The 113474-nt window shown below is 66.3% G+C and carries 104 protein-coding genes and 1 other RNA gene (2 of these 105 running past the window's edge); 77 read left to right on the top strand and 28 right to left on the bottom strand.

All coding sequences use genetic code 11. From position 1 onward, the window contains the following. The 5 genes from ACPTTF_RS09980 to trxA all read right to left on the bottom strand — a co-directional run. Positions 1–414, bottom strand: the beginning of a protein-coding gene (locus tag ACPTTF_RS09980) for a zinc-dependent peptidase (RefSeq protein WP_423371079.1). 420 nt of this gene lie to the left of the window's left edge; 414 of the gene's 834 nt are visible here — the first part of the coding sequence; it begins with the start codon at positions 412–414; the stop codon falls past the left edge of the window. A gap of 38 nt (positions 415–452) precedes the next feature. Continuing rightward, positions 453–2009, bottom strand: coding sequence for an MFS transporter (locus ACPTTF_RS09975; RefSeq protein ID WP_423371078.1), 1557 nt, complete (start codon positions 2007–2009; stop codon positions 453–455). Further along, the gene (locus ACPTTF_RS09970) at positions 2006–2506 is read right to left on the bottom strand and encodes a MerR family transcriptional regulator (protein WP_166965770.1); all 501 of its coding nucleotides are present in this window, start codon (positions 2504–2506) and stop codon (positions 2006–2008) included. The genes ACPTTF_RS09975 and ACPTTF_RS09970 overlap by 4 nt, the downstream gene beginning before the upstream one ends. Before the next feature lie 136 nt (positions 2507–2642). Further along, the gene (gene rho, locus ACPTTF_RS09965; RefSeq protein WP_006478662.1) at positions 2643–3905 is read right to left on the bottom strand and encodes a transcription termination factor Rho; all 1263 of its coding nucleotides are present in this window, start codon (positions 3903–3905) and stop codon (positions 2643–2645) included. A gap of 193 nt (positions 3906–4098) precedes the next feature. Then, positions 4099–4425 carry a thioredoxin TrxA gene (gene trxA, locus ACPTTF_RS09960; protein WP_006402348.1) on the bottom strand — a complete coding sequence of 109 codons (327 nt, stop codon included), beginning with the start codon at positions 4423–4425 and terminating at the stop codon, positions 4099–4101. Positions 4426–4830: 405 nt separating this feature from the next. On the opposite strand from trxA, the gene ffs reads away from it, so the two are divergent. The 10 genes from ffs (at position 4831) to ACPTTF_RS09910 (ending at position 14428) form a co-directional block, all read left to right on the top strand. Further along, positions 4831–4929, top strand: an RNA gene (gene ffs / locus ACPTTF_RS09955) — signal recognition particle sRNA small type. Between the two features lie 127 nt (positions 4930–5056). Beyond that, positions 5057–7441 (top strand): DNA polymerase III subunit gamma/tau, encoded by a 2385-nt coding sequence (locus tag ACPTTF_RS09950; protein ID WP_423371077.1) that lies wholly within the window; start codon positions 5057–5059, stop codon positions 7439–7441. A 92-nt stretch (positions 7442–7533) separates the two neighbouring features. Continuing rightward, positions 7534–7860: a YbaB/EbfC family nucleoid-associated protein gene (locus tag ACPTTF_RS09945; RefSeq protein WP_006482124.1), complete on the top strand. Its 327-nt coding sequence runs from the start codon at positions 7534–7536 to the stop codon at positions 7858–7860. A gap of 31 nt (positions 7861–7891) precedes the next feature. Further along, positions 7892–8488, top strand: coding sequence for a recombination mediator RecR (gene recR / locus ACPTTF_RS09940; RefSeq protein WP_006478665.1), 597 nt, complete (start codon positions 7892–7894; stop codon positions 8486–8488). A gap of 48 nt (positions 8489–8536) precedes the next feature. After that, the gene (locus tag ACPTTF_RS09935) at positions 8537–9742 is read left to right on the top strand and encodes a CaiB/BaiF CoA transferase family protein (protein WP_166965766.1); all 1206 of its coding nucleotides are present in this window, start codon (positions 8537–8539) and stop codon (positions 9740–9742) included. Between the two features lie 222 nt (positions 9743–9964). Beyond that, complete coding sequence (gene surE / locus ACPTTF_RS09930; protein WP_423371076.1) at positions 9965–10726, top strand: 5'/3'-nucleotidase SurE; 762 nt, start codon at positions 9965–9967, stop codon at positions 10724–10726. After that, positions 10723–11655 (top strand): protein-L-isoaspartate(D-aspartate) O-methyltransferase, encoded by a 933-nt coding sequence (locus ACPTTF_RS09925; RefSeq protein ID WP_423371075.1) that lies wholly within the window; start codon positions 10723–10725, stop codon positions 11653–11655. The genes surE and ACPTTF_RS09925 overlap by 4 nt, the downstream gene beginning before the upstream one ends. Positions 11656–11660: 5 nt before the next feature. Further along, the gene (locus tag ACPTTF_RS09920; RefSeq protein WP_423371074.1) at positions 11661–12548 is read left to right on the top strand and encodes a peptidoglycan DD-metalloendopeptidase family protein; all 888 of its coding nucleotides are present in this window, start codon (positions 11661–11663) and stop codon (positions 12546–12548) included. 11 nt (positions 12549–12559) lie between these two features. Further along, on the top strand, positions 12560–13648 hold the full coding sequence (gene rpoS / locus ACPTTF_RS09915) for an RNA polymerase sigma factor RpoS (protein WP_166965758.1): 1089 nt from the start codon (positions 12560–12562) through the stop codon (positions 13646–13648). A gap of 3 nt (positions 13649–13651) precedes the next feature. After that, positions 13652–14428, top strand: a complete 777-nt coding sequence (locus ACPTTF_RS09910; protein ID WP_166965756.1) for a 3'-5' exonuclease — start codon at positions 13652–13654, stop codon at positions 14426–14428. A 30-nt stretch (positions 14429–14458) separates the two neighbouring features. Here ACPTTF_RS09910 and ACPTTF_RS09905 read toward each other — a convergent pair whose 3' ends face one another. Then, entirely contained in the window at positions 14459–15313 is an 855-nt protein-coding gene (locus ACPTTF_RS09905; protein WP_423371871.1) for an endonuclease/exonuclease/phosphatase family protein, read from the bottom strand. A 165-nt stretch (positions 15314–15478) separates the two neighbouring features. On the opposite strand from ACPTTF_RS09905, the gene rlmD reads away from it, so the two are divergent. Further along, positions 15479–16933 (top strand): 23S rRNA (uracil(1939)-C(5))-methyltransferase RlmD, encoded by a 1455-nt coding sequence (gene rlmD / locus ACPTTF_RS09900; protein WP_208102275.1) that lies wholly within the window; start codon positions 15479–15481, stop codon positions 16931–16933. Between the two features lie 64 nt (positions 16934–16997). On the opposite strand, the gene ACPTTF_RS09895 is transcribed toward rlmD, so the two are convergent. After that, a complete protein-coding gene (locus tag ACPTTF_RS09895) occupies positions 16998–17696 on the bottom strand; it encodes a Bax inhibitor-1/YccA family protein (RefSeq protein WP_006484459.1) in 699 nt (232 codons plus the stop codon). Positions 17697–17945: 249 nt separating this feature from the next. Here ACPTTF_RS09895 and ndk point away from each other — a divergent pair, with 249 nt between their 5' ends. The 17 genes from ndk to ACPTTF_RS09810 all read left to right on the top strand — a co-directional run bounded on the left by ndk (position 17946) and on the right by ACPTTF_RS09810 (position 36694). Continuing rightward, complete coding sequence (ndk, locus tag ACPTTF_RS09890; protein ID WP_011352265.1) at positions 17946–18371, top strand: nucleoside-diphosphate kinase; 426 nt, start codon at positions 17946–17948, stop codon at positions 18369–18371. 55 nt (positions 18372–18426) lie between these two features. Then, complete coding sequence (gene rlmN / locus ACPTTF_RS09885; protein ID WP_166965750.1) at positions 18427–19566, top strand: 23S rRNA (adenine(2503)-C(2))-methyltransferase RlmN; 1140 nt, start codon at positions 18427–18429, stop codon at positions 19564–19566. Positions 19567–19730: 164 nt separating this feature from the next. Beyond that, the gene (locus tag ACPTTF_RS09880; protein ID WP_423371073.1) at positions 19731–20759 is read left to right on the top strand and encodes a helix-turn-helix domain-containing protein; all 1029 of its coding nucleotides are present in this window, start codon (positions 19731–19733) and stop codon (positions 20757–20759) included. 112 nt (positions 20760–20871) lie between these two features. Further along, entirely contained in the window at positions 20872–22176 is a 1305-nt protein-coding gene (gene ispG, locus ACPTTF_RS09875) for a flavodoxin-dependent (E)-4-hydroxy-3-methylbut-2-enyl-diphosphate synthase (protein ID WP_166965746.1), read from the top strand. Between the two features lie 20 nt (positions 22177–22196). Further along, a complete protein-coding gene (gene hisS, locus ACPTTF_RS09870) occupies positions 22197–23537 on the top strand; it encodes a histidine--tRNA ligase (RefSeq protein WP_011352261.1) in 1341 nt (446 codons plus the stop codon). A gap of 55 nt (positions 23538–23592) precedes the next feature. Next, entirely contained in the window at positions 23593–24222 is a 630-nt protein-coding gene (locus ACPTTF_RS09865; RefSeq protein WP_423371072.1) for a tetratricopeptide repeat protein, read from the top strand. A gap of 41 nt (positions 24223–24263) precedes the next feature. Next, on the top strand, positions 24264–25409 hold the full coding sequence (bamB, locus tag ACPTTF_RS09860; RefSeq protein WP_423371071.1) for an outer membrane protein assembly factor BamB: 1146 nt from the start codon (positions 24264–24266) through the stop codon (positions 25407–25409). Between the two features lie 247 nt (positions 25410–25656). Next, the gene (der, locus tag ACPTTF_RS09855) at positions 25657–26994 is read left to right on the top strand and encodes a ribosome biogenesis GTPase Der (protein WP_166965740.1); all 1338 of its coding nucleotides are present in this window, start codon (positions 25657–25659) and stop codon (positions 26992–26994) included. 155 nt (positions 26995–27149) lie between these two features. After that, a complete protein-coding gene (gene hfq / locus ACPTTF_RS09850) occupies positions 27150–27389 on the top strand; it encodes an RNA chaperone Hfq (protein ID WP_006399927.1) in 240 nt (79 codons plus the stop codon). 72 nt (positions 27390–27461) lie between these two features. Next, the gene (gene hflX, locus ACPTTF_RS09845) at positions 27462–28637 is read left to right on the top strand and encodes a GTPase HflX (protein ID WP_423371870.1); all 1176 of its coding nucleotides are present in this window, start codon (positions 27462–27464) and stop codon (positions 28635–28637) included. A 47-nt stretch (positions 28638–28684) separates the two neighbouring features. Beyond that, complete coding sequence (gene hflK, locus ACPTTF_RS09840) at positions 28685–30031, top strand: FtsH protease activity modulator HflK (RefSeq protein ID WP_423371070.1); 1347 nt, start codon at positions 28685–28687, stop codon at positions 30029–30031. Positions 30032–30046: 15 nt separating this feature from the next. Then, positions 30047–30946 carry a protease modulator HflC gene (gene hflC / locus ACPTTF_RS09835; protein WP_166965734.1) on the top strand — a complete coding sequence of 300 codons (900 nt, stop codon included), beginning with the start codon at positions 30047–30049 and terminating at the stop codon, positions 30944–30946. 36 nt (positions 30947–30982) lie between these two features. Further along, on the top strand, positions 30983–31174 hold the full coding sequence (locus ACPTTF_RS09830) for a DUF2065 domain-containing protein (protein WP_011352254.1): 192 nt from the start codon (positions 30983–30985) through the stop codon (positions 31172–31174). Between the two features lie 114 nt (positions 31175–31288). Beyond that, positions 31289–32437: an ATP phosphoribosyltransferase regulatory subunit gene (locus ACPTTF_RS09825; protein ID WP_423371069.1), complete on the top strand. Its 1149-nt coding sequence runs from the start codon at positions 31289–31291 to the stop codon at positions 32435–32437. A gap of 113 nt (positions 32438–32550) precedes the next feature. Continuing rightward, positions 32551–33897: an adenylosuccinate synthase gene (locus ACPTTF_RS09820; protein WP_166965732.1), complete on the top strand. Its 1347-nt coding sequence runs from the start codon at positions 32551–32553 to the stop codon at positions 33895–33897. A 7-nt stretch (positions 33898–33904) separates the two neighbouring features. After that, the gene (locus ACPTTF_RS09815; protein WP_166965730.1) at positions 33905–34501 is read left to right on the top strand and encodes a phosphoribosyltransferase; all 597 of its coding nucleotides are present in this window, start codon (positions 33905–33907) and stop codon (positions 34499–34501) included. A 276-nt stretch (positions 34502–34777) separates the two neighbouring features. Further along, entirely contained in the window at positions 34778–36694 is a 1917-nt protein-coding gene (locus ACPTTF_RS09810) for a potassium transporter Kup (protein ID WP_423371068.1), read from the top strand. Positions 36695–36716: 22 nt separating this feature from the next. Here the strand turns inward: ACPTTF_RS09810 and ACPTTF_RS09805 are convergent, their stop codons facing one another. Together ACPTTF_RS09805 and ACPTTF_RS09800 are read right to left on the bottom strand one after the other, a co-directional pair. Continuing rightward, on the bottom strand, positions 36717–37745 hold the full coding sequence (locus ACPTTF_RS09805; RefSeq protein ID WP_423371067.1) for a terpene synthase family protein: 1029 nt from the start codon (positions 37743–37745) through the stop codon (positions 36717–36719). 411 nt (positions 37746–38156) lie between these two features. Continuing rightward, complete coding sequence (locus tag ACPTTF_RS09800; RefSeq protein ID WP_423371066.1) at positions 38157–40481, bottom strand: Tex family protein; 2325 nt, start codon at positions 40479–40481, stop codon at positions 38157–38159. A 160-nt stretch (positions 40482–40641) separates the two neighbouring features. Between ACPTTF_RS09800 and ACPTTF_RS09795 the strand changes: the two genes are divergently transcribed. The 3 genes from ACPTTF_RS09795 (at position 40642) to ACPTTF_RS09785 (ending at position 43983) form a co-directional block, all read left to right on the top strand. Beyond that, a complete protein-coding gene (locus ACPTTF_RS09795) occupies positions 40642–41394 on the top strand; it encodes a hypothetical protein (protein WP_423371065.1) in 753 nt (250 codons plus the stop codon). A gap of 77 nt (positions 41395–41471) precedes the next feature. After that, positions 41472–41687 carry a YdcH family protein gene (locus tag ACPTTF_RS09790; RefSeq protein ID WP_034181296.1) on the top strand — a complete coding sequence of 72 codons (216 nt, stop codon included), beginning with the start codon at positions 41472–41474 and terminating at the stop codon, positions 41685–41687. A 55-nt stretch (positions 41688–41742) separates the two neighbouring features. Continuing rightward, positions 41743–43983 (top strand): ATP-dependent DNA helicase, encoded by a 2241-nt coding sequence (locus tag ACPTTF_RS09785; protein WP_423371064.1) that lies wholly within the window; start codon positions 41743–41745, stop codon positions 43981–43983. Between the two features lie 120 nt (positions 43984–44103). On the opposite strand, the gene ACPTTF_RS09780 is transcribed toward ACPTTF_RS09785, so the two are convergent. Continuing rightward, positions 44104–44928: an outer membrane protein assembly factor BamD gene (locus ACPTTF_RS09780; RefSeq protein WP_011549700.1), complete on the bottom strand. Its 825-nt coding sequence runs from the start codon at positions 44926–44928 to the stop codon at positions 44104–44106. Positions 44929–44969: 41 nt separating this feature from the next. Between ACPTTF_RS09780 and ACPTTF_RS09775 the strand changes: the two genes are divergently transcribed. From ACPTTF_RS09775 to ACPTTF_RS09740, 8 genes are all read left to right on the top strand, one after another. Further along, positions 44970–46178, top strand: a complete 1209-nt coding sequence (locus tag ACPTTF_RS09775; RefSeq protein WP_423371063.1) for an RluA family pseudouridine synthase — start codon at positions 44970–44972, stop codon at positions 46176–46178. Between the two features lie 6 nt (positions 46179–46184). After that, on the top strand, positions 46185–47024 hold the full coding sequence (pgeF, locus tag ACPTTF_RS09770; RefSeq protein WP_423371062.1) for a peptidoglycan editing factor PgeF: 840 nt from the start codon (positions 46185–46187) through the stop codon (positions 47022–47024). A gap of 360 nt (positions 47025–47384) precedes the next feature. Continuing rightward, complete coding sequence (locus ACPTTF_RS09765) at positions 47385–49250, top strand: PHA/PHB synthase family protein (protein WP_423371061.1); 1866 nt, start codon at positions 47385–47387, stop codon at positions 49248–49250. Positions 49251–49348: 98 nt separating this feature from the next. After that, a complete protein-coding gene (locus ACPTTF_RS09760) occupies positions 49349–50530 on the top strand; it encodes an acetyl-CoA C-acetyltransferase (RefSeq protein WP_423371060.1) in 1182 nt (393 codons plus the stop codon). A gap of 121 nt (positions 50531–50651) precedes the next feature. After that, a complete protein-coding gene (locus ACPTTF_RS09755) occupies positions 50652–51392 on the top strand; it encodes a 3-ketoacyl-ACP reductase (protein WP_166964704.1) in 741 nt (246 codons plus the stop codon). Positions 51393–51511: 119 nt separating this feature from the next. Then, entirely contained in the window at positions 51512–52078 is a 567-nt protein-coding gene (gene phaR, locus ACPTTF_RS09750) for a polyhydroxyalkanoate synthesis repressor PhaR (RefSeq protein WP_006485265.1), read from the top strand. 422 nt (positions 52079–52500) lie between these two features. Beyond that, a complete protein-coding gene (locus ACPTTF_RS09745) occupies positions 52501–53346 on the top strand; it encodes a lysozyme inhibitor LprI family protein (protein ID WP_423371059.1) in 846 nt (281 codons plus the stop codon). Between the two features lie 210 nt (positions 53347–53556). Beyond that, positions 53557–54597, top strand: a complete 1041-nt coding sequence (locus tag ACPTTF_RS09740) for an NAD(P)/FAD-dependent oxidoreductase (RefSeq protein WP_423371058.1) — start codon at positions 53557–53559, stop codon at positions 54595–54597. 16 nt (positions 54598–54613) lie between these two features. On the opposite strand, the gene ACPTTF_RS09735 is transcribed toward ACPTTF_RS09740, so the two are convergent. Beyond that, on the bottom strand, positions 54614–54868 hold the full coding sequence (locus ACPTTF_RS09735) for a hypothetical protein (protein ID WP_423371057.1): 255 nt from the start codon (positions 54866–54868) through the stop codon (positions 54614–54616). 784 nt (positions 54869–55652) lie between these two features. Between ACPTTF_RS09735 and ACPTTF_RS09730 the strand changes: the two genes are divergently transcribed. Further along, on the top strand, positions 55653–55895 hold the full coding sequence (locus ACPTTF_RS09730; protein ID WP_423371056.1) for a hypothetical protein: 243 nt from the start codon (positions 55653–55655) through the stop codon (positions 55893–55895). Continuing rightward, a complete protein-coding gene (locus ACPTTF_RS09725; RefSeq protein ID WP_423371055.1) occupies positions 55888–56055 on the top strand; it encodes a hypothetical protein in 168 nt (55 codons plus the stop codon). The genes ACPTTF_RS09730 and ACPTTF_RS09725 overlap by 8 nt, the downstream gene beginning before the upstream one ends. Positions 56056–56150: 95 nt before the next feature. On the opposite strand, the gene ACPTTF_RS09720 is transcribed toward ACPTTF_RS09725, so the two are convergent. After that, entirely contained in the window at positions 56151–56600 is a 450-nt protein-coding gene (locus ACPTTF_RS09720; protein WP_423371054.1) for a DUF4430 domain-containing protein, read from the bottom strand. 377 nt (positions 56601–56977) lie between these two features. On the opposite strand from ACPTTF_RS09720, the gene rimO reads away from it, so the two are divergent. The 4 genes from rimO (at position 56978) to ACPTTF_RS09700 (ending at position 61202) form a co-directional block, all read left to right on the top strand. Further along, complete coding sequence (gene rimO / locus ACPTTF_RS09715) at positions 56978–58339, top strand: 30S ribosomal protein S12 methylthiotransferase RimO (RefSeq protein ID WP_166964687.1); 1362 nt, start codon at positions 56978–56980, stop codon at positions 58337–58339. A 3-nt stretch (positions 58340–58342) separates the two neighbouring features. Continuing rightward, positions 58343–59269 (top strand): sugar kinase, encoded by a 927-nt coding sequence (locus ACPTTF_RS09710; protein WP_423371053.1) that lies wholly within the window; start codon positions 58343–58345, stop codon positions 59267–59269. A 95-nt stretch (positions 59270–59364) separates the two neighbouring features. Next, complete coding sequence (locus ACPTTF_RS09705) at positions 59365–59907, top strand: hypothetical protein (protein ID WP_166964683.1); 543 nt, start codon at positions 59365–59367, stop codon at positions 59905–59907. A gap of 113 nt (positions 59908–60020) precedes the next feature. Next, positions 60021–61202 (top strand): cystathionine beta-lyase, encoded by a 1182-nt coding sequence (locus ACPTTF_RS09700; RefSeq protein ID WP_423371052.1) that lies wholly within the window; start codon positions 60021–60023, stop codon positions 61200–61202. Between the two features lie 87 nt (positions 61203–61289). Here the strand turns inward: ACPTTF_RS09700 and serB are convergent, their stop codons facing one another. Then, a complete protein-coding gene (serB, locus tag ACPTTF_RS09695; protein ID WP_166964680.1) occupies positions 61290–62135 on the bottom strand; it encodes a phosphoserine phosphatase SerB in 846 nt (281 codons plus the stop codon). Between the two features lie 191 nt (positions 62136–62326). Further along, on the bottom strand, positions 62327–63268 hold the full coding sequence (locus ACPTTF_RS09690) for a LysR family transcriptional regulator (RefSeq protein WP_166964678.1): 942 nt from the start codon (positions 63266–63268) through the stop codon (positions 62327–62329). Positions 63269–63390: 122 nt separating this feature from the next. On the opposite strand from ACPTTF_RS09690, the gene ACPTTF_RS09685 reads away from it, so the two are divergent. From ACPTTF_RS09685 to ACPTTF_RS09675, 3 genes are all read left to right on the top strand, one after another. Continuing rightward, positions 63391–64407, top strand: a complete 1017-nt coding sequence (locus ACPTTF_RS09685; RefSeq protein ID WP_423391169.1) for a zinc-binding alcohol dehydrogenase family protein — start codon at positions 63391–63393, stop codon at positions 64405–64407. A 159-nt stretch (positions 64408–64566) separates the two neighbouring features. Then, a complete protein-coding gene (locus tag ACPTTF_RS09680; protein WP_166964674.1) occupies positions 64567–65118 on the top strand; it encodes a DUF6013 family protein in 552 nt (183 codons plus the stop codon). A gap of 251 nt (positions 65119–65369) precedes the next feature. Further along, positions 65370–65843, top strand: coding sequence for a PliI family lysozyme inhibitor of I-type lysozyme (locus ACPTTF_RS09675; protein ID WP_423371051.1), 474 nt, complete (start codon positions 65370–65372; stop codon positions 65841–65843). A 41-nt stretch (positions 65844–65884) separates the two neighbouring features. On the opposite strand, the gene ACPTTF_RS09670 is transcribed toward ACPTTF_RS09675, so the two are convergent. Together ACPTTF_RS09670 and ACPTTF_RS09665 are read right to left on the bottom strand one after the other, a co-directional pair. Beyond that, a complete protein-coding gene (locus ACPTTF_RS09670) occupies positions 65885–66688 on the bottom strand; it encodes an ABC transporter permease (RefSeq protein ID WP_021159773.1) in 804 nt (267 codons plus the stop codon). Then, positions 66685–67386, bottom strand: a complete 702-nt coding sequence (locus tag ACPTTF_RS09665; protein ID WP_423371050.1) for an ABC transporter ATP-binding protein — start codon at positions 67384–67386, stop codon at positions 66685–66687. Before ACPTTF_RS09665 ends, ACPTTF_RS09670 begins: the two co-directional genes overlap by 4 nt. 152 nt (positions 67387–67538) lie before the next feature. On the opposite strand from ACPTTF_RS09665, the gene ACPTTF_RS09660 reads away from it, so the two are divergent. Further along, on the top strand, positions 67539–69833 hold the full coding sequence (locus tag ACPTTF_RS09660; protein ID WP_423371049.1) for an AsmA family protein: 2295 nt from the start codon (positions 67539–67541) through the stop codon (positions 69831–69833). 204 nt (positions 69834–70037) lie between these two features. Here the strand turns inward: ACPTTF_RS09660 and ACPTTF_RS09655 are convergent, their stop codons facing one another. Continuing rightward, positions 70038–70490, bottom strand: coding sequence for a lipocalin-like domain-containing protein (locus ACPTTF_RS09655; RefSeq protein ID WP_423371048.1), 453 nt, complete (start codon positions 70488–70490; stop codon positions 70038–70040). Positions 70491–70660: 170 nt separating this feature from the next. Here ACPTTF_RS09655 and ACPTTF_RS09650 point away from each other — a divergent pair, with 170 nt between their 5' ends. After that, entirely contained in the window at positions 70661–72253 is a 1593-nt protein-coding gene (locus ACPTTF_RS09650) for an ABC-F family ATPase (protein WP_166964663.1), read from the top strand. A 421-nt stretch (positions 72254–72674) separates the two neighbouring features. On the opposite strand, the gene ACPTTF_RS09645 is transcribed toward ACPTTF_RS09650, so the two are convergent. After that, on the bottom strand, positions 72675–73010 hold the full coding sequence (locus ACPTTF_RS09645; RefSeq protein ID WP_423371869.1) for a phage tail tape measure C-terminal domain-containing protein: 336 nt from the start codon (positions 73008–73010) through the stop codon (positions 72675–72677). 1062 nt (positions 73011–74072) lie between these two features. Between ACPTTF_RS09645 and ACPTTF_RS09640 the strand changes: the two genes are divergently transcribed. The 7 genes from ACPTTF_RS09640 (at position 74073) to ACPTTF_RS09610 (ending at position 80427) form a co-directional block, all read left to right on the top strand. Beyond that, complete coding sequence (locus ACPTTF_RS09640) at positions 74073–74342, top strand: type II toxin-antitoxin system HicB family antitoxin (protein ID WP_423371047.1); 270 nt, start codon at positions 74073–74075, stop codon at positions 74340–74342. A 416-nt stretch (positions 74343–74758) separates the two neighbouring features. Further along, positions 74759–75277, top strand: coding sequence for a hypothetical protein (locus ACPTTF_RS09635; RefSeq protein WP_423371046.1), 519 nt, complete (start codon positions 74759–74761; stop codon positions 75275–75277). Positions 75278–75533: 256 nt separating this feature from the next. Next, positions 75534–76283, top strand: coding sequence for an FkbM family methyltransferase (locus ACPTTF_RS09630; RefSeq protein WP_423371045.1), 750 nt, complete (start codon positions 75534–75536; stop codon positions 76281–76283). Beyond that, complete coding sequence (locus ACPTTF_RS09625) at positions 76284–77276, top strand: phosphotransferase enzyme family protein (protein WP_423371044.1); 993 nt, start codon at positions 76284–76286, stop codon at positions 77274–77276. Next, positions 77221–78156, top strand: a complete 936-nt coding sequence (locus ACPTTF_RS09620) for a 4Fe-4S cluster-binding domain-containing protein (protein ID WP_423371043.1) — start codon at positions 77221–77223, stop codon at positions 78154–78156. Before ACPTTF_RS09625 ends, ACPTTF_RS09620 begins: the two co-directional genes overlap by 56 nt. Beyond that, on the top strand, positions 78153–79214 hold the full coding sequence (locus ACPTTF_RS09615) for an asparagine synthase-related protein (RefSeq protein WP_423371042.1): 1062 nt from the start codon (positions 78153–78155) through the stop codon (positions 79212–79214). Before ACPTTF_RS09620 ends, ACPTTF_RS09615 begins: the two co-directional genes overlap by 4 nt. A 7-nt stretch (positions 79215–79221) precedes the next feature. Next, positions 79222–80427, top strand: a complete 1206-nt coding sequence (locus tag ACPTTF_RS09610; RefSeq protein WP_423371041.1) for a glycosyltransferase — start codon at positions 79222–79224, stop codon at positions 80425–80427. Here ACPTTF_RS09610 and ACPTTF_RS09605 read toward each other — a convergent pair. Then, entirely contained in the window at positions 80384–81073 is a 690-nt protein-coding gene (locus ACPTTF_RS09605) for a cephalosporin hydroxylase family protein (protein WP_423371040.1), read from the bottom strand. The genes ACPTTF_RS09610 and ACPTTF_RS09605 overlap by 44 nt on opposite strands. A 25-nt stretch (positions 81074–81098) precedes the next feature. Between ACPTTF_RS09605 and ACPTTF_RS09600 the strand changes: the two genes are divergently transcribed. Further along, positions 81099–82067, top strand: coding sequence for a phosphotransferase (locus ACPTTF_RS09600; protein ID WP_423371039.1), 969 nt, complete (start codon positions 81099–81101; stop codon positions 82065–82067). A gap of 18 nt (positions 82068–82085) precedes the next feature. Here the strand turns inward: ACPTTF_RS09600 and ACPTTF_RS09595 are convergent, their stop codons facing one another. The 5 genes from ACPTTF_RS09595 to ACPTTF_RS09575 form a co-directional block, all read right to left on the bottom strand. Further along, on the bottom strand, positions 82086–82661 hold the full coding sequence (locus tag ACPTTF_RS09595) for a polysaccharide deacetylase family protein (RefSeq protein WP_423371038.1): 576 nt from the start codon (positions 82659–82661) through the stop codon (positions 82086–82088). A gap of 487 nt (positions 82662–83148) precedes the next feature. Beyond that, on the bottom strand, positions 83149–83958 hold the full coding sequence (locus tag ACPTTF_RS09590) for an ABC transporter ATP-binding protein (RefSeq protein ID WP_423371037.1): 810 nt from the start codon (positions 83956–83958) through the stop codon (positions 83149–83151). Then, positions 83951–85015, bottom strand: coding sequence for a FecCD family ABC transporter permease (locus ACPTTF_RS09585; RefSeq protein ID WP_423371036.1), 1065 nt, complete (start codon positions 85013–85015; stop codon positions 83951–83953). The genes ACPTTF_RS09590 and ACPTTF_RS09585 overlap by 8 nt, the downstream gene beginning before the upstream one ends. Beyond that, positions 85012–85929: an alpha/beta hydrolase gene (locus ACPTTF_RS09580; protein WP_423371035.1), complete on the bottom strand. Its 918-nt coding sequence runs from the start codon at positions 85927–85929 to the stop codon at positions 85012–85014. The genes ACPTTF_RS09585 and ACPTTF_RS09580 overlap by 4 nt, the downstream gene beginning before the upstream one ends. A gap of 22 nt (positions 85930–85951) precedes the next feature. Further along, positions 85952–87073 carry an ABC transporter substrate-binding protein gene (locus ACPTTF_RS09575; RefSeq protein ID WP_423371868.1) on the bottom strand — a complete coding sequence of 374 codons (1122 nt, stop codon included), beginning with the start codon at positions 87071–87073 and terminating at the stop codon, positions 85952–85954. A gap of 162 nt (positions 87074–87235) precedes the next feature. On the opposite strand from ACPTTF_RS09575, the gene ACPTTF_RS09570 reads away from it, so the two are divergent. The 10 genes from ACPTTF_RS09570 (at position 87236) to ACPTTF_RS09525 (ending at position 101813) form a co-directional block, all read left to right on the top strand. Beyond that, positions 87236–88207: a helix-turn-helix domain-containing protein gene (locus ACPTTF_RS09570; protein WP_423371034.1), complete on the top strand. Its 972-nt coding sequence runs from the start codon at positions 87236–87238 to the stop codon at positions 88205–88207. A gap of 117 nt (positions 88208–88324) precedes the next feature. Then, positions 88325–90538, top strand: coding sequence for a TonB-dependent receptor domain-containing protein (locus ACPTTF_RS09565; protein ID WP_423371033.1), 2214 nt, complete (start codon positions 88325–88327; stop codon positions 90536–90538). Between the two features lie 49 nt (positions 90539–90587). Then, entirely contained in the window at positions 90588–91772 is a 1185-nt protein-coding gene (locus tag ACPTTF_RS09560; RefSeq protein ID WP_423371032.1) for an isochorismate synthase, read from the top strand. Then, positions 91769–93385, top strand: a complete 1617-nt coding sequence (locus ACPTTF_RS09555; RefSeq protein ID WP_423371031.1) for a (2,3-dihydroxybenzoyl)adenylate synthase — start codon at positions 91769–91771, stop codon at positions 93383–93385. Before ACPTTF_RS09560 ends, ACPTTF_RS09555 begins: the two co-directional genes overlap by 4 nt. A gap of 45 nt (positions 93386–93430) precedes the next feature. Beyond that, positions 93431–94321, top strand: a complete 891-nt coding sequence (locus ACPTTF_RS09550; protein WP_423371030.1) for an isochorismatase family protein — start codon at positions 93431–93433, stop codon at positions 94319–94321. Further along, the gene (locus ACPTTF_RS09545) at positions 94318–94644 is read left to right on the top strand and encodes a DUF2218 domain-containing protein (protein WP_423371029.1); all 327 of its coding nucleotides are present in this window, start codon (positions 94318–94320) and stop codon (positions 94642–94644) included. The genes ACPTTF_RS09550 and ACPTTF_RS09545 overlap by 4 nt, the downstream gene beginning before the upstream one ends. 44 nt (positions 94645–94688) lie before the next feature. After that, positions 94689–98609: an amino acid adenylation domain-containing protein gene (locus ACPTTF_RS09540; RefSeq protein ID WP_423371028.1), complete on the top strand. Its 3921-nt coding sequence runs from the start codon at positions 94689–94691 to the stop codon at positions 98607–98609. A 14-nt stretch (positions 98610–98623) separates the two neighbouring features. Continuing rightward, positions 98624–99400, top strand: a complete 777-nt coding sequence (locus ACPTTF_RS09535) for a 2,3-dihydro-2,3-dihydroxybenzoate dehydrogenase (protein ID WP_423371027.1) — start codon at positions 98624–98626, stop codon at positions 99398–99400. A gap of 34 nt (positions 99401–99434) precedes the next feature. Further along, positions 99435–100538 (top strand): 3-deoxy-7-phosphoheptulonate synthase, encoded by a 1104-nt coding sequence (locus tag ACPTTF_RS09530; protein ID WP_423371026.1) that lies wholly within the window; start codon positions 99435–99437, stop codon positions 100536–100538. Positions 100539–100574: 36 nt separating this feature from the next. Beyond that, positions 100575–101813, top strand: coding sequence for an MFS transporter (locus ACPTTF_RS09525; RefSeq protein ID WP_423371025.1), 1239 nt, complete (start codon positions 100575–100577; stop codon positions 101811–101813). Between the two features lie 32 nt (positions 101814–101845). On the opposite strand, the gene ACPTTF_RS09520 is transcribed toward ACPTTF_RS09525, so the two are convergent. Continuing rightward, positions 101846–102394, bottom strand: coding sequence for a hypothetical protein (locus ACPTTF_RS09520; protein WP_423371024.1), 549 nt, complete (start codon positions 102392–102394; stop codon positions 101846–101848). A gap of 286 nt (positions 102395–102680) precedes the next feature. Here ACPTTF_RS09520 and ACPTTF_RS09515 point away from each other — a divergent pair, with 286 nt between their 5' ends. Next, positions 102681–103160 (top strand): DUF2501 domain-containing protein, encoded by a 480-nt coding sequence (locus ACPTTF_RS09515; protein WP_166964621.1) that lies wholly within the window; start codon positions 102681–102683, stop codon positions 103158–103160. A 145-nt stretch (positions 103161–103305) separates the two neighbouring features. Here ACPTTF_RS09515 and ACPTTF_RS09510 read toward each other — a convergent pair whose 3' ends face one another. Beyond that, positions 103306–103671, bottom strand: coding sequence for a hypothetical protein (locus ACPTTF_RS09510; protein WP_166964620.1), 366 nt, complete (start codon positions 103669–103671; stop codon positions 103306–103308). Positions 103672–103990: 319 nt separating this feature from the next. Further along, positions 103991–104752 carry a hypothetical protein gene (locus ACPTTF_RS09505; protein ID WP_423371023.1) on the bottom strand — a complete coding sequence of 254 codons (762 nt, stop codon included), beginning with the start codon at positions 104750–104752 and terminating at the stop codon, positions 103991–103993. 124 nt (positions 104753–104876) lie between these two features. Here ACPTTF_RS09505 and ACPTTF_RS09500 point away from each other — a divergent pair, with 124 nt between their 5' ends. The 3 genes from ACPTTF_RS09500 (at position 104877) to ACPTTF_RS09490 (ending at position 108334) form a co-directional block, all read left to right on the top strand. Continuing rightward, on the top strand, positions 104877–106313 hold the full coding sequence (locus ACPTTF_RS09500) for an aldehyde dehydrogenase family protein (RefSeq protein ID WP_423371022.1): 1437 nt from the start codon (positions 104877–104879) through the stop codon (positions 106311–106313). Between the two features lie 123 nt (positions 106314–106436). Further along, a complete protein-coding gene (locus ACPTTF_RS09495) occupies positions 106437–107627 on the top strand; it encodes an NAD(P)H-dependent flavin oxidoreductase (protein WP_423371021.1) in 1191 nt (396 codons plus the stop codon). A 65-nt stretch (positions 107628–107692) separates the two neighbouring features. Continuing rightward, positions 107693–108334 carry an OmpW/AlkL family protein gene (locus ACPTTF_RS09490; RefSeq protein WP_166964614.1) on the top strand — a complete coding sequence of 214 codons (642 nt, stop codon included), beginning with the start codon at positions 107693–107695 and terminating at the stop codon, positions 108332–108334. 87 nt (positions 108335–108421) lie between these two features. Here the strand turns inward: ACPTTF_RS09490 and ACPTTF_RS09485 are convergent, their stop codons facing one another. After that, a complete protein-coding gene (locus ACPTTF_RS09485) occupies positions 108422–108625 on the bottom strand; it encodes a DUF1289 domain-containing protein (RefSeq protein WP_166964612.1) in 204 nt (67 codons plus the stop codon). Positions 108626–109136: 511 nt separating this feature from the next. On the opposite strand from ACPTTF_RS09485, the gene ACPTTF_RS09480 reads away from it, so the two are divergent. The 5 genes from ACPTTF_RS09480 to ACPTTF_RS09460 all read left to right on the top strand — a co-directional run. Beyond that, on the top strand, positions 109137–110231 hold the full coding sequence (locus tag ACPTTF_RS09480; RefSeq protein ID WP_166964610.1) for a polyamine ABC transporter substrate-binding protein: 1095 nt from the start codon (positions 109137–109139) through the stop codon (positions 110229–110231). 85 nt (positions 110232–110316) lie between these two features. Continuing rightward, positions 110317–111477 (top strand): ABC transporter ATP-binding protein, encoded by a 1161-nt coding sequence (locus ACPTTF_RS09475; RefSeq protein WP_166964608.1) that lies wholly within the window; start codon positions 110317–110319, stop codon positions 111475–111477. Beyond that, complete coding sequence (locus ACPTTF_RS09470; protein ID WP_011352199.1) at positions 111474–112400, top strand: ABC transporter permease subunit; 927 nt, start codon at positions 111474–111476, stop codon at positions 112398–112400. Before ACPTTF_RS09475 ends, ACPTTF_RS09470 begins: the two co-directional genes overlap by 4 nt. Next, positions 112397–113218 carry an ABC transporter permease subunit gene (locus ACPTTF_RS09465; RefSeq protein ID WP_166964606.1) on the top strand — a complete coding sequence of 274 codons (822 nt, stop codon included), beginning with the start codon at positions 112397–112399 and terminating at the stop codon, positions 113216–113218. The genes ACPTTF_RS09470 and ACPTTF_RS09465 overlap by 4 nt, the downstream gene beginning before the upstream one ends. A 147-nt stretch (positions 113219–113365) precedes the next feature. Continuing rightward, positions 113366–113474, top strand: partial view of a hypothetical protein gene (locus tag ACPTTF_RS09460; protein ID WP_423371020.1) — the 5' end (the start) only. 293 nt of this gene lie beyond the right edge of the window; the window shows 109 of its 402 coding nt (coding positions 1–109); it begins with the start codon at positions 113366–113368; the stop codon falls past the right edge of the window.

Here is a 113474-nt window from a genome sequence, read left to right as displayed (position 1 = left end):
GATCACGGGGCCGCCTTCCCAGGCCTCGCCGCTCGCATCCTGCTCGACTTCATGGACGACGCCGTCCTCGTCCTGCACGGTCTTGCGAATCACGAATTCGCCCGGATACACGACGACGCCCACCCAGCCGTCGTACAGCGACAGGTCGAGATTCAGCACGGGCAGGCAGGCCTGCGCGGCGATCGCGACGATCATCGCGTCGGTCAGCTCGAGCCCGTGCGCGGTCGAGAACGATTTCTTCGCGGCGAACAGGCTCGTCAGTTCGCGCAGCCGGCCGAGCGCGTCGGGCGACAGCGCCGCGAGGAACGGCAGGCGCTCGACGGTGTCCTGCCACAGCGCGTCGGAGATCGGGTGGCTGCGCAGCGCACGGTCGCGGCGGCGGTCGTCGAACCAGCGGGTGAGTTTCGAGAGCATGGAGATGGCTGACGATAATCCAAAGCCTGTCTTTTAACTCAATCGATCTCTTTTTGCCATGCTGCGAAGACGCCGCCGACGAGCGCGACGCCCGCCAGGAAGTAAAAGCCGTCGAGCGACGCGAGGAACGACGCCTGTTGCGCGACCATCCGCGCGATCGAGGCGATCGCGAGCGCGTGCGCCTCGTTCAGTGCGTGGCCCGCCGCTGCGTAGCTGCGCGTAAGGGTATCGACGGTCTGCTGGAACAGTGGATCAAACACGTTCGCGCGCTCGACGAGCCGCGTCTGGTGCACGGCCACGCGGTGCTGTTCGACGATGATCACCGACGACGTCGCGAACGAGATCGTCAGTTGCCGGACGATGTTCTTCAGTCGGTAGCCGTGCGTATATTCGTCGATCGCGAAGATCCGGAACGTCAGGTTGGCCACCGGCAGCACGATGAAGAGCAGCAGCAGCCCGCGCAGCAGCAGCGGGACGATCAGCGCGGCTTCGCCGACCTGCGGCGTCATGCGTGTCATCCATAGCGCGGCCGTGATGGCGATCGCGAACCCCGGCACGACGAACCACTTCTTGTGCGTGACGAATTTCGCGTAACGCAGGTAGGCGAACAGCGCGGTGGCCGAAATCAGCGACATCGTGCCCACCAGGCGCCCGGCGTTCTCGACCGGATAGCCGAGCCCGCCTTCGAGAAACCGCGACGTCAGGTAACTGAAGCCCGTCGACTCGTAGTAATAGAACATGTAGAGCAGCAGCCCGACCTGGAACGTCCGTTCGCGGAACGCGTGAAGGCGCACGAGCGGCGTCGGATGGTTCCACTGGTGATACGCGAACCACGCAAGCGCGCCGATCCCCGCGATCGTCAGCAGGATCAGCATCGGCGAGCCGCTGTAGAGCTGGTAATGCACCTGCTGCAGCACGATCTGCAGCGCGCCTTGCGCGAGCGCGAACACGACATACGGCCAGAAGTGTCCGGAGCCGCGTTCGTCGTCGGGTGTCCGGCCCGAATCGGGCAGCGTGAGCAGCGCGAGGATCGCGAACGCGATGCCGGCCGGCGCCGTGCACGCGAACAGTGCGCGCCACGTCGAATGTGCGACGAGCAGGCCGCCGGCAATCGGCGCGAACGCGCTGCCGAGCAGGATCATGATCAGGAACGCGCGCGTCGCGGGCGGCCGTTCCTGCGGCTTGAAACTGATCTGGATCAGGATCCGGCACGCGCCCATCATAGGGCCGATGAAATAGCCCTGGAAGCCGCGCGCGAACGCGAGTTCGAGCGACGTGTCGGCAAGCGCGGCCGCGATCGCGCCGAACGAGAACATCAGCATGCAGCCGGCGACGTAGCGGCGGTGGCCGAGCCGGTCGACCCACCATTGCTGCTGCAGGATGCCGAGCACGGCCGTGACCGCGTAGGCGCTCGACGACCACACGAGTTCGTCGGGCGATGCGTTGATGCCGCCCGCGATGTAGCTCGCGAAGAACGAGAAGACCGCGTTGTCGAAATAGTCGATGCCGGTGACGAGCGCGAGCGCCCACGGGAACAGGTCCGCGCGCAGGTTCGCGCGGCTCCACAGCGGCGGGCGACCGGGCGTCGCGTTCATTCGCGAGCCTTGCGCGCACGCCGCGTGCCGGCTTCGGCCTGCCGCTGCGCGATCAGCGCGTCGGCGTTTTCGCCGGCAAGACGCCGTTCGACGTAGTCGATGTCGTGCTGCAGTTCCTTGCGCAGCGCGACGGCTTCCTTCAGTTCGCGCTGGACCGCCGCGATCCGCCGGTCGAGCGTATCGATCTGCTCGGCGAGACCGTTACGGATGTCGCGCAGCGACGCATCCGAATAGCGGCGCCGACCGTCGCCCGTTTCTTCCAGCGGGCGCTTCAGCATCTCGGTGATGCCATGCAGCGAGAAGCCGATCGCCCGCAGTCGCAGGATGCGCGCGAAGCGCTCGAGGTCGGCTTCGTCGTAGAGGCGGTAGCGGCCTTCGCTGCGTGACGGGGTGACGAGACCGCGCTCTTCGTAATATTTCAGCGTGCGCGGCGTGACGCCGAGCCGCGACGCGGCGTCGCTCACGGTCAGCAGCGGGTTGGGGGCGTCGTTCGGCATCGGGATGGGGCGGGGAATTCGGTCAGGGCAATGACGCGATTATAGATCAACGTGTACGTTCACGTTCATGTTTGAATCGAAAAACGGCCGCCGGGCACGATGCGCGGGCGGCCGTTCGAATGCGGGGCGAGGGCGATCAGCCGCCGCGGCGCATCAGGTCGAAGAACTCGGAGTTGCTCTTCGTCTGGCGGATCTTGTCGAGCAGGAATTCCATTGCCTCGACTTCATCCATGTCGTGGATGAACTTGCGCAGCACCCAGATCTTTTGAAGGATCTCGGGCTTGATCAGCATTTCTTCGCGACGCGTGCCCGACTTGTTCAGGTTGATCGACGGATACACGCGCTTTTCAGCGAGGCGGCGCTCGAGGTGCACTTCCATGTTGCCGGTGCCCTTGAACTCTTCGTAGATCACGTCGTCCATGCGGCTGCCGGTTTCGATCAGCGCGGTGCCGATGATCGTCAGCGAGCCGCCTTCCTCGATGTTGCGCGCCGCGCCGAAGAAGCGCTTCGGACGCTGCAGTGCGTTCGCGTCGACACCGCCCGTCAGCACCTTGCCCGATGCCGGGATCACGGTGTTGTATGCGCGTGCGAGACGCGTGATCGAGTCGAGCAGAATCACGACGTCGTGCTTCATTTCGACGAGGCGCTTGGCCTTCTCGATCACCATTTCGGCGACCTGGACGTGGCGCGTGGCCGGTTCGTCGAACGTCGATGCGATCACTTCGCCCGCGACCGAGCGCTGCATTTCGGTCACTTCTTCAGGGCGCTCGTCGATCAGCAGCACGAACAGGATCACGTCCGGGTGGTTCTGCTTGATCGCGTGCGCGATGTGCTGGAGCATCACGGTCTTGCCCGACTTCGGCGACGCGACGAGCAGGCCGCGCTGGCCCTTGCCGATCGGCGCGATCATGTCGATGATGCGGCCCGTGACGTTTTCCTCGCCGCGCATTTCGCGTTCGAGCGACAGCGGCTTGTTCGGGTGCAGCGGCGTGAGGTTCTCGAACATGATCTTGTGTTTCGAGGCCTCGGGCGGCTGCCCGTTGACTTTGTCGACCTTCACCAGCGCGAAGTAGCGCTCGCCGTCCTTCGGCGTGCGGACTTCACCTTCGATGGTGTCGCCGGTGTGCAGGTTGAAGCGGCGGATCTGCGACGGGCTGATGTAGATGTCGTCGGTGCTCGCGAGGTACGACATTTCCGGCGAGCGCAGGAAGCCGAAGCCGTCCGGCAGCACTTCGAGCGTACCGTCGCCGAAGATCGTCTCTCCCGTCTTGGCGCGCTTTTTAAGAATGGCAAACATCAACTCCTGCTTGCGCAGGCGGTTCGCGTTTTCGATCTCCAGGCCGTTGGCCATTTCGATCAGTTCGGAGACGTGCAGAGACTTGAGCTCGGATAAATGCATACGGAGAACCCGCCAGGGAGGAGACGACGAAAGAAATAAAGGGAGGAGGGCGAGCGGAAGCGCTCAGAGACTTAAATGCGTCTTGTAGACGTTTTTTAATTCTAGCATAGGCCGATTCGCGCTTGAGCGAGCGATCGGCGGCTTGACGGCGGACGTGTTGCCGGTTGACAACACGTCCGCGGAACTGCCTGTATTACAGGTGGCTGTCCAGGAATGCGGTGAGCTGCGACTTCGACAGCGCGCCGACCTTCTGCGCGGCGGCCGCGCCATTCTTGAACAGGATCAGCGTCGGGATGCCGCGCACGCCGAACTTGGCGGGCGTCGCCTGGTTGTCGTCGACGTTGATCTTCGCGATCTGCAGCTTGTCGCCGTAGTCCTTCGCGACTTCGTCGAGGATCGGGGCGATCATCTTGCACGGGCCGCACCATTCGGCCCAGAAATCGACGAGCACGGGCTTGTCGGACTTGACGACGTCCTGTTCGAACGATGCGTCGCTGATGTGTTTGATCTGTTCGCTCATTGGGTCAATACCTCTTACGGTTCGGGGACTGCCTGCTTGCGCGTTGCGGCGTACCGGCCGCCGTTGGCAGCCGGCCGCTGCGGCAGGTCACTCCGCTCTCCGGAAAGGAGGGGTGTAAGCGCTGCATGCCGCGGCTCGCGGGTCGTTCGGGCGTCATATTAGCCTAAATTGCTATCTGCTGCGGGCGGCGATAGTAGCCGCTACGCGAGTAGGGGTACGGCGCGCCGTTCGACCGTTGTGTCCAGCAGGTGGAGGCCGGCCCGCGAATTACAAGGGGTGGGCGCGCATGCAATTCGATGCGCGTGATCGTCGTGCGGCCCGATGCGCGGCGGTTTGCCTGGTCATATTCGCATTGGTGCGAACAAACGGTCGCATTCATCCGGAAGCGGTGATAGAATATGCCGTGACGGGCCTCCTCGCATGGTGGGGCGGTGAACCTGGTCAGGTCGGGAACGAAGCAGCCACAATCGTTTTCCGCCAGTGCCGAGGGTTGGGCTCGTCACCTTCCTTCTCGCCCCGTTCGCCGGGCGTTTTTTATTTCTGCACCACACTCCGTTTTACCTGCGCGTTGCCTGTCTTCCGCACCGTTTCGCGTGTCGGCGCGACGCAGCGTTACTGATACAATTTCCCGATGACCTATCAAGTTCTCGCACGCAAGTGGCGTCCGAAGGATTTCGCTTCGCTCGTCGGCCAGGAGCACGTCGTCAGGGCGCTCACGCACGCGCTCGACGGCGGGCGTCTCCATCACGCCTATCTGTTTACCGGAACCCGCGGTGTCGGCAAGACGACACTGTCGCGGATTTTCGCCAAGGCGCTCAACTGTGAAACCGGCGTCACGTCGCAGCCGTGCGGCGTGTGTCGGGCCTGTCGAGAGATCGACGAAGGGCGTTTCGTCGATTACGTCGAGATGGATGCCGCGAGCAACCGCGGCGTCGATGAAATGGCCGCGCTGCTCGAGCGTGCCGTGTACGCGCCCGTCGATGCGCGCTTCAAGGTCTACATGATCGACGAAGTGCACATGCTGACGAATCACGCGTTCAACGCGATGCTGAAGACGCTCGAGGAGCCGCCGCCGCACGTCAAGTTCATCCTTGCGACGACCGATCCGCAGAAAATCCCCGTCACCGTGCTGTCGCGCTGCCTGCAGTTCAACCTGAAGCAGATGCCGGCCGGGCACATCGTGTCGCATCTCGAACGGATTCTCGGCGAAGAGCACATTACGTTCGAGTCGCAGGCGCTGCGCCTGCTCGCGCGTGCGGCGCAGGGCAGCATGCGCGACGCGCTGTCCCTCACCGACCAGGCGATCGCCTACTCGGCAAACGAGGTGACCGAGTCGGCCGTGTCGGGCATGCTCGGTGCGCTCGACCAGACTTACATGGTGCGTCTGCTCGACGCGCTTGCAGCGGGCAGCGGCCCGGAAATCCTTGCGATTGCCGACGAGATGTCGCTGCGCAGCCTGTCGTTCTCGACCGCGCTTCAGGATCTCGCGAGCCTGCTGCACCGGATCGCGTGGGCGCAGTTCGCGCCAGGCTCGGTGCTCGACGAGTGGCCCGAAGCGGGCGACCTGCGCCGCTTCGCGGAGACGCTGAGCCCCGAGCAGGTCCAGCTGTTCTATCAGATCGCGACGGTCGGTCGCGCGGAACTCGGCCTGGCGCCGGACGAGTACGCCGGCTTCACGATGACGCTGCTGCGGATGCTCGCGTTCGAGCCGGCTGTTGCAGCCGGCAGTGCGCCGGGCGGCCAGCCTTCCGTGCCGCGTGCGGTGCCGGGTCCGCGCATTGCGGCGGCAACGGCTGCTGCGGCGAAGCCGGTATCGGCCGCACCTGCCGAGGCAGCGCGGCCGCAGGCTGCCGCAACGGCTGCGCCCGCGGCGCCGGTTGTGCGCTCGGCGCCGGTGCAGTCGGGCGACGAAATGGCCCGGCCGGCCGCGAAGCCGGCTGCCGTCCAGGTAACCGCACCGGCTCCGGTTGGCGCGCCAGTTGTCGAAACGCCGCAGCCGCATCCGGCCGCAGCGCTGCAAGCAGAGTCGCAAGCAGAGTCGCAAGCAGAGCCGGCCGGCGAAAAGCCGACACCCGTCCGCAATGAACCCAAGCCGCCCACTGCCGTTGCGCAGCGTAGCGACGAACCGGCTGCGCCGGCCGAACCGGTGCCGCGCGCTGCGCCGCCCGAGCCCGCCGCGCGTCCGGCAGCGCGTTCCGGAGGAGCCGCCGCCGCGCTCGACGTGCTGCGTAACGCGGGGATGCGTGTGTCGTCCGACCGCGGGCGCGCAGGCGTTGCCGCGAAACCGGCAGCCCAGCCGGCCGCCGAGAAGCCGGCCGCACCGCGTCCCGCCGCCGTACAGGTGCCGACGCCGCGCGCTGCGGCCCGTGCGCCGCAAGCGGCCGATTCGCGCCAGGCCTCGCCGCCGTGGGAGGACATCCCGCCGGACGACTACGTGCCGCTCAGCGCCGACGAGATGTTTGGCGGCCCGCCCGACGATGGCTTCGTACCGGTATTCGACAGCGGCCCCGACGACGTGCGCGTGACGCCGAAGCCGGCGGAAACGCGTCCGTCCGCACCGGTCGACACGCGTCCGCTGCCGCCCGCGATCACGCTCGATCCAGTCGGCTTCGACGGCGAATGGCCGGCGCTCGCCGCGCGGCTGCCGCTCAAGGGTGTCGCGTACCAGCTCGCGTTCAACAGCGAGCTGACGGCGGTCGATGCGACGACGTTGAAACTTTCCGTGCCGGTGCCGCAATATGCCGACGCCGCGCAGGTGGCGAAGCTGAAGGCCGCGCTGGCCGATGCGCTCGGCAAGCCGGTCGAGGTGGCGGTCGAAGTCGGGCCCGCACGGCGTACGGCGGCGGCACTCGATGCGGCCGCGCGCGCGGCACGCCAGCGTGAGGCCGAGCAGGAGATTCACGGCGATCCGTTCGTCCAGCAGCTCGTGCGCGACTTCGGTGCGCGCATCGTCGAGGGTTCGGTGCGCCCGCTCGCCGACGCGGCGCCGGACGGCCCGCCGCCGACGCTGCATTGAACTGACCGCCCCGCGACAGGCACAATCACGCCCACACATTGACCGGCACGCGCCGCGTGCCGGTTTTCACACGATCAAGAAGGAGTATTCCCATGTTGAAAGGCAACCTCGCCGGACTGATGAAGCAAGCGCAGCAAATGCAGGAAAACATGAAGAAGATGCAGGAGCAGCTTGCGCTGATCGAAGTCGAAGGGCAGTCGGGCGCCGGTCTCGTCAAGGTGACGATGACGTGCCGCAACGAAGTGCGTCGCGTGTCGATCGACCCGAGCCTGCTCGCGGACGACAAGGACATGCTCGAGGACCTGGTCGCGGCTGCGTTCAACGACGCCGTGCGCAAGGCCGAAGCGACGTCGCAGGAAAAGATGAGCGGCATGACGTCGGGCCTGCCGCTGCCCCCGGGCTTCAAGCTGCCGTTCTGAGCGCGGCGTCCGTGCCACTTTTTGCCGCCGTATGAAACAGCCGTCCGCCCTGTCCGCTCTCGTCGAAGCGTTGCGCGTGCTGCCCGGCGTCGGGCCGAAATCCGCCCAGCGCATGGCGGTCCACCTGATGCAGCACGATCGCGAAGGCGCGGAGCGGCTCGGCCGGTCGCTGCTGTTCGCGACCGAGCACCTGCAGCACTGCGAGAAGTGCAACACGTTCACCGAAGCGCAGATCTGCGAGGTCTGCAGCGACGAAGAGCGTGATCCGACGCTGCTGTGCGTCGTCGAGACGCCCGCCGACCAGATCATGCTCGAGCAGACGATGACTTACCGCGGGCTGTATTTCGTGCTGATGGGGCGGCTGAGCCCGCTCGACGGGATCGGCCCGAAGGAAATCCATTTCGACCGCCTCGTGCGGCGAGCGTCCGACGGGGTCGTCAAGGAAGTCGTGCTCGCGACCAACTTCACGAACGAGGGCGAAGCCACCGCGCACTACCTCGGCCAGACGCTGAAGGCGCGCGGGCTTGCGGTCACGCGCCTCGCGCGCGGCGTGCCGGTGGGCGGCGAGCTCGAATATGTCGATGCGGGTACCATCGCCCGCGCGATGCTCGATCGCCGCACGATGTAAGTCGGGCGCCGCCGGTCGGCGGCGCCGTTCCTCATGCCAGGGAGACACATGAGCACCAGCCAGGGCCCGCTCGCGGGCGTCAAAGTGCTCGAATTCGGAACGCTGATCGCGGGGCCGTTCGCGTCGCGGCTGTTCGCCGAATTCGGCGCGGAAGTGATCAAGATCGAGGATCCGAACGGCGGCGACCCGTTGCGCAAGTGGCGCAAGCTCCACCCGGAGCAGGGCGGCACGTCGCTGTGGTGGTCCGTCCAGGCGCGCAACAAGAAATCGGTCACGCTCAACCTGAAGGCAGACGCCGGCAAGGCGATCGCGCGGCAACTCGCGCGTGAGGCCGACATCGTAATCGAGAATTTCCGCCCGGGCCTGCTGGAAAAGCTCGGGCTCGGCTACGACGTGCTGTCGGCCGAGAACCCGGGCCTCGTGATGGTGCGCCTGTCCGGCTACGGGCAGACGGGCCCGTACCGCGACCGGCCCGGCTTCGGCGCGATCGCCGAATCGATGGGCGGGCTGCGTCACATCACCGGATATCCCGACCTGCCGCCGCCGCGCATCGGCATCTCCATCGGCGATTCGATCGCCGCGCTGCACGGCGTGATCGGCGCGCTGATGGCATTGCATCACCGCAAGGTCAACGGCGGTGCGGGGCAGGTGGTCGACGTTGCATTGTATGAAGCCGTCTTCAACATGATGGAAAGCGTGGTGCCCGAATACGGCGTGTACGGGATGGTGCGCGAGCGCACCGGCGCGTCGCTGCCGGGTATCGTGCCGTCGAACACGTATGCATGCCGCGACGGCAGCATCGTGATCGGCGGCAACAGCGACCCGATCTTCAAGCGGCTGATGAAGGCGATCGAGCGCGACGACCTCGCCGACGATCCCGCGCTCGCGCAAAACGACGGGCGCGTGCCGCGCACGCAGGAGATCGACGACGCGATTGCCGCGTGGCTCGCACCGCGCACGATCGATGAAGCGCTTGTCGTGCTCAACGCGGCCGATGTGCCGGCCGGTCGCATCTACAGCGCCGCCGACATGTTCACCGATCCGCAGTTCGTCGCGCGGCAGATGATCCAGCGCTTCAAGCTGGCCGACGGCACCGACATTCCGCTGCCGAACATCACGCCGAAGCTGTCGGATACGCCCGGCGAAACGCGTTGGCTCGGGCCCGAACTCGGCGAGCACACGGACGAGGTGCTGCGCGGCCTCGGCTACGATGTGCAGGCGATCGCGGCACTGCGCGACGCGGGCGCGATTTGAGCGCTCCCGGGCCTGTCGCCGCGTGCCAGGCTCCCCGAAGGGAGCATTCCCCAAGGGGGCTCCTTCGGCGGCGGAAAACCCGGGGCGGCTCGGCGTTTTCCTGAGCGCGCGGAACGCCGCCGCGCAACGCGGCGGCGCAGCGTGCACGGGTGCCCGCAACGGTCCATCCGCAGTCGCCGGACTGTCGCTCTCGCGCCATCTTTCCTCGGTTACAATCGCCGGATGCGAATCCTACTCAGCAACGACGACGGCTATCTCGCCCCCGGTCTCGCCGCGCTCAGCGACGCGCTGCAGCCGCTGGCCGAGCTCACGGTGATCGCGCCCGAGCAGAACTGCAGCGGCGCGTCGAATTCCCTCACGTTGTCGCGGCCGCTGTCGGTGCAGCGTGCGGCGAGTACGGGTTTCTTCTACGTGAACGGCACGCCGACCGATTCGGTGCACGTCGCGTTGACAGGGATGGCCGACGCCAGGCCGGATCTCGTCGTTTCCGGGATCAACAACGGCCAGAACATGGGCGAAGACACGCTCTATTCGGGGACAGTTGCAGCCGCCACCGAAGGCATCATGTTCGGCGTGCCGGCCATTGCGTTTTCGCTGGCCGACAAGGGCTGGGCCTATCTGGCGGACGCGGCGCGCGTCGCCGGGGAAATCGTCGCGCACTACCTCGCGCATCCGCTGCCGGGACAACCGCTGTTGAACGTCAACATTCCGAACCTGCCTTACGACGAACTGAAAGGCTGGAAGGTCACGCGTCTCGGCAAGCGTCACCCGTCGCAGCCGGTGATTCGCCAGACCGACCCACGCGGTGAACCGATCTACTGGATCGGCGCGGCGGGCGAAGCGCTGGACGCCAGCGAAGGCACCGATTTTCACGCGGTGGCAAACGGTTTCGTGTCGATCACGCCGCTGCAGCTGGACCTCACGCACACGCAGATGCTGCCCGCGACGCGCGAATGGGCGAGCGCCGGAGGGCGGGCTTCATGAGCGGCGAGCGCGCGAAGCGGTTCCCGCTCGCGCTCGAGGATCTCAAGCGAGCGCCACGCAAGTCGGAAGGTCGGGCCGGCGAACGCCATGCGGCGGTCGCGGTATCGAAGGCCGCCGACAAGCCCGCGGCCGTGCTGAAACCGGTTGCGGTGAAACCTGCTGCGGTGCGAACAGCATTGCCCGGTTCCGCCGCTGCGAAGCCCGCGACCGCACCGAAGCCGACCGCGCTGAAGCCCGCGATGCCGAAACCGGCTGCGCCGAGCGTCGCGCCGGCCGGCGCGTTCGCGCTCACGTCGGAACGCGTGCGCGAGCGGATGGTCGAACGATTGCGCGCGAACGGCGTGACCGACGCGCGCGTGCTGGACGCGATGGCCGCGGTGCCGCGCCACCTGTTCGTGGATCCGGGGCTCGCGACGCAGGCCTACGAGGATTCGGCGTTGCCGATCGGCCACCAGCAAACCATTTCCAAGCCGTCGGTTGTCGCGCGCATGATCGAGCTCGCGATGGCCGGCCGCACACTCGAGCGCGTGCTCGAGATCGGCACGGGCTGCGGCTATCAGGCCGCCGTGCTGAGCCACGTGGCACGCGACGTGTATTCGATTGAACGCATCAAGCCGCTCTACGAGCGCGCGAAGCTGAACCTGCGGCCGCTGCGCGTGCCGAACATCCGTCTGCACTACGGCGACGGGCGTGTCGGCCTGCCGTCCGCGGCCCCGTTCGACGCGATCGTGATCGCGGCGGCAGGGCTTGACGTGCCGCAGGCGCTGCTCGAGCAGCTCGCGATCGGCGGGCGGCTCGTCGCGCCGGTCGGCGCGCAGAGCGGGCAGCACCAGGTGCTCACGCTCGTCGAGCGCGTCGCGCACGCGCAATGGCGAGAGTCACGGCTTGATCGCGTTTTCTTTGTCCCTTTAAAATCCGGAGTAATTTGAAACCGATGAGTATGTTGCGCGCGATGCAAAACAACCGATCCAGGGAACCGCTCACGCTCGCCCAGCGCGCGATCTGCGTAGCTGCGTTCTCCACGCTACTGGCCGCCTGTGCGACGCGGCTCGACAACGCGCCCGTCGTCGATCGCTCCGGTTCGCTCGGCACGACTGCCGCCGCGCAGCCCGCGGTGCCGCTTCCGCCGGCGCCGCCGGGTTACTACCGGGTGAAGCCGGGCGACACGCTGTACCGGATCGCACTCGAAAACGGGCAGAACTATCGCGACATCGCCGCGTGGAACAACCTGGCGAACCCGAATCAGATTGAAGTCGACCAGCTGCTGCGCGTTTCGCCGCAGGCCGGTGCCGCCGTGGCGGGCACGCAGGTCGCCGCGCCGATCGCGGGCGCCGCCGTTGCTACCGCGCCGCTCAGCAGCGGCCCGGCAACGCCGGCCGCCGGTACGTCGTCCTCGGTTGCGACACCGCCTGCCGCGGCAGGCGCATCGAGCGACACGGCAGCTGCGCCGAGTGGCCCCGTGACGTTCGCGTGGCCCGCGCGCGGCCCCGTGCTGAACGGGTTCGACGACGCGAAGAACAAGGGCGTCAATATCGGCGGTACGGCCGGCGAGGCCGTGAAGGCGGCAGCCGACGGCCGCGTCGTCTATTCCGGCAATGGCCTGCGTGGCTACGGCAACCTCATTATCATCAAACACGATGCAACTTACCTCACGGCGTATGCACACAATCGCGCTTTGATGGTAAAAGAGGGGGACGCGGTAACGAAGGGGCAGAAGATTGCCGAGATGGGTAACAGCGACTCCGACCGCGTGATGCTGCATTTCGAGGTTCGCCGGCAGGGTAAACCTGTCGATCCGCTGAAGTATTTGCCGCCTCAATAACCGAGACGACCATGCCGAAATCGAAGCGCCACGAGCCGCAAGCCGAGTCTGAGAAGATCAGTCGTGCCACGCAAGCATCGGTGGGGCGAGCGGGTGCTTCGACGGACGACGATGACGACAGCGCGGATAACGAACGCGATCTCGAGGCGCGCGACGCCGAGGCGGACGGCGGCGACGACGAGCGCGAAGGCCGCGCCGAGGCGGCGCCGGATGTCGACGATTTCCGCACGATGCTACAGGCCGAACTCACGGCCGACACGATCCAGCATTACCTGAACCGTATCAGTGTGAAGCCGCTGCTCACCGTCGAGGAGGAGCAGCGCTATTCGCGTCTGGCCAAGGCCGGTGAATTCGAGGCGCGGCAGGTGATGATCGAGCGCAACCTGCGCCTCGTCGTCAGCATTGCGAAGGGGTATCTGAACCGTGGGGTACCGCTGCTCGACCTGATCGAGGAGGGCAACCTCGGCCTGATGCACGCGATCGAAAAATTCGACCCGACGCGCGGCTTCCGTTTTTCGACCTACGCGACGTGGTGGATCCGGCAGAGCATCGAGCGGGCGATCATGAACCAGGCCCGCACGGTGCGCCTGCCCGTGCACGTGATCCGCGAACTGAACCAGGTGCTGCGCGCGAAGCGCCACCTCGAAAAGAATTCGATGTCGACGGGCGAAGCGGCCGAGCGCCGCGAAGCCAGCATCGACGACATCGCCTATCTCACCGGCAAGACCGCCGAAGAAGTCACCGACATCCTCGCGCTCAACGAGCACACGGCGTCGCTCGACGCGCCGCTCGACCTCGATCCCGCGAGCAGCCTGCTCGACCTGCTGCCCGACGACCAGAGCCAGTCGCCCGACGCCGAAGTGCAGCACCGCGAGCTCGAGACGCTGACCCGCGCGTGGCTGTCGCGGCTGTCCGACAAGCATCGGCACGTGATCGAGCGCCGCTTCGGCCTGAACCACATCGAACCGGCGACGCTCGAGGAGCTTGCCGACGAGATGGGGCTCACGCGCGAGCGCGTGCGCCAGATCCAGCAGGAAGCGCTGGTGCGCCTCAAGCGGTTTTTTGCCTCCAACGGCGTGCGCAAGGACGCCGTTCTGTAACAGATGACTCCGATTCTTGTTTTTGACATCGAGACGATTCCCGATGTCGACGGCATTCGCCGTCTGGAAGACCTGCCCGCGACGCTCGACGATGCCGCGGTGGCTGAACATGCGTTCGCCGCCCGCCGCGAGAAGACCGGCGGCGATTTCCTGCCGCACCACCTGCAGCGCATCGCGGCGATCTCGTGCGTGTTCCGTGACAACAACGGTTTTCGCGTACGCTCGCTCGGCACGGCGCAGGACAACGAAGCGACGCTGATCCAGTCGTTCTACCGCGTGATCGAGAAATACACGCCGCAGCTCGTGTCGTGGAACGGCGGCGGCTTCGATCTGCCGGTGCTCCATTACCGCGCGCTCGTGCATGGCATTCCCGCGACCCGCTACTGGGATCTGGGCGAGGACGACCGCGATTTCAAGTGGAACAACTACATCTCGCGCTATCACTCGCGGCATACCGACCTGATGGACGTGCTCGCGATGTATCAGGCGCGCGCGAACGCGCCGCTCGACGCGCTTGCGAAGATGTGCGGCTTTCCGGGCAAGCTCGGGATGGATGGCAGCCAGGTGTGGCCGGCGTTCCAGGACGGGCGGATCGAGGAAATCCGCAACTACTGCGAAACCGACGTCGTCAATACCTACCTGCTGTACTGCCGGTTCCAGTTGATGCGTGGCGGCCTGACGCCGAGCGAGTATGCGGACGAGATCCTGCTTGTGAAGAACTCGCTTGCACAGGAGCCTGCGTCGCACTGGGCCGAATACCTGGCTGGCTTCGACGCGTAGCGCGTGCGGGCTGCGCCGCGGCCGGCACGATCAATCGAGTTCGAGCAGTACCGGCTGGTGATCCGACGCGCGGACGTCGCCGTCGATGTCGCAGTGCATGACGCGCGGCAGCAGCGTATCGGTCACGAATACGAAGTCGCACGCGAGCGGCCCCTCCGACCATTGCACCGTATCGTAGACGCCCGCCGTTGGCGGTGGTGAGCGGCCGGGGTGCCGTTCGACCCACGCGTCGACGAAGCGCGGCGCGTCTGCGATCGGCTCCAGGAATCGACAATAGGCATCGCTGCCGAACGCGCTGTTGAAATCGCCGCAGACGATCGCATCGCACGGCTGGCCAGTCGCGCTGAACGGCCCCTCAACGGTTTCGGCAGGTGCCGGTCGTGCCGCGTGCGCGCAGGCCTCGCGGTGCCGGTCACGTAGCGCGTCGACCTGAGCGAGCCGCTGGCGCGCCGAATAGTATTCCAGATGCGTGGTGACCACGCGCAGTGGTCCGAAGGGTGTCTGCAACTCGACGTCGAGCGCGACGCGCGGCATCGACGGCGCGCCGGCGTCTGCCGGCCACGGCAGTAACTGGCGGAGCACGCGCCCGACCGGCAGCCGGGTCGCGATCGCATTGCCGAACTGGCGGCGCGGTGCGCCGGCTTCGATGGCCGGCAGGTCGGCGCCGATCGCTTCGACGATCGTATGGCAGGGCAGCAGCGCTGCGAGTTCGGCGAACTGGTCGGTGCCGGGCCGGCCGGGCAATGCGCCGAAGCCGCGCGTGACTTCCTGCAGGCACAGCACGTCGAAGTCGCCGAGCCTGCGGATCGCAGCGACGGTCCGCGAAAGATCGACGACGCCGTTCGCGTCCCGACCCCATTGGATGTTCCAGTCGATCAGTCGCATGGTCGAATCTCCTGCCGGGCGGATTCCGGGTCGGGGGCGGCTCCCGATCGGCTCCACTGCCTGCGCCGGCCGTGGGCGCTCCCCGGGCTGCCTGCCGGGCCGTTCCGGCGCAATGCCGGGCCGTCTATGCTTAAGTATCGACGCTTGCCTCATGCAAAGCGGGCGATGCGAGCCTTCGTCGTCTACAATCTCGCCTTCTTCAACGTTTGTCAGGAAAAGCTGGTGTCCGAAGCCGTCCCCACTTCTGCGCGCAAATCAAGAAATGCGCCCGTCGCGCCCGGAATCGCCCCGGTTCTCGAGATCGAATCGCTCGACATGGAAGCGCGCGGTGTCGGCCGCACGATCACCGAGGACGGCGAGCCGGGCAAGGTCATCTTCGTCGAGGGGGCGCTGCCGGGCGAGCGCGTGACCTATTCGAGCTACCGCCGCAAGCCGAGCTACGAGCAGGCGACGGTTGTCGATATTCTGCGCCCGAGCGTGATGCGCACGAAGCCGAAATGCGCGTTCTTCGGCACCTGCGGTGGCTGCTCGATGCAGCATCTCGATATGCGCGCACAGGTGGCGGTCAAGCAGCGCGTGCTCGAAGACAATCTGTGGCACCTGGCGAAGCTGCGCGCTGAAACGATGTTCGCGCCGATCCACGGCCCGTCGTGGGGCTATCGCTACCGTGCACGCCTGACCGTGCGCAACGTCGCAAAGAAGGGCGGCGTGCTGGTCGGGTTCCATGAGAAGAAGAGCAGCTACGTTGCCGACATGACGAGCTGCGAAGTGCTGCCTCCGCACGTGTCGGCGATGCTGGTGCCGCTGCGCCGGCTCGTCGAGGGGCTGTCGATTCGCGATCGGATGCCGCAGATCGAGCTCGCGGTCGGCTCGGAAGTCACGGCCCTCGTGCTGCGTGTGCTGGAGCCGATCAACACCGACGACGAAGCGTTGCTGCGCGCGTTCGCGGATGAGCACAAGGTGCAGTTCTGGCTGCAGCCGAAGGGCCCTGATACGGTGACGCCGTTCTATCCGCTCGACGTGTCGCTCGACTACACGCTGCCGGAATTCGGTATCCGCATGCCGTTCAAGCCGACCGACTTCACGCAGGTCAACCATCAGATCAACCGCGTGCTGGTGGGCCGCGCGCTGCGTCTGCTCGCGCCGTCGCGCGACGACCGCGTGCTCGACCTGTTCTGCGGAATCGGCAACTTCACGTTGCCGCTCGCGCGGCTGTCGCGCGAGGTGATGGGCATCGAGGGCAGCGACACGCTGACGACGCGTGCACTGGCGAACGCGCGCGAGAACGGTGTCGACGGCCACACGACGTTCGCGTGCCGGAACCTGTTCGAGGTGACGGGTGACGACCTCCGTGCGCTCGGCGCATTCGACAAGTTCCTGATCGACCCGCCGCGCGAAGGCGCGCTCGCGGTGTCGAAGGCGCTGGCCGAGATCGCGCAAAGCGGTGAAGGCCCGCTGCCGAAGCGCATCGTCTATGTGTCGTGCAACCCGTCGACGCTGGCGCGCGACGCGGGCCTGCTCGTGCACGAGGCCGGCTACCGCCTGAAGGGCGCGGGTGTCGTGAACATGTTCCCGAATACGTCGCACGTCGAATCGATCGCGCTGTTCGAACGCGACTGATCCCCGGGCGGCGGACGTAAAAAAACCGGCCCGCGGGCCGGTTTTTCATGATGCATGGCGAACGTCAGTTGCGGTTGCCGCCGAAGATGCCGAGCAGTGCGAGCAGGTTCGTGAACACGTTGTACAGGTCGAGGTAGATCGCGAGTGTCGCCGAAATGTAGTTCGTCTCGCCGCCGTTCACGACGCGCTGGACGTCGAACAGCATGTACGCGGAGAAGATCGCGATCGCGAGCACCGACACGGTAAGCATCAGTGCCGGCAGTTGCAGGAAGATGTTCGCGACCGACGCGAGCAGGATCACGATCACGCCCATGAACAGCCACTTGCCGAGACCCGAGAAATCGCGCTTGCTGACGGTGGCGATCGTCGCCATCGTGGCGAAGATGATGCCGGTGCCGCCGAACGCGAGCATGATCAGCGACGGGCCGTTCGAGAAGCCGAGGATGAAGCTCAGCAGCCGCGACAGCATCAGGCCCATGAAGAACGTGAAGCCGAGCAGCACGAACACGCCGGCCGCGCTGTTTTTCGTCCGCTCGATCGCGAACATGAAGCCGAACGCAATCGCGAAGAACGCGAGCAGGCTCATCATCGGGCTCGTGGCCGCGAACAGCGAGAAGCCTGTCGCGACGCCGACCCAGGCGCCCAGCACGGTCGGCACCATCGACAGCGCGAGTAGCCAGTACGTGTTTCGCAGCACGCGGTTGCGAACCTCGGCGGTGCTGACGGAACCGCCGCGGCCGAAATTGTACGGATAGTCGTTCATGGTTTCTCCTAACATTGAACGCGTGGGCGTCCGGGGCCGGTTCGGCACACGCGGTGTGCGGCGCAGCAAACCGGAGCAGCTATGGCTAAGATACGTTCCGTGCCGGGAGGTTTCAATGGCCGTGCGGCACAAAACATATAGATTCGGAACCTTTCGCGTGTGTAAGGGTTCAATCGCAATGATACACGGGATCGTGCTACAATAGCGGATTCATTTGAACCTGTAACTTCTTAATTTCTTGGAGTTTTTATGGCAATCGAGCGCACCCTGTCGATCATCAAGCCGGATGCGGTGGCAAAGAACGTGATCGGCCAGATCTACAGCCGTTTCGAAGGCGCCGGCCTGAAGATCGTCGCATCGCGCATGGCACACCTGTCGCGTGCTGACGCAGAGAAGTTCTACGCGGTTCACGCAGCGCGTCCGTTCTTCAAGGACCTCGTCGATTTCATGATCTCGGGCCCGGTGATGATCCAGGTTCTGGAAGGTGAAGGCGCGATCCTGAAGAACCGTGACCTGATGGGCGCAACGGATCCGAAGAAGGCAGAAAAGGGCACGATCCGCGCCGATTTCGCCGACAGCATCGACGCGAACGCCGTTCACGGCTCGGACGCTGCAGAAACGGCAGCGGTCGAAGTCGCGTTCTTCTTCCCGGAAATGAACGTTTACTCGCGTTAAGCCCTGGCTGACAGCAAGTAGGCAGGATCCAGCGCACGCGGCAAGGCAGCACATCATGACGAGCGAAACTTCCGTCAATCTTCTCGACTTCGATGCCGAGGGTCTTGTCGCGTACTGCGGCAGCCTCGGCGAGAAGCCGTTCCGCGCCAAGCAGTTGCAGCGCTGGATCCATCAGTACAACGCTGGCGATTTCGACGGCATGACCGATCTCGCGAAGTCCTTGAGAGAGAAACTCAAGGGCCGCGCGTCGATCGGCATGCCCGAGATCGCCAGCGATCACGTTTCCGCCGACGGCACGCGCAAGTGGCTGATCGACGTCGGAAACGGCAATGCGGTCGAAACCGTGTTCATCCCGGAAGAGACGCGCGGCACGCTGTGCGTGTCGTCGCAAGCCGGGTGTGCGGTCAACTGCCGCTTCTGTTCGACGGGCAAGCAGGGCTTTTCCCGCAACCTGTCGACAGCCGAAATCATCGGCCAGCTCCGCATGGCCGAATTTGCATTGCGAGCGTCGCTGGGCCGCGCGCCCGGCCCGAACGGCAAGGCCGAACGGGTCGTCACCAACGTGGTGATGATGGGCATGGGCGAGCCGCTGCTGAATTACAGCGCAGTCGTGCCGGCGATGCGGCTGATGCTCGACGACAATGCGTACGGCCTGTCGCGCCGCCGCGTCACGCTGTCGACGTCCGGCGTGGTGCCGATGATGGACCGTCTCGGTGCCGAGCTGCCGGTTGCGCTGGCCGTTTCGCTGCACGCGCCGAACGATGCGCTGCGCGACGAGCTGGTGCCGCTCAACAAGAAGTATCCGCTGCGCGAGCTGATGGCGGCTTGCCAGCGTTATCTGAAAGTCGCGCCGCGCGACTTCATTACTTTCGAATACTGCATGCTGGACGGCGTCAACGACACCGAAGCGCATGCGCGCGAATTGCTGGCCGTCACGCGCGACGTGCCGTGCAAGTTCAATCTGATCCCGTTCAATCCGTTTCCGGAATCGGGCCTCATCCGCTCGAAGCCGGAGCAGATCAAGCGCTTCGCACAGGTCCTCATCGACGCGGGTGTCGTCACGACCGTGCGCAAGACGCGCGGCGACGACATCGATGCCGCGTGCGGCCAGCTGGCCGGCGCGGTGAAGGATCGCACGCGCCTTGCGGAACGAACGGGTACTGCAGGAAAAATCATCGAAGTTCGGGCAGTTTGACAGGAATGCCTGGCCGGGGATGCCAGGGCCTGTTGGCGGTACAACACGCGAATAGCGATCGGTCGCGGCGCCTCGGCGTCGCGCATGGTATGGACAGTTGCGGGTGCCGGCCGGCGGGAGCCGATGGCGGCCGCCAGTGAAGAAGAATCGACGCGAGGACAAGGATGAGTGAGCCGCAGCCGTCTAACGGCGCAGAGACGAATGGCGCGAAGCCGGCACCGGCAGGGTTGGAATCGCTTGCGGCGGTCGGCAGCCGGCTGGCGCAGCTTCGGGAGACAAGGGGGTGGACCGTCGACGACGTGTCGGCGCGACTCAAGGTCGCACCGCAGAAGCTCCGGGCGCTCGAGGCGGGTGACATCAGCCATTTGCCTGGCGTCACGTTCGCGCTCGGCGTCGTGCGCAGCTACGCGAAGATGCTAGGCGTCGATCCGGAACCGTTCGCGCAGGCGTTGCGTCGTGAGCGCGGGGTGCCGGAAGTCGACCTGTCGATGCCCGCGTCGTCGGGGACGGATCTGCCGCGCGGCCGCGTGTCGATTCCGCTGGGCGGGTCGTCGCGGCATCATCCGTGGCTGTGGGGCACGGCGATCGTCGTGGTCGCGGTGGTTGCAGTACTGATGTGGCACACTGGCGGCGATTCGTCGAGCCTGCTCGCGCGCTTCAAGAGCGGCGACGCGGAGCATGCGTCGGCCGCGAGCGTACCGGCGGCGGCATCCTCGTCATCCGTCGAAGAGGCGGCCTCGAGCGGCGCGTCTGCCGTGATTGCGAATGAGGTTCCGGCCCCGGTTGCTGCATCCGCAGCCCCGGCGCCGGCAATTGCATCGGCTGTTCCGGCGCCCGCGCCGGTGGCGCCGGTCGTGACGGCGGCCGCGTCGCAGCCCGTCGTGGCAACGACGGCGACAAGCGCCGCCGCGCCGGCTCAGCCGGCGAGCGTCGCGGTTGCGGCTGGCCAGTCGATGGTGGAACTGAAGGTCAAGCAGGACAGCTGGTTCAGCGTGCGCGACAAGAACGGCAAGGAGCTGTTCTCCGGGCTGGTGCGGGGCGGCGAGGCGAAGCAGGTCGCGGGCGATGGGCCGTTCAAGGTCACGATCGGCAACAAGGCAGGCCTCGACGCAGTTGCGTTCGACGGGAAACCCGTCGATCCGGCAAAATATTCGGCAGCGCGGGGTAACGTGGCGCGGTTCACGTTGCCCTGACGTCAAGCGCCGTGGCGAAGGCCTGTCGTCGATATCGGCAGGCCGTGAGGGCACGGCGCTTTTTCAATTCATGCGCCGCGTCGCGGCGCATTCCGCGTAAATGGATCTATCGATGCAATCCGAAGCTCAATCCCCACGCAGCAGTCAGATTTGTTCAACCGAGCCGGTGTTCGGCGGGCATCAGCCGCGCCGCGTATCGCATGCGGTGGATGTCCGCTGGGGCGGGCAGCTCGTGACGATCGGCGGCGACGCGCCGGTGCGCGTGCAGTCGATGACGAATACCGACACGGCCGACGCGATCGGCACGGCGATCCAGATCAAGGAACTCGCGAACGCAGGCTCCGAACTGGTGCGCATCACGGTCAACACGCCCGAGGCCGCGGCCGCCGTGCCGGCGATCCGCGAGCAGCTCGACCGCATGGGCGTGACCGTGCCGCTCGTCGGCGATTTCCACTACAACGGCCACCTGCTGCTGCGCGATTACCCGGGCTGTGCGGAGGCGCTGTCGAAGTACCGGATCAACCCCGGCAACGTCGGCCAGGGCGCGAAACGCGATACGCAGTTCGCGCTGATGATCGAGGCCGCGGCCAAGTACGACAAGGTCGTGCGAATCGGCGTGAACTGGGGCAGCCTCGACCAGGACCTGCTCGCGCGCATGATGGACGAGAACGGTGCACGCTCGCAGCCGTGGGGCGCGCAAAGCGTGATGTACGAGGCGCTGATCCAGTCGGCGATCGGGTCGGCCGAACGTGCGGTCGAACTCGGCCTCGGCCGTGACCGCATCGTACTGTCGTGCAAGGTCAGCGGCGTGCAGGACCTGATCGCCGTGTACCGCGAGCTCGGCCGCCGCTGCGGCTTCGCGCTGCACCTCGGGCTGACCGAAGCCGGCATGGGCTCGAAGGGCATCGTCGCGTCGACGGCCGCACTCGGCGTGCTGCTGCAGGAAGGGATCGGCGACACGATCCGCATCTCGCTGACGCCGGAACCGGGCGCGCCGCGCACGGGCGAAGTGATCGTCGGCCAGGAAATCCTGCAGACGATGGGCCTGCGCTCGTTCGCACCGATGGTGATCGCGTGCCCGGGCTGCGGCCGCACGACGAGCACGCTGTTCCAGGAGCTCGCGATGCAGATCCAGACCTACTTGCGTGAGCAGATGCCGGTCTGGCGCAAGGAGTACCCGGGCGTCGAGAAGATGAACGTCGCGGTGATGGGCTGCATCGTCAACGGCCCGGGTGAGTCGAAGCACGCGAACATCGGCATCAGCCTGCCGGGTTCGGGCGAGAACCCGGCCGCGCCCGTCTTCATCGACGGCGAGAAGGTCAAGACGCTGCGCGGCGAGCGGATCGCCGAGGAATTCCAGCAGATCGTCAGCGACTACGTCGCACGCAATTACGGCCGCACCGAGGCCCTGAACTAATTCGTCCACACACACGAACGATGACTGAACAGAAACGCAAGATCGAGAAGCTCACCGGCGTCAAAGGCATGAACGACATCCTTCCGCAGGATGCCGGCCTGTGGGAATTCTTCGAAGCTACCGTGAAATCGCTGCTGCGCGCGTATGGCTACCAGAACATCCGCACGCCGATCGTCGAACACACGCAGCTCTTCACGCGCGGCATCGGCGAAGTCACCGACATCGTCGAGAAGGAGATGTACAGCTTCACCGACGCGCTGAACGGCGAGAACCTGACGATGCGCCCGGAAAACACCGCGGCTGTGGTGCGCGCGTCGATCGAGCACAACATGCTGTACGACGGCCCGAAGCGCTTGTGGTACATCGGCCCGATGTTCCGTCACGAGCGCCCGCAACGCGGCCGCTATCGCCAGTTCCACCAGGTCGGCGTCGAGGCGCTCGGCTTCGCGGGCCCCGATGCGGATGCCGAGATCATCATGATGTGCCAGCGCCTGTGGGATGACCTCGGCCTGACCGGCATCAAGCTCGAGATCAACTCGCTCGGCCTTGCGGAAGAGCGTGCCGCACACCGCGTCGAACTGATCAAGTACCTCGAGCAGTTCGCCGACGTGCTGGACGAGGATGCGAAGCGCCGTCTGTATACGAACCCGCTGCGCGTGCTCGACACGAAGAATCCCGCGCTGCAGGAAATCGCGCAGAACGCACCGAAGCTGATCGACTTCCTCGGCGACGAATCGCGCGCGCACTTCGAAGGGCTGCAGCGCCTGCTGCTCGCGAACAACATCCCGTTCAAGATCAACCCGCGTCTCGTGCGTGGCCTCGACTACTACAACCTGACCGTGTTCGAGTGGGTGACCGACAAGCTCGGCGCGCAGGGCACGGTTGCGGCGGGCGGGCGCTACGATCCGCTGATCGAGCAGCTCGGTGGCAAGCCGACCGCGGCGTGCGGCTGGGCGATGGGCATCGAGCGGATCCTCGAACTGCTGAAGGAAGACGATCTCGCGCCCGAGCAGGAAGGCGTCGACGTGTACGTCGTGCACCAGGGTGAGACCGCGCGCGAACAGGCGTTCATCGCGGCCGAGCGCCTGCGCGATACGGGTCTCGACGTGATCTTCCACTGCAGCGCCGACGGCGCGCCGGCGAGCTTCAAGTCGCAAATGAAACGGGCCGACGCAAGCGGCGCCGCGTTCGCGGTGATCTTCGGCGAAGAAGAGGTTGCGAACGGTACGGTGGGCGTGAAGGCGCTGCGCGGTGCGGGCGGAGATGGGGAAAAGAACGTTCAGCAGACCGTACCGGTCGAAGGCTTGACCGAATTCCTAATCAATGCGATGGTTGCATCCGCCGAAGACGGCGACGACTGATCGCGCCGGCATCCGCTCGACAAGAAAGGCCTGAACAGGAAGGAATCGCTCGCCGATGAGTTATCACGACGAACAAGAATCGATTGAAAGTCTCAAGGCGTGGTGGGCCCGCTGGGGCAACCTCACCACGTGGATCGTGCTCGCGGCGCTCGTCGTCGCGGCCGGTTTCAATGGCTGGAACTACTGGCAGCGCCGTCAGGCTGCCGAGGCGTCCGGGCTGTACGAACAGGTCCAGAAGGCTGCCGCCGCGAACGACAAGGCGACGATGGCTCGTGCGGCCGCCGACATGGAAGACAAGTTCGGCAGCACGCCGTATGCGCAGATGACGGCGCTCTCCGCTGCGAAGACGCTTTACGCGGCCGGCGACGCGGCAGGTGCGAAGGCGCAGCTGCAATGGGCTGCCGATCACGCCAAGGATGACGAGTACAAGCAGATCGCGAAGCTGCGTCTCGCTGCGCTGCTGCTCGACGAGAAGGCGTACGACGCGGGCCTCGCGCTGCTGTCGGGTACGCCGGTCGACGCATTCAAGGGCCTCGTGGCCGATCGCCGCGGCGATCTGCTTGCCGCGCAAGGCAAGACCGACGACGCGCGTGCCGCTTACAAGCTCGCGCTCGACGGCCTGTCGAAGGACGACCAGTCTGCGCGCCAGCTCGTGCAGTTCAAGCTGGACGCGCTCGGCGGCTGAACCCCGGTCCCCTCAACCTCTTAACTCTGCTTCGCTAACCGATGAATTTGCTGAAACGTTACGCTGTGCCCGTTGCCTGCGCGGCGGCTGTCCTCGCATTGGCGGCCTGCTCGTCGTCGAAGGACGCGCGCCGCGTGCCGACGCCGCTCACCGAGTTCAAGCCCGTGATGGACGTGCAACAGGTCTGGAAGGCGAGCGTCGGCAAGGGCGGGCGCTACCTGTTCTCGCCGGTGGCCGTGGGCGATGCCGTCTATGCGGCGGGCGAAAACGGTTCGGTCGAGAAGATCGACGCGAAGACGGGCCAGACGCTCTGGCGTTCGAAGGTCGGTTCGGACCTGTCGGCCGGTGTCGGCAGCGACGGCAACCTGACCGCGGTCGGCGCGCTGAAGGGCGGCGTGTTCGTGCTGGGTCCGGACGGCAAGCAACTGTGGAAGACCAGCGTGCAGGGCGAGATCTTCTCGCCGCCGCTCGTCGGCAACGGCCTGGTGGTCGTCCGCACGATCGACGGCCAGGTGATCGCGTTCAACGCGCAGACGGGCGAGCAGAAGTGGAACTACCGCAACCGCGCGGTGCCGCTGAACCTGCGCGTGTCGGCCGGCATGACGTTCGCGGGTGACGCGGCGGTGCTGGCGGGCTTCCCCGGCGGCGGACTGGTCGCGATCAACCTGCAGACGGGCGAGCCGTTCTGGCAGACACCGGTGTCGTTCCCGAAGGGCGTGACCGAGGTCGAGCGCATCAACGACGTCAGCGGCCCGCCGACGCTCGTGGGCGCGGAAGCCTGCGCGGTGACGTTCCAGGGGCAGCTCGGCTGCTTCGATGCGAACTCGGGGCGCCCGCTGTGGGAGAAGGCGTTCTCGAGCCGCAGCGGCCTCGCGCAGGACGATTCGGTCGTCGCCGGCGGCGACGATTGGTCGGTCGTGACCGCGTACGATGCCGCTTCGGGCAACCAGCTCTGGCGCAACGACAAGCTGAAGAGCCGTGACGTCGGCGTGCCGTATCTGCTCGGGCACGCGGTCGTGATGGGCGATTACAAGGGCTTCGTGCACTTCCTGTCGCGTGAAGACGGCACCTTCATCGCACGGATGAAGACCGACGGCAGCGCGATTACGGCGGCGCCGGTCCTCGCGGGCAATACGCTCGTCGTGCAGACGAAGGACGGCGGCCTGTACGGGTTCCGTCCGCGCTGACGCGCAGGAAACATGCGCGAGCGCGGCGCGACGGGCTTGTCCCGCGCGCCGCGCTCGCGCGACTTGAAGGCGGCCGGTGCTCCCGGCCGCTCGGTATTTGAAAGGCAGTTCGAGACGAAAGACGACGGCGCGTAACGCGCGCCCGGCGCGCGCATCCGGCGCTGCGCGAATTCGTGATATTTTCATTCAGCGCAGCCGCCCGCAGCAGCGGGCCTCCCGCTGCTGCGCTTCACCGTAGAAAACACAGATGAAACCGGTCATTGCCCTTGTTGGGCGCCCCAATGTGGGGAAATCCACGCTGTTCAACCGGCTCACACGTTCGCGTGATGCGCTGGTCGCCGACTTGCCGGGCCTGACGCGCGATCGCCATTACGGCGAAGGGCGGACGGGCGAGCGGCCGTACCTGGTCGTCGATACCGGCGGCTTCGAGCCCGTCGCGAAGGACGGCATCCTGCACGAGATGGCGCGCCAGACGCGCCAGGCCGTCGAGGAAGCCGACGTCGTCGTGTTCATCGTCGACGGCCGCAACGGGCTCGCGCCGCAGGACAAGTCGATCGCCGACTACCTGCGCAAGACCGGCCGGCCGATCTTCCTCGTCGTCAACAAGGCGGAGGGGATGAAGTACACGGCGGTCGCGACCGACTTCTATGAGCTCGGGCTCGGCGACCCGCGCGCGATCTCGGCCGCGCACGGCGACGGCGTGACCGACATGATCAACGAAGCGCTGGAGGTCGCGTACGCGGACCGTCCGGCGGAAGAGGACGAGAACGACCCGTCGCGCGGCATCAAGATCGCGATCGTCGGTCGCCCGAACGTCGGCAAGTCGACGCTCGTCAACGCGCTGATCGGCGAGGATCGCGTGATCGCGTTCGACATGCCGGGCACGACGCGCGATTCGATCTATGTCGACTTCGAGCGTAACGGCAAGAAATACACGCTGATCGACACGGCCGGCCTGCGGCGCCGCGGCAAGGTGTTCGAGGCGATCGAGAAGTTCTCGGTCGTGAAGACGCTGCAGTCGATCTCCGACGCGAACGTCGTCATTCTTCTGCTGGATGCGCAGCAGGACATTTCCGACCAGGACGCGCACATCGCCGGCTTCGTCGTCGAGCAGGGCCGCGCGCTCGTGATCGGCGTCAACAAGTGGGACGGGCTCGACGAGCATGCGCGCGATCGGGCGAAAGCGGATTTGACCCGCAAGCTGAAATTCCTCGACTTCGCGAAATCGCACTTCATTTCGGCCACGAAGAAGACGGGCATCGGCACGCTGATGCGCTCGGTCGACGACGCGTACGCGGCGGCAATGGCGAAGCTGCCGACGCCGAAGCTCACGCGCGCGCTGATCGAGGCGGTCGAGTTCCAGCAGCCGCGCCGTCGCGGCCCGGTGCGTCCGAAGCTGCGCTACGCGCACCAGGGCGGCCAGAATCCGCCGATCATCGTCATCCACGGCAATGCACTCGACGCCGTGACGGAAACGTACAAGCGTTACCTGGAAAACCGGTTCCGCGAAACTTTCTCACTGACGGGGACTCCATTGCGCATAGAGTTCCGTTCGTCGAACAATCCGTACGCGGACAAGAGCTGAAGCACGCCTGTTACACCCGTTATGCAAGGGGTCGGCCGCAAGGCCTATGCCCCGGGCTGGCCAGGCAAAATCGGCTATAGTGTAGCGATTGGCGCCGGATCTCTTTTTCTTCGCCGCCAATCCAGATCAACCTGCAAAAAAAGATGGAGTACGCCATGAGCAACAAAGGGCAATTGTTACAAGACCCGTTTTTGAACGCACTGCGCAAAGAGCACGTTCCCGTTTCGATCTACCTCGTCAATGGCATCAAGCTTCAAGGGAACATTGAATCGTTCGACCAGTACGTCGTGTTGCTCCGTAATACGGTGACCCAGATGGTGTACAAGCACGCCATCTCGACGGTCGTGCCGGCGCGTCCGGTGAATTTCCACCCGGACGCGGAAGCCTCGTCCTAACCTATCGCAGCGGCCGGCATCCGGTCGCCGCGAGCGACCGATGCCAGCCGCCTTATCTTGACACCCGATAATTTGATCAACGCAGCGCTCGTCGGCATCGATTTCGGCAAGACCGATTTCGAAGCCAGTCTCGAAGAACTCAGTCTTCTCGCCTCCAGCGCGGGGGCCCGTCCCGCCGTCACCCTCACGGGTCGTCGCGCCAGTCCCGATGCCAAGATGTTCATCGGCAGCGGCAAAGCCGAAGAACTCCGGCTCGCCTGCGACGCGCACAACGTCGAAATCGTCATCTTCAACCACGCACTGGCGCCGGCCCAGCAACGTAATCTGGAGCAGGCACTTAACAGGCGTGTGGTCGATCGCACCAGTCTCATCCTCGACATCTTTGCGCAGCGCGCCCGTAGCCACGAAGGCAAGCTGCAGGTCGAACTCGCGCAGCTTCAGTACCTGTCGACGCGACTCATTCGCGCGTGGACCCACCTCGAACGGCAGAAGGGTGGTATCGGCCTGCGCGGCCCCGGCGAAACCCAGCTCGAAACCGACCGTCGGCTGATCGGCGAGCGCATCAAGATGCTGAAGGCGCGGCTCGACCGGCTGCGCCGGCAACACAGCACGCAACGCCGTCAGCGCGCGCGCAGCGGCACGATGTCGGTGTCGCTCGTCGGCTATACGAACGCGGGCAAGTCGACGCTGTTCAATGCGCTGACCAAAGCGCAGGCGTATGCGGCCGACCAGCTGTTCGCCACGCTCGACACGACGTCGCGGCGCGTGTACCTCGGCGACGAGGTCGGCCAGATCGTTGTGTCGGATACGGTCGGGTTCATCCGCGAGTTGCCTCACCAGTTGGTCGCTGCATTCCGTGCGACCCTCGAGGAAACGATTCACGCGGATCTGCTGCTGCATGTGGTCGATGCATCGAGCGCGGTCAGGCTCGAGCAGATCGAGCAGGTCAACGGCGTGCTGCACGAAATCGGCGCGGACACGATCCGCCAGGTGCTGGTGTTCAACAAGATCGACGCCGTGCCCGAGCTGGCGGCCCGCGGCGACGCGGTCGAGCGGGACGAATATGGTAATATTTCGCGCGTCTTTTTGAGCGCGCGCACCGGTCAGGGTCTTGATACGTTGCGTGCCGCCATCGCCGAAATCGCCTCCGCGGAACACCTCTCCAGCGCGACGTTACCCAGCGGCGCGCTCGACGGCGCACCCGCTGAACCACACGAAGACCACACGATTTCCGAACACGGGCGCTAACCGGTCCCGGCCGGTTCGCCGGCGTCTTATCTGGTGAACAAACTCTGGTGAACGAATACAACGAGCGGAGTACCTGGCGGCGGATGCGCGCCTTGCTGTCGATCAACGATCCCCGCTGGGGACGCGGCGAAGGCAATGGCAAAGACGGATCCCGTCCCCGTCCGAACGAATCGAAGCGTCCGCAAGGCGGCGACGGCGATGGTCCGCCCGACCTCGACGAGATGTGGCGCAACTTCAACCGGCGCCTGAATGGCCTGTTCGGCGGCAAGGGCGGCAACGGTTTCCGTCCTGACAACGGGCGAGCCGCGCGAGTCGGCGTAGGCATCGTGATCGGCGTACTGGTCGCGGTCTACGTGGGCAGCGGGCTGTTCGTCGTGCAGGAAGGCCAGACGGGCGTCGTGCTGCAGCTCGGCAAGCTGTCCGGCACGGTCGGCCAGGGCGTGCACTGGCGCGCGCCGTATCCGTTCGCGTCGCACGAGATCGTCGATACGACGCAGGTTCGCTCGATCGAGATCGGCCGCAACAACGTCGTGCGTCTCGCGAACGTGAAGGAAGCAGCGATGCTGACGCGTGATGCCGATATCGTCGACGTGCGCTTCATCGTCCAGTACCGGATCCGTTCCGCGACCGATTACCTGTTCCGCAGCGTCGATCCCGAGCGCAGCGTCTCGCAGGCCGCCCAGGCTGCGGTACGCGCGATCGTCGGCACGCGCAGCGCGGCCGACGTGCTGAACCAGGACCGCGACGCGCTGCGCGAGCAGCTCTCCGCCGCGATCCAGCGCGATCTCGATCGCTACCAGTCGGGGCTCGAGGTGACGGCCGTCACGATGCAGAGCGTTGCGGCGCCCGAGCAGACGCAGGCCGCGTACGGCGAAGTCGCCAAGGCGCGTGACGAGCGCGAGGCCGCGAAGCGCGCCGCGCAGGCGTATGCGAACGACCTGCTGCCCAAGGCGCAGGGCGATGCCGCGAAGCTCGTCGACGAAGCAAGGGTGTATGCCGATCGCGTGGTCACGGAAGCCGAAGGCGATGCCGACCGCTTCAAGCAGGTCTATGCGCAGTATTCGAAGGCGCCTGCGGTGATCCGTGAGCGGATGTATCTCGAGACGATGCAGGAAATCTATTCGAACTCGACGAAGGTGTTCGTCGGCAACAAGGGCGGCAACAGCGTCGTGTATCTGCCGCTCGACAAGCTCGTCGAGCAGGGGCGACAAAACGCCGCGGCGTCCAACGGCGCGTCCGCGTCCGCACCCGATGCGGCGTCGGCACCGACCGCCGTCGCGCCGACTGCAGCGGCACCCGCGAGTGCGGCGTCGGCTGCGGCGGCGTCGGGCAACGACGTGCTGCGATCGCGCGAAGCGTTTCGCAGCCGGTCGCGCGAAGACGATACGAAGTAACGGGGAGCGCAGAACATGAACCGAATCATTGCGCTCGTCGTCGCAATCGTGATCGTTGCCTTCGCGGCATCCTCGACCGTCCTTACCGTCGATCCGCGCCATGCAGCCGTGCTGTCGGGGCGCGACGGCGCGCAGCCCGAGCTGGCGGGGCCCGGCATCCATTTCAAATTGCCGCCGCCGCTGCAGACGGCCACGCTGATCGACACGCGCCTGCAATCGCTCGAGTCGTCGGATCCGCTGCAACTGGCAACGGAAGACAAGCACGACCTGCTCGTCGCCTATGCGGTGAAGTACCGGATCAGCGATCCGATGAAGTATTTCACGGCGACGGGGGGCGACCCGGCGGCAGCGGGCGAACGTCTGGGCGGCGCACTGAAGAGTGCACTCGGCGACGCGTTCGGCAAGCATGCGCTCGACGATGCGCTCGGCGGCCAGCGCGCGATCGCTGATGCGGCCCGCGACGAAGTGAAGGCAAAGGCATCCGCTTTTGGCGTCGACGTGGTCGATGTCCAGCTGACGCGCGTCGACTTGCCGGCCGCGCAGACCGATGCCGTCTATCAGCGGATGATCGGCGCACTGCGCGATCAGGCGGCACAGGTGCGTGCGCAAGGCACGGCCGACGTCGAGCAGATCAAGGCCGACGCCGAACGCGAGCAGCAGGCCGTGCTCGCGAACGCGTACAAGTCCGCGCAGACGATCAAGGGCGAGGGCGACGCGAAGGCCGCGACGATTGCCGCCGACGCGTTCGGCCGCGATCCGCAGTTCTATCAGTTCTACGCGAGCCTGCAGGCTTACCGGAACACGTTCAAGCGCAACGACATCATCGTCGTCGATCCCGACAGCGAGTTCTTCCGCTTCATGCGCAGTCCGACGGGCGGTGCCGCACCGGCGGCGCCTGCTCCCCGCAAACACTGACTTTGGGGCGCCGCGTCGAGCGGCGCCGTCGCTCGCATGGACCTGGCTGGCTCGTTGTTGCTCGCAGTAGCGCTGATGCTGATCATCGAGGGGGCGTTCCCCTTCGTGTTTCCCGTCGCCTGGCGCGACACGTTTCGTAGAATAGCTGAGCGGCCGCCGCATCATATCCGGATCGGCGGGCTGATCGTGATGGTGCTCGGGCTCATACTGCTGCTGCTCGCTACCTGACCGGGGACCAGATCCGGACGGCGCATCCGCCGTTCGTCCCGCCCGAATTCAGAATTTCCGATTCACATCGCGGCGCGCGTGTCGCGCGCTGTTTCCTGTCGTAGGACCGTACCGATGTCGACCTGGTTACTTCCCGAGAATATCGCCGACGTACTGCCGTCGGAAGCGCGCAAGATCGAGGAGCTGCGCCGCAGGCTGCTTGACCGCTTCCGTTCGTATGGCTACGAGATGGTGATGCCGCCGCTGCTCGAGTATCTCGAGTCGCTGCTGACGAGCGGCGGCGCCGACCTGCGCCTGCGCACCTTCAAGCTGGTCGACCAGTTGTCGGGCCGCACGCTCGGCCTGCGTGCGGACATCACGCCGCAGGTCGCGCGGATCGACGCGCACCTGTTGAATCGCCAGGGCGTGACGCGCCTTTGCTATGCGGGTCACGTGATGCATACGCGTCCGCGCGGCCTGCACGCGACGCGCGAGCAGATCCAGATCGGCGCGGAAATCTATGGTCATGCCGGGCTGGAAGCCGACCTCGAGATCCAGCAACTGATGCTCGATGCGCTGCATCTCGCGGGCCTGTCGCGCATCCGTCTCGACCTCGGCCACGCGGGCGTGCTCGCGGCGCTGCTGGCGCGCGACGCGCAGGCTGCCGAGCGCGGCGAGTCGCTGTATGACGCACTGTCGGGCAAGGATGTGCCACTGCTGAACGAACTCACCGACGATCTCGGCGCCGATACGCGCGCCGCGCTGCGCGCGCTGCCGCACCTCTATGGCGACGCGAGCGTGCTCGCCGAGGCGCGGGCGAAGTTGCCAGTGCTGCCGGAAATCACGCGGGCGCTCGACGATCTGGCGCAGCTCGCGGCCCAGGCGAAGGGTGCCGAAGTGGCGATCGATCTCGGCGATCTGCGTGGCTATGCGTATCACAGCGGCGCGATGTTCAGCGCCTACATCGACGGCGTGCCGAACGCGATCGCACGGGGCGGTCGCTACGACCACGTCGGCCAGGCGTATGGCCGTGCCCGTCCGGCCACGGGCTTCTCGCTCGACCTGCGCGAACTCGCACGGATTTCCCCGGTCGAGGCACGCGGTACCGCGATTCTCGCGCCGTGGGCGCAGGACGACGCGCTGAGCGCAGCCGTTGCGGCGCTGCGCGATGCGGGCGAGGTCGTGATCCAGGCGCTGCCGGGCCACGATCATGTACTCGACGAGTTCGCCTGCGACCGGTCGCTCGTCGAGCGCGACGGTGCATGGGTGGTCGAACCCCGGTAAACAGGCGTTCGCGGGACGTGCTTCGGCGTGCATATCGTTGAAGCTAAACGGAAAAATTCGGAATCGCCCGCGAACATAGGTAGAATACGTTTTTAACCAGCTAACGAATCAACATGTCTGCCAGCGCAGTGAACGTGACTCCCGGGCGCAATGTCGTCGTCGTGGGAACGCAATGGGGTGATGAAGGCAAGGGCAAGATCGTCGACTGGCTGACGGACCACGCTCAAGGCGTCGTGCGTTTCCAGGGCGGTCACAACGCCGGCCACACCCTCATCATCGGCGGCAAGAAGACAATCTTGCGCCTCATTCCGTCGGGCATCATGCGTGAAGGCGTCGCCTGCTACATCGGCAACGGCGTCGTCCTGTCCCCCGAAGCACTGTTCAAGGAAATCGGCGAGCTGGAAGAGGCCGGCGTGAACGTGCGCGACCGCCTGTTCATTTCCGAAGCCACGACGCTGATCCTGCCGTACCACATCGCGATCGACCAGGCGCGCGAAGCGCGCAAGGGCGCGGGCAAGATCGGCACGACGGGCCGTGGCATCGGCCCCGCGTACGAAGACAAGGTCGGCCGCCGCGCGCTGCGCGTGCAGGACCTGTTCGACGCGAAGACCTTCGCCGACCGCCTGCGCGAAAACCTCGATTTCCACAACTTCGTGCTGACCCAGTACCTGGGTGGCGCGGCCGTCGATTTCCAGGCTACGCTCGACACGATGCTCGGTTATGCCGACCGCCTGAAGCCGATGGTGGCCGACGTGTCGCGCCGCCTGTACGACGCGAACAATGCGGGCCAGAACCTGCTGTTCGAAGGCGCACAAGGCACGCTGCTCGACATCGATCACGGCACCTATCCGTTCGTCACGTCGAGCAACTGCGTCGCAGGTGCGGCGTCGGCCGGCGCGGGCGTGGGCCCGCAGAAGCTCAACTACATCCTCGGCATCACGAAGGCATATTGCACGCGCGTCGGCTCGGGCCCGTTCCCGAGCGAACTGTACGACGCGGACAATCCGCAGCGTCAGGACCAGGTCGGCGTCACGCTCGCCAACGTCGGCAAGGAATTCGGTTCGGTCACCGGCCGTCCGCGCCGCACGGGCTGGCTCGATGCGGCCGCGCTGCGCCGCTCGATCCAGATCAACGGCGTGTCGGGCCTGTGCATGACGAAGCTCGACGTGCTCGACGGCCTCGACGAAGTCAAGCTGTGCGTCGGCTACAAGATCGACGGCAAGGATGCGGACATCCTGCCGCGCGGTGCAGCCGACGTGGCGCGTTGCGAACCCGTGTACGAAACGTTCCCCGGCTGGAAGGAAAGCACGGTCGGCATCAAGACGTGGGAAGCGCTGCCGGCGAACGCGCAGGCTTACCTGACTCGCGTCCAGGAAGTGGCTGGCGTGCCGGTCGACATGGTGTCGACGGGCCCGGACCGCGACGAAACGATCCTGCTCCGCCATCCGTTCAAGGTGTAATTTTCAGATGACGCAGCAAATCACGATGACGGCGGCAGACTTGATGACTGATCCGCGCAACGACGACAAGAACCTGTGGGTAGGCTGGGACGAGTATCACCGTCTCATCGAGCTGCTCGCGCTCCAGGTGCATGCATCGGGCTGGAAGTTCGACCAGATCCTGTGCCTCGCGCGCGGCGGCCTGCGCGTCGGCGATCAACTGTCGCGCATCTACGACGTGCCGCTCGCGATCCTCGCGACGAGTTCGTACCGGGAAGCGGCCGGCACCGAGCAGGGCGACCTCGACATCGCGCAGTACATCACGATGACGCGCGGCAACCTGGCGGGCAACGTGCTGCTGGTCGACGATCTCGTCGATTCGGGCGTCACGCTTGCGCGCGTGCAGGAGCATCTGAAGGAGCGCTATCCGTCCGTGACGGCCGTGCGTTCGGCCGTGCTCTGGTACAAGGGGTGCTCGAAGGTCAAGCCCGACTATCACACGCAGTATCTGCCGACGAATCCGTGGATTCATCAGCCGTTCGAGGAGTGGGACACGGTTCGCCCGCACAACCTCGAGGCGTGGATCAAGCGCGGTCGCGCACAGCGCGACGGTTCGGGCGCGTAAGCGGCCGGCCAATCGAAGGAAAGCCTTGTACGGCGCCGCTTGCGGCGCCGTTTTTCATTGGGACGCCATGTGCGGCGGCGCCGCGCGCGCCGCGGACCCGGTAGGCAGACGGCGCTGCCCCGGCTATGATTGGCAGCCCTGCCACAGCTTGCGCCGGATTGCATGCGTAGCGTGGATCTCGTGGTTCCACGGCAACAGAGCAGGGCGGCGTTTCACGGGGGCGCGAGTAGAATAGCGCTCGTTTTGTCCGACCCGGACCCGATTATTACGCTTCATATGAACGACACGATCCACGCGACCGACGCCGCACAAGCGCCGCATTCGACGCAACAACACTCGATGCGGGCGCTAGCGATAGCAGCCATCGGCGTCGTGTTCGGCGACATCGGCACCAGCCCCTTGTATTCGCTCAAGGAGGCGTTCAGCCCCGCACACGGCATTCCGCTCACCGAAGGATCGATTCTCGGCGTGATCTCGCTGCTGTTCTGGGCAATCATCCTGGTGGTCGGCATCAAGTACCTGCTGTTCGTGATGCGGGCCGACAACAACGGCGAAGGCGGAGTGCTTGCGCTGATGGCGCTGTCGTTGCGGCCGCTCGACTCGAAGACCCGCGTTGCGGGCGCGCTGATGGCGCTCGGGATATTCGGCGCGTGCATGTTCTACGGGGACGCGGTGATCACGCCGGCGATCTCGGTGATGTCGGCGGTCGAAGGTCTCGAAATCGCGACACCGCACCTGTCCCATCTCGTGCTGCCGATCACGATCGTGATCCTGATCGCGCTGTTCTGGATCCAGCGTCATGGCACCGCGCTGGTCGGCAAACTGTTCGGCCCGATCATGGTGCTGTGGTTCATCGTGATCGCGGCGCTCGGCGTGTACCACATCGTGCGCGTGCCGGGCATCATGGCGGCCATCAACCCGTATTACGCGGCGTCGTTCATGGCTGATCACCTGCTGCAGGCGTACGTGGTGCTCGGCTCGGTCGTGCTGGTGCTGACCGGCGCGGAAGCGCTCTACGCGGACATGGGCCACTTCGGCGCGAAGCCGATCCGCATCGCCGCCTACGGGCTCGTGATGCCGTCGCTCGTGCTGAACTACTTCGGCCAGGGCGCGCTGCTGATCCAGAACCCGAAGGCGATCGAGAACCCGTTCTTCCTGCTGGCACCCGAATGGGGACTGCTGCCGCTCGTCGTGCTGTCGACGGTCGCGACCGTGATCGCGTCGCAGGCGGTGATCTCGGGCGCGTATTCGCTGACGTCGCAGGCCATCCAGCTCGGTTACGTGCCGCGCATGAAAGTGCTGCATACGTCGGAACTGGCGATCGGCCAGATCTACGTGCCGGTCGTGAACTGGCTGCTGCTGTTCGTGATCCTCTGCATCGTCATCGGCTTCAAGAGCTCCGACAACCTCGCGGCTGCGTACGGCATCGCGGTGACGGCGACGATGGTGATCACGACCGTGCTCGCCGCGGTCGTGATGGTGAAGGTGTGGAACTGGAACCGGCTGCTGGTCGGCGCGATCATCGCCGTGTTCCTCGCGGTCGACCTCGGCTTCTTCGGCGCGAACCTGCTGAAGGTTGCGCAGGGCGGCTGGCTGCCGCTCGGCATCGGCGCGCTGCTGTTCTTCCTGCTGATGACCTGGTACAAGGGGCGTCACATCGTCAAGGAGCGCACGGCTGCCGACGGTATTCCGCTCGAGCCGTTCCTGCAGGGGCTGCTCGCGCATCCGCCGCATCGCGTGTCGGGCACCGCGATCTACCTGACCGGCAACGACAAGCTCGTGCCCGTCAGCCTGCTGCACAACCTGAAGCACAACAAGGTGCTGCACGAGCGGACCATTTTCCTCACGTTCGTGACGCGCGACATTCCCTACGTGCGCGACGACAAGCGCCAGACCTCGCGTGATGCGGGCGGCGGGCTGTACATCGTCAGGGCCGAGTACGGCTTCAACGAGACGCCGGACGTGAAGGCCGTGCTCGAGGAATTCGGTCGCATGCACGACATGACGTTCGAGTTGATGGACACGTCGTTCTTCCTCGCGCGCGAAACGGTCGTGCCGACGCATCTGCCCGGGATGTCGATCTGGCGCGAGCGCGTGTTCGCGTGGATGCACCAGAATGCCGCGAAGCCGACCGACTTCTTCTCGATTCCGGCGAACCGCGTGGTCGAACTCGGGACGAAGATCGAGATCTGACCGGGCGCGGCGCGCGGGCCGTTCAGCCGCGCGCCGCCGAGTCTGCCGAACAGGCAATCAGGCCGCGATCGTCCGCATCGCCGGCCGCGAACGCAGCCGCATAGCGCTGCGTATCCCGCGCGACCCAATCCAGATAGCCGCGTATCCAGTATCGGCAGCCGTCGACGAGGCCGTGCACGCGCGTGTCCGCATGCTGTGCGAGTGCATCGGCGCACAGGACGAACGCGCTGATTTCGGCGCGCACACGTTCGGCCGTGTAGTCGACGCTTGCCTGCAGCGTATGGCCGCGGGAAGCGTGGATCATCACCATGTTCCGGAACTGCCCGGGCTGGCGCGCTTCGACGCCGATGCTCTGGATGTCGTTGCTCCAGCAGACGATATGGTTCGCGTGCCGGCACAGTGTCTGGATTTCCGGCCGATGAAACGTATCGGGCGGGACGGCGCCGGAATTGGCCGCGTCCGCCAGCGCGAGGCACGGATTCATCCCGCTCGTGTGACGCCGGATCGTTTCGTATTGCTGCACTGCGATCGGCTCGGGCCGCAGGTGGCCGATAATCTGCAGCCCGGCCGTGGTGGCCCACAGGCGCATGCCTTGTGCGAAGCGCGCGAAATGTTCGGGCGACAGGCGCGCGCGCAGGCGCTGACACAGATCGAACCACGCTCGCTCGCCATATACAGGCTGGGGGGATGTACATTCGTAGTCGAGCACATCGATCATCGCGGTCAGATTGCGCAACGTATCAGGGCCTACCGGCTCGACGCGGTCGACGAACAGGTCGTCGACGAGAAAGAACCACACGAAATAATCGGCGAGCGCTTGCAGCAGCGAAGGATCGGCGTTCGGGTAACAGCGCGAGGCGAGCCAGCCGTATCGGGTGCGCGCGACGCGTTCCCGGTAGGCGTCGCTGATGAACATGCCGTATGCGTCGGCCCATTCGAGCATGCGCGATTCGATTCGTTCGACGTGCGGTGAACAGGCACCGGCCCACGGGACGTCGAAAACGGGAATGCGCAATGCGGCCAGTTCGGTTTTCAGATGGTCGTCTTCCATGGTTCCCCGATCCATTTTTCGCGAATCCGTCCCGGTTCGCCGGCCGGGCGAATACCGGATGCAATGCGTCGCGAATCGACTGCAAAAAGCGAGACTGAAACAAGCGAGGCCGGATATTCACGGCGCATCCGAGCGCCGCGGAAAATCCTGCCGCTGAGCTGAAAGATCGCTGCTTGTTACGGAAGCATCAAAATACGGCCGTTCGAAAATTTATTTTATGTACCGATCGTGAAGCGTCAAGAAAACGCATGTCAGAACGCGGATTGTTTAATTCGCCGATTAAACGTGAGGGAATGGTGATGAAAACGCGCACATTCGGTTTTCATCGCGGATATTGAAATGCACGCGACGATTCAATAAAAAAACCCGCCGTAAGGCGGGTTTTTTCGTACGTTGACGCTTTTCGCGTGCTCAGCGCTTCAGCTTCGCGAATGCCGCGGCCATTGCGCCGGCCGGTTCCGGCTCGCGCGAACGCTGCGGGCGGGCGGCGCCGCGCCCCGCGTTGCCGCGATCCTGGCCACCGCGCGACGGCATGCCGGGCGCTGCCGCGTCGTCGTCGAGGCGCATCGTCAGCGCAATGCGCTGGCGTTTCACGTCGACGTCGAGCACCTTCACCTTGACGACCTGGCCCGCCTTCACGACTTCGTGCGGATCCTTGATGAACTTCGTCGACATCGCGGACACGTGGACGAGGCCGTCCTGGTGGACACCGATGTCCACGAACGCGCCGAACGCGGCGACGTTCGTCACGACGCCTTCGAGCGTCATGCCCGGCACGAGATCCGACACTTTCTCGACGCCTTCGCGGAACGTCGCGGTCTTGAATTCGGGGCGCGGATCGCGGCCCGGCTTCTCCAGTTCGGACAGGATGTCGCGCACGGTCGGCAGGCCGAAACGTTCGTCGACAAATTCCGTCGGGGACAGGCCCGACAGCGCTTCGCGGCTGCCGAGCACGTCGTCGATGCGCTTGCTGATCTTCGCGAGCATCCGCTCGACGACCGGATACGCTTCCGGGTGCACCGACGAGCGGTCGAGCGGATTCTCGCCGCCGTTGATGCGCAGGAAGCCGGCGGCCTGTTCGAAGGTCTTGTCGCCGAGGCGCGGGACCTTGCGCAGGTGCTCGCGCGACGGGAACGGGCCGTTCGCATCGCGGTAGTCGACGATGTTGCGTGCGAGCGTCGCGTTCAGGCCCGACACGCGCGCCAGCAGCGGGGCAGACGCCGTGTTCGCGTCGACGCCGACCGCGTTCACGCAGTCTTCGACGACCGCGTCGAGCGAGCGGGCGAGTTCGCGCTGGTTCACGTCGTGCTGGTACTGGCCGACGCCGATCGCCTTCGGCTCGATCTTCACGAGCTCGGCGAGCGGATCCTGCAGGCGGCGCGCGATCGATACGGCGCCGCGCAGCGACACGTCCATTTCGGGGAATTCCTTCGCCGCGAGTTCGGACGCCGAGTAGACCGATGCGCCGGCTTCCGACACGACGATTTTCTGCAGGCGCAGTTCCGGGTGCTTCGCGATCAGTTCGCTCGCGAGCTTGTCGGTTTCGCGCGACGCGGTGCCGTTGCCGATGCTGATCAGCTCGGCCTGCGTCTGCGCGGCGATGCGCGCGAGTTTCGCGATCGAGCCGTCCCAGTCGCGGCGCGGCTCGTGCGGGTAGATCGTGTCGGTCGCGAGCACCTTGCCGGTGCGGTCGACGACCGCGACCTTCACGCCCGTGCGCAGGCCGGGGTCGAGACCGATCACGGCCTTCGGGCCGGCCGGCGCGGCCAGCAGCAGGTCGTTCAGGTTGCGCGCGAACACGCGGATCGCTTCCGTTTCGGCCGTTTCGCGCAATTGCGTGAGCAGCTCGTTCTCGATATGCGGCTGCACCTTCACGCGCCAGCACCAGCGGCAGACATCCGACAGCCATTTGTCGGCCGGGCGGTTCTGGTTCGCGATGCCGAAATGGCGCGCGATCATCGCCTCGCCGGGATGGGGCACCTGCGCGTCGAGCTCTTCGCCGAGGCCGAGCTTGACCGTCAGCACGCCTGCATTACGGGCGCGGAACAGCGCGAGTGCGCGATGCGACGGCACGGTCTTGATTGTTTCCGCGTAGTCGTAATAGTCGCGGAATTTCTCGCCTTCCTCGTTTTCCTTGCCCTCGACGACGGCCGACGACACGACGCCCTGGTTGTGCAGGTAGTCGCGCAGCTTGCCGAGCAGCTCGGCCGTTTCACCGAACTGTTCGGACAGGATGTCGCGCGCACCGTCGAGCGCGGCCTTCACGTCGGCGACGCCCTTGTCGGCGTCGACATAGGCGGCCGCCTCGACCTGCGGGTCGAGCAGCGGATTCGCGAGCAGCGCCTGCGCGAGCGGCTCGAGGCCGGCCTCGCGGGCGATCTGCGCACGCGTGCGGCGCTTCGGCTTGTACGGCAGGTAAAGGTCTTCGAGCACCTGCTTGCTGTCGGCCGTATCGATCGCGGCGCGCAGCTCGTCCGTCAGCTTGCCCTGTTCGTCGATGCTCGACAGGATCGTCGCGCGGCGATCCTCGAGCTCGCGCAGATACAGGAGACGCTCCTCGAGGTTGCGCAGCTGCGTGTCGTCCAGGTTGCCGGTCACTTCCTTGCGGTACCGGGCAATGAACGGAACGGTCGAGCCTTCGTCGAGGAGTTGCACGGCCGCCGCGACCTGGCGCGGCTGGACGGACAGTTCGGTGGCGATGCGCTGTACGATCTTGAGTGCTACGGTTTCCGTCATGTCGTGGATGATCTGCCTGCTGAAATCGCGGCGCGGGCCGGCAGGCCCGAAGCGGCGGGCTGCATGGCGGGCCCGACGGGCCAGATGCCGCGGGTGAGTGAAGCGGGGCATTTTGCCATAAATGGCGGAGCGTCCAGCCGGGGGTGATAGAATTTGACACATGTCCCGCAGCTTTCCTACGACGTTGCCAACTTCCCGAATTTCTCTCGTCGCGCTCGGCGCAGCGCTCGCCGCGGCTTTGTCTGCCGGGCCTTCCGGCGCGTTCGCGCAAGCTTCGGGCGCCACTGCGCCGGCCGCTGCCGCGGCCGCACCGGTGACGGCCACGGCCGCACCGGACTTCGACGCCCGTCAAAAAGTGCTCAATCAACGCTCCGCGGAAAACGATTATCGTTATGCGGTGGCCGAGCACGACTGTTACAGCAAGTTCTTCGTCAATCACTGTCTCGGCAAGGCGCGTGAACAGATGCGCGACGAGCGGGCGAGCATCCGCCAGGAGCAGCTCGCGCTCAACGACGAGCAGCGGGCGGTGCGCGCACAGCAGCGTGACCAGCAGCAGGCGCTGAAGGCGGCGCAGGATGCGGCACAAGCGCCGCAGCGCGCGGCGAACGACGCGGCAAACGCCGCTGCGTTCCGCGACAAGCAGGAGCAGAATGCGCTGAAGCAGGCGCAGCGTGGCGCGGAAGGGCCGCAGCGCGCGGCGAGCAAGCAGGCATACGACCAGAAGCAGGGCGACTTCCAGCACAAGCTCGACCAGGCGCACCAGCAGGCCGGGCAGAAGGCGCAGGAGCGTGCGGACAACGCCGCGCGCTACGAGCAGAAGCAGAAGGAGGCCGCGCAGCACAAGGCCGATGTCGAGCAGCGTCAGAAGGAAGCGACCGAAAAGGCGCAGCAGAAGCAACAGCAGGGGCAGTAACGTGTTGGATTGATCCGGAATCAGTCTCGTGCGCGCTGGCACGCCAGCCGGCGCGCTGCTTCGATGAGGAGGCAAACATGCAAAACCGTCTCACGGAACAGCAGCAGGAATTGCACAACCGTTTGGCTGCATTGCAGGAGCAGCACCAGCAGCTCGCTCGGGAGATCGAGCTGAAGGAAGGACACTCCGACATCGACGACATCACGCTGCACCGGCTGAAGAAGGAAAAGCTGGCGGCCAAGGACAAAATCATTTTGCTGCAATCGCAGCTGGAACCGGATAAGCGCGCCTGAGCGCGGCCTGGCAAGCGCCGGCGCCGCCCGGGCGCTGGACACAGGAACGCTTGCCTTGAATTCTCCGCTTGAAGCCACCCCCGATGCCCGGCGCGACGTGTCGTCCGCCGGGCGCGCACGTGCGCCCGAAGGCACCTTTGAACTGAGCCGCAAGCGCGTCGACGAACTCGATACGATCTTCGGCGAAGGCGGATTGCTGGCGCGTGCGCTCGACGGCTATCGGCCGCGTACGTCGCAGATCGAGATGGCGCGCGCCGTCGCGTCCGCGATGGAAGCGTCCGCGCGCCGGATGCCCGAGCCCGAGATCTTCGAAACCCGCAAGCGGCCGGCGCGTCGCCTCGGCGACGGCGACAAGGCGGCCGAACCGGGCGCCGCTGCAGCCGAGGTCGACAGCGATGCTGGCGACAACACGCTTATCGTCGAGGCCGGTACGGGTACCGGCAAGACCTATGCGTATCTCGTGCCCGCAATGCTGTGGGGTGGCAAGGTGATCGTGTCGACCGGCACGAAACACCTGCAGGACCAGCTGTTCCAGCGCGACATCCCGACCGTGCGCAACGCGCTCGCGGTGCCGGTGTCGGTGGCGATGCTCAAGGGGCGGTCGAACTACCTGTGCCATTACTACCTGCAACGCACGGCCGACAACGGCCGGCTGCCGTCGCGGCAGGATACGGCCTATCTGCAGGAAATCGTCCGTTTCGCGAAGATCACGAAGAGCGGCGACAAGGCCGAGCTCGCGAGCGTGCCGGAAACGGCGCCCGTTTGGTCGATGGTCACGTCGACGCGCGACAACTGCCTTGGCCAGGAATGCCCGCATTACAAGGAATGCTTCGTGATGCAGGCGCGGCGCGAGGCGCAGCAGGCCGACGTCGTCGTCGTCAACCACCACCTGTTCTTTGCGGACATCATGCTGCGCGATACGGGGATGGCCGAGCTGCTGCCGAACGCGAACACGGTCATCTTCGACGAAGCGCACCAGTTGCCGGAAACGGCGACGCTGTTTTTCGGCGAGACGCTGTCGACGACGCAGATTCTCGAGCTCGCACGCGACACGGTGGCAGAAGGCCTGAGCCATGCACGCGACGCGGTCGAATGGGTGAAGCTCGGCGGCGATCTCGAGCGCGCGGCGCGCGACTTGCGCCTTGCGTTCGCGAACGACCAGATCGTGCGCATGTCGCTCGCCCAACTCGGCGACGATCACCCGATGTTCGGCGCGCTCGACGCGCTCGAAGCTGCGCTCGACGCGCTTGCATCGGCGCTTGCAAGCCAGGCCGAACGGGCGGAATCGCTCGGTGCGTGCCTGCGGCGTGCACGCGAGCTGCAGGACCTGCTGGCCGGCTGGGTCGCGCCCGGTGCGACGGAGGCGGCCGCGAAGGCCGACGCGGCGGCGGCCGGCGACAAGGCGGCATCCGACGGCGATCCGAACGAGAAGGTGCGCTGGGTCGAAGTGTTCGCGCATACGGTCCAGTTGCACGAAACGCCGCTGTCGGTCGCGCCGATCTTTGCCAAGCAGCGCGCGGGCGTGCCGCGTGCATGGGTGTTCACGTCGGCCACGCTGTCGGTGCGCGGCGATTTCACGCACTACGCGGCTCAGATGGGCCTCAGCTCGCGTCGCTCGATGACGCTCGCGAGCCCGTTCGACTACCAATCGCAAGGGCTGCTGTACGTGCCGCGCAACCTGCCGCAACCGTCTTCGCCGGCGTTTACCGATGCCGTCTTCGACGCCGCGCTGCCGGCGATCGAGGCGTCCGGTGGCGGCGTGTTCATGCTGTGCACGACGCTGCGCGCGGTCGACCGGATCGCGTCGAAGCTGCGCGACGTGATCGAATCGCGCGGCTGGAACACGCCGCTGCTCGTGCAGGGCGATGCGAGCCGCACCGAACTGCTCGACCGTTTCCGTGCGTACGGCAATGCGATCCTGGTCGGCAGCCAGAGTTTCTGGGAAGGCGTCGACGTGCGCGGCGATGCGCTGTCGCTCGTCGTGATCGACAAGCTGCCGTTCGCGCCGCCGGACGATCCGGTGCTGGCCGCGCGGCTCGATGCGCTGACGAAGAAGGGGCTGAGCCCGTTCGCCGTGCACCAGTTGCCGCAGGCCGTGATCACGCTGAAGCAGGGCGCGGGCCGGCTGATTCGCGCGGAGACGGATCGCGGCGTGCTGATGATCTGCGACACGCGGCTCGTCGACAAGCCCTACGGGCGCCGGATCTGGCAGAGCCTGCCGCCGTTCAAGCGGACCCGCGAGATCGCGGTCGTCCAGGACTTCTTCGACGAGCACCGTTCGGCAAAGCTCACGTGACGGCGCGCGCGGCGATCGCCGCGCGATCGCACCGGCGCCGCCTGAACGCGGCGCCAATAAAAAACCCGGCTCGATGGCCGGGTTTTTTGTGCGTGCAGCGGGCGCTGCACGGTGCTTTCGTCAGAACTGCCACCACGACTTCTTCGCGCCGGGGCGCGAGTGGCCCGTGACGTACGGGCTGTCGGGGAACGTGCCTGCGAGCACGCGCTTCGTGTCCTCGGCGAGTTCCGGCTGGTTCAGCTTGCCGTACGACAGGATCATGATGTGCAGTGCGTCCTCGATCGCCGGGGCACCCTTGTAGTCCTTGATCGCGAGCTGCGCGCGGTTGATGGCCGCGACGTAGGCGCCGCGCCGGTAGTAGTAGTCGGCCGCGTGCACTTCGTGCGACGCGAGCGCGTTGACGATGTAGCGCATCCGCGCGGCGGCGTCGGGCGCGTACTTGCTCTTCGGGAAGCGGTCGACGACGACCTTGAACGCATCGTACGATTCGCGCAGTGCCTGCGGATCGCGCTCGCTCATGTCCTGACCGGAGAACCGGCCGAACAGTCCGAGATCGTCGTTGAAGTGGATCATCCCCTTCAGGTAGTACGCGTACGGGATATCCGGATGATCGGGGTGGAGCTGGATGAAGCGGTCGACGGCCTGGTCGGCGGCTGCCGCTTCGTTGTCCTTCCAGTTGCAGTATGCAACGTTGATCTGTGCCTGCTGCGCGAAATGACCGAACGGATCGCGGCCTTGCAGCGACTCGAAATATTTCGCGCACTTGCCCCAGTCGCCGCCGGACAGTGCGTCCTGGGCCTCTGAGTATAATTTGTTATTCGACCAGGTAGCCGTCTCGTCCTGCTTCTGCGGCAAGCCGTGGCAGCCGGCGATGAGGGCCGCGGCCGCTACCGCCGCAGCCCGGGCGGCGACGGTTCTGGCCGTACGTTTGGTCGAATTCATCATGCTCGCATGTCCTAGCTTCAAGTCTCGGTGACCCAGTCTAAATGACCCGTTCAAGTTCGCAGAATGCCCAGCCGGGCACACCAAATCGCGAAGATTATAGCCCAAGCGATCGGCCCGCCGACGCTGCGTCGGGGGATTCCCTCGATGACGATCTGGCTGGCGACGCAATGCAGCCGCCCGTCGTGCCGTCCGCGGCGGTCGACGACGCGCCGCGCGTCGTCGAAGTGCCGCTGTCGCTCGCGGGTGAACGCCTCGACAAGGCGCTCGCCCAACTGTTCCCCGAATTCTCGCGCAGCCGCCTGCAGAGCTGGATCGAGGCGCAGCGCGTGCTCGTCGACGGCGCACCGGCGAAGATCCGACAGCCGGTGCCGCTCGGCGCGAAGGTCGAGCTCGTGCCCGACCTGCTCCCCGAGCAGCTCGCCTTTACGCCGGAGCCCGTGCCGCTCGACGTGATCTACGAGGACGACGCGCTCGTCGTGATCAACAAGCCGGCCGGCCTCGTCGTGCATCCGGCTGCCGGCAACTGGAGCGGCACGATCCTCAACGGGCTGCTGCATCGCTACGGCGACGCGGCGGCCGGCCTGCCGCGCGCGGGCATCGTCCACCGGCTCGACAAGGAAACGTCCGGCCTGATGGTGGTGGCCCGTACGCTGGCCGCGCAGACCGACCTCGTGCGCCAGTTGCAGGCCCGCACGGTGAAGCGCCGCTATTTCGCGCTCGTGTGGGGCACGATGCCCGAGGAAGGCACGATCGACGCGCCGATCGGCCGCGATCCGCGCGAACGCACACGCATGGCCGTCGTCACCGGCGCATCGGGCAAGCCCGCGCGCACGCATTTCCGCACGGTTGACACATGCCTGTGGCAACGTCAGCCGGTTTCGGCGATCCAGTGCGATCTCGAGACCGGTCGCACGCACCAGATCCGCGTGCATTGCGCGCACGCCGGGCACCCGCTGCTCGGCGACCCCGTGTACGGGCGGGCGCGCGGCAAGCGCTCGGTCGCGCCGTTGCCGGACGGTTTCGCGCGACAGGCGCTGCATGCATGGCGGCTCGGTCTCGTGCATCCGGTCACGGGCAAGTCGATGCAATGGCGCTGCCCGCTGCCGGACGACATGAACGCACTCATCGCGGCGCTCGGCTTCGGGCACGGTGACGAGGAATTCGACGACGATGACGGTGTCTATGACGATGACGATTTCGGCGGCGAGTATCACGACGATGAGCCGTATCTGGACGATGAGGAGGAGTGAGTGCCGATGACGAACCTGGCGCCGTTGACGTGGCAGGACTGCGTACAGCCCGACTGGCAGGTGTCTCCTCGCGTGCGCGCGCTGATCACGACGCGCGACGGCGGGGTGAGCGAAGGCCCGTACGGGCGCTGGCAGGGCGCAGAAGCGCTGCCGGGCGGGATGAATCTCGGCCTGCATACCGGTGACGACCCGGCTCATGTCGCCGGGAATCGCGCGCGCTTGCTCGCGCTGGCGGGCCAGCCGGGAGCCGCCTGGCTCGAGCAGGTTCACGGCGCGCAGATCGTGCACGCGGACGAGGTGATCGCGGCGGCCCCCGCGGCGGCGGCGCCGGTGCAGGCAGACGCGAGTGTCACCGACCATGCTGGCGCCGTCTGCGTCGTGATGGTCGCGGATTGCCTGCCCGTGCTGCTGTGCGACACGCAAGGCCGCGCCGTCGGCGCCGCGCATGCGGGCTGGCGCGGGCTGGCGGCCGGCATCGTCGAGCAGACCGCGGCGCGTGTCGCGGCACTCGCGGGCGGCGCGACGGACGCGCTTCATGCTTACCTCGGGCCGGCGATCGGCCCGCGGGCGTTCGAGGTCGGCGCCGACGTGCGCGACGCGTTTCTCGACACGGCCCCGCAGTCGGAGCATGATGAAACCCGGCTTGCGTTCGTTGCGGTCGATGGTGCGCCCGGCAAGTTCCTGGCCGATCTCTATGCGCTCGCGCGCTTGCGTCTTGCGCGTGCGGGTGTTGCGCACGTGAGCGGCGGGACGGCCTGCACGGTCACCGAACAGGCGCGCTTCTATTCGTACCGGCGCGACCGCGTGACAGGCCGCATGGCGGCGGCGATCTGGTTGGCCGATTGACGGGATGCGCATGCGCAAGGCATTTGCTGCGCCGCAAAATCGGGTTATCTCGATATTTCGGCGGCTATGCCGCACCGCATGCGCGGCTGAATGAAAAATCGCGAAGTCAAGTCAATCAAAATGTTTTATGTTTCGCCGGAACCCTTGTCCCGCCTGTTGCGCGAGGATTATCTCCGTGCGGAAATGTTCAGCGGTTTGACATGGCGCTTCACATGGGGAAAACGATAATGATAAAAATACCGCACTGCGGCAGAATCTGGAGACGCCTCTCCAGAGCATGACGGCCCGGCTCGCAACCGGCATGCCGCGCGCGAGCAGGATTTCACGATAGACGCTCACGAATCACCGGTAAGGCAGGTAATGACAGCATCGAAAAAATCGTCGACGTCCGCTCAGGCGGGCACTTCCACGGGCAGCATTGGTTTCGATCCGGCCGCCCAGCCGATGCAGCAGATGTTCGAGTCGTGGTTGAACGCGTGGCGCGGTTTTGCAGATCCGGCACGTGCCGCGACTGCGTCGGCCACCGTGAATCCGTTCGCGACATTCCAGTTCCCGACATCATTCCCGTTCCAGGTGCCGTCGATGCCCGATTTCGGCGCGATGGCGTCGCCGTTCGCCGGGCTGAAGCTGCCGGCCGCCGCGATTCCGCCCGAGCGGCTGCAGGCGTTGCAGGCCGACTATGCGCGCGATTGCATGGCGCTGATGCAGCAGGCAGCCGCCGCGAAGCTCGAGTCGCCCGAACTGAAGGACCGTCGCTTCAGCGGCGATGCGTGGAAGGCGTCGCCGGCGCATGCGTTCGCGGCGGCCTGGTATCTGCTCAACGCGCGCTATCTGCAGGAACTGGCCGACGCGCTTCAGACCGATCCGAAGACGCGCGAGCGGATTCGTTTCACGGTCCAGCAGTGGACGGCCGCGGCCGCGCCGAGCAACTTCCTCGCACTCAATCCCGACGCACAGAAATCGATCCTCGAGACGCAGGGCGAAAGCCTGCGGCAAGGGATGATGAACCTGCTCGGCGACCTGCAGCGCGGCAAGATTTCGCAGACCGACGAATCGCAGTTCGTGGTCGGCAAGAACCTCGGGTGTACTGAAGGCGCGGTCGTCTACGAGAACGACCTGATCCAGCTGATCCAGTACACGCCGAAGACGGACAAGGTGTTCGAGCGGCCGCTGCTGATCGTCCCGCCTTGCATCAACAAGTTCTACATCCTCGACCTGCAGCCCGAGAATTCGCTCGTCGCGCACGCGCTGTCGAACGGTCATCAGGTGTTCCTCGTGTCGTGGCGCAACGCGGATGCATCGGTCGCGCACAAGACGTGGGACGACTACATGAACGAAGGGCTGCTCGCGGCCATCGACGCCGTGCAGCAGGTGAGCGGCCGCGAGCAGATCAACACGCTCGGCTTCTGCGTCGGCGGCACGATGCTCGCGACCGCGCTCGCGGTGCTCGCCGCGCGTGGCGAACATCCGGCCGCGTCGATGACGCTGCTCACCGCGATGCTCGACTTCAGCGACACCGGCATTCTCGACGTGTTCGTCGACGAGGCACACGTGCAGATGCGCGAGCAGACCATCGGCGGCAAGAACGGCACGCAGCCGGGGCTGATGCACGGCGTCGAGTTCGCGAACACGTTCTCGTTCCTGCGTCCGAACGATCTCGTGTGGAACTACGTCGTCGACAACTACCTGAAGGGCCGCACGCCGGCGCCGTTCGACCTGCTGTACTGGAACAGCGATTCGACGAGCCTGCCGGGCCCGATGTACGCGTGGTACCTGCGCAATACCTATCTCGAGAACAAGTTGCGCGAGCCGGGCGCGTTGACCGTGTGCGGCGAATCGGTCGACCTGACGCTGATCGACGTGCCGACCTTCATCTACGGCTCGCGCGAGGATCACATCGTGCCGTGGCAGACGGCTTATGCATCGACGTCGATCCTGTCGGGCCCGCTGAAGTTCGTGCTCGGCGCGTCGGGGCACATCGCGGGCGTGATCAATCCGCCGGCGAAGAAGAAGCGCAGCTATTGGGTCAACGACAGCGCCCTGCCCGAATCGGCGGACGACTGGTTCGCCGGTGCGGCCGAGCAGCCGGGAAGCTGGTGGACGAACTGGGTCGAATGGCTCGACGAGTACGGTGGCCGCAAGGTGGCGCCGCCCGCCCAGCCCGGTACCGCGCAGTTCCCGGTGATCGAGCCGGCGCCGGGGCGTTACGTGTTGCAGCGCGATTGACGAAAACCGGACAGCGGCGCACGCTGTCCGGAGCACCGCAGTTTTTTAACAGGGCCGGTAGCGATGCGCCGTGTCGTGCGGGCCTGGAGGAAAGGGAAATGACGGACGTAGTGATCGTATCGGCCGCGCGTACCGCGGTCGGCAAATTCGGCGGTTCGCTTGCGAAGATTGCGGCGCCGGAGCTGGGCGCGACGGTGATCCGCGCGGTGCTGGAGCGTGCGGGCGTGAAGCCCGATCAGGTCAGCGAAGTGATCATGGGCCAGGTGCTGACGGCCGGTTCCGGGCAGAACCCGGCGCGGCAGTCGCTGATCAAGGCCGGGCTGCCGAGTGCGGTGCCGGGGATGACGATCAACAAGGTGTGCGGCTCGGGCCTGAAGGCCGTGATGCTGGCGGCGAACGCGATCGTCGCGGGCGACGCGGAGATCGTGATCGCGGGCGGCCAGGAGAACATGAGCGCATCGCCGCACGTGCTGCCGGGCTCGCGCGACGGCTTCCGGATGGGCGACGCGAAGCTGGTCGACACGATGATCGTCGACGGCCTGTGGGACGTGTACAACCAGTACCACATGGGCATCACGGCGGAGAACGTCGCGAAGGAATACGGGATCACGCGCGAAGAGCAGGACGCATTCGCGGCGCTGTCGCAGAACAAGGCGGAAGCCGCGCAGAAGGCCGGGCGCTTCAACGACGAGATCGTGCCGGTGTCGATCCCGCAACGCAAGGGCGAGCCGCTGCAGTTCGCGACCGACGAATTCGTGCGTCACGGCGTGACGGCGGAATCGCTGGCGGGGCTGAAGCCGGCGTTCTCGAAGGACGGCTCGGTGACGGCGGCGAACGCGTCGGGGCTGAACGACGGCGCGGCGGCGGTGCTGGTGATGTCCGCGCAGAAGGCGGCGGCGCTGGGTCTGACGCCGCTGGCGCGGATCAAGGCGTACGCGAACGCGGGCGTGGATCCGAGCGTGATGGGGATGGGCCCGGTGCCGGCATCGCGCCGGTGCCTGGAGCGCGCGGGCTGGACGCCGGGCGACCTGGACCTGATGGAGATCAACGAGGCGTTCGCGGCGCAGGCGCTGGCGGTGCACAAGCAGATGGGCTGGGACACGTCGAAGGTGAACGTGAACGGCGGGGCGATCGCGATCGGTCACCCGATCGGCGCGTCGGGCTGCCGGATCCTGGTGACGCTGCTGCACGAGATGGCCAAGCGCGACGCGAAGCGCGGGCTGGCGTCGCTGTGCATCGGCGGCGGGATGGGCGTCGCGCTCGCGGTCGAGCGTCCGTAACCGGCCGTTCGTTACCGTCGAACCGAATCCGAGGCACCGGCCGATTGCGGCTTCGGCCGGCGCCACGTGAAGTCAGAGGGGGCCTCGGCAGCTCTCGAAACCAAAAAATGGAGTGAGATTCATGTCTCAGCGAATTGCGTACGTAACGGGCGGGATGGGCGGCATCGGCACCAGCATCTGCCAGCGTCTGTTGAAGGACGGCTTCAAGGTCGTCGCGGGTTGCGGCCCGAACTCGCCGCGCCGCGTGAAATGGATCGAGGACCAGAAGGCGCTCGGGTACGATTTCATCGCGTCGGAAGGCAACGTCGGCGACTGGGACTCGACCAAGGAAGCCTTCGACAAGGTCAAGGCCGAAGTCGGCGAGATCGACGTGCTGGTCAACAACGCGGGCATCACGCGCGACGTCGTGTTCCGCAAGATGACGCATGAAGACTGGACGGCCGTGATCGACACCAACCTGACGAGCCTGTTCAACGTGACGAAGCAGGTGATCGACGGGATGGTCGAACGCGGCTGGGGCCGGATCATCAACATTTCGTCGGTGAACGGCCAGAAAGGGCAATTCGGCCAGACCAACTACTCGACCGCGAAGGCCGGCATCCACGGCTTCACGATGTCGCTCGCGCAGGAAGTCGCGACGAAGGGCGTAACGGTCAACACCGTGTCGCCGGGCTACATCGGCACCGACATGGTGAAGGCGATCCGTCCTGACGTGCTCGAGAAGATCGTTGCGACGATCCCGGTGCGGCGTCTTGGCGGGCCCGAAGAAATCGGCTCGATCGTCGCGTGGCTCGCGTCGAACGATTCCGGCTTCGCGACGGGCGCCGACTTCTCGCTGAACGGCGGCCTGCACATGGGCTGACGCCCAGGCTGCGCGGGCCGGGTGGCCGCGCAGCCGGGTGTGTTCCGAAGGCCCCCGCCTCCCGGATTCGGGCGGCGGGGATTCGTCACTTGCGCTACCGCTGCACTCAAAGGCGTTACATGACTACTACAAAGAAGACGGCCGAACGGCTCATCAAGAAGTACCCGAACCGCCGGCTCTACGATACCGAGACAAGCACGTACATTACGCTCACCGACGTGAAGCAACTCGTGCTGGAGCAGGAGGACTTCAAGGTCGTCGATGCGAAATCCAACGAAGACCTCACGCGCAGCATCCTCCTGCAGATCATCCTCGAAGAGGAAAGCGGCGGCGTGCCGATGTTCTCGTCGTCGATGCTGTCGCAGATCATCCGTTTCTACGGTCATGCGATGCAGGGCATGATGGGCACGTACCTGGAAAAGAACATCCAGGCGTTCATCGACATCCAGAACAAGCTCGCGGATCAGTCGAAGAACCTGTACGAAGGCAATGCGATGAATCCGGAAGTCTGGTCGCAGTTCATGAACATGCAGGCACCGATGATGCAAGGGATGATGACCAGCTACATCGAGCAGTCGAAGAACATGTTCGTGCAGATGCAGGAGCAGATGCAGAACCAGGCGAAGTCGATGTTCAGCACGTTCCCGTTCAAGCAGCCGGGCGCGTCGGAGCCGGAGAAGAAGTAACGGTTTCGCGGCTGGCCGGGCGCGACACGGTGGCGCGAGCCATCGGGTGTCGGTGCCGCGAAGCAGCGCGGTGCGGGTCGGCCGATCGTGCATTCGGGCGCGACGATGTACGGCCGCCGCCTGCCGGACTATCTTGCCGACGGTCGTTCATGACCGTCGGTACCGAATGCGCGCGCCGGGTTCGGGCGTGCATGACCGTCGTCCAGTCGATCGAGATCCAGTCACCAGCGAAGAAACACCGGGGCGCGTCGCGCCGGACGGTGTGCGTTCGTGCAGGCGCGCGTACCATGAGCGGCGCTGCCCGGTGAAGCGTGGAGGCTACCTTCGGCGAAATGCGATACCGGTGCCCGGGCACAGCAGGCGGTGACGGGCGATGCCGCATCGATGCAGTGCGACCAAGAAAAAACCGACTGAGAGAGAGCATGCGAGGGATTCGAATGGCATCGGCCGGCAGGCTGGCTGGTCTTGCTTCGATGTTCATGATGGGCGTTGGCGTGGCGCTACCGGCCTTTGCGATGGATTGCGCGAAAGCCGTGCAGCGGATCGAGAAGCGCATCTGCGCGAGCCCGGTGCTGCGCGCGGCCGACGCGCGGATGAATTCGGCGTACGCGGGCGCGCTGAAGGCCGCGCCGGACACGGCTATCCGCGACATGCTGGTGCGTAGCCAGCGCCGCTGGATCGACGCGCGCAACAATCGTCTCGACGCCGACTACGAAGGCCGCCCGCTGGCCGTCGACGAAGTGCGCAAGGCAATCGACCGGCGCACCGCCGTGCTGGCCGATCAATCGGATAAGGGGTTGATCGCGCGTGCACAGGCCGAGCGCAAGTGGCTCGCGAATTTCACGGGCGGCCCACTCACCGGTTTCGATGCAAACTGCGATTTCATTCCCGACGATGCGCGTGGCGCGCACGTTTCCTATGCGTGTTTCGGTGCGGTCCATGTGCAGCATCGTGCGCGGGTCTGCAGCCAGAGCGAGGACTGGGCGACCGGTGCGGTCTATCAGTACCGGTCGGTGAGTGCGGCCGACGGCGGGAAGGTGCGCCCCGTGGCGTTCTGCGAAACACAGGCGCATGCGAGTGCATGCGACAACGGTGGCACGCAATCGGGGTGGATGCGCGCGGGGGCGTCCGGCGGCGATAACCACGCGTCGGCGCCGGTAACCGGGTTGCCGCAACTCGACGCGGAAATGTGGCCGATCGGCGACGGAGACGATGCGGTTTGGTTCGATCGGTGCCTGAAGGCGTCGGTGTTTCCGGACATGCGGTGAATTGCCGAGTCCGGTGTTCGAGCAAGGCCCGCTTCGGCGGGCTTTTTTGTTTCGTCAGCCCGTCTCGCGTGCCGCGGATGTCGATCGATCGGTTCGGTGCCGGGCGCGAGAGGGCGAGACGATTCGCAATGATGGGCGGCAGGCAACCGCACAGCGGCGAAAAGGGGGCGGACGGTATAGTCGGAATCCCGCGACTTCCGAATGTCACTCATGAGATACAACCCGCTGCGCGTCGTCGTGGTTGGCGCAGGCATCGTCGGTGCGTCCACCGCGTGGCATCTTGCGCGATCAGGTGCGCGGGTCACGCTTCTGGAAAAACAGACGGCGGCCGCAGGCGGCGCGACTCGCTGGTCGTTCGGCTGGGTGGGCACCGGCAGCGCACTTCCTTCCGAAAACCCGTCCCGATTCTCTCGCACGCTCGGAGCGCTTCCGGAGTTCGCCCGGCTTGAGCGTGAGCTGGGCCCGTTGCCGGTGACGACGCGCGGGGCACTTGTCTGGCTGGACACGGATGCGCAGACCGCTGCACTGATCGACGAGCAGCGTGCGGCGGGCGTGCAAATGGAAGCGTTGGGGCGTCGAGAGGTGGCCCGGCTGGAGCCGCGTCTTGCACGGCTTCCCGAGCTGATTGCATGGGCACCGGACGATTTCGTGGTCGAGCCGATCGACTTGACGCGTCAGTTGCTGGCCGGTGCGCAAGCGGCCGGTGCGCGGATTCGGTGCGGTTGTGCAGTCGATGCGGTCGAAACGCGTAATGGGCGCGCTGTCGGTGTGCATACCGCGAACGGGCATGTGCCGGCGGATGTCGTCGTCCTGGCGAATGCAGCTTCCGCGGTTGCCATCGCCGCGGGTCTGGGCGTGTCCTTGCCGGTTCGCGAAGAGCCGGCCGTCCTGATGCGTTTCGCGGCCGAACCGGGGCTGATCAGCCACTTGCTCTACGGGCAGGATCTCGAAGTGCGTGTTGGCCCGGCGGGCAGCCTGCTGTCGGCTGCGGATCCTCCGGAAGAGGGGGATGGCGGGCTTGCAGCGCTTGCTGCACGTACGGCCTCGGCTATTTCAGCGCTGTTTGTCGATCCGCCGACCGTCACGCTGCTCTCCGCGAAATCGGCGCCCCGGCCGATGACGAACGACGGGGCGCCGATCAACGGATTTTTGCCGGGTGTTGCCGGCGTCTATGCCGTCGTTGCGCATCCCGGAGTGATTCTGGCCCCCCGACTTGGGCGACTGGCCGCGAGCGCGATCCTGGGTGCGTAACGCGTCTCGTCGCCCGTCAGTGCGCCGGATCGAAATCCTGCTCGCCGTCCGGCGGAGGAAGGTCGAGCACGAGCTTGACCGCGCTGTAGTTGGCCTTGAGCGAAAACACGCGGCCGATCACGAAAAACGTTTGGCTCGAATTCTCGAGTTCGACGAAGTCGCCCGGTTGCGGCACGTGTGCGCCCTGGTCATATGAAAAGCTGGTGCTGGTCTGCTCGCCGATGGCTTCCGCTGCGTGCTCGGTGAATTCGATTGTGATGTGCGTGGTCATGCGAACCCCGTTGGGTCGGTTGAATAGGATGGGTGCCTGGATTTTCGCATAGCGGGCGGGCGCATCCGGGGTGATTTTTTGTGAGGTTCGTGGCGTCGATGGAGCGCCATGGAGCCGTCGCGTAAGGCGATGCGTAGATGCCCCGTTTCGCCTGCGTCAATCGGGCAAGCACTGCGCAACGACGTTCTGGATCGAACAGGCCTGACGGTAAGAGGGCGTGCGCGAGAGAACAGGATCGCCGAGATACGTGAATTCATGGTGCGCTTGCCATCGTGCTCGGCAGAATCGCCGGCCGTACCCTGTGCGTCGCCGGTTGTGGGGAGCGTGACGACGCGTCGACGAATCATGGCAAGCCGGATCCGGAAGCTCTCCGTTCCGTTCCCGATGACATGCATATCAGAGCGCGAGAACGATCTCGGAACACGATTCGTATCAAGGCTATTGGTATCCGGGGTGGGCCCAGCGGCTCTCGCCAACGTATAGCCGCAACGGGTACAAACCTCACTTCCGGACGCAACTCCAGTCCGTTATCGAACCGCTGACGAAATAGGGCGGTCGCTTGCGTGCGGCAACAAACTGCAGGGTTGATCCTGGTGCGTGCTGGGTGATTGATTGTTGAATGGCGAGTTGCTTTGTTTCCTGAATTTCATTGATTTCGTGTAATCGAGTGTAATGGATTTGTTGCGCGGAAAGGGATATTTTGGTTGTGCACAGGATTTAATGTGCAATTTCAGCGAAATTGGTTGGCGTTTCATTAACCGTACCTGAGTAAGGAGATAAAATTATGGCAGCCGCTATTTTGAGTGCGTGGTATGGATATCATGAGCAAACGCGTGAATGCACCGATGAAATCAAGGCGGGGTATGTGAGGGGGGATCGAAAATTCACTGCAAACAATACTTATGTTGGTGATCCGGCTCCGGGGAAAACGAAAACCCTTGTAATCATTTGGCAGGATGTGGCTAGCCAGGGTGAGCGGAGTGGATTCACGATTGAAGGTGATTCGGTGCCGATTATTATTGAATAAGAATGCCGTTGCTGTAATTTTTAATTTTGTGTTCCGGATTCTGATCCAAAGTAAGCGTTCCGCCAGCGTCGTCTGGCGGGACGCGTTGATGGAGCAGAAGGGGCAGGCATTCAAAGTGTGGTTGCAACGGCTGGTGCCTGCCGCTTTCGATCGCTTATGAAGCCAGTCGGATGCGGATGCTCTTCGGTCTGTGAAACAACAACGGCGCCGTGAGGCGCCGTTGCCATTCTTGCTTCTGTGGTTCACCGGGATGGATCAACCTTGCGAAGCTCTACGAGTACGCGATGCGTGACGCTTTTGAATTGCAGTAAGGCGTGGGCTGACGCGACTAGAATCCGCAGGCACGGAGACGTACAGCCAGCTGATCGTTGATCCGGGGTTTGGGAAGGTCGTGTCTGCGCCAGACTGCGTCGCCACACCGTCCACTTGCAATTCCCAGTAGTACTCGCCATTGTACGAATCTCCATTGATGCTTTCGAGTTCGTATCCCATGTAGCCGGGAAATTGGGTGGACTGACTGTACCCGTAATATTCGAAAGTGAAAAGGAATGGGTCGGGACTTGTCGGCGTCTGACCAATTAGAAAAGCTTGTTCGAGTACTTGTCGGACGGTGATCTTTGGCGAGAATGGCACGGTGTATTCGAGTATCTGTTGGCCGCTCCGGGTGTCGATCGCGCGAATGACAATCGGATTAAGGTCGCTCATGATTACCCCCGTTTTTTTGCGTGACCGTATCAGCATAGGCGACGCCTTCCTGCTATTCAATGCAATGAGGGTACGTTTGCTGCGACCTCTAGTCAGTGGAGGGTTTCAATAGATCAGCACAGAGCCGGCCGGCACCTGTGCACACTCGACTGCACGCAGGAAGACGTCCAACGCACCTTGTCGGACGTGCCGCTGATGGTAGGCCGATAGCCCTTCGTCCCGGTGCGAAAGGGATGCATCAAGCGTCGTTTCATGATCGGCTTCCCATCGGGCGGCCAACCGGTGCGGGTTGCGCTGCCGACGGCTGCCCGATTTTGCCTCGCCACCCCTAAATCGCTGTAAACTCACGCTTTTGCTGCCACGCCCCCACATTCCAGATGTCCCAATCCCCCAAAGTAGGGTTCGTATCCCTCGGGTGCCCGAAAGCCCTCGTCGATTCCGAACAGATCATCACGCAACTGCGTGCCGAAGGTTATGAAATCTCCGGCACCTACGACGGCGCCGACCTCGTCGTCGTGAACACCTGCGGCTTCATCGACGAAGCCGTGCAGGAAAGCCTCGACGCGATCGGCGAAGCGCTGACCGAGAACGGCAAGGTGATCGTCACCGGCTGTCTCGGCGCCAAGTCGAGTGCCAGCGGCTCGAACCTGATCGAGGAAGTCCATCCGAAGGTGCTCGCCGTCACCGGCCCGCATGCGGTGGGCGAAGTGATGCAGGCCGTGCATTCGCACCTGCCGAAGCCGCACGACCCGTTCACGGATCTCGTGCCCGCGGCGGGCATCAAGCTCACGCCGCGCCACTACGCGTACCTGAAGATCTCCGAAGGCTGCAACCACCGCTGCACGTTCTGCATCATCCCGTCGATGCGCGGCGACCTCGTGTCGCGCCCGGTCGCCGAAGTGATGCTGGAAGCCGAGAACCTGTTCAAGTCGGGCGTGAAGGAACTGCTCGTGATCTCGCAGGACACGAGCGCGTACGGCGTCGACGTGAAGTACCGCACGGGCTTCTGGAACGGCAAGCCGATCAAGACGCGCATGACCGACCTCGTCGCCGCGCTCGGCGAACTCGCCGCGCAGTACGGCGCATGGGTGCGCCTGCATTACGTGTACCCGTATCCGAGCGTCGACGAAGTGATTCCGCTGATGGCCGAAGGTCCGTTCAAGGGCCACGTGCTGCCGTATCTCGACGTGCCGTTCCAGCACGCGCATCCGGAAGTGCTGAAGCGCATGAAGCGTCCGGCGAACGCCGAGAAGGTACTCGAGCGCGTGCAGAAGTGGCGCGAGATCTGTCCGGACCTGACGATCCGCAGCACGTTCATCGCGGGCTTCCCCGGCGAGACGGAAGAGCAGTTCGAAACGCTGCTGGACTTCATCCGCGAGGCGGAGCTCGATCGCGTCGGCTGCTTCGCGTATTCGCCGGTCGAAGGCGCGACGGCAAACGAACTCGACGGCGCGCTGCCGGATGACGTTCGCGAGGAACGTCGTGCACGCTTCATGGAAGTGGCCGAGGAAGTGTCGGCGAACCGCATCCAGCGCAAGGTCGGCAAGACCCTCAAGGTGCTGATCGACGAAGTCAGCGAGGAAGGCGGCATCGGCCGTACGGCGGCCGATGCGCCGGAGATCGACGGCGTCGTCTATGTCGAGCCGGCAGCGAAGGCCTCGAAGCGCTACAAGGTCGGCGATTTCGTGTCCGTGAAGATCACGGGCGCCGACGGCCACGATCTGTGGGGCGAGGTGTAAGCGATGACCGCCGCATTTCCGGAGATTCTCGCGCTCGGCGAGGCGATGATCGAATTCAACCAGTCGCAGCCGGGCCGGCCTGAATTCCTGCAAGGCTTCGGCGGCGACACGTCGAACTTCTGCATCGCCGCGGCGCGCCAGGGCGCGTCGACGGGCTTCGTGTCGGCGATCGGCGACGATCCGTTCGGCCGGCTGCTGGCCGACATGTGGCGCGCGGAACGCGTCGACACGACGTACGTGCGGATCGACCGCGCGGCGCCGACCGGCGTGTATTTCGTCACGCACGGCGCCGACGGCCACCAGTTCGACTACCTGCGCGCGGGCTCGGCGGCGAGCCGCTATGCAGCCGGCGACCTGCCGCTTGACGCACTGGCCGCCGCGAAGGCCGTGCACCTGTCGGGCATCAGCCTCGCGATCAGCACGGCCGCGTGCGACGCCGCGTTCGCGGCGATCGACCACGCGCGCCGCAACGGTGCGAAGGTCACCTTCGACACGAACCTGCGCCTGAAGCTCTGGCCGCTGCCGCGCGCCCGCGCGGTGATGCGCGAGGCGCTGCGCCAGACGGATATCTGCCTGCCGAGCTGGGACGACGTGACGGCCATCACGGGCGCGAACGATCGTGACGCGATCGTCGACGTGATGCTCGAACACGGGCCGCAGGTCGTTGCGCTGAAGCTCGGCAAGGAAGGCGCCTACGTGGCGACGCCGAACGAGCGGCGCGTCGTGCCGGGCTTCGCGGTCGAAGCCGTCGACGCGACGGGCGCGGGCGACTGCTTCGGCGGTGCCTTCGTCGCGCGGATCGTCGCGGGCGACGATCCGTTCGCGGCGGCGCGTTATGCGAATGCGGCGGCGGCGCTGTCGACGACGGGCTACGGCGCGGTCGCGCCGATTCCGCAGCGCGAGGCGGTGGAGCGCCTGATGCAAGGCTGATGCGGCATGCGCGCGCCGGCCACGGCACGGCACGGCACGGCGGGCAGGGCATCGCCGCGATTTTCGAGCGAATCTGAAGCAAGGAGCAACACAAGGTGGGTCGATATTCGCAATGGCAACGGGCGCTCGTCGTCGCGGGAGCGCTGGCGGCGGGCATGGCGGTGCCAGGTGTGGTCACGGCGCAGGCCGTCGCGCCGGGCGTGCAGCAGGATGAACCGGCAGCGGCGCGGCCGCTGAAGCCGAATCCCGAGTTTGCCCGCCTGCCGCGCTACGAAGGCACGCTGGGCGACCGGCCGATCGTCGTGCATCTCGGCCCGAAGACGGACGAGGAAGGCGTGCACGGTGAATACCAGTTCGCCGATACGGGCGAGGTCGTGCTGCTCGCGGGCGATCGCGACGGCGACACGCTTGAAATCGAGGAATCGAACGACGGCACGAACATCACGGGTGTGTGGGTCGGCCGCTTCGACGCGACGGGCGCCCTGAAGGCCGACCGGATGAATTCGGACGAGTCGGATCCGCAGCCCGTCGTGCTGCGTCTCGCGCCGGGCAAGCGCGCGGCGCTACAGGTGCGCGACGGTCGCGTGCAGGAAATCGAGACGGTGGGTGGCGTGGTCAATCTGCGCACCGACGACTGAACCCGCGCTGGCTCGGCGCGCGCGGCGCGCATTGTACCGGGCCAATTGCGCCGATCTTGGCTAATCTAGCGACATATTCCGCAACCGAACGGCCTCGTGCCCGGCTTCCCGACATGACTGCATCCACTCCCAAGCGCGCGCTGCAAACCCGCATCGTTCAACCCGACGACGTGATCCCGGAAGGTTTCCGTTCGTTCGTGCCGCCGGTCGCGCGTGCGTCGACGGTCGTGTTCCCCGATCTCGCGACGATGCGTGCGCTCGTCTGGCACAACGACAACCAGTGGCGCTACGGGCTGCACGCGACGCCGACGTCGCTCGCGCTCGCGCAGCGGCTCGCCGAGATCGAGGGCGGCACGCATGCGCTGCTGCAGCCGTCGGGCCTCGCGGCCATCATGAACGTCTACTTCGGGATCGTGAAAACCGGCGACGACGTGCTGATTCCGCACAACGTGTACGGGCCGAACGCCGATTTCGGCAACTGGCTCGCGAAGGATTTCGGCATCACCGCGCGCTTCTACGATCCGCTGGTCGGTGCCGGCATCGCCGACCTGATCCAGCCGAACACGCGGCTGATCTGGATCGAGGCGCCCGGCTCGGTGACGATGGAAGTGCCCGACGTGCGGGCGATCACGGCGGCCGCGAAGGCGCGCGGCATCGTCACCGCGATCGACAACACCTTTTCGGCCGGCCTCGCGTTCAAGCCGTTCGAACACGGCGTCGACATCTCGGTGCAGGCACTGACCAAGTACCAGTCGGGCGGCAGCGATGTGCTGATGGGCGCGACGATCACCGCGGATGCCGAGTTGCAAGCAAAGCTGAAGCTCGCACGGATGCGCTGCGGCGTCGGCGTGTCGGTCGACGATTGCTCGCTCGTGCTGCGCAGCCTGCCGAGCATGCAGGTGCGCTTCGACGCACACAGCAAGAGCGCACTCGCGCTGGCGCACTGGCTGAAGGCGCGGCCGGAGATCGCGTCGGTGCTGCATCCGCAGATCGCCGATTGCCCGGGGCATGCGTCGTTCGTGCGCGATTTCACCGGCGCGGGCGGGTTGTTCTCGGTGGTGTTCGACGAACGCTATAGCGCGGAGCAGATCGACCGCTTCGTCGAGTCGCTCGAACTGTTCGCGATCGGCTGGAGCTGGGGCGGCGCATGCAGCCTCGCGATGCCTTACGACGTCGCGTCGATGCGTCCGGACTGGCCGCATCGCGGCACGCTGGTGCGTTTCTATGTCGGCCTGGAAGACGAAGCCGACCTGCGCGCGGATATCGAGCGCGCGATGCAGGCCGTACTCGGCTGATCAACAGCCGATATCGTTCGTCGGAACGACAAAACGCCGGCGCGATGCAACATCGCGCCGGCGTTTTTCATTTGACGCGCGACAGGATCAGAACAGCCGCAGCAGCCCGTCGAGGCCGACGTGGTCGAACGCGACCGTTGCCGCGTCGCGCACGACCGGCTTCGCGTGGTACGCGACCGACAGCCCGGCTTCGGCCATCATCTTCAGGTCGTTCGACCCGTCGCCCATCGCGATCGCACGGCTCGGCTCGAGGCCGAGCGACGCGCACGTCTCGCGCAGCAGGCGCGCCTTCACGTCGGCGTTGACGATTTCGCCGAGCACCTTGCCGGTCAGCTTGCCGTCGACGATCTCGAGCGTGTTCGCATGCGCGTAGTCGAGGCCGAGGCGCGCCTTCAGCCGCTCGGTGAAGAACGTGAAGCCGCCCGACACGAGCAGCGTCTTCATGCCGGCGGCCTTCACGCCGGCGAGCATCGTCTCGGCGCCCGGCGTCAGTTGCAGCCGTTCCTCGTACACGCGTTCGAGCGCGTGCGCGTCGAGCCCGGCCAGCAGCGCGACGCGGCGCGTGAGGCTTTCGTTGAAGTCGCGGATCTCGCCGCGCATCGACGCTTCGGTGATCTCGGCGACCTGCGTTTTCAGGCCGCAGAAATCGGCGATCTCGTCGATGCATTCGATCGTGATCAGCGTCGAATCCATGTCCATCACGGCGAGCCCGAAATCGGCGAGCGTGCGGCCGGCCTCGACGAATGCGAAGTCGAGCGCGTGCGTGCCGCAGTACGCGTCGATGTCGAGGCGCTGTGCGGGGCTCGCGTTTTCGATACGCAGCGCATGATCGTCGGTCTGCACGATGCGGGTGCCGCGCGACAACGCGAGCAGCGGTTTGTGATGGGCGTCCGACAGCGGCGCAAGACTCTGGATGACGAGGTTGTGGGTCATGACGGGATGATTGGGAGGCGAATGAAAAGCGTGCGCGGCCAAAATGGGCGGCCGTCTGCGTGCGTGGCCCCGTTCGGCTGCGGGCCATTGCGTCGCGAACGCGTCATTGTAGCCGCTCGGTCGGGGCCGGTACGAATCCTGAGGCCGGACGCGAAACGGCACGTTCGCGGCGCGAGTACGAGCACTTGTGCCTAACGTTCGTCCGCGCGATCCCAATAAGGCGGATCGCCGAAATGCTCGGCGAGGAACGCGATGAAGGCGAGCGTTTTCAGCGGCACGTGCGCGCGGCTCGGATAAACGGCCCAGATCGCGATGTCCTCCGCGAACGGATAGTCGTCGAGCACCGTGACGAGCGCGCCGCTCGCGAGTAGCGGCCCGACGTCCCAGGTCGACTTGATCGCGATCCCGAAGCCGTCGACGAGCGCTTCGCGGATGGCCTCGCCGTTGCTCGCGACGAGCCGGCCGCCGACCCGCACGGTGAGCGGGCCTTGCGGTGTGGCGAACGACCAGTCGCGCTGGTCGCCGAGGATCACGCACTCATGCTGCGCGAGGTCGGCCGGATGGCGCGGCGTGCCGTGCTCGGCAAGATACGCGGGCGAGCAGCACAGCACGCGACGGTTCACGGCGAGCTTGCGCGCGACGAGTGTCGAATCCTTCAGCGCGCCGAGGCGGATCGCGATGTCGTAGCCGTCGTCGACGAGATCGACGATCTCGTCCGACAGCCGCAGGTCGAGCGACACGGACGGATAGCGGCGCAGGAAGGCGGGAATCACCGGCGCGACATGCTGCCGGCCGAACGACGACGACATCGACACCTTCAGCCGGCCGTACGGCTCGGTGCGGCCGTGGCCGACCGACGCGCGCGCGGCGTCGGCGGCCGATAACAGCGTGTCGGCGTGCGCCATGAAAACTTCGCCGTCCTGCGTGAGGCTGATGCGGCGCGTGGTGCGGTGCAGCAGCCGTGCGCCGAGCTGCCGCTCGAGCTGCGCGATGCGCGCGCTCGCGACCGCGGCCGACACGCCGAATTCGCGCCCGGCTGCGGTGACGTTCGCGAGCAGTGCCGCGCGAACGAACAGCGCGACGTCGAGCAGGTCGAGCGGCTTGTCGGGGGCCGGAATCGGGTCGAAGGCCATTATTCTGAAATTCCTGAAAATGTTTCAGGAAATATAGCGGTTTTCTCGAATGATCGGGTTGCCTACGATGACGTTCATGGGGCTGCGCCGCGGCCCCCAGGTTTCCCTGAAGGAGTTTCATGATGAAGGCCGTTGGACTGACCCGTTATCTGCCGATCGACGACCCGCAAGCCTTGCTCGACGTGGAGCTGCCGCAGCCCGTGCCGGGCCCGCGCGACCTGCTCGTGAAGGTCGAGGCGATTTCCGTGAACCCGGTGGACACCAAGGTGCGCGCGCCGAAGCCGCAGGTCGAGGACACGCCGCGCGTGCTCGGCTGGGATGCGGCCGGCACGGTGGTCGCGGTCGGCGCCGACGTCACGTTGTTCCGGCCCGGCGACGAAGTGTTCTACGCGGGCAGCATCACGCGGCCCGGCGCGAACAGCGAATTCCATACGGTCGACGAGCGGATCGCCGCGCTGAAGCCGCGTACGCTCGATTTCGCCGCGGCGGCCGCACTGCCGCTCACCGCACTGACCGCGTGGGAAGCGCTGTTCGACCGGCTGCATGTGTCGCCGCAGGGCGCGGACGCCGGCAAGTCGGTGCTGATCATTGGCGGCGCGGGCGGCGTGGGCTCGATCGCGATCCGGCTCGCGAAGGCGCTGGGCAAGCTGCACGTGATCGCGACCGCGTCGCGGCCGGCGTCGGCCGAATGGGTGCGCGCGCTGGGCGCGGATGCGGTGGTCGACCATTTCGGCGACTTGCCTGCGCAGTTGCGCGAGGCCGGGCATCCGAACGTCGACTACGTGCTGATTTTCAACGATACGGATCGTCATTTTCCTGCCGCTGCGGAGGTAATCCGGCCGCAGGGCGGCATTTGCACGATCGTCGAGAACGACAAGCCGGTGCCGGTCGAACTGCTGAAGTTGAAGAGTGCCGCGTTTCACTGGGAGTTCATGTTCACGCGTGCGATGTTCGAGACACCGGACATGATCGAGCAGCACCGGATCCTCGGCGAAGTCGCGCGGCTCGTCGACGGCGGCACGCTGCGCACCACGCTCGGCGAACAGCTCGGCACGATCAATGCCGCGAACGTGCGGCGCGCGCACCAGTTGCTCGAGGCCGGCCGCTCGATCGGCAAGCTCGTGCTGAGCGGCTTCTGAGCCGGCATCGCGCGTAAGGTTACGGCGCCGCGAACGCAAGCGGGGTAACACCCGATGCGTTTGCGGCGCACGGCCTCCTCCTTGGCGGTAGACTGGCAGCGCATCATGCATCGAAAACCGCGCGGCACGCGCGTGCCGCCGCATACCAAGGAGGTCAGCATGAGCCAACGCAGCTTGTCAGTCGCCGCATCGTGGTCGGTCGTGTTCGCGGCGGCGTGTGTCAGCGCGAGCGTATTCGCGGCGCCGCCGGTCAAGGGCAGCCTGAAGGGCGGCGGCACCGGACAGCTGGAATACACCGTCAAGGTCGACTCGAAGACCTTCGGCAATACGCAGGAGACCCGCAAGATCCGCTCGGGCGAGACGGACGACTTCAACTGGAAGTCGGTGCCGCCGAGCGGTGCGGTCGCGATGCCGGACGGTTGCCCGAACGCCGACAGCCTGCCGCGCGACGAGAACGGCGCGATGGTGCGCCAGACCCAGGTGCGGCTCGCGCCGTCGATCGACGCGAAGGGGATCGCCAACGTGCAGATGAGTTTCCAGGCGTCCGCGCCGAAGGGTACGCGCAACGTGACGGTCGGCGGCAAGTCGCTGCAATGCCCGGACGTCGTGTCGGTGAGCCAGGTGAAGTGGGTGTCGATCCCGACCAACGGCGGTTCGAAATCAATCTCGATGAGCGACGGCACGAAGGTGACGGTGTCGATCAAGCGCTGAGCGGCGCGCGCGGGCCGGTGCCGGAACCGGTGCGCGCGCAACGGATTCGACTCGCGGGCCGGCCCGGCGACACATGAGCGTTTCGTGTTGCCGTCACGATGCTTTCCCACGATCTGCTTCGCGGTACCGTGCTGCTGCAACGGTATGGCAGCAGCACGGCGTGCGGCAGTGTCGCGTGGCGACCCGCGTGACGTCATGCGAATGTCACGCTATGCTCGCCCGCATCATCATCTTCCTGTAACGACATCCCGATGAAATGCCGAATGCGCGCGATGCTGTGTGCCATTGCGTTCGTCGCCGCGCATGCACACGCGGCCGATGATTGCGGTTTCGTGAAAAAGGTCGGGCTGCCGTCGCGGCAGCAAGTAGCGGTCGTGTCGAGCGGCGCGCTCGAACCGTGCTCGACCGGCAGCTACGCGGTGCGGGTGTATTCGACCGCGCATGCGGCCCCCGGCTTCGATACCGACGATTACGTGACAGGCGTGCTGCATGCACGTGACGGTACGGTCACCGATGCGTTTACGGCCGACCTCGGCGCGCGGGCGCCGCAGGCGCTTGTCGTGACCACACGCTCGGCCGGCAGCGGCGGTTATGTCGGCGCGCAGGCCTATGTGACGACGCCGCGCGCGGTGCGGCTCGTTGCGTCGGTCGACGGGCTCGCGCCGGACGCGGACATCGCGGCGGCATTGCGGCAGGCGATCGGCAAACGCCGCGGCGTGCGCTGACCAGCGAACCGCGCGAACGCCGCGCGCGGTGACACCGCGTGTCAGTGCGCGCGTTCTTCGAGCCGCGATGCGAGAAAGCGGTGATCGGCCGAGAACAGCCGGCGATAGGTCATCAGTACCGCACCGACGGTGCCGAGCGCGGAAGCCGCGGCGATCAGGAACATGATCACGATCTGGTAGCGCACGGCCTGCAGCGGCGACTGGCCGGCGAGCACCTGGCCCGTCATCATCCCCGGCAGGCTGACGACGCCGACGACGGCCATCTGGTTCAGCGTCGGCAGCATGCCTGCGCGCACGGCCTGGCGCGCAGCGTCCTGCGCGGCTTCCCAGCGCGTCGCGCCGAGCGCGAGTGCGGTTTCGACACGGTCGCGGCGCGCCGTGAGCTCTTCCATCATCCGCTCGACGCCGAGCGACACGCCCGTGAGCGTATTGCCGAGAATCATCCCGAGGATCGGAATCGCGTATTGCGGTGCGTACCACGGATGGATGCGGATCACGACGAACAGGCCGACCGCCGCGACGAACCAGCTGCTGAACCAGATCGACGCGATGCTGTCGATGCGCTGGCCGCGGTAGGTGCGTTTGCCGCGCCCCGCGCCGGCGAACCCGGCGATCAAGGTCATCAGCGCGGTGAGCGGCAGCACGATGTACCAGTGAGGATGACCGAATACCCAGCCGAGCACATAGCCGATCGCGAGCAACTGCACGACGGTGCGCACGGCCGCGAGCGCGAGCTTGCGGCCGAGGCCGAGCGACAGTGCCATCGAGATCGCGCCGTTGACCGCGACGAGCGCGGCGGCGATGCCGACGTCGACGAGGCTCAGGTCCTGCAGTGCGGGGCTCATTGCGTTGCCTCCGTCGGGTTTGCAACGTGCATCACGCCGGCCTGCATCACGAGCCGCATCGTGCCGATCCGCGCGGCCTGGGCCGGATCGTGCGAGATCCACATGTACGCGCGGGCGTCGGGTGCCGCGTCGAACCACGCACCGACGAGCGCCTCGATCGCACGCGCCGATTCGGGATCGAGCGCGGAGGTCGGCTCGTCGAGCAGCAGCACGTCGGGGTCGAGCTGCAGCACGCGCAGCAGCGCGGCGATCTGCGCTTCGCCGCCCGACAGGTCGCTTGCGCGCTTGTCGAGAAAATCGGCGCCGCGGCCGGCCTGCGCGGCGAGCGCTTCGGCGCGCGCGCGATCGAACGCCACGTCACGATAGATCGCGAGCGAATACGGATAGCGCAACTGCGATTCGACGGTGCCGTCCATCTGCGCGGGGCGCTGGCGTACATAGGCGACGCTGCGCCGGTAACGCGGGATCGCACTGCGCCGGATCCGTTCGCCGCGCCACAGGATGTGGCCGCCGTCGAGCGGGTCGAGCAGCGCGAGCGCGCGCAGCAGCACGCTCTTGCCCGACCCGGACGGCCCGGTGATAGCAATTCGCGATCCTGCTGCGAGGCTGAAATCGGTCGGGGCGAGCAAGGTCTTGCCGCTGCTGGCATCGCGCCGCGTGATGCGCTGTGCATCGATGAGGCCGGTGGGGGCTGTCATGTCACAAATGAAAAAAAGCGTTAATGGCGTCGAAGCGTCACCATGGCGTGCGTCATAATACCGATTGAAAAGCCGCGGGTGTCGTGCGCCGTTCGTCCACGCAAGCGGCCCGGCATGGTGCGGCAACATTTCAGAACAACAACGGAACCGCCATGACGCTTACCCGAGCCATCGGCAAATCGGCTGCATGGATCGTCGGTATCGTCGCGGTGCTCATCGCGGCGGCCGGCGTCTTTCTTTTCGTCTTCGACTGGAACCGCGCGAAGCCGTGGGTCAACGAACAGGTGAGTGCCGCCCTCGGCCGCCCGTTCGCGATCAACGGCGACCTGAAGGTCGGCTGGCGCCGCCCCGACGGCGAAACCGGCTGGCGCGCCTGGGTGCCCTGGCCGAGCTTTTCGGCCACGCAGCTCGAGATCGGCAACCCCGACTGGGCGAAGACGCCCAAGTTCGTCACGCTCGACGCCGCGCACTTCGATCTCGCGATCCTGCCGCTGCTCGCGCATGAAATCGTCATCCCGTCGATCGACGTTGTGAATCCGGCCGTCGACCTCGAGCGGCTTGCCGACGGCCGCAACACGTGGACCTTCCAGTTCAAGCAATCGTCGCAGCCGTCGCCGTGGAAAGTGCGGCTCGACAGCTTCGGCTTCGCGAAGGGCACCGTCACGTATCGCGACGCGATCACGAAGGCCGACCTGACCGTCGCGATCGATACGCTCGGGCAGCCGATTCCGCTCGGCGACGTGCTGAAGGAGCAGGAGCAGACGTCGCGCGCGGCATCGGCGCAGCGTGTCGGCAAGCACGGCGCCGCGCAACTGAGCGCAAAGGCCAACGCGGAGGCTGCGTCGAGCGCGTCCGCCGCGCAGGCTGCGAGTGCGGCGTCGGTGGAGGGGGCTTCGGCCGCGCCTGCCGCGGTGCCGGCTGCGTCGTCGTCCACCGCTTCAGCATCGGTTGCTGCTGCCGCTTCCAGTGCAAGCGGCGCAACCGGTGCCGCTGCGCCCGCGAAGCCGTCCGGCCCGACCTATGCGTTCGGGCTGAAGGTCGACGGTCGCTACAAGAACGTGCCGATCACCGGTACCGGCAAGCTTGGCGGCGTGCTGGCGATCCAGGATGCGTCGCGGCCGTTCCCGCTGCAGGCCGACGTGAAGGCCGGCGACACGCGGCTCGCGATCGTCGGCACGCTGACCGATCCGATGCATCTCGCGGCCATCGACCTGCGACTCTGGCTGCAGGGCACGTCGATGTCGCATCTTTATCAGCTCAGCGGCATCACGCTGCCCGATACGCCGCCTTACGCGACCGAAGGGCGTCTGATCGGCAACTTCAAGCGGCACGCAAGCACGTTCCGCTACGAGAATTTCAACGGCCGCGTCGGCGGCAGCGATCTTGGCGGAACGCTGGCCTACGAGCAGCGCGAACCGCGGCCGAAGCTGTCGGGCGAACTCGTGTCGAATCTGCTGCAGTTCTCCGATCTCGCCCCGGTGATCGGTGCGGATACGGCCGCGAGCAAGGCCAAGCGCGGCGACACGACGAAACAGCCGTCGAGCCGCGTGCTGCCGGTCGAGACGTTCCGCACCGACCGCTGGCGTGCGCTCGATGCGGACGTCAAGTTCACGGGGCGCAAGCTGGTCAAGAGTTCGGACCTGCCGATCACCAACCTGTACACGCATATCGTGATGCAGGACGGTGTGCTGTCGCTCGAGCCGCTGCAGTTCGGCGTCGCGGGCGGCACGCTCGCGACGACCGCGCGCCTCGACGGCAGCGGCGCGCCGCTGAAGGGCCGCTTCACGGTGGCTGCGCGGCACCTGAAGCTGAAGCAACTGTTCCCGGCGCAGAAGGTCATGCAGTCGGCGCTCGGCGAGATCAACGGCGATGCGTCGCTGTCGGCGACCGGCAACTCGCCGGCCGCGCTGGCCGCGACGTCGAACGGGGAAGTGAAGGCGCTCGTGACGGACGGCCGCATCAGCCGCCTGCTGATGGAAGCGGCGGGGCTGAACGTCGCGAACGTCGTCTACGAGAAGCTGTTCGGCAACAACGACGTGAAGATCAACTGCGCGGCGATCGACTTCGTCGCGACCAACGGCATTCTCGACCCGAAGGTGTTCGCGCTCGATACGGACGACGCGCTGATCAACGTCGACGGCCCGATCAGCCTGCGCGACGAAACGCTCGACCTGAAGATCCATCCGCATACGAAGGGCTTCCGGATCTTCTCGCTGCGCTCGCCGCTGTATGCGAAGGGCACGTTCAAGAACCCGAACGTCGGCGTCGATGCGACCGCGCTCGCGCTGCGCGCCGGTGCGATGCTCGGCCTCGGCCTGATCAACCCGTTCGCGGCCTTGATTCCGCTGATCGCGCCGAGCAACAACAAGGATGTGCCGTGCTCGGAGCTGTTCGGCCAGATGAATGCGAAGGCCGCGCAGCGGGCGGCGGCGAAAGCCGGCAAGTGATGGATGCACGTAGCGCGACGAACGCGACGCGTGGGCGCGCGATGCAACCGCCGCGTGCGTCGCGCAGACACGCAGACACGAAGAAACGCAGAAACGCAGAAACGCAGAAACGCAGAAACGCAGAAACGCAGAAACGCAGAAACGCAGAAACGGCCAGCCGCCCGGCAGTACCGGGCAGGCGCCGTGATGTCCGCCCGCGACGCGTCAGCGGCCCGCGCGCGCCCACAGCAGCACGGGGTCGACTTCCCGGCCGTCGATCCGCACCGGGGCGGAGGGGCCGATCTGCAGGCGATCGCCGTCGAGCCTGGCGATTCGCTGCTGGATGTTGCCGACCCAGTTCGGGAACAGGCTGACGTCCATTTCGTGGGTCAGCGTGCCGTCGTCGCCGACATGAAAGGGGCCTGAATAGGCGATGTAGCCGCGCGCGGCGGCCGCGCACTCGTCCTCTGCGCCGTGGTGCAGGTCGCCGTTCGCGTACGGCGGCCGGCCGGCGGCCATCAGCTGGGCCGACATGTAGCCGTCCCGCGTATAGAGAATCCAGCCGCGCGCGTCGCGGCCGAGCGGATAGGCGATTGCACTGCCGTCCCGCGGGCGGACTTCGTAGGACACGAGGCGCCACGCGCCGACGAGTTGTTCGCGAAGCTGGCTGGCAAGCATGCGGGATTCCGGTAGGGCGGCGGTGGGGCGCGTGCCGTCGTGTTGGCGGGCCGCCGCGCGGCCGGCCAGGGGGCCTGGAATGCGCTGCGGGAACGGCGTGGTCGGCAGTTTCTCCGACACCTGCTAAAATACACGGTTTTCCGTCGATTTATCCTTTAACGGGACCTGCCGTGCTTTCTACTGCCAACATCACGATGCAATTCGGGCCAAAGCCCCTGTTCGAGAATATCTCGGTCAAATTCGGCGAGGGCAACCGCTATGGTCTGATCGGCGCGAACGGCTGTGGCAAGTCGACGTTCATGAAGATCCTCGGCAGCGACCTCGAGCCGAGCGCCGGCAACGTCGCGCTGGAGCCGAACGTCCGCCTGGGCAAGCTGCGCCAGGATCAGTTCGCGTACGAAGACGTGCGCGTGCTCGACGTCGTCATGATGGGCCACACCGAAATGTGGGCCGCGATGACCGAGCGTGACGCGATCTACGCGAACCCCGAAGCCACCGACGACGACTACATGCACGCCGCCGAGCTCGAAGGCAAGTTCGCCGAATACGGCGGCTACGACGCCGAAGCGCGCGCAGGCGCGCTGCTGCTCGGCATCGGCATCGAGGAGAAGTTCCACACCGGCACGATGAGCGACGTCGCGCCGGGCTGGAAGCTGCGCGTGCTGCTCGCGCAGGCGCTGTTCTCGAAGCCGGACGTGCTGCTGCTCGACGAACCGACCAACAACCTCGACATCAATTCGATCCGTTGGCTCGAGCAGACGCTCAACGAGTACAACTCGACGATGATCATCATTTCGCACGATCGTCACTTCCTGAACTCGGTGTGCACGCACATGGCCGACATGGACTTCGGCACGCTGAAGGTCTGGCCGGGCAACTACGACGACTACATGCTCGCATCGGCACAGGCGCGCGAGCGCCAGGCCGCGGCGAACACGCGTGCGAAGGAGCGCGTGGCCGAACTGCAGGACTTCGTGCGCCGCTTCTCGGCGAACAAGTCGAAGGCCCGCCAGGCAACCAGCCGCGCGAAGCAGATCGACAAGATCAAGATCGAGGAATTCAAGCCGTCGTCGCGCCAGAACCCGTTCATCCGTTTCGAGTTCGAGAAGAAGCTGCACAACGTCGCGGTGGTAGCTGAAGACATCACGAAGAAGTACGAGCGTACGATCTTCCAGAACTTCAACCTGTCGGTGCAGCCGGGCGAGCGCATCGCGATCATCGGCGAGAACGGTGCAGGCAAGACGACGCTGCTGCGTTCGCTGCTCGGCGCGCTCGCGCTCGAACACGGCACGGTGAAGTGGTCCGAGAACGCGAATGTCGGCTACATGCCGCAGGACACGTACGAGGAGTTCCCGAACGACATCACGCTGATGGACTGGATCGACCAGTACCGCAAGGACGGCGATGATGAAACGATGGTGCGCGGCACGCTGGGCCGCCTGCTGTTCTCGTCGGACGACATCAAGAAGTCGGTGAAGGTGCTGTCGGGCGGCGAGAAGGGCCGCATGATCTGGGGCAAGCTGATGCTCGGCCGCCACAACGTGCTGCTGATGGACGAGCCGACCAACCACATGGACATGGAGTCGATCGAGTCGCTGCAGATCGCGCTCGAACAGTTCGAAGGCACGCTGATTTTCGTGTCCCACGACCGCGAATTCGTGAGCGGGCTGGCGAACCGGATCATCGAAGTGCGGACGGACAGCACGCTGTTCGACTTCGGCGGTAACTACGAGGAATTCCTGACGAGTCAGGGGCAGGAGTAAAACCCGCCCGTTTGTACCCAATCTGATGTACCCGATTGTACCCAAGAGGCCCGCCGAGTTGTACTCGGCGGGCTTTTTGTTGTACCCGGGGCTTCGGGCGCTCAGTGTCGCCTTTTTGTTCTTCTAGTCCTCCTTGTCGTCGCGCCGATTCTCTGGCTTCGCTGCTTCCTCGTCATTCTCTAGTTGGCCCCGCTCCTGCGCCTCTATGCAGTCTGTTGCGGAATGAGGCCGAACGCCTTGTAAGCGAAAGCGTGGCGCAACATTGACTGTTGGTCTCCAAGTCTGGGACGAGCATGGGCGCATTGCTCTGGATGCGACTACGCGCGCAGGGCGGGTTAGCGGCGTCGTCCGAATTCATCCACCAGGAACGAAGGATGTGCAGTGGATTGCAGGTGAATCCGGTTCCGTTGCGGCTGACCTCTCAGGAGGAACACCGTTTTGGGCGTTTACACCAGATTGGTTGTATCGGCACGTGAGCGGTAATGCTCCAGTTCCCATTGTCCAGGTCGCAGCGAATGGAATCAGTTGGTTCTATTCCGGCTCGCCTGCCGATTACCGTACACCGATGCCAGGAACACTGGTGTACGGCGTTTATTAACCAAGGAGGTTTACATAGCAGGTTCAAATAACAACACGGTAATGCGATCTTTGCGAGGTCCGCGAGAACAGACGTAGCGAACGAGCTAAAGCTAGCCTTGCCTGTCGTGATGAACGTATCGAGAGCGCTACTTACCGAATCGAACGCACGACGGAACACGCATTGACAAGGCGCGACTCGGATCACGAAGCGATTTTGTAAAAACGCTCATCTGTTCGGCATGGGCTATTCTATCGTCTCGCAGAAGGCTGCAATATGGTTGTAGGACAGCTGATTCAGCCACATTGAGTTTCAACCAAATATCATCGTCGAGCGAGTGTCTCTTCACGGCCGATTGTGGATAGCAGGGCTGCCACCAATTATAGGGCCGCATGGTCCTGGAGGTGATCGCGCTCCGGAGACTCCTAAACGCGAGCGTCACGATAGCCTCCGAATCGCGCGAGGTCTAGTTACTTCTTGTCGGGCGGGATGTCCCGGCATGCACACTTGAGACGCACAGCCCCGCGTGGGCCACGCAGCGAATCATCGAGGCGCGGGGCTCGACTGGTTCGGGAACTTGAAGCGGATTACTACGGGTTCACCCAGGCCGTTGCTGGAAAGCCACGCCGAAGAAAATTAATTTATTGACTTTTCGCCGAGAGATTCGTCCGGAATCGGTATTCCGGGATGTATATTTGTGTATAAGAATGAATATGCGTGAAAAGTAGTGATAACACGGCGCTGACAAGTTGCTAAGGAGTTTTTAACCAGCCAACTTGTTGCACAGTACTGGTATCACTCACTGCAAAAAGACTGTGTTGGACGCGGAGAAAAGGTGCGTTAGGATTGTGTCTGCAAGGTCATCCGGCCTTGTAAAACAAGAGGGCGAGCTACCTGTGGCCTGGAAACCGAAGTAGCCCGCCCTACACGCAAACAGGCAATCAAATGAAACCTGATCCTGCAACCCTTTACTGGGTTCTCGCGGCAACCTACGCGTTGATGGCGTTGATGCACGGTCATCCGTAGAGGTTTTTGTATCCTACATATGTGTTTGTAGGATAAACGCAGTCTAGCACTTTCGGATTACCGGTCAACAGATATTGTCGACCGAACGAGGCGCTAGGCTCTTGGCAAATCGCGCCTGTGCGTGATGAGTCCCGGCCGCCCACCTAGAAATAGGTGGCGGCTTTGTCACGACTATATTCATAACGTTGCGGCGGCCCAATACTTCTGGAGGTGGCAGTGGAGTTTCCTATCGCAATCCATAAGGACGACGGGACCGTCTACGGCGTGACTGTTCCGGATATCCAGGGCGTTCACTCCTGGGGCGAGACCATGGACGAGGCTATCGAGAACACCAGGATTGCTATCACCAGTCATGTTGAGACTTTGCTCGCGCTTGGAGAGGGAGCGCACTTCAACTGTTCGACCATGGATCAATTGGCTTCGGACCCGGACTATGCCGGAGCGGTCTGGGCGACGATCGAGGTTGAGCTTCCTCGGCGGGCCTAACCCTCAATCAGCAAGGTACCGGTTATGAAGATGCTTGCAATTGTCGGTTGGCTTACGTTGCTTCCTGCGTTCACAGGCGTCTACGCCGCGCGTCTCTGGTACCTCTCCAGCAAACTCTACGTAAAGCCGACTTGGGAAAAATTTGGTGGGGTCGAACCAGGGGTTCCCTCCGCCTCCCATTCGGGTTGGATTGCCGGAATCCTCGAAGCAAGCAGCGAGAGTGCCGAGCTAAATCGACGTGCGGCTCTGTGGACGGCTGTATCGGTTGGCCTTAGTGCGGTAACGACGGTAATCGGGACCGGCTTGCCACTCATCATGGGCCAGTGATGGTTTGACGAAGGTCGGGTGGGTTAGTCATGGGCGGTGATATTCCAAAGAGGGTCAGGCGGTCTGTTAAGGATGGACGACTCCCTAACATGCGCGATCCTCGCCACCTTGGGTACGTCCCCCCGGCGACCGGGTTCGCGCATGCGCGCTTCGTCGGTTACTTTGAGCTTGGCACGCATGAGGGAGAATACAAAGGCAAGAAGCGCGACCGCGAAAGGGTCGATCTGGTCTTTGAACTGAGCGGCCCGAATCACGAACCTACCGTGCGGGAAGGGCACGCGATTCCTGTTCGGATTACCGCGCAGGAGACGTTAGACCTATCGTCTGGATCAAGCTTCCGTCAGCTTTTCAATGCGATGGACGCTGCGTGCGGTGGCGGTGCTACTCACATAGCCGAAATGCTTGGTAAGCGGTTCATCATTGAGGTATTCCATCGGAGGAGCAGGGACCGTAAGACGGTCTATGCAAATCTGCGAGGATTGGGCGGCTACGACGTGAAGGGGACCGCGCGGCAAGATCATCGGACGGGTGAGCCTATTGTCGTGGAGGTTGCGCCAGCGATTACGGATAACTACGAGGAATTCCTGACGAGCCAGGGGCAGGAGTAAGTGTGCTGAGGCGTCGTCCGGTCATGTGTCCCGGCTAGGCCGGTAGGCAGTACCCCCAGCCGGACCCCCGGAGCGAACCGCCGGAAGTACATCAGGCCCGCATCGACAGCGTTGTCGATGCGGGCTTTTTCATGTCCGCTTGCAGCGAAGTCCGGCAGCGTCGTGCATTCCAGTTTCCTCCCGCGAATCGACTTCGGGTAAATTACCCACCGAACGCCAATCATCATTCCCCATTTCGACCCGGAGCCGTCCCCCGATGCCGGACCATCCTCGCCCGCTCGACCTGTCCGGCCTCGCGCAAAGCCTGTACGCGCAGGGCACCGAGGAGGGCATCCTGTCGCGCCTGATGGAGCGGGTCGCGCCGGTCAACCGGTTTTGCGTCGATATCGGCGCGAGCGACGGCCTGCGCAACAGCAACACCGCCCGGCTGTTGCGCGAACAGGATTGGGCCGGCGTGCTGGTGGAAGGCAGCGCGTACCGGTTCGGCAAGCTCGCCGCCCACTACGCGGGCGCAGAGCGCGTCCGCCTGCATCACGATCGCGTCCAGCCCGACACGGTCGATCGCCTGCTTGCCGAGGCGAAGGCGCCAACCGACTTCGACCTGCTGTCGATCGACATCGACGGTAACGACTACTGGGTCTGGCGTGGCCTGCAAGCGTTCAAGCCACGCATCGTCGTGATCGAATACAACCCGTACTACACGCCACCCGAGCGCTGGGTCATGTGCTTCAACCCGGACCACGAATGGGACGGCTCGACCTATTACGGCGCGAGCCTCGAATCGCTCGTCCATCTCGGCAGGCAGAAGGGCTATGAACTCGCCTGCTGCGACGACATGGGCAACAACGCATTCTTCGTGCGGCAAGACCTGTATCCGCTGCTCGGCATCGCGAACAACGATCCATCGGTGCTGTTCCGCCCGGCGATGTACAAGGTACGCTACGTCGGGCACAACACGTTCCTGAGCGGCCATCCGTATCGATACGGGCCGGCCGAGCACATCTGAATGGACCCGCTCTCCGCGACCTTCGACGAGATCCTGAACGCCTACGCGCTTGGCCGTAGCGGGCCGCCGCGCCAGGTCGGCGAACGCGTGTGGCACCTGCCGACCGATGATGGCGGCGTCGCGGTCAAGCTCTACGCGCTCGCGCATCAGGCACGTGCGGCAAAGGAAGCCGCGATGCTCGCGCACTTCGAGACGCACGGCGATACACGTTTCCATGTGCAGGCGCTGAAACGCACGGCAGCCGGCGCGCCGCTGTGGACGGGGTCCAACGCCCACGCGATGCTGACGCGCTGGGAAACCGGGCAGTTCAGAACCTACGACACGTTTTCGCCGGCCGAATGGGATGCGCTGGGCGCGAGTCTGGCGGCGTTGCATCTGAGCCTCGAGCGGCTTCATGTGCCGCAGCTCGACACGATCCGCGCACGACTGGCCGCGATCGACGCGGATGGGGTGCGCCGCAGCCTGCTGGACGCACTGGATCGCGCGCGCTCGAACGACGGCGCCGGGAACCTGCGCCGCTACGTCGATCTCGCGCTGCGCATGCTCGACCGCTACTATCCGGGCAGCATCGACGCGTTTCCCGCCGACGATCCGCAACACCCGATCCACAACGACTACAACCAGTTCAACTATCTGTTCACGGGCACGCTGCCGCCGCTCATCCTCGACTGGGAAGCGGCGATCGGCGCGCCGCGCGAATACGAACTGGTGCGTTGCCTGAACCATCTGCCGCTGGAGGCGCCGCACCTGGCGGAAGCGTTCGTGCGGGCATATCGGCGGACCCGGCCGGTCGATCCTGCGCGCATTGCCTGGGCGGTCGATGCCGCGTGTCTGCAGCACGCGCTGAAGCTCTGGATCGTGCAAGGCTGGCTCGACGAGCCGTCGCGTTTCGCGTCGCATCTGAACGGCGCGGTGACGATGGCATCCGCGATGGTGGATGCGCGTGACCGTCTGGTCGATTTCTTTTCCCGTTGCCTGGAAGCAGGACGCTGAAGTGAATGCGAATCTGAAACGGATCTCGAATCCGACGCCGCCGGGCGAGCGGCAGCACGTATTTCCGCCGCCGCTGGACCGCGATTACCGTGTCGAAGATGGGCGCGTCCTGACGCGCTCGCTGGAAGCGCATATCGTCGATCACTGCAACCTGACGTGCGCGGAATGCTGCTCGCTGTCGCCGCTGCTGCCCGAGTGGTACGCGAGCCCCGAATCGCTCGAGGCCGATCTGCGCCGTGCGGCGAAGGTGCTGCGCCCGCGCATGTTCAAGCTGGTCGGCGGCGAACCGCTGCTGCATCCGGCGCTCGTCGAACTCGTCCGGCGCGTGCGCGCCACGGGCATCGCGCCCGTGATCTCCGTCACGACGAACGGCCTGAAGCTCGGCGAGATGACGGACGCGTTCTGGCAGGCGGTGGATGCGCTGACGATCTCGCGCTATCCGAAGCCGGCGCTTTCACCCGACCTGGTCGCGCACATCGAGCACCAGGCCGCGCGCTTCGACGTGCGCCTGAACTGGAAGGTGCAGGACGTGTTCACGACGATGAACCGCGCGCTGCCCGGCACCGACCGCGACGCCGCGCAGCGCCTTTATCACGATTGCTGGATTCGCGAGCGCTGCCATATGATTCGCGACGGCATGTTCTACACGTGCACGCGTCCGGCGCATTTCCATACGCTCTACAAGGGCGAGAAGGATTTTCAATCCGACGGCCTGCCGCTGCGCGACGACGCGGACATGCTCGACGCGATGCTCGCCTATCTGCAACGCGAGGCGCCGCTCGAAGCATGCCTGCATTGCCAGGGCGGCAGCGCGCCGGTGGCGCCGCATCGCATCCTCAAACGCATTGAAGTGGACTCATTGAAGGCTCGTTATCCATGATTGTCGGCACGCGCGACCTGTTCGGCTTCGACCGGCTTCACTACCATCCACGCAGCGGCACGGCGGCGTCCGGCATCCGGGCCGTCCTGCGCGCGTCGGGGCAACCGGCCGGCGAGCCGGACGCGGCGGCCATCGTGGGCTACCTGAACGGCGAACGTCTGGTCGGCCGCACCGTGCTGCGCGACGTGCGCGCGGTGCCGCCCGGCCATGCGCTGATCCGTTCGCCACACGGGCTGACCGTCCAGCCGGCACCTGGGCAGCCGCGGCACGCCGATCTGGAAACCGTGCTGCGCGCGTCGCTGCAACGCGCGCTCGACAGCGGCAAGCGCGTTGCGCTGGCGTTGAGCGGCGGGCTCGATTCGGCGTTGCTGCTCGCGTTGCTGCGTGAACTCGGCGCGCAACGGCACGTGACGTCCTACATTCTCGTGACCGACATGCCGGATTATTGCGAACGCGATGCCGCACTCGAACTGGCCGGACAGATGCAGGCGAACGTGAAGCTCGTGCGCGTGAACGAGGCGGACTTCGTCGCGGCGCTGCCGAGAACGACCCATGCGGTCGAAGAGCCGATGTTCAACCTGCATCCGGTGGCGAAGCTGCTGCTGGCCGAGGCGATGGCCGCGGACGGCGTCGAGGTGGCCATCACCGGCGACGGCGCGGACCAGGTGCTGCGCCGCGACCAGTCGGCCAACTATCTGCCGCTGTGCCATGCGTTGTTCGATGCGGCGTCGGTCGACCTGCATCCGCCGTTCGTCGACGATGCCGTCGTCGCGCACCTGACGAGCATCGCGCCCGATCCGGACAAGCAATGCCTGCGCGATCTCGGTGCGCGCCTGAACCTGCCGGACCGCCTCGTGCGCGGCCCCAAGCGCGGGCGGCTCGCGCCGGCGATGGACCTCGCGGCGCTGCTCGATCGCGATCGTACGCGCGCGCTGGCCGATACGCTCGGTCTGGCCGCGCCCACGCTGCAGACGGACAACGAGCGCGTGCTGTGGACGACGCTGTCGCTGATCCTCGATCATTTCGACCACCTCGATGCCGCGCATCGCCCCACCTGAACCGCTCATGAAACGCATCCTGTTCTGCGTGGTGCCCGAGAAAGGGCACGTCAATCCGTGCATCGGCCCGGCCCAGCATTTGCGCGCCGCCGGTTGCGACGTCGCGTTCTATGCGCCGGCCGATATCAGCGCCCAGCTCGACGGCGCCGGCGGCTTCGCGTTCGTCGGGCCGCGCGAGACACCCGAGCGCCACGACCTGTCGCGCGGCGCGAGCTTCGCCGCGAACATTCGCGACGCGGACTGGCTGCGGCACTGGATCCGCACGCTGCTGATCGATCTCGCGCCCGCGCAGGTGGACGGCATCCGCGCGGTGCTGCGCGACTGGCAGCCCGACGTGGTCGTGATCGATCCGCTGCTCTATGCGGCAGCGATTGCCGCCGAGCTCGAAGGGCTGCCGTGGGTGGCGATGTCGAATTCGCTGAATCCGGTGCTGCCGGACGATCTCGACTCCGAATTGCTGCGCACGGTGCGGTGGCTTGAGCCGGAACGCACACGATTGTTCGCGCGCTACGGGCTCGATGCGCGCTTTCGCGGTTGCGACATCCTGTCGCCGCATCTGACGCTCGCGTTCACCACCGACGCGCTGGTCGGCGCGCCGCCGCCCGGTGTCGAACTGGTCGGCCCCGCGCTGCCGTCCGGCCCGCGAGGCGACGAGACGCCGTTCCCGTGGGAGCGCCTCGATGCCGATCGTCCGCTCGTCTACATGTCGCTCGGCAGCCAGCTTTACTACCATCCCGATGTGTTCGCGAAAGTCATCGAGGCAACAAGCGCGACATCCGCGCAACTGGTGTTGTCGGTGGGCGAACTGGTCGATTCGGATCTGCTGCCGGCCGACGACGCGCGCGTCGTCGCGGTGCGCTACGTGCCGCAACTGGCGCTGCTGCGACGCACGCACGCGTTCGTCAGTCATGGTGGCGCGAATTCGGTGATGGAGTCGCTTGCATGCGGCGTGCCGATGTTGCTGTCGCCGTTCTGCAACGACCAGTTCCATTCGGCGCACTTCGTCGAGCGGGCCGGCGCGGCGCGCGTGCTGGATCTGCAGCAGGCCGGCGTGGCGGACATTGCCGATGCGCTCGAATGCCTGTTGCGTCCCGGTTCGTTGCGCGAGCAGGCGGCGCGGATTCGCGCGAGCTACGCGCGCGACGGCTCGGAGGAGGCGGCGCGCCTGATCAGCGCACTCGCTTCAGGAAACCGCCTGGCGACAGCGTCATGAGTACGCGGTCTTCGATGTCGGAGTCGACCTCGAACCGGCCGTCGCGGTCGAGATATTCACGCACGGCGGTGGCCGGGTTGTTGCCTTTGCCGTACGGCTTGCCGTCGAACATCGACGCGGGCAGGTACTCCATGATGGTATCCATCACGATCGCGTAGCTGCCGGGCGTCACGAGCGGCGCATAGCATTCGAGTTCGCGCAGCACGTGCGCGTGGGTATGCGTGAGGTCGAGGATCGCCATCACGCGCGCACCGTCACGCAGATGTGCGCGCACCGAGGCAAGGGTGTCGGCCGCGCACGATTCGCCTTCGATCAGCGTCATGCGGTGGGCGAGCCGGTGCGATTGCAGGCGCTGCCTGACCTCGTCGCGCAGGCGCGGCTCGATCGCGACGACGCGGCCGCTGTCGCCCGCCAATTCCAGCATCGACGCGGTGAACACGACCCCGCCGCCCGCCGCGATGCCGGTCTGCACGATGCAGTCGGGACGCTCGCGCCAGATCAGTTCCTGGAGCGCGAGCATGTCGCCAGGCAAGTGGAAGAAGCGCTCGCCGAGCCAGCGCGTCTGGAACAGATGGTCGAATTCGGCGGCGCGCGTCAGCCATTCGATATTGATGTCCCGCATGCGGGCCGAAGGACGCTCTGACATGGTCAATGCAACGAGTAGGAGTGACGTGAAAACGCTGGAACCGTGGCTTCACCGGTACTGGAACATCGGGCCTGCGAGCATGCAGGCGCTGGCGTCGGGCCATACTAACAAAACGTATCTCGTCGAGTGCGATGCGGCGCGCGCGGTGCTGCGCGTGTCGTGGCCCGGCAAGCCGGTCGAGCAGGTGGATCGCGAGGCGGCGATACTCGGCCGTCTCGGCGATCTCGGCCATCCGCGTACGGCGCAGAAGCTGCCGGTGCTGCCGCGCCTGCGGCCGACCGTGGATGCACGATCCGGTGTGCAACTGCCCGATGGAAGCTGGCTGCATCTGTTCGAGCATATCGACGGCAGCCCCGGCCTGCCGGACGATGCGGAGGCGGGCGCGATCGATGCGATGCGTGCGCTCGCGCATCTGCATGCAGCGCTGGCGGCGATACCCGCGACCGAATCGGCGCCGCTGGCGTGGCTGTCGGCACGGCACGCGCGCGTGGCGGCGCGTGCCGTGCCGTCGTTGCCGGGCGACTTGAGCGGCGACTACGAGACGGTGATCCATCGTATCGGTGCGCATCTCGACACTGCCGCACGCTGGCTGACGGGGACGGTGCACTGGCTGCACGGCGACTATCACGCGGGCAACCTGCTGTACGTGGGAGGCGCCGTGAACGGCGTGCTCGATTTCGACGATGTCGGGCAGGGCGCGCAGTGGCTCGAAGCGGCCTTTGCGCTGTTTGCGCTGTCGCGCGATGCGGGCCGGGACGATCACTTCGTATTCGACGCGCGACGCTGGGACGCCGGCCTGCGGGCCTATGCGGCGACGCGGCCCGATGCCGCGCCGGACTGGATGCAGGATCGCCGCGACGCGCTGATGGTGCTGTTCTGCGCGGACCAGACGCTGATTCATCTCGAAGCCGCGCAGCGCGGCCTGTGGGCGCCGGGGCCCGGCATCGGCTTTCTCGGCGGCTGGTGGCAGTTGCTGGATGGTGCGGCGCCCTGACGCGAGCCGGCTGCGGCGTCAGCGCCGCCGGTTCAGGAACAGGCGCACCGCTTCGACCGTGTTGGGCCGCGCCTCGCCGTGCCGCGAGCCGTCGTGCATGCAGAACAGCACGTCGCGCTGCCGTGCGGTGCTGGCGTCGACATGGGCACACATCGCGTCGCACAGCGCCTGCGGCGACGGCGCCGGCCGCTGCCAGTCGTCCAGTATCGCGGTCCAGCCGGTATGTTCGCGCTGCAGCCGCGCAAGCACGCCGGCGCGAGGGTCCTGCGGCATCAGTCCATAAGGCAGGCGCAGCGGGATCGCATCCGGTGCGGGAACGCCGGCCTGGCGATAGGAATCGCGGATCAGCGCGTCGGTCGTCTCGATCTCGTCGATCAGCGCGTCGTCCGATAGCGTGCCGGGCTTCGCGTGCGTACGGGTGTGATTGCCGAGCCGATGGCCTTCACGGGCCATTCTCTCCGCGACGTCGAGCGCGCCCGTCAGGTTCTTGCCGAGCAGGAAGAAGGTCGCTTTGCACGAGGCGGCGCGCAGGACGTCGAGCAAGGCCGGCGTCGAGGGGCCCGGGCCGTCGTCGAAACTGAGGCGAACTGACATCGCGTGTGTGATGCGCCGTGTGAGTGGAACCCGAACGATAGCGCAATCCGACGACGGGCTGCCTGGGCACGACCGTCGGTATGGCGCTGGCGCGTGCGCCCGTCTCCGCGAGCGGGGCGCACGGGCGAGCGTGCCGGTGCGGCACGCCCGTGCCGTTCGATGGCCTGTCGTGCGATCGGCGTGCGGTTCGGCGCGTCGAAGCGCGGATCGGCAAACGTCGCCCGACCGCCTTGCCGGGCCTGCGTCGTCAGGTTTGAATTGAATCGACGTCGGATTCGCTCGAGTTCGAGATCGAGCCGCTGCCTGGCGTCCATTCCGTCCGTATTGCGAGCACCGTCAAAAGCCGAGGAAATCCGTGCAGCATAGGGTGCGCCTGCGCGCGGAAACGACGACAGGCGAACAAAGGCGCCGAAACACGAACGCGGTCGTGCCGTGCGCGACACGGCGACGGCCGCGCGAAACCGCCTGCGTTCGAGCGTCGCGTCGCTCAAGCGTCGTGCGCGAGCGCGGGCTCGTCCGGAATCGCGCGCTCGGCCAGCGCGACATAATCGCCCGATGTCGTGCGCTCGACCCGCGCATCGACGCGGTACGCGTGCCGCAGATTCGACGGCGTCAGCACGTCGGCCGGCGCGCCGGCCGCGACGAGTCCGTCGCTGCCCAGCAACACGAGCCGGTCGCAGAAACGCGACGCGAGATTCAGGTCGTGCATCGCGACCAGCACGATCGCGCCACGCTGGCGGGCCGCGTTGCTGACAGCCTCCAGCGCGAGCAATTGCCACCGCAGGTCGAGCGCGCTGGTCGGCTCGTCGAGCAGCAGCAGCGGCGTGTCGCGCACGAGCACCTGCGCGAGCCCGACCATCTGCCGCTGGCCGCCCGACAGGCGATCGAGCGGCGACATCGCCAGCATGTGCAGTCGCAGCCGCGTGAATACCTGTTGCAACCGCTGGTCGCGCGCCGCGTCGGACAGGCCGCCGCAGGTGGCGCGCAACGCGCTGCGCACGGCTTCGTACACGAGCAGCGACGACGGCTGCGGCAAGGTCTGCGGCAGATAGCCGACCTGCCGCATGTGTTCGCGGCGCGGCCCGCGCAGCAGGTCGAAGCCGCCGAAACCCGCGCGGCCGGTCGCGGTCGCGAGCCGGGCCAGCGCTCGCAGCAGCGTCGACTTGCCGACGCCGTTCGGCCCGAGCAGCCCGACCATCGTGCCCGGCTCGACCGGTGTGAGCGACAGCCCGTCGAATACGGCCCGGGTGCCGTAGCGGACCCGCAGCGCGTCGAGATACAGCGTCGGATCAGCCATCGAGCCTCCTGCGGCGGCTGACGAGCAGCATGAACATCGGCACGCCGACCAGCGCGGTGATGATGCCGATCGGCAGCGTTACGCCGGGAATCAGCGTCTTGCTGAGCACGGATGCGCCGGCCAGCATGATCGCGCCGGCGAGCGCCGCGCCCGGCAGGTAGTAGCGATGCTCGTCGCCGACCAGCAGCCGCGCGACGTGCGGCCCGACGAGGCCGACGAAGCCGATCGTGCCGACGAACGACAGTGCCGTTGCGGACAACAGGCTGATGCGCGCGAGCGCGACGAGCCGCAGCCGCTCGACCGCGATGCCCATGCTGCGCGCCTGCTCGTCGCCGGCGCGCAGCGCCGTCAGCGACGCGACGTCGAACCGTGCCCACAGCGTGCAGGCGGCGAATACGCAGGTCAGCAGCGCGATCTTGCCCCACGTCGCGCGCGCGAGGCTGCCCATGCTCCAGAACACGATCTGCTGCAGCGCATTCGCGTCGGCGATGAACTGCAGCAGCCACAGCAGCGCCTCGAAGCTGAACATCAGGCCGATGCCGAACAGCACGACGGTTTCGGTCGTCGCGCCGTGCCGCCAGGCGAGCCAGACGATCAGCAGCGTGGCGCCGCTCGCGCACGCGAACGCACCGAGCGACAGCGCGATGTTCTCGTTCCACAGCACCAGATGCCAGCCGGAAATCACGACGAGCGACGCGCCGACGCTCGCGGCGGCCGACATGCCGAGCGTGAACGGGCTCGCGAGCGGATTGTTCAGCACGGTCTGCATTTCGGCACCGGCGAACCCGAGCGATGCACCGACCAGCACGGCCATCAGTGCGTAAGGCAGGCGCACGTCCCACAGAATCACGCGCTGTTCGAGCGGCAGGCCGTCGGGCCGGAACAGGCCGCCGACCAGGTCGGCGACCGGGAACGGCGACGGGCCGGTCGAGATGTCGATGACGAGCAGCGTGACGAGCACGCAGGCGAGCGCGGCCAGCGCACCGACCCGCCGCACGGTGACCGCACGGTAGCGGACCCGCAGGGACGGGGGCGTAACGGGTGTCGTCGTGCTCATGCGGCCGCTCCGGACACGGGCTCGAACACCATGCGCGACGCGAGCGCGAGGCTCGGCGCCACGACGCCGCCGTGGTCCTCGCCGTCGATCAGGTGGAACGCGGCGGCGAGCCCCGGGCGGCCGCCCACGCGTGCGACGAAGTCGCGGGCGGAGCTGACCTGCTTGCGCGCCTGCTGACGGCGCATCCGCTCGGCGTCGGGCGTCGGTGCGCCTTCCTCGAGACTGCCGGCGGTCACGAGGACGCGCAGCGGCGGCGCGAGCGGGGCGGCTTGCGCGGCAAACCGGTCGGCATAGGGCAGCAGCGCGCGCTCGCCCCACCAGATCGACGGGCTCGCTGCCACGTAGCGCCGAAACAGGTGTGCGCGCGTGAGCAGCGCGTACAGCGTCAGCAGGCCGCCGTACGAGTGGCCGAACAGCGTCTGCCGTGCGGGATCGACCGGCAACTGGCGGGCGAGCCACGGCTGCACGTCGTGTTCGATGAAGTCGAGAAAGCGGTCGGCGGCGACGCCGCGACCGTCGGGCAACGGCGCAAGCGTGTAGTCGTCCGCGCGCGCGGCCATGTCGTAGGGCCCGTCGACCGGATAGCCGATGCCGATCACGACGGCCTCGGCGTCGCGCGCACCGTCCGGGCGGGCGCGGCGATTGCGGACGAGTTGCGTGGCGAGCGGGAACAGCGCATTGCCGTCGAGCACGGTGAGCACCGGGTGGGGTGTCGTGCCGGAGCGCTCGGTCGGCAATGCAACGAACAGGCGCCGCGTGCGGCCGGCGATCGTCACGTCGAACTGGCGGCTATGCGGCACGACGACGGGCGACGCGGCGTCGAGGCCGGGCCATGTGGGCGCTTCGGCGGCGCGCGCGGGCGCGAGCGCGCCGAGCGGGCCGGTCAATCCGGCGACGAGCAGGGAGCGGCGCATGGAAGAGGCGGGCGTCCGCATGTCAGGAGCCCTCCTGCACCCAGTATTCGCCTTGCAGCGCAACGGGCTGGAAGCGCCGCACCATCGTGTCGAACGTGGCGCGTGGATCGAGATCGGCGAACAGCGCGGGATGCAGCCATTTGGCCATCGCTTGCACGGCGACGACGTTGAACGGCGAATTGTAGAAGTGATGCCAGATCGCATACGCGCGCCGTTCGCGGACTGCGCGCAGCGGCGCGATCTGCGGCCGTTTCAGCGATTGGTCGAGCGAGCGGATGGCAGCGTCGCGCGGCACGCCGGCGCCGAGTGCGATGCGCTGCGGCGCGCTTTGCAGCGTCTGGACCGAGCCGATCGCGGTGCCGATGTAGAAGTCGGGCTGGCGGCTCAGCAGGTATTCGGGGTTCAGCGTGCCGTGCTCGCCGGGCACACGGCCTTTCGCAACGTTGTTGCCGCCGGCGGCGTCGAGCAGGTGGCCCATCATGCCGGTCATCGTGTCGCAGCAGTCGCCCGACAGGCCGACGCGGCTTTCGAGGAATACGCTCGGCGCAGCGGGGCGCGCGGTCGCGAGCCGCGTGCGGACGAGATCGAGCTGCTGCTGCCAGTACGCGTTGAATTCCGCCGCGCGCTGCGGCGCGCCGAGCACCTGGCCGAGCAGTGCAATGCTGCGCGGCGTGTTGGCGAGCGGATCATGCCGGAAGTCGACGAACACGATCGCGACGCCGGCCGCCTCGAGCCGCGCGAGCGTTTCGCGGTCGCGCTCGCCCGGGCCGTGGCCGCCACCGAGCCCGAAGATCGCGACCTGCGGGCGCAGCGCGAGCGCGCGCTCGTCGCTGAAGCTGCCCGATTGCGAGCGGCCGATGCGCGGCACGTCCTTCAGGCGCGGGAAGCGTGCGAGCCATTGTGCGTAGCTGGCGGGATCGAGCTGCTCGAAATCGCCCATCATGCCGACGAGCCGGCGGGCCGGATCGCCGCCGTCGACGACCGCCAGCGCCGGCAGCAGGCGGCCCTCGCCGAGCAGCACGCGCTCGACGCGCGCAGGAATCCGGACCTGGCGCCCGGCCAGGTCGGTGACGATCGTCGTGTCTGCCTGCGCGGCATGCATCACGAGCCAACTGCACAGCCATACCCCCAGCATCGACCACATTCCGCTTGTCTTTTTCACGCGACTCCCGATACGATATAAATGAGAACCATTCGCATTTAATTGTAACCGAGCCGAAGCCGCGACAGGGGTATTGGCCGTTTGATCGAACACCAGAATAGTTTGCGCGGGCACGAGCGGCCCGCGCGCGGGGGTAATGACGACATGACAGCGCTGACGCCAGCCGCTTCCCATTCCGATCGCTATCGACACGACGCACACGTCGCGAAGATCCGCGAGGTGCGGCCCGGGCTGCGGATCCACTCGGACGATGCCACCGACGAATTCGACGCCGTGATGTCCGGACAATGTTCGCCGGGCCTGCATCTCGTCCTGCTGCTCGAGGGCGCGCTCGACGTGTCGTACGGCGACCGGCGCGTGGTGCTGACGACGGACGGGCGCCGCACCGGTCGCGCGGCCTGTGACGCCGCGCGGCCCGCGGTGCGGATGCAGTCGTTCCTGCTCAACGCGGTCGAGCCTGACACGTTCCGCCGGCGGCTCAGCAAGGGCGGGTACGCGCGGCGGCTGAGCCTCGCGATGTCGGGCGAATGGCTCGGGCATCTGCAGGCGGCCAGCTGCGGTGTCCTGCCGCAACCACTCGATGCGATGCTGTCCGCGCATCTGGCGATCCGCTTCTGGCAGCCGACGCCGCGCGCGACGGCGCTCGCCGAGCAGATCGTGCGGCCGCCGGCCTATCAGCCGATGCTGCAGGCGATCTATCTCGAAAGCCGCGTGCTCGAACTGCTCGCGGAGGCGTTCACGCCGCTCGAGACCGGCGCGGCGCAGGCGGCCGACACGTCGCTCGGCTCGCGCGACTTCCGCCGGATGGCCGAGTTGCGCGCGTTCCTCGCGAGCGACGCGGTGCAGGAACTGTCGCTCGACGACATCGCGCGGCACGCCGGGATGAGCGCGAACGCGATGCAGCGGCAGTTCCGCGCGGCTTACGGCACGACCGTGTTCGACTTTGTCCGCGAGCATCATCTGCAGCGTGCGCGGCTCGCGCTCGAGCGCGACGCGGTGAGCGTCAAGCAGGCCGCGGCACTGGCCGGCTATACGAGTGCGGCGAATTTCGCGACGGCCTACAAGCGCCGCTTCGGCGTTACGCCCACGCTCGCGCGGCGCAGCGACCAACGCTGACGACATCCGGCGGCGGCGCTCAAACGAGTTCGATGCTTACGCAAACATTTCGGCTGCTTACATGTTTCACAATACAAATGAGAATCAATCTCATTGTGAAACATAGAAAGCGCCACCATGTCGAATCAAGCCGCAAGCTTTGCATTGAAGCCGGTCGTCGTTGCCGGTCTGTATCTGATGGGTGCGTCGTGCGCATGGGCGCAGACGCCTGACCGGGCGGCGGAACCCGCCGCGTCCTCCGTCGCTGCCCGATCCGCCGTCGCCAACCCGGACGATCCGGGCAAGCCGGCCAAACCGGTCGAAGCCACGCCGCCGGCTGCTGCTGCCGATCCGGTCGCGCTGAAGGAGATCGTCGTGACGGCGAGCCGTCGCGAGCAGGCGATCCGCGAGGCGCCCGCGAGCATCTCGGTGATCAGCCGCGAAGACATCGCGGCGAAGCCGTATACGTCGGTTGCCGAGATCGTCGCCAACGTCGAAGGGGTGAGCGTCGTCGGCGCGTCGCCGAACGACCAGGACATCTCGATTCGCGGGATGCCGGGCGAGTACACGCTGATCCTCGTCGACGGGCGTCGCCAGAACACGCGCGAAACGATGAACCGAGGCACGGCCGGCGTGCAGTCGAACCTGATGCCGCCGCTGTCCGCGATCGAGCGGGTCGAGGTCGTGCGCGGGCCGATGTCGTCGCTGTATGGCGCCGACGCGATGGGCGGCGTGATCAACGTGATCACGCGCAAGGTGCCGAAGCGCTGGGGCGGCACGATCACGGCCGGCAGCGTGTGGCAGCTCGAATCGGATCAGGGCGACACGCAGAGCGTCGACTTCTGGCTCGGCGGCCCGCTGAAATCCGATGTGCTCGGGTTGCAGGCGTCGGGTCGTCTCCTGCATCGCGGCGAAGACGACATTTACTACCCGAACAGCGGAACGGGCGGCGCGAACGGGCAGCGGATCGGCAGCTTCGACGTGAAGTTGTCGGCAAAGCCCGCGAGCAACCAGGACGTGAGCGTCAACGTCGGGCGCGAGCAGTTGACCTATCTCAGCACGCCCGGCAAGAGCGCCGCGCCGCTCACCCCGCGAACGGCAGCCACCGCGCTGACGGAAACGCGGCACGTGCGTGACTACTGGGGCATCACGCACGATGGCCGCTGGGGCTTCGCCGACACGACGGTATCGCTGTACGGCGAGCGCGGCGTGCAGGATCAATGGACGCCGTCCGGGCGTTCGTCGGTGAAACCCGCGCTGACCGACACGATCCTCGAAGCCAAGGCCGCGGTGCCGTGGTGGGGCGAGCGCAACATCCTGACCGTGGGCGGCCAGCATATCTGGTCGCGGCTGTCGGGCGTGAGCGTGCAGGACGCGGTGCCGAAGGGCCATGGCGCCAACGCGGATCGCGTCACGCGCAACGCATGGGCGTTGTTCGGCGAAAACGATTATTTCTTCAACGACCGCTTCACGCTGACGACCGGCGTGCGGCTCGATCACGACGATCGCTACGGTAGCCACGTGAGCCCGCGCATCTACGGCGTGTACCAGCTCAGCAAGGCGTGGACGGTGCGCGGCGGCGTCTCGACCGGTTTCCGGCCGCCGTCGTTGCGGCAGAGCACGGCCGGCTATTGCATGACGTCGGGCGGCGCGGCGGGCGCGATGCCGGGCACGCTGTGCGGCAATCCGGACCTGAAGCCTGAAACGAGCCTGACCGAGGAGCTCGGCGTGCGCTACGACCTGGGCGACACGTATGCGGGCCTGACGCTGTTCAACAACCTGTTCAAGAACAAGGTGGCGAGCTACGACACGGGCAGGCCCGATCCGCGCTCGCCGGGCCGCAACGTCTACGTGTACGACAACATCGACAAGGTCAAGCTGTACGGGCTGGAGATCGGCGCCGGCACGCGGCTGTCGCGCACGCTGAAGGTGTCGGGCGCGTACACGCTCACCGAATCGCGCCGCGAGGGCAGCGGCGAGAAGGCGTTCAACGGCAGTTCGCTCGATGGCCATCCGCTCGACAAGACGCCGAAGCACAAATTCAACGTGCAGGTCGACTGGACGCCGACGGCCAAGCTCGACCTCTACGCGACGGCGAACTACATCGGCAGCGAATACTGGGCCGCGTTCCGCAACGGTGCGCAGGGTGTGCGCGAACGGCCGTCGACGACGACCTTCGATCTCGGCGGCCGTTACCGGATCGACAAGCGTTTCTCCGTCAATTTCGCGGTGCTGAACCTGACCAACAAGATGGTGCCGATCGACGATCGGACACGCACGACCGGGCTGAGCGGCAACTGGCTCGTCGACCAGGGGCGCCGCATCGCGGTGAGTCTGACCGCCGAAATGTGACGGCATGGCCGGCGCCAGGCGCCGGCTCAATTAATCTCGAGGCAATGTCATGAATGCGATTTCCCGACCTTCCGAGTTATTAGTACCCCATAACGTATGGGATGTGTATCGCGCGGATACGCCGCTGTTTCTCGCGACGCCGGCGCATACGCTGCTGGCGAGCGACATCGCGGACGCGATTGCGCATGCGGACCTGCCGCTCGCGACGCGCGTGAACGACGCGCTGCGCCGCGCGCGGGACGACGGTCATGCGGGCGCTGCCGTGGTCGGCGCGGTGCCGTTCGATGTCCACGCGCCGGCCGCGCTGCGGGTCGCGCACACGATGCTGCGCGCGCGGCCGCTCGGTGCGCAACGCGCAGCCGCGCCGGCCGCTGCGCGCTATGCGACGCGCGAAGTGCCGTCGGCGGACGCCTATGCGGACGCGGTCGCGCAGGCGGTCGCCACGATTCGCGCGGGCGAACTCGACAAGGTCGTGCTGGCGCGCACGCTGGAGGCAACCGGCGACGCACCGGTCGACGTAGCGGCGCTGGTCGCGCGGCTCGCGTCGAGCAATCCGCACGGCTACACGTTCTCGGTGAATCTCGGCGAGGGCCGTACGCTGCTGGGTGCGAGCCCGGAGCTGCTCGTCAGCCGCTTCGGCGGTGTCGTGCGCGCGAATCCGCTGGCGGGGTCCGCGCCGCGCAGCCGCGACCCGGACGAGGATCGACGGCGCGCGCAGGCGCTGCTGGCGTCCGCGAAGGATCTCGACGAGCACCGGGTCGTCGTCGAGGCCGTGCGCGACAGTCTCGCGCCGCTGTGCCGTCGGCTCGACGTGCCGGCGCGTCCGTCGCTCGTGCATACGGAAACGATGTGGCATCTGTCGACCGAAGTGTGCGGCGAAACCGACGCCGATGCGCTGACGCTAGCGCTCGCGCTGCACCCGACGCCGGCCGTCTGCGGCGCGCCGCGTGCGGCGGCGCGTGACTGCATTCGCAATGCCGAGCCGTTCGATCGCGGCTTCTACGCGGGCATGCTCGGCTGGGTCGATGTGCAGGGCGACGGCGAGTGGGTCGTCACGATTCGCTGCGCCGAAGCGTTCGACCGCACGCTGCGGCTCTACGCGGGTGCGGGGGTGGTCGGCGAATCGACGCCTGCCGGCGAGCGCGCGGAAACCGCCGCCAAGTTCCGGACGATGCTGGATGCGCTCGGTATCGACCGCGACGCCGCGTCGGGTGCCGCGCAGGAGGCGGCATGACGTCCGCGAACCGCACGCCGTGGCCGGACGAGGCCGCCGCCGCTTACCGGCAGAAAGGCTACTGGCTCGGCCAGTCGTTCGCGCAATGGTTCGGTGAACGTGTTGCACGACACGGCGAACGCATTGCGCTCGTGCAGGGCGAGCTGCGCTGGTCGTACCGGACGTTCGCGGCGGAAGCCGAACGCACGGCCCGCGCGCTGAGCGCATGCGGGATCGCCGCGGGCGACCGCGTGGTCGTGCAATTGCCGAATTGCGTCGCGTTTTTCGCGGTGACGTTCGCGCTGTTCCGCATCGGCGCGCTGCCGGTGTTCGCGCTGCCCGCGCATCGCCGGCGCGAGATCGGCCACTTCTGCCGGCACGCGGGCGCAGTGGCCTATGTCGCGGCGCAAACGCATGACGGATTCGACTACCGGGCACTCGCGAACGAGGTCCGTGCCGATGCGCCGACGCTGCGCCACGTGTTGTTCACGGCGCCCGGCAATGCACGCGTCGCGTTGCCGGAGGCGCCGTCCGACGTCGAATTGCCGCCGGGCCCCGGCGCGCACGAGATCGCGTTCCTGCAACTGTCGGGCGGCAGCACGGGCACGCCGAAGCTGATCCCGCGCACGCACGACGACTACCTGTACAGCGTGCGCGAGAGCGCGCGCATCTGCGGGCTGACCGAGCGCAGCGTCTATCTCGCGGCGCTGCCGGCTGCGCATAACTATGCGCTGAGCTCGCCGGGCTCGCTCGGCGTCTTCGAGGCGGGTGGCACCGTCGTGCTGGTTGACGGGGCCAGCCCGGACGTCACGTTTCCGCTGATCGAGCGCGAGCGCGTGACGGTGGCGGCGCTGGTGCCGCCGCTCGTGCCGGTATGGCTGGCCGCGGCCGGGCGGCGGCACGGCGCGCTCGCGAGCCTCGAACTCGTGCAGGTCGGCGGCGCGCGCTTCGATCCGGCGCTCGCGGCGCGCGCGGCCGACGGTTTCGGCGCGCAACTGCAGCAGGTGTTCGGGATGGCCGAAGGGCTCGTCAATTACACGCGGCTCGACGATCCGCGCGACGTGGTGACCGGTACGCAGGGGCGTCCGATCTCGCCGGACGACGAGATCCGCATCGTCGACGACGACGACCGACCGGTCGAACCCGGCGAAGTCGGCCATCTGCTGACGCGGGGGCCTTACACGATCCGCGGCTACTACGACGCTGCCGCACACAACGCACGTGCGTTCACGCCGGACGGCTTCTACCGCACCGGCGATCGTGTCCGCGTGACGGCGGGCGGTCAGCTCGTCGTCGAGGGGCGCGCGAAGGACCAGATCAACCGCGGCGGCGAGAAGATCTCCGCCGAGGAGATCGAACACCTGCTGCTCGCGCATCCGGGCGTCGTCGATGCTGCGCTGGTGGCGATGCCCGACCCGTATCTCGGCGAGCGCAGCTGCGCCTACGTGATTCGCGGGACGCCCGCGCCGGCCGCGGTGGACCTGGTTCGCTTCGTGCGCGAGCAGGGCGTGGCCGCGTACAAGGTGCCCGACCGGATCGAATTCGTCGACGCGTTCCCGAAAACGCCCGTCGGCAAGATCGACAAGCGCGCGCTGCGGCAGCACATCGCGGACAGCCTGGCCGACGCCGCGTGACGCGTGCGCCGGAACCCCGACTCTTTCATCTCAACGCAAACCATCATGGCCATTCCGAAAATCGCTTCCTATCCGATGCCCGCCGAGCTGCCGGCCAACCGTGTGGACTGGCGGTTCGACCCGCGCCGCGCGGCGCTGCTCGTGCACGACATGCAGGATTACTTCCTCGATTTCTACGACCGCGCGGCGGCGCCCGTGCCGACGCTCGTTGCACACGTGCGCCGTCTGATCGATTTCGCGCATGCGGCCGGGATGCCGGTCTATTACACCGCGCAGCCGGCGACGCAGGCGGCGGCCGACCGCGCACTGCTGACCGACATGTGGGGCCCCGGCCTGACCGCGCAGCCGTCGCGCGCGGCGATCTGCGGCGCGCTCGCGCCGGCGCCGGGCGATACGGTGCTCGACAAGTGGCGCTACAGCGCATTCCGGCGCTCGCCGCTCGAAGCGAGCCTGCGCGAGCAGGGGCGCGACCAGCTTGTGATCTGCGGGATCTATGCGCATATCGGCTGCCTGATGACGGCCTGCGACGCGTTCATGCGCGACGTGCGGCCGTTCTTTGTCGCGGACGCTCTCGCGGATTTCTCGGAGCGCGAGCACCGGATGGCGCTCGACTACGTGGCCGGCCGCTGCGGGAAGGTGGTGACCACCGACGCGTTGGTCGGCGCTGCGCTGGAGGCTGAAGCGGCTGCGGATGACACGGCGCCGACGCTTGCCACGATCGCGGCACAGGTCGCCCGCAGCCTGCGGATGCCGGCCGCCGACCTGCGCGAGCACGACAACCTGATCGATTGCGGGCTCGATTCGATCCGGATGATGACGCTCGTCGAAGCGTGGCGTGCGCAAGGTTACGACGTCACGTTCGTCCAGCTCGCGGAGCAGCCGACGCTCGACGCATGGACGCAGGTGCTGCGTCGCGCGGCACAGGTGAGCGCATGACGGTGCGTCCTGCAATGCCCGACGCCCGTCCGGCACCGTTCGTCAGCACGGCGGAAGTGTCGGTGCCACAGGCCGACCGCGTGCTGTTCAAGCTGTGCAAGCACTACGCGATCAAGGTGCCGGTCGTGTTCGACACGCATCGCGCGACCATCGATTTTCCGTACGGCGTCTGCCGGATGCTGCGTACCGACGACGTGCTGCAGCTTCGATGCGAAGCCGATTCATCGGAGCGCCTCGAGCAGATCCAGTACGTGATGGACGAACACCTGGGGCTGATGTCGCGCAACCGCGCGCTGGTGGTCGCATGGGAGCGGGGCGCGTAACGCGGCCCGCTGCCGGTTCAACGAACTTCGGGGCAAACCCGCTCATGAAAAACGAATCCCTGCCGATCCGCGCGACGTCCGCGCAATACGGCATTTGGGTCGCGCAACAGGTCGACTCCGACGATCCGGGCTATCTGACGGCCGAGACCGTCGAACTCGACGGCGCGCTCGACGTCGCCGCACTGACCGACAGCGTCGAGGCCGTACTCGATCACGCCGACGCGCTGCACATGCAGTTCGCGTGGCAGGACGACGCGCTGTGGCAGGTGCGTCGCGCGCCGCGCACGCGGCTGCCGCTCGTCGACCTGTCGGCGCAGGCCGATCCCGTCGAGGCGGCGCATGCGTGGATGAAGGCGTCGCTGTCGATCTGCTGCGACGTAACGGCCGATCCGCTCTACCGCACGGCGTTGTTGCGGCTGTCGCCGACCCGGCACTGGTGGTATCTGCAGGTGCACCACATCGCGCTCGACGGCTTCGGCTACGGGCTGTTGCAGCAGGCCGTGGCGGCCCGCTACAGCGCGCGCGTCACCGGTGCGCCGCTGCCGCTGCTGCCTGACTGGCGGATCGATCGTGTCGTGGAGGCCGAGGCGCGTTACTGCGCCAGCAGCGGCTTCGACGCGGATCGTGCGTTCTGGCGCGCGCACCTGCGCGACGTGCCCGCGCCGCTCGAGCTCGCGCCGAAACAGGAGGTCGCCCGGGATGCGCGGCGGGCGACGTGCGTGATCGATGTCGAACGCGTGCATGCGTTGCGTGCGGCTGCCGAGCGGATCGACGTCGACTGGAATGCGTGGCTGCTTTGCGCGACCGGCCTCTGGCTCGCGAAGCAGGGCGGCCAGCGCGACCTGACGCTCGGACTGCCGGTGATGAACCGTCTCGGCACGCCGGCGCTCGGCGTGCCGTGCATGGCGATGAACATCGTGCCGCTGCGCATGCATGTCGATGCCGGGCGCTCGCCGCGCGCGCTCGCGCACGAATGCGCGGAACGCGTGCGCGCGATCCGGCCGCACCTGTACTACCGGTATGGGTGGATTCGCGGCGATCTCGGGTTGCTGGAGCGCAATGCGTTCCTGTTCAACCAGGCCGTCAACGTGATGCCGTTCGAACGGCAGGTCGCGTTCCAGGGGCTTGCGAGCAACACGCAGGCCGTGAGCGGTGGTCCGGTGAAGGACCTGAACGTGACGCTTGCCGTACGCGGCGGCGCGTGGCACCTGACGCTCGAGGCGAATCCCGACGCGTACGACGAGGCCACGGTCGTTGCGCACGCAAACGATCTTTCCGCGTGGCTCGACGCATTCGCCGCGCACGTGCCGGATGCGTCGCTCGATACGCTGCTCGACGGGATGCCCGCGCCGTCGATCGTGCGCGGCGCGCCGCTGGCCGGGCCGTACGCCGACGTGCTCGCGCGGATCGAAGGCATTGCGCGGGATGCGCCGGCGCAACCGGCGATCGAGGCGGGCGGCCGGTGCGTCGAATACCGCGCGCTGCTCGCCGATGCCGATGCGCTTGCCGAGGAACTCGACCAGCGAGGTGTCGCGCGCGCCGCACGCGTGGCGATCGCCGCGCCGCGTGCGCCCGACGTGATCGCGGCGATGCTCGCCGTGCTGAGGGTCGGTGCCACGATCGTGCCGGTCGATCCGGAGGGCCCACCGCAGCGCGTCGCGGCGATGCTGGAGGATGCCGCGCCCACGCTCGTGATCACGCGGGCGGCCTACCGTGGCTGCGCGGGTGGCCTGCCGGTGCTCGATCTCGACGCGCCGCGCACGCCGTCGCTCCGTGGCATCGCGCATGCCGCGTTCGACGCCGGGACACCGGCGTACCTGTTGTACACGTCGGGTTCGACCGGCCGGCCGAACGGCGTGCTGGTCGGGCGTGGCGCGCTGGCGCATTTCGTCGACAGCACGAGCCACCTGTATCGCATCGCCCCGGGGGACCGCGTGCTGCAGTTCGCGCCGCTGCATTTCGATGCGAGCTTCGAGGAGATTTTCGCGACGCTCTGCAACGGTGCGACGCTCGTGCTGCGCGACGATGCGATGCTCGACTCGGTCGACGCGTTTACGGCCGAGGTCGAGCGGCGCCGCATCACGGTGCTCGACCTGCCGACCGCCTACTGGCACGTGCTTGCGCACGCACTGGACGCGCGCCAGGCGCAACGCCTGGCCGGCGTGCGCCTGACGATCATCGGCGGGGAGGCCGCGCTGCCTGAGCGGATCCGGCGCTGGCATGCGCACCTGCCGGACCTGGCGCTGCTGAACACGTACGGGCCGACCGAAGCGACGATCATCGCGACGGCTGCCTGCGTGAGCGGCCCCGGCGCGGTCTGGCGCGACGGCGAACCGGTGCCGATCGGGATGCCGCGCGCGGGCGTCGACGTGCGCATCGTCGACGAACGGCTGTATCCGGTGGCCGAAGGCCGCACGGGCGAACTGGTGGTGTGCGGCGACGCGCTGGCGCTCGGCTACCCGGGCAATGCGGGGCTGACTGCCGAGCGTTTCGTCACGCTCCCCGGAGGCGCGCGTGCGTATCGGACCGGCGACCTCGCCACCGTACGTGACGGCCGGCTGGTGTTCGAAGGCCGGATCGACCACGAGGTGAAGATCAGCGGCGTGCGCATCGATCCGCGCGAGATCGAGGACTGGCTGTTGCGCACGCCCGAGGTGCGCGAAGCGGCGGTCGTCGCGTTGCGCGGCGACGCCGACGTGACGACGCTCGCTGCGTTCGTCGCCGGAGTCGACGGGTTCGACGATACGGCTGCGTTGCGCGCGCGGCTCGCCGACGCGCTGCCGGCTGCGGCGATCCCCGACGCGTGGCACGTGCTCGAACGGCTGCCGCGCAACGTCAACGGCAAGACCGATCGCAACGCGTTGCGGCAGTTGGCGGTTGCGGGCCGGATCGGCGTGGACGACGATCCGCGCGCCGACGCGCTGGAACGCCAGGTGATGCATGCGTGGCGCAGCGTGCTCGGCGGCGTCGCGCTCACGCCGGATTCGAATTTCTTCGACATCGGCGGCAAGTCGTTGCAGGCGATCCAGGCGAGCGCGAGGCTGGCAACCGCGCTCGACCGCGACGTGCCCGTGTCGATGCTGTTCCGCCACGCGACGGTCGCGGCGCTGACGGCCGCGTTGCGCACGCCGCTGCCGTACCGGCCGCGCGCGGCGCGCGACGCGTTCGCGCCGCATCTCGCGATCCAGACGGCGGGCGGGCCCGCGCAGCGGCTGATCTGCATCCATCCGGCCGACGGTCTCGCATGGAGTTACCTGCGACTTGCCGCGTACCTGCCCGACGCGACGATCGACGGGTTGCAACTGTCGGTCGACGACACCAACGATGCAGCCGATTTCGACGCGCTCGTCGGCACCTATGTGCGGCGCGTGCGGGCGCTGCAGCCGGACGGGCCGTACCACCTGCTCGGCTGGTCGCTGGGCGGCGCGCTCGCGTATGCGGTTGCGGCGGCACTCGAGCGGGCCGGCGCGACGGTCGGCGTGCTCGCGCTGATGGACAGCTATCCGTCGTCCGCGTGGACGGCGCAGTCGCAGCCGGAAACGGGCGACGCGCTGCGGATCCTGCTGACGGTCAACGGCGATTTCGACACGGCGTCGTTGTCCGACGCGCAACTGCGCCAGCGTCTGCTGCGCGCGAACAGCCCGTTTGCGGCGCTCGGCGGCGCGGGGCTCGATGCGCTGGTCGACGCGACGCTCAGGCAGATGCGCCAGTTTCGCGCGGCGTCGACGCCGCATTACGGCGGGGAGCTGCTGCTGTTCAACGCGACCCGCAAGCGGCCCGGCACGCCCGTGCCCGACAGCTGGGCCGCGCACCGGCCGGCGGCGTTGCCGACCTGCGTGGCGCTCGACTGTTCGCACGACGGGATGTCCGACCCCGAACCGATGGCGGCGATCGGCGCCGCACTGAGCGAGCGGCTTGCCGTTTGGGCCGCGATGGAAACCGATACGAGGAATCTGAATCGATGAGCAGGGAAACCGACATGACATTTCCGACGGGCGTCGCCGTCGTGACCGGCGCGGCGCGCGGGATCGGCGCAGCCGTGGTGCGCGCGCTCGCCGAACGCGGCGTCGACGTTGCCGCATTCGACGCCGATGGCGACACGCTGATGCGAGCCGGCGAGGACCGCCCGCCGGCATCCGGGCGCGTGCATCCGTTCGCGGTCGACGTGGCGGACGCGAACGCCGTACGCGCGGCAATCGAGCAGGTGGAGGCGACGATCGGTCCGATCGGCATGCTCGCGAACGTCGCCGGCGTGTTGCGGTTGGCGGCCGCGACATCGCTGACGGACGACGACTGGGCGCACTGTTTCGCGGTGAATACGCACGGCGTGTTCCACCTGTCGCGCGCGGTTGCGGCACGCATGATCGAGCGGCGCGCGGGCAGCATCGTGACCGTGGGCTCGAACGCGGCGCTCGTGCCGCGCACGCAGATGGCCGCTTATGCCGCATCGAAAGCCGCCGCGCACCAGTTCACGCGCTGCCTCGGCCTGGAGCTGGCCGGCCACGGGATTCGCTGCAACATCGTCGCGCCGGGCTCGACCGATACGCCGATGCAGCGCCAGCTCTGGCGCGGCCCCGAAGGCCCGGCGGGCGTCATCGCAGGCTCGCTCGAAACCTATCGCACGGGTATCCCGCTCGGCCGGATCGCCGCACCGGCCGATGTTGCCGACACCGTGCTGTTCCTGCTGTCCGACGCCGCCTGCCACGTGACGCTGCACACGCTGTGCGTCGACGGCGGCGCGACGCTCGGCGTGTGACGGCCCGCCCGTCTTCCGTTTCCGGAGCATCACCATGAAACATATCCCGGCCTGTGCCGAACACGGCACGGCAGGTGCATTCGCGTTGCCGCACCCCGACGAGCGGCTGCGTGTCGGCGTGCGGCTGCCCGTACCCGATGCGCTGCGCCACGCGGTGCCGGCGTCGTATGCCGCACAGGCGACCGTCGATGCGGGACGTGCACAGGTGCGCGCGATTCTCGAACGGCGCGATGCGCGCCGGATTGTCGTCGTCGGTCCGTGCTCGATCCACGATCCGGCGGCCGCGCTCGACTACGCGCGTCGCCTCGCCGGTCTGGCATACGCGGTGCGCGACGCGCTGTGCGTCGTGATGCGCGTCTATTTCGAGAAGCCGCGAACGACGGTCGGCTGGAAAGGGCTGATCAACGATCCGGGGCTCGACGGCAGTCATCGTGTCGCGGAGGGGCTGCACACCGCGCGCCGGCTGCTCGTCGACATCAACGCATTGGGGCTGCCGGTCGCGACGGAAGTGCTGGACGTGGCGACGCCGCACTACCTGTCCGATCTGGTGAGCTGGGCCGCGATCGGGGCCCGCACGACCGAGTCGCAGATTCATCGCGAGATGGCGTCGGGCCTCGCGTTGCCGGTCGGTTTCAAGAACGGCACGGACGGCCAGGTCGACATCGCAGCGCACGCGATGCTGGCCAGCATGCGGCCGCACACGTTCATCGGCATCGACGGCGCCGGCCACCCGGCGTTGCTGCACAGCGCCGGCAATCCGCACGCGCACCTCGTGCTGCGCGGCGGCCGTCACGGGCCGAACTACGATGCCGCGTCGGTGGCCGCCGCGGTCGAGACGCTGCGCGCCCAGCGCCTGACGCCGAACCTGCTGATCGACTGCTCGCATGCGAACTGCGGCAAGCAGGCCATGCGGCAACTGGCGGTGCTGGACGATGTCGTCGGGCAGATCGGCGCGGGCAATGAAGCGATCCGCTGGGTGATGCTCGAAAGCTTCATCGAGGACGGCGCGCAGCCGCTGGGCGATACGTTGCGCTACGGCTGCTCGATTACCGATCCGTGCATCGGCTGGGAGGCGACCGTGGACGCGCTGGTGCGCGCCCGTCGCCGGCTGACTGGCAATGGTGCCGATCTTCACTGATGCGCGACGTTTTACTTTCTTTCATCGGAACACCTTATGTCGACGACTTCAGCTGACTCCCTGCCCACGCCGGCCGATGCCGGCGTGTCCTTCCTGCCGCTGCTGCTCGCGAACTTCGCGATGGTGGCCGGCACCTATGCATTCGTGACGATTGCCGGTCCGATGGCGAGGCGAATGCATCTCGCGCCGCTGCACATCGGCGCAATCATCGGCATCGTCGGGCTTGTCTGGATGATCGCCGCGCCGCGCTGGGGGCGCGCGGCGGACACCCGCGGCCGGTTGCCGTCGATGCGTGCGGCAATTGGCGGCTTCGTCGCGAGTTCGCTGCTGCTGGCCGCCTATGTCGGCTGGGCGTTGCGCGCCGGCGGCAGCGCGGTGCCGCCGGTGTGGGCCGGTTTTGTCGCGCTGCTCGTCACGCGCGCGGCGATGGGGGGATGTTATGCCGGGCTGCCCGTTGCGGCCATGGCGTGGATCGCCGACCGGACGCCGGCCACGGGGCGCGCGGCCGCGATCGCGCGATTCGGCGCGGCGGGTGCGATCGGGATGGTGCTCGCGCCGCCGCTCGCGGGCTGGCTGGCCGGGTTCGACATGACGTTCGCACTGGCCGTTTTCGCGCTGCTGCCGCTCGCCGGGCTGACGGGATTGCGCCGGCTGCGCGACGACAGCGCGCATGCAATGCGGCAGGCGCCGCCCCGGCTGAAACCGACCGATCGACGCTTGCGCTTGCCGTGGTGCAGCGCGTTCGCGCTGTACAGCGCCGTGATGATCGCGAACAGCGTGCTGGGTTTCTACGTGATCGACAGCCTGCGCGTGCGGACGAGCGACGCGTCGATGGTGGTCGGCTACGCGCTCGGCAGTGCGGGTGTCGGGCTGATCGCGACACAGTCGCTGGTGGGCCGATGGCGCTCGGTCGCGCCGCTTCAATGGTTGCGCTGGGGTGCGCTGGCGGGGGGCGCAGGGTTCGTATCGGCGCTGGCGGCGCCGGCCGCCCACCCATTGCTGCTGTGCGCGAGCTACTTCGTCGCGGCGTGCGGGATGGGTGCTGCGTTTCCGGCGGTTGCGGCGCTGGCAAGCACGCGTGTCGAAGCGCACGAGCAGGCCGCGTGCGCGGGGGCGATGTCGATGGCGCAGGGGCTCAGCATGGTGGTCGCGCCGCTGGCCGGCACGATGCTGTACGAACTGCATCCGGCGATGCCGTTCGCGTCGATCGGCGCGGTGCTCGCGGGGGTATTCGTCGCGGCGTGCGGTGCGAGGCGCAGCGCGCCGGCGGGGTAATCGTTATCGCGCGCGCCGTGCGAATCCGCCGCCTACTCGCGCGGCTCGATCGGCAGCGGGCATGTGCCGACCGGCCGCAAGCGCGTACCGGTCCACTCATAGAAGTACCGGGCCGCCTTCGCGTTGCTGTCGTCGCAATCGTCGTTGAAGCAGCCCGCGACGATCAGCAGCGTACTGCCCGGCCGGAAATCGACGCGTTCCTCGTCGTTGCCCATCACGCCTGCGATGGCCTGTACGCCGGGCATCGTGTACGTCGCGCCCGTGTACTTGTCGACGATCGCGAAATTCCGGCAATCCGTTCCGCAACCCCAGGTCGCGACACGATAGTGGCCGGCAAAATTGGCCGGTTGCGTGAATTCGTCGCGAATGACGGTGCGGTAGAGGCGCGCTTCCTTGCTGGTCAGGCGGGGTGCCGCGGCCGGCTTGCGCGGCGCGCTTGCGGCGGGTGCCGGGTAGCGGTCGAACGACGGCGACGGGCATGCAGCGGCCGCCGCGGCCGTGGCCGCGCCGGCGGTGCCGGTGCCGCAACACAGCGCGGCCGATGCGCCGGCGATCAGCAGAAATCGATGGGCAAGCGTCACGCGAGCATCCTTCATGTTCGGGATTGAGATCGGGCCGGAGGGTCCGAACGGCCGGCGACGACGATTCTATGACGCTTCTCGCGCGCGGGCGACCCGGGCGGGCGATCGCGCGCGGGTGCAAAACCGGCGTTTCCGCACACGGCTCGCCGTCAAGCTTTGTCAAATTGTGGCGATATCACGATGCCTGACGTTTCAGGCCGCATGCGAAGGCTGTCATGTACGGGTTGATTGAGTATCCTTGGATTCGATTCGCGGTACTCACGCAGTCACAACCGGGAGGCTTCACATGAATGCACGTCTATACCGCGCGACCGTTGCCGGCGCGCTGATCGGATTGCTCGCGCCGTTTTCGGTGGCGCATGCGCAGCTTGGCGATGTCCTGAAGCAGGTCGGCGGCGGTGGCGATTCAGGCAGCAGCGCGGGCGGTGCGCTCGGCAACCTCGGCGGCATCGGCGGCGCATTGACGGGTGGCGGCGGTTCGTCGCTGATGCCGGGCAGCACCGGCAACGTTGCGGGCCTGCTGCAGTTCTGCATCCAGAACAACTATCTCGGCGGGGCGTCCGGCGGTGCGTCGTCGGTGAAGGACGCGCTGATGGGCAAGCTCGGCGGCAACGCGTCGTCCGACAGCGGCTATAGCAGCGGCGCGAGCGGGATCCTCGACGCCGGCAACGGCAGCAAGCTCGACCTGAGCGGCGGCGGCCTGAAGCAACAGGTGACCAAGCAGATCTGCGACAAGGTGCTGACGCAGGCGAAGTCGCTGCTGTAGGCGCAACGGCACGCCTCGCGCGTGCCGGCATCGGAGGGGGCGGTGCGCGTGCACCGTACCCCGTCAGCCATTCAGACTGTTACGTCCGGAGCGGCGGCAAAGCCATCGGATGCCGTGGCCGCGCGCACGCGGCGCCATGGACGGCTCAATCGGCCAGCCGCTTGTCGGCGAGCGCCTTGCAGCAGTCTTCGTAGACCCATTGCACGAGTTTCGCCCGATAGTCGAGATCGTCGGTATCGACGATTTCCTCGACCGCGTCGCGCGCCCACGATGCATCGACGAACCCGGCGTGCCGCTTGGCGATGTCCTGCGCGAGCGCCGCGAGCTTGGCGAGCACGAGCCAGTCGGCCTGACGGTGATGGCGGTCGAGCCAGCGATGCGCGGCCTGGACCTGGAATGTGGCGTCCGGCCACGATTCATTGAGGTAAAACGCGCCGAGATTGCCGCAGGTGAGCCAGCAAAGCAGCTCCAGGCGGTCTTGCGAGCCGAGGGTATGGGGTGCGTCGGACATGGCAGCGCTCACGAAATACGTCGATTCCGGGCGGCGCCGGTTGCAATAGGCCGGTGCCGATAATAAAAACATAGCACGATGCGGGCCCGGCCGCGCACCCGGGCGGATGCTGACATGGCGGTGGCGAAACGGATGCCATGCCGGCGCGGATGGCCGACCGCGGAGTGAGGGAGCGGCGGGAACGGAAAGTGCGGGAGCGTGAGGAACAACGCGGGAAGACGCGGCCGGAAAGCGACCGGAAAGCGGCCGCTTGCGCCGCGCAGCGGGCCCGTTGCCGGGCCCGCCGCAGCCCGGCGCGCGGGCTAGCGGATGAACGGGATCAGATCGTCGTGTGCGTGGCGCGCGCGATCGAGCGGATGCTGCGCTCGACGCGGATCAGGATGATCAGCACCGCGAGCGACACGAACGAATACAGTGCGACGAGCGCGGCGACGCCGGCGTAGCGCGCGGTCTGGCCGTTCTCGGCAGCGGTTTCTTCCGCGGCCTTCTTCTCGTTGTCGATCGCGGTCCGGCGTGCGTCGTAGCGCTCGGAGAAGTCGCGCATGACCGCCGACACGACGTCGGTGTACGCCTGCTCGCGCTCATATTCGTCGCCGTGCCCGGTGACCTTCTTCTTGACGCTGGCCGCGACGTCCGCGCGCGACAGCACCTTGTCGAGATACGCGATCTGCTGCTCGTAGTACGCGACCTCCGGATGGTCGTCGTCGCCGAGCACGCGCTGGAACGACGGCTCGTATGCGTCGCGATCGACCGCGTAGTCCGGCGACAGGGCCGCCCGGCCGTGCTTCTGCACGATGCCCGACAGTTGCGTCGACAGGCGCAGCGCGGGCGACGCGTTGTCGTCCTTGGCTGCCGTGCCGTCGGCGGCCGGCGCGGCCTTGGCGGGTGCATTTTTCTCCCACGCGAATGATGCAGGATCGACCTGGATGGCCGAATCGACCTTCGGCGGTTTCGACAGGCGCGCATCGAGTGCGATCGCGCCGAATATGACCCCGCCGATCAGGACTGCGGTCGCGAACAACAGCACGATCACGCGCAGTACCTGAAGATAGCCGCCCTCGATTTTGGTCAGGATGCTCAAGGCATTCTCCTTTCTTATGATGAATGAGGCGCCGAGGCTAAAGACCTTTCCAAAGGCTGTCAATCGTCACACCGGCCGACCGAAACGCTCGCTAGAATGTCGGCTTTCCTGGAGGCGGAAAACGATGAAAACCTACGACCAGTTCTATATCGACGGCGCATGGCGCAAACCGGCCGGCACCGGCACGATCGACGTGATCGACTCGGGCACCGAAGCCGTGATCGGCCGGATTCCGGAAGGCGTCGCGTCCGACGCGCAGGACGCGATCCGCGCGGCGCGCGCAGCCTTCGACGCGTGGGCGGCCACGCCGGCCGCGACGCGCGCGGGCTACCTGCGCAAGATCGTCGAGCATCTGCAGGCGCGCAGCGAGGAGCTCGCGCAGTCGATCACCGGCGAAGTCGGGATGCCGATCAAGCTGTCGCGCGCGATCCAGGTCGGTGGCCCGATCTACAACTGGAACGCGTACGCGAAGCTCGCCGAGTCGTTCGAGTTCGAGGCACAGGTCGGCAACTCGCTCGTCGTGCGCGAGCCGGTCGGCGTCGTCGCGGCGATCACGCCGTGGAACTATCCGCTCAACCAGGTGACGCTGAAGGTCGCACCGGCGCTCGCGGCCGGCTGCACAGTGGTCCTGAAGCCGTCCGAAGTCGCGCCGCTCAACGCGTTCATCCTTGCCGAAGCGATTCACGAAGCCGGGCTGCCGGCCGGCGTGTTCAACCTCGTGTGCGGCTACGGCCCGGTGGTCGGCGAGGTGCTGGCGACCGATCCGGACGTCGACATGGTGTCGTTTACGGGCTCGACGCGTGCCGGCAAGCGCGTGGCCGAGCTGGCGGCCGCGGGCGTCAAGCGCGTCGCGCTCGAGCTGGGCGGCAAGTCGGCATCGGTGATCCTCGACGATGCCGATTTCTCGACGGCGGTGAAGGGCACGGTCAACGCGTGCTACCTGAACGCGGGGCAGACCTGCTCGGCGCATACGCGCATGCTGGTGCCGGAAGCGCGCTACGACGAAGCGCGCGAGATTGCGAAGGCGGCGGCCGAAACCTACGTTGCCGGCGATCCGCGGCAGGATGCGACGCGCCTTGGCGCGCTTGCATCCGCCGTGCAGCAGCAGCGTGTGCAGGACTACATCCAGCGCGGGATCGACGAAGGCGCGGAACTCGTGACGGGCGGCACGGGCCTGCCGGAAGGGCTCGCGAAGGGTTTCTTCGTGAAGCCGACCGTGTTCGGCCGCGTCGATCCGAAATCGACGATCGCGCAGGAGGAAATCTTCGGGCCGGTGCTGTCGATCATCACGTATCGCGATGAAGACGAGGCCGTGCGGATCGCGAACGATTCACCGTACGGGCTCGGCGGCGCGGTATGGGCCGGCAGCGACGAACGCGCGATGGGCGTCGCGCGCCGTATCCGCACGGGGCAGGTCGACATCAACGGCGGCACGTGGAACGGCGCCGCGCCGTTCGGCGGCTACAAGCAGTCGGGGCACGGCCGTGAGAACGGCGTGTACGGGCTCGAAGAATATCTCGAGTACAAGTCGATGCAACTGAAGCCGGCGAAGCCGGCCTGAGCGCTTCGCACGACCCGAACCGGAAACGGCACGCTCGCGTGCCGTTTTTTTATTGACGGTCGTCAAGGTGCGCGGCGGTGGATCGTCGATCATCGCGGTTCCGATGTTCCGACGAGGTATCAGATGACCGTACGCACTTCCTTTCCGCCGCTGACTCTCCGCGGCCGCACCTTGCTGCCTGTCGTGCAGGGCGGCATGGGTGTCGGCATCTCCGCGCACCGGCTGGCGGGCAGCGTCGCGCGCGAAGGCGCGGTCGGCACGATCGCGAGCATCGACCTGCGTCACCATCATGCGGACCTGCTCGCGCGTTGCCGCGCGCAACCCGATCGCGCGACGCTCGAGGCCGCGAACCTCGAGGCGCTCGCGCGCGAGATCCGCCTCGCGAAGACCTACAGCGAAGGGCGCGGGATGATCGCGGTCAACGTGATGAAGGCGGTGAGCGCGCATGCGGACTACGTGCGGGTGGCGTGCGACGAGGGCGCGGATGCGATCGTGATGGGCGCGGGCCTGCCGCTCGACCTGCCCGATCTCACGCAAGGACACGATATCGCGCTGATCCCGATCCTGTCGGACAGCCGCGGGATCGCGCTCGTGCTGAAGAAGTGGATGAAGAAGGGGCGCCTGCCCGACGCGATCGTGATCGAGCACCCGGCGCATGCGGGCGGCCATCTCGGCGTCACGCAGATCGACGACATGCACGACCGTCGCTTCGATTTCGCACGCGTGCTGGACGAGACCGCACAGGTGATGGCGTCGCTCGGCCTCTCGCGCGAAACGATCCCGCTGATCGTTGCGGGCGGGATCAACAGTCACGACACGGTGCGCGCGGCGCTCGAGGCCGGCGCGAACGGCGTGCAGGTCGGCACGCCGTTCGCGGTGACGGAAGAGGGCGATGCGCATCCGCACTTCAAACGGGTGCTGGCCGACGCGACACCCGACGACATCGTCGAATTCGTCAGCGTGACGGGGCTGCCCGCACGCGCGGTGAAAACGCCGTGGCTCGATCGTTACCTGCGCAACGAGACGCGCATCCGCAACAAGCTCGGCGCGCTGAAGCAGCGCTGCCCGACCGCGCTCGAATGCCTGAGCGTATGCGGCTTGCGCGACGGCATCGAGAAGTTCGGCCATTTCTGCATCGACACACGGCTGGCGGCGGCGCTGCGCGGCGACGTCGCGAACGGGCTGTTCTTCCGCGGCCGTGAAGCGCTGCCGTTCGGCCGTGCGATCCGCAGCGTGCGCGATCTGCTCGACCTGCTGCTGACGGGCTGTGCGACCGAGCCTGCGGCAAACCGTCCCACGTTTACGCTGGCTTGACGGATATCAAGACGATGAAAAGACCCTACAGGGAGAATGGAAACCATTCTTCGGGGGTCCGTACCATGCATAAAACGATTCGAACTTGTGTCACCGCTGCCGCCGTTGCGGCCAGTTTCGTCGCGCTGCCTTCGCTGTCGCACGCGGCCTCGCCGGGCGACGGTATCAACCAGGGCGACGTCCTGGTCCGGCTGCGCGCGATCAGCATCCAGCCGAACGAACGCGCGAGCGACACGCTGGGCGCGCTCAACGTCGGCGTGAACAACGCGATCGTGCCCGAGCTCGACTTCACGTACATGATCCGCGACTACCTCGGCGTCGAACTGATTCTCGGCACGTCGCGGCATCAGCTGACGTCGAGCCTCGGCAATCTCGGCGGCGTGGGCGTGCTGCCGCCGACGCTGCTGCTGCAGTATCACTTCAACCATGCCGGCAAGGTGCGTCCGTACGTCGGTGCCGGCGTGAACTACACGTACTTCTACAACAACGGGCTCAACGTCGGCGGGGAGGGCGTGTCGATCAACAAGAGCAGCTTCGGCCCCGCGCTGCAGTTCGGCGTGGACGTGCAGGTGACGAAGAAGGTCTTCATGAACGTCGACGTGAAGAAGATCTGGATGAGCACCGATGCGACGCTCGGCGACAAGGGCATCGGCACGCTGCACATCGATCCGCTGATCGTCGGCGTGGGCGTCGGGATGAAGTTCTAGACGCGGCGGGAAAAGAACAGAAACAGAACAGAGTTGGGGTTGGCGGCATGTCGGTCGGCATGCCGCTTTTTTTTATGCGCGGCGGATTTACAGCTTGTCGTACTGGAAGCGCATCGCGGTGCCTTCGCGCTGGATGCGCTCCCATACCGCGCGCTTTTCGTCGTCGCTCAGGAACACCCAGTTCGACACTTCGGCCGCCGTGCGGCCGCAGCCCTTGCAGATTTCGTCGAAGAGGGTCGAGCACACGCCGATGCAGGGGCTGTCGGGCAGGTCGTGGAGATTGGAGGCCATCGGAGGGGTTCGCGCAGTTGAATCGTCAGGCCGTCATTTTAATGCATCGGCGCCGGACGGTCCGACGGAGCTGCCGGCATGCTGTACCGGCGTGCCGTCGTGACAGTACGGCCGCGCGATCGATGGCGCTGCGGCCAACGGCGGGCCGGCGCCGGCGACCGCAGCAGGTGCGCGAGACGTGTCGCGGGTTCGCCGGTGATACCGCAGCCTGCACGGCTGCCCGGCAGGCGACCCGCCCGCCGCACGAACGTCGTTTCGCGACCGCTTGTTTTTCCGGTGGACAGCCGCCGATTACCCGATAGAATTTCCTCCGGAATATCCTGCCGGACAGGCCGCCAGACAGGCGGGCGGCGGGAATTTGTTCCGTTTGCGCGACACCGGCATGATTTTTTTGTGACGGGGCGCGAATGATGGTAGTTTTCGGGGTTTTCGAGGGGCGGCGTGCCAGAATGCGCCGCCATGACGAGGCAGACGGCAGCCGGGCGACGTGTCCGGTCGGAGGGAGAACGGGATGAAAGCAAAGGTAGTGGGCCGGTTCGCAGCGCTCGCGCTGTGCGTGGGTGCATCGGCGGCAGCGGCGAAGGATACGCAGCTCAATGTCTATAACTGGTCGGACTACATTGCGAAGGACACGATCCCGAACTTCGAGAAGCAGTCGGGCGTCAAGGTCCGCTACGACAACTACGACAGCGACGACACGCTGCAGGCGAAGCTGCTGACGGGCAGCTCGGGCTACGACATCGTCGTGCCGACCAGCAACTACGCGGGCAAGCAGATCGCCGCCGGCATCTTCGCGCCGCTCGACAAGTCGAAGCTGCCGAACCTCAAGTACCTCGATCCGCAACTGATGGCGCTCGTCGCCGGCGCGGACCCGGGCAACAAGTTCGCGGTGCCCTGGGCATACGGCACGACCGGTCTCGCCTACAACCTGACGAAGGCGCAGCAGGCGCTCGGCAAGGTGCCGCTCGACAACTGGGACATCCTGTTCAAGCCGGAAAATATCTCGAAGCTGAAGACCTGCGGCGTGTCGGTGCTCGACGCGCCCGACCAGATGTTCGCGGCGGCGCTGCACTACATCGGAAAGGATCCGATGAGCACGAACCCGGCCGACTACAAGGCCGCGATGGAAGTGCTGAAGAAGATCCGCCCGTACATCACGCAATTCAACTCGTCGGGCTACATCAACGACCTGGTCGGCGGCGACATCTGCTTCGCGTTCGGCTGGTCGGGCGACGTCGTGATCGCGAAGCATCGTGCGATGGAAGCGAAGAAGCCGTACAAGGTCGAGTACTACATTCCGAAGGGCGGCGCGCCGGTGTGGTTCGACGTGATGGCGATCCCGAAGGACGCGAAGAACAAGGATGCCGCGCTGCAGTGGATCAACTACATCGAGGATCCGAAGGTGCACGCGGCGATCACGAACGCGGTGTATTACCCGAGCGCCAACGCCGAGGCCCGCAAGTACGTGCGGCCCGACGTCGCGAACGATCCGGCCGTCTATCCGCCGGCCGACGTCGTGAAGACGCTGTTCCTGCTCAAGCCGCTGCCGCCTGAAATCCAGCGTCTGCAGACGCGTCTGTGGACCGAGCTGAAGTCGGGCCGCTGACGCGAGCCGGCATTCCCAGCAGTCATGAAGCCCCTGGTGCCCCCGGGGGCTTTGTTCGTTCAACGCAGGAGAGAAGCAGCACATCATGAATAGCCAGTCGGGTGCGCCGGTCGTGGGCGCGCCGTCCTCCGTTTCCTCCTCCGGCGCCGATGCGCGCGCCGAGAACTTTGTCCAGATCGTCGACGTCGTCAAGAAATTCGGCGACACCGAAGCCGTGCGCAGCGTCAACCTGACCGTGCGCCAGGGCGAGCTGTTCGCGCTGCTCGGCAGCTCGGGCTGCGGCAAGTCGACCTTGCTGCGGATGCTCGCGGGCCTCGAGACGGTCACGTCGGGCAAGATCCTGATCGACGGCGAGGACCTCGCGCAGATGCCGCCGTACAAGCGGCCCGTGAACATGATGTTCCAGTCGTATGCGCTGTTCCCGCACATGTCGGTCGAGTCGAACGTCGCGTTCGGCCTCAAGCAGGAAGGCACGCCGAAGGCCGAGCTGAAGGAACGCGTGGCCACGGCGCTCGAACTCGTGCAGATGAGCAAGTATGCGAAGCGCAAGCCGCACCAGCTGTCGGGCGGCCAGCAGCAACGCGTCGCGCTTGCGCGCTCGCTGGTCAAGCGGCCGAAGCTCCTGCTGCTCGACGAGCCGATGTCCGCGCTCGACAAGCAGATCCGCCAGCGCACGCAGATCGAGCTCGTCAACATCCTGAACAAGGTCGGCGTCACCTGCATCATGGTCACGCACGACCAGGAAGAGGCGATGACGATGGCCAATCGCCTCGCGGTGATGAGCGAAGGGCAGATCGTGCAGATCGGCTCGCCGAACGAAGTGTACGAATATCCGAACAGCCGCTTCTCGGCCGAATTCATCGGCTCGACGAACCTGTTCGAAGGCTTGACCGTCGAGGACGAACCCGACCACGTGTACATCGAATCGCCGGAACTGCCGAGCCGGCTGTACGTGAGCCACGGGATCTCGGGCCCGCTCGGGATGCCGGTCACGGTGTCGGTGCGCCCCGAGCGGATCGCGCTCACGCGCAAGCCGCCAGAAGGCGCGTTCAACTGGGCGCGTGGCCGGATCAGCAACGTCGCGTACATGGGCGGCTACTCGCTGTATCACGTGAAGCTCGACGGCGGCAAGACGGTGATCGCGAACGTGTCGAGCCTCGCGATTTCGGAGCTTGAAACGCCGGCGCTCGGCGACGAGATCTACGTGCGCTGGAGCGCGACCGCGGGTGTGGTGCTGACGTCATGACCACGTTCAAGTCCCTGCTCGAGTGGCCGGTGCGGCGCTTCAACCTGACGGGCGCCACGGCGGTCGTCGCCGGCCCGTTCACGTGGCTCGTGCTGTTCTTCCTCGTGCCGTTCGTGCTGGTCGTCAAGATCAGTTTCGCGGAGCTGCAGCTCGGCATCCCGCCGTACACGGAGCTTGCGTCGTATACCGACGGCGTCGTGCACGTCGCGCTGAACCTGTCGCACTACGCGTTCCTGTTCACGGACAGCCTGTATTTCGCCACCTACGTGAACTCGGTATGGGTCGCCGCGATCACGACGCTGCTGTGCCTGCTGATCGGCTATCCGATGGCGTACTACATCGCGCGCTCGAACCCGGCGACCCGCAACCTGCTGATGATGGGCGTGATGCTGCCGTTCTGGACGTCGTTCCTGATTCGCGTGTACGCGTGGATCGGCATCCTGAAGAACAACGGGCTGCTGAACAATTTCCTGATGTGGATCGGCCTGACGCATACGCCGATCGAGCTGTATCGCACCAACTACGCGGTGTACATCGGGATGGTGTATTCGTACCTGCCGTTCCTCGTGATGCCGCTGTACGCGCACCTGGTGAAGATGGACCTGCGTCTGCTCGAAGCCGCTTACGACCTCGGTGCGAAGCCGTGGAAGGCGTTCGTGCAGATCACGCTGCCGCTGTCGAAGAACGGGATCATCGCGGGCTGCCTGCTCGTGTTCATCCCGGCGGTGGGCGAGTACGTGATTCCCGAGCTGCTCGGTGGCGCGAACACGCTGATGATCGGCCGCGTGATGTGGAATGAGTTCTTCAACAACGCAGACTGGCCGATGGCATCGGCCGTGACCTGCGCGATGGTGCTGCTGCTGCTCGTGCCGATGGCGATGTTCCAGCACTTCCAGGCGAAGGAGCAGGGAGGCCGTCGATGAAGCCGAACCGTTACCTGCAGTTCGCGGCGCTGTTTGCCGGCTTCGCGTTCCTGTACATCCCGATCATCAGCCTGATCGTCTACTCGTTCAACGAGTCGAAGCTCGTCACCGTGTGGTCGGGGTTCTCGTTCCGCTGGTACTCGGCGCTCGTCGAGGACGACGAGCTGCTGACGGCCGCGTGGCTGTCGCTGAAGATCGGCGTGCTGACCGCGTTCGCGTCGGTGTTCATCGGCACGTGGGCCGGTTTCGTGCTCGCGCGGATGGGGCGCTTTCGCGGTTTCGCGCTGTTCAGCGGGATGATCAACGCGCCGCTCGTGATTCCCGAGGTGATCCAGGGGATCTCGCTGCTGCTGCTGTTCATCGAACTGGCGAAGTGGATCGGCTGGCCGGCCGAGCGTGGCGTGTTCACGATCTGGCTTGGCCACGTGATGCTGTGCATCTCGTACGTCGCGATCATCGTGCAGTCGCGCGTGCGCGAGCTGAACCCGTCGCTGGAGGAAGCCGCGCTCGATCTCGGCGCGACGCCGCTGAAGGTGTTCTTCACGATCACGCTGCCGCTGATCTCGCAGGCACTGATCGCGGGCTGGCTGCTGTCGTTCACGCTGTCGATCGACGACCTCGTGCTGTCGGCGTTCCTGTCGGGCCCCGGCTCGACGACGTTGCCGCTCGTGGTGTTCTCGCGTGTGCGCCTCGGGCTGAACCCGGAGATGAATGCGCTCGCGACGCTGTTCATCGTCGCGGTGACGGCCGGCGTCGTGATCGCGAACTTCGTGATGCTGCGCCAGGAACGCAAGCGGATGGCGGGGTTCGCGACCTGACGGTTGCGTTGCTCGCAGCAATGAAAAACGCCTGGTGCCGACGACGAGTCGGGCCGGGCGTTTTGTTTGGCGAGACGGGCTGCGGTGGTACCAGGCCAAGGCGGGGAAGAGGCGCTGTATTTCGGCGGGCGCCACGGGAGAAAGGACTTGAAGATTTCAGAATGGCTTGGCGCGAGCCTGACTGCCGCGATCGTGGCAGGCTTGCTCATCGGTTTTTTGTCCGTCAAGGATTTCGGCGGTGTTTCGATCGTTTTTG

The sequence above is a fragment of the Burkholderia crassaminum genome (assembly GCF_964265005.1).
GTDB lineage: Bacteria > Pseudomonadota > Gammaproteobacteria > Burkholderiales > Burkholderiaceae > Burkholderia.
Note: the sequence above shows the minus strand (reverse complement) of the source record. Positions and strands in the feature narration are given on the sequence as shown.

Excerpts from the sequence above, each read along its gene's own strand:
- ACPTTF_RS09790 (WP_034181296.1), top strand. The coding sequence starts at position 41,472 with ATGCAAAACCGTCTCACGGAACAGCAGCAGGAATTGCACAACCGTTTG.
- ACPTTF_RS09555 (WP_423371031.1), top strand. The coding sequence starts at position 91,769 with ATGACGTCCGCGAACCGCACGCCGTGGCCGGACGAGGCCGCCGCCGCT.
- ACPTTF_RS09545 (WP_423371029.1), top strand. The coding sequence starts at position 94,318 with ATGACGGTGCGTCCTGCAATGCCCGACGCCCGTCCGGCACCGTTCGTC.
- ACPTTF_RS09685 (WP_423391169.1), top strand. The coding sequence starts at position 63,391 with ATGAAGGCCGTTGGACTGACCCGTTATCTGCCGATCGACGACCCGCAA.
- ACPTTF_RS09610 (WP_423371041.1), top strand. The coding sequence starts at position 79,222 with ATGAAACGCATCCTGTTCTGCGTGGTGCCCGAGAAAGGGCACGTCAAT.
- ACPTTF_RS09490 (WP_166964614.1), top strand. The coding sequence starts at position 107,693 with ATGCATAAAACGATTCGAACTTGTGTCACCGCTGCCGCCGTTGCGGCC.
- ACPTTF_RS09970 (WP_166965770.1), bottom strand. The coding sequence starts at position 2,506 with ATGCCGAACGACGCCCCCAACCCGCTGCTGACCGTGAGCGACGCCGCG.
- ACPTTF_RS09925 (WP_423371075.1), top strand. The coding sequence starts at position 10,723 with ATGAGCGGCGAGCGCGCGAAGCGGTTCCCGCTCGCGCTCGAGGATCTC.
- ACPTTF_RS09670 (WP_021159773.1), bottom strand. The coding sequence starts at position 66,688 with ATGAGCCCCGCACTGCAGGACCTGAGCCTCGTCGACGTCGGCATCGCC.
- ACPTTF_RS09665 (WP_423371050.1), bottom strand. The coding sequence starts at position 67,386 with ATGACAGCCCCCACCGGCCTCATCGATGCACAGCGCATCACGCGGCGC.
- ACPTTF_RS09515 (WP_166964621.1), top strand. The coding sequence starts at position 102,681 with ATGAATGCACGTCTATACCGCGCGACCGTTGCCGGCGCGCTGATCGGA.
- ACPTTF_RS09755 (WP_166964704.1), top strand. The coding sequence starts at position 50,652 with ATGTCTCAGCGAATTGCGTACGTAACGGGCGGGATGGGCGGCATCGGC.
- ACPTTF_RS09830 (WP_011352254.1), top strand. The coding sequence starts at position 30,983 with ATGGACCTGGCTGGCTCGTTGTTGCTCGCAGTAGCGCTGATGCTGATC.
- ACPTTF_RS09905 (WP_423371871.1), bottom strand. The coding sequence starts at position 15,313 with ATGCGACTGATCGACTGGAACATCCAATGGGGTCGGGACGCGAACGGC.
- ACPTTF_RS09800 (WP_423371066.1), bottom strand. The coding sequence starts at position 40,481 with ATGACGGAAACCGTAGCACTCAAGATCGTACAGCGCATCGCCACCGAA.
- ACPTTF_RS09680 (WP_166964674.1), top strand. The coding sequence starts at position 64,567 with ATGAGCCAACGCAGCTTGTCAGTCGCCGCATCGTGGTCGGTCGTGTTC.
- ACPTTF_RS09470 (WP_011352199.1), top strand. The coding sequence starts at position 111,474 with ATGACCACGTTCAAGTCCCTGCTCGAGTGGCCGGTGCGGCGCTTCAAC.
- ACPTTF_RS09735 (WP_423371057.1), bottom strand. The coding sequence starts at position 54,868 with ATGACCACGCACATCACAATCGAATTCACCGAGCACGCAGCGGAAGCC.
- ACPTTF_RS09810 (WP_423371068.1), top strand. The coding sequence starts at position 34,778 with ATGAACGACACGATCCACGCGACCGACGCCGCACAAGCGCCGCATTCG.
- ACPTTF_RS09585 (WP_423371036.1), bottom strand. The coding sequence starts at position 85,015 with ATGAGCACGACGACACCCGTTACGCCCCCGTCCCTGCGGGTCCGCTAC.
- ACPTTF_RS09510 (WP_166964620.1), bottom strand. The coding sequence starts at position 103,671 with ATGTCCGACGCACCCCATACCCTCGGCTCGCAAGACCGCCTGGAGCTG.
- rlmN (WP_166965750.1), top strand. The coding sequence starts at position 18,427 with ATGACGAGCGAAACTTCCGTCAATCTTCTCGACTTCGATGCCGAGGGT.
- ACPTTF_RS09485 (WP_166964612.1), bottom strand. The coding sequence starts at position 108,625 with ATGGCCTCCAATCTCCACGACCTGCCCGACAGCCCCTGCATCGGCGTG.
- phaR (WP_006485265.1), top strand. The coding sequence starts at position 51,512 with ATGACTACTACAAAGAAGACGGCCGAACGGCTCATCAAGAAGTACCCG.
- ACPTTF_RS09630 (WP_423371045.1), top strand. The coding sequence starts at position 75,534 with ATGCCGGACCATCCTCGCCCGCTCGACCTGTCCGGCCTCGCGCAAAGC.
- ACPTTF_RS09945 (WP_006482124.1), top strand. The coding sequence starts at position 7,534 with ATGTTGAAAGGCAACCTCGCCGGACTGATGAAGCAAGCGCAGCAAATG.
- ACPTTF_RS09675 (WP_423371051.1), top strand. The coding sequence starts at position 65,370 with ATGAAATGCCGAATGCGCGCGATGCTGTGTGCCATTGCGTTCGTCGCC.
- ACPTTF_RS09575 (WP_423371868.1), bottom strand. The coding sequence starts at position 87,073 with ATGTGGTCGATGCTGGGGGTATGGCTGTGCAGTTGGCTCGTGATGCAT.
- ACPTTF_RS09815 (WP_166965730.1), top strand. The coding sequence starts at position 33,905 with ATGACGCAGCAAATCACGATGACGGCGGCAGACTTGATGACTGATCCG.
- ACPTTF_RS09920 (WP_423371074.1), top strand. The coding sequence starts at position 11,661 with ATGAGTATGTTGCGCGCGATGCAAAACAACCGATCCAGGGAACCGCTC.
- ACPTTF_RS09550 (WP_423371030.1), top strand. The coding sequence starts at position 93,431 with ATGGCCATTCCGAAAATCGCTTCCTATCCGATGCCCGCCGAGCTGCCG.
- ndk (WP_011352265.1), top strand. The coding sequence starts at position 17,946 with ATGGCAATCGAGCGCACCCTGTCGATCATCAAGCCGGATGCGGTGGCA.
- ACPTTF_RS09745 (WP_423371059.1), top strand. The coding sequence starts at position 52,501 with ATGCGAGGGATTCGAATGGCATCGGCCGGCAGGCTGGCTGGTCTTGCT.
- ACPTTF_RS09880 (WP_423371073.1), top strand. The coding sequence starts at position 19,731 with ATGAGTGAGCCGCAGCCGTCTAACGGCGCAGAGACGAATGGCGCGAAG.
- ispG (WP_166965746.1), top strand. The coding sequence starts at position 20,872 with ATGCAATCCGAAGCTCAATCCCCACGCAGCAGTCAGATTTGTTCAACC.
- ACPTTF_RS09865 (WP_423371072.1), top strand. The coding sequence starts at position 23,593 with ATGAGTTATCACGACGAACAAGAATCGATTGAAAGTCTCAAGGCGTGG.
- ACPTTF_RS09615 (WP_423371042.1), top strand. The coding sequence starts at position 78,153 with ATGATTGTCGGCACGCGCGACCTGTTCGGCTTCGACCGGCTTCACTAC.
- ACPTTF_RS09765 (WP_423371061.1), top strand. The coding sequence starts at position 47,385 with ATGACAGCATCGAAAAAATCGTCGACGTCCGCTCAGGCGGGCACTTCC.
- ACPTTF_RS09780 (WP_011549700.1), bottom strand. The coding sequence starts at position 44,928 with ATGATGAATTCGACCAAACGTACGGCCAGAACCGTCGCCGCCCGGGCT.
- ACPTTF_RS09775 (WP_423371063.1), top strand. The coding sequence starts at position 44,970 with ATGACCCGTTCAAGTTCGCAGAATGCCCAGCCGGGCACACCAAATCGC.
- pgeF (WP_423371062.1), top strand. The coding sequence starts at position 46,185 with ATGACGAACCTGGCGCCGTTGACGTGGCAGGACTGCGTACAGCCCGAC.
- rpoS (WP_166965758.1), top strand. The coding sequence starts at position 12,560 with ATGCCGAAATCGAAGCGCCACGAGCCGCAAGCCGAGTCTGAGAAGATC.
- ACPTTF_RS09825 (WP_423371069.1), top strand. The coding sequence starts at position 31,289 with ATGTCGACCTGGTTACTTCCCGAGAATATCGCCGACGTACTGCCGTCG.
- ACPTTF_RS09530 (WP_423371026.1), top strand. The coding sequence starts at position 99,435 with ATGAAACATATCCCGGCCTGTGCCGAACACGGCACGGCAGGTGCATTC.
- ACPTTF_RS09950 (WP_423371077.1), top strand. The coding sequence starts at position 5,057 with ATGACCTATCAAGTTCTCGCACGCAAGTGGCGTCCGAAGGATTTCGCT.
- ACPTTF_RS09595 (WP_423371038.1), bottom strand. The coding sequence starts at position 82,661 with ATGTCAGTTCGCCTCAGTTTCGACGACGGCCCGGGCCCCTCGACGCCG.
- ACPTTF_RS09795 (WP_423371065.1), top strand. The coding sequence starts at position 40,642 with ATGTCCCGCAGCTTTCCTACGACGTTGCCAACTTCCCGAATTTCTCTC.
- hfq (WP_006399927.1), top strand. The coding sequence starts at position 27,150 with ATGAGCAACAAAGGGCAATTGTTACAAGACCCGTTTTTGAACGCACTG.
- trxA (WP_006402348.1), bottom strand. The coding sequence starts at position 4,425 with ATGAGCGAACAGATCAAACACATCAGCGACGCATCGTTCGAACAGGAC.
- ACPTTF_RS09820 (WP_166965732.1), top strand. The coding sequence starts at position 32,551 with ATGTCTGCCAGCGCAGTGAACGTGACTCCCGGGCGCAATGTCGTCGTC.
- rlmD (WP_208102275.1), top strand. The coding sequence starts at position 15,479 with ATGCGAGCCTTCGTCGTCTACAATCTCGCCTTCTTCAACGTTTGTCAG.
- rimO (WP_166964687.1), top strand. The coding sequence starts at position 56,978 with ATGTCCCAATCCCCCAAAGTAGGGTTCGTATCCCTCGGGTGCCCGAAA.
- ACPTTF_RS09935 (WP_166965766.1), top strand. The coding sequence starts at position 8,537 with ATGAGCACCAGCCAGGGCCCGCTCGCGGGCGTCAAAGTGCTCGAATTC.
- ACPTTF_RS09720 (WP_423371054.1), bottom strand. The coding sequence starts at position 56,600 with ATGAGCGACCTTAATCCGATTGTCATTCGCGCGATCGACACCCGGAGC.
- ACPTTF_RS09690 (WP_166964678.1), bottom strand. The coding sequence starts at position 63,268 with ATGGCCTTCGACCCGATTCCGGCCCCCGACAAGCCGCTCGACCTGCTC.
- ACPTTF_RS09700 (WP_423371052.1), top strand. The coding sequence starts at position 60,021 with ATGACTGCATCCACTCCCAAGCGCGCGCTGCAAACCCGCATCGTTCAA.
- ACPTTF_RS09635 (WP_423371046.1), top strand. The coding sequence starts at position 74,759 with ATGCGCGATCCTCGCCACCTTGGGTACGTCCCCCCGGCGACCGGGTTC.
- ACPTTF_RS09560 (WP_423371032.1), top strand. The coding sequence starts at position 90,588 with ATGAATGCGATTTCCCGACCTTCCGAGTTATTAGTACCCCATAACGTA.
- ACPTTF_RS09730 (WP_423371056.1), top strand. The coding sequence starts at position 55,653 with ATGGCAGCCGCTATTTTGAGTGCGTGGTATGGATATCATGAGCAAACG.
- ACPTTF_RS09580 (WP_423371035.1), bottom strand. The coding sequence starts at position 85,929 with ATGCGCCGCTCCCTGCTCGTCGCCGGATTGACCGGCCCGCTCGGCGCG.
- ACPTTF_RS09710 (WP_423371053.1), top strand. The coding sequence starts at position 58,343 with ATGACCGCCGCATTTCCGGAGATTCTCGCGCTCGGCGAGGCGATGATC.
- ACPTTF_RS09535 (WP_423371027.1), top strand. The coding sequence starts at position 98,624 with ATGACATTTCCGACGGGCGTCGCCGTCGTGACCGGCGCGGCGCGCGGG.
- ACPTTF_RS09525 (WP_423371025.1), top strand. The coding sequence starts at position 100,575 with ATGTCGACGACTTCAGCTGACTCCCTGCCCACGCCGGCCGATGCCGGC.
- ACPTTF_RS09590 (WP_423371037.1), bottom strand. The coding sequence starts at position 83,958 with ATGGCTGATCCGACGCTGTATCTCGACGCGCTGCGGGTCCGCTACGGC.
- ACPTTF_RS09570 (WP_423371034.1), top strand. The coding sequence starts at position 87,236 with ATGACAGCGCTGACGCCAGCCGCTTCCCATTCCGATCGCTATCGACAC.
- ACPTTF_RS09740 (WP_423371058.1), top strand. The coding sequence starts at position 53,557 with ATGAGATACAACCCGCTGCGCGTCGTCGTGGTTGGCGCAGGCATCGTC.
- ACPTTF_RS09565 (WP_423371033.1), top strand. The coding sequence starts at position 88,325 with ATGTCGAATCAAGCCGCAAGCTTTGCATTGAAGCCGGTCGTCGTTGCC.
- serB (WP_166964680.1), bottom strand. The coding sequence starts at position 62,135 with ATGACCCACAACCTCGTCATCCAGAGTCTTGCGCCGCTGTCGGACGCC.
- surE (WP_423371076.1), top strand. The coding sequence starts at position 9,965 with ATGCGAATCCTACTCAGCAACGACGACGGCTATCTCGCCCCCGGTCTC.
- bamB (WP_423371071.1), top strand. The coding sequence starts at position 24,264 with ATGAATTTGCTGAAACGTTACGCTGTGCCCGTTGCCTGCGCGGCGGCT.
- ACPTTF_RS09760 (WP_423371060.1), top strand. The coding sequence starts at position 49,349 with ATGACGGACGTAGTGATCGTATCGGCCGCGCGTACCGCGGTCGGCAAA.
- ACPTTF_RS09605 (WP_423371040.1), bottom strand. The coding sequence starts at position 81,073 with ATGTCAGAGCGTCCTTCGGCCCGCATGCGGGACATCAATATCGAATGG.
- ACPTTF_RS09620 (WP_423371043.1), top strand. The coding sequence starts at position 77,221 with ATGCGCGTGACCGTCTGGTCGATTTCTTTTCCCGTTGCCTGGAAGCAG.
- ACPTTF_RS09910 (WP_166965756.1), top strand. The coding sequence starts at position 13,652 with ATGACTCCGATTCTTGTTTTTGACATCGAGACGATTCCCGATGTCGAC.
- ACPTTF_RS09495 (WP_423371021.1), top strand. The coding sequence starts at position 106,437 with ATGACCGTACGCACTTCCTTTCCGCCGCTGACTCTCCGCGGCCGCACC.
- rho (WP_006478662.1), bottom strand. The coding sequence starts at position 3,905 with ATGCATTTATCCGAGCTCAAGTCTCTGCACGTCTCCGAACTGATCGAA.
- ACPTTF_RS09655 (WP_423371048.1), bottom strand. The coding sequence starts at position 70,490 with ATGCTTGCCAGCCAGCTTCGCGAACAACTCGTCGGCGCGTGGCGCCTC.
- ACPTTF_RS09465 (WP_166964606.1), top strand. The coding sequence starts at position 112,397 with ATGAAGCCGAACCGTTACCTGCAGTTCGCGGCGCTGTTTGCCGGCTTC.
- hflC (WP_166965734.1), top strand. The coding sequence starts at position 30,047 with ATGAACCGAATCATTGCGCTCGTCGTCGCAATCGTGATCGTTGCCTTC.
- ACPTTF_RS09540 (WP_423371028.1), top strand. The coding sequence starts at position 94,689 with ATGAAAAACGAATCCCTGCCGATCCGCGCGACGTCCGCGCAATACGGC.
- ACPTTF_RS09805 (WP_423371067.1), bottom strand. The coding sequence starts at position 37,745 with ATGGAAGACGACCATCTGAAAACCGAACTGGCCGCATTGCGCATTCCC.
- ACPTTF_RS09480 (WP_166964610.1), top strand. The coding sequence starts at position 109,137 with ATGAAAGCAAAGGTAGTGGGCCGGTTCGCAGCGCTCGCGCTGTGCGTG.
- der (WP_166965740.1), top strand. The coding sequence starts at position 25,657 with ATGAAACCGGTCATTGCCCTTGTTGGGCGCCCCAATGTGGGGAAATCC.
- ACPTTF_RS09500 (WP_423371022.1), top strand. The coding sequence starts at position 104,877 with ATGAAAACCTACGACCAGTTCTATATCGACGGCGCATGGCGCAAACCG.
- ACPTTF_RS09475 (WP_166964608.1), top strand. The coding sequence starts at position 110,317 with ATGAATAGCCAGTCGGGTGCGCCGGTCGTGGGCGCGCCGTCCTCCGTT.
- ACPTTF_RS09895 (WP_006484459.1), bottom strand. The coding sequence starts at position 17,696 with ATGAACGACTATCCGTACAATTTCGGCCGCGGCGGTTCCGTCAGCACC.
- hisS (WP_011352261.1), top strand. The coding sequence starts at position 22,197 with ATGACTGAACAGAAACGCAAGATCGAGAAGCTCACCGGCGTCAAAGGC.
- ACPTTF_RS09625 (WP_423371044.1), top strand. The coding sequence starts at position 76,284 with ATGGACCCGCTCTCCGCGACCTTCGACGAGATCCTGAACGCCTACGCG.
- ACPTTF_RS09975 (WP_423371078.1), bottom strand. The coding sequence starts at position 2,009 with ATGAACGCGACGCCCGGTCGCCCGCCGCTGTGGAGCCGCGCGAACCTG.
- ACPTTF_RS09660 (WP_423371049.1), top strand. The coding sequence starts at position 67,539 with ATGACGCTTACCCGAGCCATCGGCAAATCGGCTGCATGGATCGTCGGT.
- recR (WP_006478665.1), top strand. The coding sequence starts at position 7,892 with ATGAAACAGCCGTCCGCCCTGTCCGCTCTCGTCGAAGCGTTGCGCGTG.